The 91,720-nt window shown below is 40.9% G+C and carries 77 protein-coding genes, 2 tRNA genes, 1 rRNA gene, 9 pseudogenes and 1 riboswitch; of the genes and pseudogenes, 37 read left to right on the plus strand and 52 right to left on the minus strand.

What is annotated here, in order from left to right:
- Window positions 1–100: 100 nt before the first annotated feature.
- The 11 genes and pseudogenes from DW904_RS11600 to DW904_RS11640 form a co-directional block, all read right to left on the minus strand.
- Window positions 101–229, minus strand: a pseudogene (locus DW904_RS11600) (Maff2 family protein); the annotation flags it as partial.
- A 126-nt stretch (window positions 230–355) separates the two neighbouring features.
- Window positions 356–2,173: a type IV secretory system conjugative DNA transfer family protein gene (locus DW904_RS11605; protein ID WP_347562128.1), complete on the minus strand. Its 1,818-nt coding sequence runs from the start codon at window positions 2,171–2,173 to the stop codon at window positions 356–358.
- Window positions 2,174–2,175: 2 nt separating this feature from the next.
- Window positions 2,176–2,739 (minus strand): PcfB family protein, encoded by a 564-nt coding sequence (locus tag DW904_RS11610; protein WP_117788238.1) that lies wholly within the window; start codon window positions 2,737–2,739, stop codon window positions 2,176–2,178.
- Entirely contained in the window at window positions 2,740–3,018 is a 279-nt protein-coding gene (locus tag DW904_RS11615; RefSeq protein ID WP_117788240.1) for a hypothetical protein, read from the minus strand. It abuts the gene before it with no gap.
- Window positions 3,005–3,151, minus strand: coding sequence for a hypothetical protein (locus DW904_RS22900; RefSeq protein WP_180959147.1), 147 nt, complete (start codon window positions 3,149–3,151; stop codon window positions 3,005–3,007). The genes DW904_RS11615 and DW904_RS22900 overlap by 14 nt, the downstream gene beginning before the upstream one ends.
- Before the next feature lie 68 nt (window positions 3,152–3,219).
- Window positions 3,220–8,481 (minus strand): SpaA isopeptide-forming pilin-related protein, encoded by a 5,262-nt coding sequence (locus DW904_RS11620; protein ID WP_117788242.1) that lies wholly within the window; start codon window positions 8,479–8,481, stop codon window positions 3,220–3,222.
- 472 nt (window positions 8,482–8,953) lie between these two features.
- Complete coding sequence (locus tag DW904_RS11625) at window positions 8,954–9,574, minus strand: sigma-70 family RNA polymerase sigma factor (protein WP_117788244.1); 621 nt, start codon at window positions 9,572–9,574, stop codon at window positions 8,954–8,956.
- 174 nt (window positions 9,575–9,748) lie between these two features.
- Window positions 9,749–9,883 carry a hypothetical protein gene (locus DW904_RS24550; protein WP_255785577.1) on the minus strand — a complete coding sequence of 45 codons (135 nt, stop codon included), beginning with the start codon at window positions 9,881–9,883 and terminating at the stop codon, window positions 9,749–9,751.
- Window positions 9,884–10,233: 350 nt separating this feature from the next.
- The gene (locus DW904_RS11630) at window positions 10,234–10,461 is read right to left on the minus strand and encodes a hypothetical protein (protein ID WP_005334838.1); all 228 of its coding nucleotides are present in this window, start codon (window positions 10,459–10,461) and stop codon (window positions 10,234–10,236) included.
- A 234-nt stretch (window positions 10,462–10,695) separates the two neighbouring features.
- Window positions 10,696–11,112 carry a hypothetical protein gene (locus tag DW904_RS11635; RefSeq protein WP_226820972.1) on the minus strand — a complete coding sequence of 139 codons (417 nt, stop codon included), beginning with the start codon at window positions 11,110–11,112 and terminating at the stop codon, window positions 10,696–10,698.
- Between the two features lie 14 nt (window positions 11,113–11,126).
- Window positions 11,127–12,448, minus strand: a pseudogene (locus DW904_RS11640) (DNA repair protein).
- Window positions 12,449–12,701: 253 nt separating this feature from the next.
- Here DW904_RS11640 and DW904_RS11645 point away from each other — a divergent pair.
- From DW904_RS11645 to DW904_RS11655, 3 genes are all read left to right on the plus strand, one after another.
- Entirely contained in the window at window positions 12,702–13,121 is a 420-nt protein-coding gene (locus tag DW904_RS11645; RefSeq protein ID WP_040015614.1) for a helix-turn-helix transcriptional regulator, read from the plus strand.
- A gap of 92 nt (window positions 13,122–13,213) precedes the next feature.
- Window positions 13,214–13,729 carry an ImmA/IrrE family metallo-endopeptidase gene (locus DW904_RS11650; RefSeq protein ID WP_225876977.1) on the plus strand — a complete coding sequence of 172 codons (516 nt, stop codon included), beginning with the start codon at window positions 13,214–13,216 and terminating at the stop codon, window positions 13,727–13,729.
- A 65-nt stretch (window positions 13,730–13,794) separates the two neighbouring features.
- Entirely contained in the window at window positions 13,795–14,445 is a 651-nt protein-coding gene (locus DW904_RS11655; protein WP_117739577.1) for a CpXC domain-containing protein, read from the plus strand.
- Between the two features lie 122 nt (window positions 14,446–14,567).
- Here DW904_RS11655 and DW904_RS11660 read toward each other — a convergent pair whose 3' ends face one another.
- The 15 genes from DW904_RS11660 to DW904_RS11735 form a co-directional block, all read right to left on the minus strand.
- Window positions 14,568–14,759, minus strand: a complete 192-nt coding sequence (locus tag DW904_RS11660) for a DUF6219 family protein (RefSeq protein ID WP_117739578.1) — start codon at window positions 14,757–14,759, stop codon at window positions 14,568–14,570.
- 27 nt (window positions 14,760–14,786) lie between these two features.
- On the minus strand, window positions 14,787–15,149 hold the full coding sequence (locus DW904_RS11665) for a hypothetical protein (RefSeq protein WP_117739579.1): 363 nt from the start codon (window positions 15,147–15,149) through the stop codon (window positions 14,787–14,789).
- A gap of 34 nt (window positions 15,150–15,183) precedes the next feature.
- On the minus strand, window positions 15,184–15,864 hold the full coding sequence (locus DW904_RS11670; protein ID WP_004614749.1) for a hypothetical protein: 681 nt from the start codon (window positions 15,862–15,864) through the stop codon (window positions 15,184–15,186).
- Window positions 15,861–17,441, minus strand: a complete 1,581-nt coding sequence (locus DW904_RS11675; protein WP_004614750.1) for a hypothetical protein — start codon at window positions 17,439–17,441, stop codon at window positions 15,861–15,863. The genes DW904_RS11670 and DW904_RS11675 overlap by 4 nt, the downstream gene beginning before the upstream one ends.
- A 12-nt stretch (window positions 17,442–17,453) precedes the next feature.
- Entirely contained in the window at window positions 17,454–17,765 is a 312-nt protein-coding gene (locus tag DW904_RS11680) for a TIGR04197 family type VII secretion effector (protein ID WP_158551238.1), read from the minus strand.
- Complete coding sequence (locus DW904_RS11685) at window positions 17,740–18,399, minus strand: hypothetical protein (RefSeq protein WP_044988162.1); 660 nt, start codon at window positions 18,397–18,399, stop codon at window positions 17,740–17,742. The genes DW904_RS11680 and DW904_RS11685 overlap by 26 nt, the downstream gene beginning before the upstream one ends.
- A 214-nt stretch (window positions 18,400–18,613) precedes the next feature.
- On the minus strand, window positions 18,614–19,231 hold the full coding sequence (locus DW904_RS11690) for a hypothetical protein (RefSeq protein WP_004614753.1): 618 nt from the start codon (window positions 19,229–19,231) through the stop codon (window positions 18,614–18,616).
- A gap of 2 nt (window positions 19,232–19,233) precedes the next feature.
- Window positions 19,234–19,587, minus strand: coding sequence for a hypothetical protein (locus tag DW904_RS11695; protein WP_118580748.1), 354 nt, complete (start codon window positions 19,585–19,587; stop codon window positions 19,234–19,236).
- A 214-nt stretch (window positions 19,588–19,801) separates the two neighbouring features.
- Window positions 19,802–20,203 (minus strand): hypothetical protein, encoded by a 402-nt coding sequence (locus DW904_RS11700; protein WP_181977218.1) that lies wholly within the window; start codon window positions 20,201–20,203, stop codon window positions 19,802–19,804.
- Window positions 20,204–20,216: 13 nt separating this feature from the next.
- The gene (locus tag DW904_RS11705) at window positions 20,217–20,513 is read right to left on the minus strand and encodes a hypothetical protein (protein WP_015514766.1); all 297 of its coding nucleotides are present in this window, start codon (window positions 20,511–20,513) and stop codon (window positions 20,217–20,219) included.
- A 9-nt stretch (window positions 20,514–20,522) separates the two neighbouring features.
- A complete protein-coding gene (locus DW904_RS11710) occupies window positions 20,523–21,521 on the minus strand; it encodes a DUF6017 domain-containing protein (protein ID WP_117739581.1) in 999 nt (332 codons plus the stop codon).
- Between the two features lie 78 nt (window positions 21,522–21,599).
- Entirely contained in the window at window positions 21,600–22,511 is a 912-nt protein-coding gene (locus DW904_RS11715) for a ParB/RepB/Spo0J family partition protein (protein ID WP_117649599.1), read from the minus strand.
- A complete protein-coding gene (locus tag DW904_RS11720; protein WP_015535366.1) occupies window positions 22,501–23,286 on the minus strand; it encodes an AAA family ATPase in 786 nt (261 codons plus the stop codon). The genes DW904_RS11715 and DW904_RS11720 overlap by 11 nt, the downstream gene beginning before the upstream one ends.
- Before the next feature lie 14 nt (window positions 23,287–23,300).
- The gene (locus DW904_RS11725; protein ID WP_330389462.1) at window positions 23,301–24,170 is read right to left on the minus strand and encodes a ParB/RepB/Spo0J family partition protein; all 870 of its coding nucleotides are present in this window, start codon (window positions 24,168–24,170) and stop codon (window positions 23,301–23,303) included.
- A gap of 422 nt (window positions 24,171–24,592) precedes the next feature.
- Window positions 24,593–24,666: transfer RNA gene (locus DW904_RS11735), tRNA-Arg, on the minus strand.
- A 540-nt stretch (window positions 24,667–25,206) separates the two neighbouring features.
- Here DW904_RS11735 and DW904_RS11740 point away from each other — a divergent pair.
- From DW904_RS11740 to DW904_RS11750, 3 genes are all read left to right on the plus strand, one after another.
- Window positions 25,207–25,998 carry a LytTR family DNA-binding domain-containing protein gene (locus DW904_RS11740; protein ID WP_118580751.1) on the plus strand — a complete coding sequence of 264 codons (792 nt, stop codon included), beginning with the start codon at window positions 25,207–25,209 and terminating at the stop codon, window positions 25,996–25,998.
- A 182-nt stretch (window positions 25,999–26,180) separates the two neighbouring features.
- Window positions 26,181–28,163, plus strand: a complete 1,983-nt coding sequence (locus DW904_RS11745) for an alkyl sulfatase dimerization domain-containing protein (protein WP_118580754.1) — start codon at window positions 26,181–26,183, stop codon at window positions 28,161–28,163.
- Window positions 28,164–28,427: 264 nt separating this feature from the next.
- A complete protein-coding gene (locus DW904_RS11750; RefSeq protein ID WP_207664911.1) occupies window positions 28,428–29,825 on the plus strand; it encodes a DUF1254 domain-containing protein in 1,398 nt (465 codons plus the stop codon).
- 89 nt (window positions 29,826–29,914) lie between these two features.
- Here DW904_RS11750 and DW904_RS11755 read toward each other — a convergent pair whose 3' ends face one another.
- From DW904_RS11755 to DW904_RS11810, 11 genes and pseudogenes are all read right to left on the minus strand, one after another.
- On the minus strand, window positions 29,915–31,369 hold the full coding sequence (locus DW904_RS11755) for a GGDEF domain-containing protein (RefSeq protein ID WP_118580757.1): 1,455 nt from the start codon (window positions 31,367–31,369) through the stop codon (window positions 29,915–29,917).
- On the minus strand, window positions 31,366–31,791 hold the full coding sequence (locus DW904_RS24555; protein ID WP_118580760.1) for a substrate-binding domain-containing protein: 426 nt from the start codon (window positions 31,789–31,791) through the stop codon (window positions 31,366–31,368). The genes DW904_RS11755 and DW904_RS24555 overlap by 4 nt, the downstream gene beginning before the upstream one ends.
- Window positions 31,785–32,399: a substrate-binding domain-containing protein gene (locus DW904_RS24560; RefSeq protein WP_118580763.1), complete on the minus strand. Its 615-nt coding sequence runs from the start codon at window positions 32,397–32,399 to the stop codon at window positions 31,785–31,787. The genes DW904_RS24555 and DW904_RS24560 overlap by 7 nt, the downstream gene beginning before the upstream one ends.
- A gap of 190 nt (window positions 32,400–32,589) precedes the next feature.
- Entirely contained in the window at window positions 32,590–34,206 is a 1,617-nt protein-coding gene (locus DW904_RS11770) for an FMN-binding protein (protein ID WP_118580766.1), read from the minus strand.
- Between the two features lie 184 nt (window positions 34,207–34,390).
- On the minus strand, window positions 34,391–35,575 hold the full coding sequence (locus tag DW904_RS11775; protein ID WP_118580769.1) for a YgeY family selenium metabolism-linked hydrolase: 1,185 nt from the start codon (window positions 35,573–35,575) through the stop codon (window positions 34,391–34,393).
- Between the two features lie 199 nt (window positions 35,576–35,774).
- Complete coding sequence (locus tag DW904_RS11785; RefSeq protein ID WP_118580775.1) at window positions 35,775–36,170, minus strand: transporter substrate-binding domain-containing protein; 396 nt, start codon at window positions 36,168–36,170, stop codon at window positions 35,775–35,777.
- 142 nt (window positions 36,171–36,312) lie between these two features.
- Window positions 36,313–37,185 (minus strand): DUF3881 family protein, encoded by an 873-nt coding sequence (locus tag DW904_RS11790; RefSeq protein WP_118580778.1) that lies wholly within the window; start codon window positions 37,183–37,185, stop codon window positions 36,313–36,315.
- Between the two features lie 192 nt (window positions 37,186–37,377).
- Window positions 37,378–38,669 (minus strand): annotated as a pseudogene (gene serS, locus DW904_RS11795) (serine--tRNA ligase).
- A 281-nt stretch (window positions 38,670–38,950) separates the two neighbouring features.
- Window positions 38,951–39,475, minus strand: a complete 525-nt coding sequence (locus DW904_RS11800) for a DUF4446 family protein (protein WP_118580781.1) — start codon at window positions 39,473–39,475, stop codon at window positions 38,951–38,953.
- A gap of 9 nt (window positions 39,476–39,484) precedes the next feature.
- A complete protein-coding gene (locus tag DW904_RS11805; protein ID WP_118580784.1) occupies window positions 39,485–40,486 on the minus strand; it encodes a ParB/RepB/Spo0J family partition protein in 1,002 nt (333 codons plus the stop codon).
- Entirely contained in the window at window positions 40,486–41,253 is a 768-nt protein-coding gene (locus tag DW904_RS11810; protein ID WP_118580787.1) for an AAA family ATPase, read from the minus strand. The genes DW904_RS11805 and DW904_RS11810 overlap by 1 nt, the downstream gene beginning before the upstream one ends.
- A gap of 1,302 nt (window positions 41,254–42,555) precedes the next feature.
- On the opposite strand from DW904_RS11810, the gene DW904_RS25550 reads away from it, so the two are divergent.
- Together DW904_RS25550 and DW904_RS25555 are read left to right on the plus strand one after the other, a co-directional pair.
- A complete protein-coding gene (locus DW904_RS25550; protein ID WP_347562130.1) occupies window positions 42,556–43,164 on the plus strand; it encodes an alpha/beta fold hydrolase in 609 nt (202 codons plus the stop codon).
- Window positions 43,154–43,507: a hypothetical protein gene (locus tag DW904_RS25555; RefSeq protein WP_347562131.1), complete on the plus strand. Its 354-nt coding sequence runs from the start codon at window positions 43,154–43,156 to the stop codon at window positions 43,505–43,507. The genes DW904_RS25550 and DW904_RS25555 overlap by 11 nt, the downstream gene beginning before the upstream one ends.
- 921 nt (window positions 43,508–44,428) lie before the next feature.
- On the opposite strand, the gene DW904_RS25560 is transcribed toward DW904_RS25555, so the two are convergent.
- Complete coding sequence (locus DW904_RS25560; protein WP_334285089.1) at window positions 44,429–44,566, minus strand: DUF6783 domain-containing protein; 138 nt, start codon at window positions 44,564–44,566, stop codon at window positions 44,429–44,431.
- Here DW904_RS25560 and DW904_RS25565 point away from each other — a divergent pair.
- Window positions 44,525–44,641: pseudogene (locus DW904_RS25565) on the plus strand (DUF6783 domain-containing protein); the annotation flags it as partial. The gene DW904_RS25560 and the pseudogene DW904_RS25565 overlap by 42 nt on opposite strands.
- Before the next feature lie 318 nt (window positions 44,642–44,959).
- Here the strand turns inward: DW904_RS25565 and DW904_RS11825 are convergent.
- From DW904_RS11825 to DW904_RS25570, 7 genes are all read right to left on the minus strand, one after another.
- On the minus strand, window positions 44,960–47,041 hold the full coding sequence (locus tag DW904_RS11825) for a DUF4340 domain-containing protein (protein WP_118580793.1): 2,082 nt from the start codon (window positions 47,039–47,041) through the stop codon (window positions 44,960–44,962).
- Window positions 47,041–48,579, minus strand: a complete 1,539-nt coding sequence (locus tag DW904_RS11830) for a GldG family protein (protein WP_118580796.1) — start codon at window positions 48,577–48,579, stop codon at window positions 47,041–47,043. Before DW904_RS11830 ends, DW904_RS11825 begins: the two co-directional genes overlap by 1 nt.
- Window positions 48,580–48,592: 13 nt before the next feature.
- On the minus strand, window positions 48,593–49,456 hold the full coding sequence (locus DW904_RS11835) for an ABC transporter permease subunit (RefSeq protein WP_118580799.1): 864 nt from the start codon (window positions 49,454–49,456) through the stop codon (window positions 48,593–48,595).
- A gap of 3 nt (window positions 49,457–49,459) precedes the next feature.
- Window positions 49,460–49,618: a hypothetical protein gene (locus DW904_RS22905; protein ID WP_202187713.1), complete on the minus strand. Its 159-nt coding sequence runs from the start codon at window positions 49,616–49,618 to the stop codon at window positions 49,460–49,462.
- Complete coding sequence (locus DW904_RS11840) at window positions 49,615–50,625, minus strand: ABC transporter ATP-binding protein (RefSeq protein WP_118580802.1); 1,011 nt, start codon at window positions 50,623–50,625, stop codon at window positions 49,615–49,617. Before DW904_RS11840 ends, DW904_RS22905 begins: the two co-directional genes overlap by 4 nt.
- A 506-nt stretch (window positions 50,626–51,131) precedes the next feature.
- Window positions 51,132–51,866, minus strand: coding sequence for a 16S rRNA (guanine(527)-N(7))-methyltransferase RsmG (rsmG, locus tag DW904_RS11850; protein ID WP_118580808.1), 735 nt, complete (start codon window positions 51,864–51,866; stop codon window positions 51,132–51,134).
- Between the two features lie 182 nt (window positions 51,867–52,048).
- Window positions 52,049–52,192, minus strand: coding sequence for a DUF6783 domain-containing protein (locus DW904_RS25570; protein WP_347562132.1), 144 nt, complete (start codon window positions 52,190–52,192; stop codon window positions 52,049–52,051).
- Here DW904_RS25570 and DW904_RS25575 point away from each other — a divergent pair.
- Window positions 52,130–52,333: pseudogene (locus tag DW904_RS25575) on the plus strand (DUF6783 domain-containing protein); the annotation flags it as partial. The gene DW904_RS25570 and the pseudogene DW904_RS25575 overlap by 63 nt on opposite strands.
- Here DW904_RS25575 and mnmG read toward each other — a convergent pair.
- The 7 genes and pseudogenes from mnmG to rpmH form a co-directional block, all read right to left on the minus strand.
- Entirely contained in the window at window positions 52,271–54,157 is a 1,887-nt protein-coding gene (gene mnmG, locus DW904_RS11860; protein WP_118580814.1) for a tRNA uridine-5-carboxymethylaminomethyl(34) synthesis enzyme MnmG, read from the minus strand. The pseudogene DW904_RS25575 and the gene mnmG sit on opposite strands and share 63 nt — an antisense overlap.
- Before the next feature lie 52 nt (window positions 54,158–54,209).
- Window positions 54,210–55,582 (minus strand): annotated as a pseudogene (mnmE, locus tag DW904_RS11865) (tRNA uridine-5-carboxymethylaminomethyl(34) synthesis GTPase MnmE).
- A 208-nt stretch (window positions 55,583–55,790) separates the two neighbouring features.
- The gene (gene jag / locus DW904_RS11870) at window positions 55,791–56,768 is read right to left on the minus strand and encodes an RNA-binding cell elongation regulator Jag/EloR (RefSeq protein ID WP_118580817.1); all 978 of its coding nucleotides are present in this window, start codon (window positions 56,766–56,768) and stop codon (window positions 55,791–55,793) included.
- 28 nt (window positions 56,769–56,796) lie between these two features.
- Window positions 56,797–58,083, minus strand: coding sequence for a membrane protein insertase YidC (yidC, locus tag DW904_RS11875; RefSeq protein WP_118580883.1), 1,287 nt, complete (start codon window positions 58,081–58,083; stop codon window positions 56,797–56,799).
- Window positions 58,084–58,204: 121 nt separating this feature from the next.
- Complete coding sequence (gene yidD / locus DW904_RS11880; RefSeq protein ID WP_118580820.1) at window positions 58,205–58,429, minus strand: membrane protein insertion efficiency factor YidD; 225 nt, start codon at window positions 58,427–58,429, stop codon at window positions 58,205–58,207.
- A gap of 73 nt (window positions 58,430–58,502) precedes the next feature.
- Window positions 58,503–58,868 (minus strand): ribonuclease P protein component, encoded by a 366-nt coding sequence (rnpA, locus tag DW904_RS11885; protein ID WP_118580823.1) that lies wholly within the window; start codon window positions 58,866–58,868, stop codon window positions 58,503–58,505.
- A gap of 79 nt (window positions 58,869–58,947) precedes the next feature.
- Window positions 58,948–59,082, minus strand: a complete 135-nt coding sequence (rpmH, locus tag DW904_RS11890) for a 50S ribosomal protein L34 (protein WP_005423866.1) — start codon at window positions 59,080–59,082, stop codon at window positions 58,948–58,950.
- An 877-nt stretch (window positions 59,083–59,959) separates the two neighbouring features.
- On the opposite strand from rpmH, the gene dnaA reads away from it, so the two are divergent.
- From dnaA to DW904_RS12030, 27 genes and pseudogenes are all read left to right on the plus strand, one after another.
- Window positions 59,960–61,324, plus strand: coding sequence for a chromosomal replication initiator protein DnaA (dnaA, locus tag DW904_RS11895; RefSeq protein WP_118580826.1), 1,365 nt, complete (start codon window positions 59,960–59,962; stop codon window positions 61,322–61,324).
- A gap of 277 nt (window positions 61,325–61,601) precedes the next feature.
- Complete coding sequence (dnaN, locus tag DW904_RS11900) at window positions 61,602–62,717, plus strand: DNA polymerase III subunit beta (protein WP_118580829.1); 1,116 nt, start codon at window positions 61,602–61,604, stop codon at window positions 62,715–62,717.
- 134 nt (window positions 62,718–62,851) lie between these two features.
- Window positions 62,852–63,067 carry an RNA-binding S4 domain-containing protein gene (locus DW904_RS11905; RefSeq protein ID WP_118580832.1) on the plus strand — a complete coding sequence of 72 codons (216 nt, stop codon included), beginning with the start codon at window positions 62,852–62,854 and terminating at the stop codon, window positions 63,065–63,067.
- 1 nt (window position 63,068) lies between these two features.
- Window positions 63,069–64,175, plus strand: coding sequence for a DNA replication/repair protein RecF (recF, locus tag DW904_RS11910; RefSeq protein WP_118580835.1), 1,107 nt, complete (start codon window positions 63,069–63,071; stop codon window positions 64,173–64,175).
- Between the two features lie 52 nt (window positions 64,176–64,227).
- Window positions 64,228–66,888 carry a hypothetical protein gene (locus DW904_RS11915; RefSeq protein ID WP_243110409.1) on the plus strand — a complete coding sequence of 887 codons (2,661 nt, stop codon included), beginning with the start codon at window positions 64,228–64,230 and terminating at the stop codon, window positions 66,886–66,888.
- Between the two features lie 84 nt (window positions 66,889–66,972).
- Window positions 66,973–67,848, plus strand: coding sequence for a 16S rRNA (adenine(1518)-N(6)/adenine(1519)-N(6))-dimethyltransferase RsmA (rsmA, locus tag DW904_RS11920; protein ID WP_118580841.1), 876 nt, complete (start codon window positions 66,973–66,975; stop codon window positions 67,846–67,848).
- Between the two features lie 686 nt (window positions 67,849–68,534).
- Window positions 68,535–68,984, plus strand: coding sequence for a DUF1002 domain-containing protein (locus DW904_RS11925; RefSeq protein ID WP_118580844.1), 450 nt, complete (start codon window positions 68,535–68,537; stop codon window positions 68,982–68,984).
- A gap of 526 nt (window positions 68,985–69,510) precedes the next feature.
- A complete protein-coding gene (locus tag DW904_RS11930; RefSeq protein WP_118580847.1) occupies window positions 69,511–70,416 on the plus strand; it encodes a S1 RNA-binding domain-containing protein in 906 nt (301 codons plus the stop codon).
- A gap of 149 nt (window positions 70,417–70,565) precedes the next feature.
- Window positions 70,566–72,232: pseudogene (locus tag DW904_RS11935) on the plus strand (putative manganese-dependent inorganic diphosphatase).
- A 112-nt stretch (window positions 72,233–72,344) separates the two neighbouring features.
- Window positions 72,345–72,959 (plus strand): flavin reductase family protein, encoded by a 615-nt coding sequence (locus DW904_RS11940; protein WP_118580850.1) that lies wholly within the window; start codon window positions 72,345–72,347, stop codon window positions 72,957–72,959.
- Between the two features lie 83 nt (window positions 72,960–73,042).
- Window positions 73,043–73,558 carry a shikimate kinase gene (locus DW904_RS11945; protein ID WP_330382776.1) on the plus strand — a complete coding sequence of 172 codons (516 nt, stop codon included), beginning with the start codon at window positions 73,043–73,045 and terminating at the stop codon, window positions 73,556–73,558.
- A gap of 143 nt (window positions 73,559–73,701) precedes the next feature.
- The gene (locus DW904_RS11950) at window positions 73,702–74,994 is read left to right on the plus strand and encodes a UDP-N-acetylglucosamine 1-carboxyvinyltransferase (RefSeq protein WP_118580853.1); all 1,293 of its coding nucleotides are present in this window, start codon (window positions 73,702–73,704) and stop codon (window positions 74,992–74,994) included.
- Window positions 74,995–75,298: 304 nt separating this feature from the next.
- Window positions 75,299–75,400, plus strand: a riboswitch (SAM riboswitch).
- A gap of 141 nt (window positions 75,401–75,541) precedes the next feature.
- Window positions 75,542–76,741 (plus strand): methionine adenosyltransferase, encoded by a 1,200-nt coding sequence (metK, locus tag DW904_RS11955; protein ID WP_118580856.1) that lies wholly within the window; start codon window positions 75,542–75,544, stop codon window positions 76,739–76,741.
- A 272-nt stretch (window positions 76,742–77,013) separates the two neighbouring features.
- Window positions 77,014–78,162, plus strand: coding sequence for a HAMP domain-containing sensor histidine kinase (locus DW904_RS11960; RefSeq protein WP_202187714.1), 1,149 nt, complete (start codon window positions 77,014–77,016; stop codon window positions 78,160–78,162).
- A complete protein-coding gene (locus DW904_RS11965; protein ID WP_118580859.1) occupies window positions 78,159–78,848 on the plus strand; it encodes a response regulator transcription factor in 690 nt (229 codons plus the stop codon). The genes DW904_RS11960 and DW904_RS11965 overlap by 4 nt, the downstream gene beginning before the upstream one ends.
- A gap of 27 nt (window positions 78,849–78,875) precedes the next feature.
- Window positions 78,876–80,474, plus strand: coding sequence for an aminotransferase class I/II-fold pyridoxal phosphate-dependent enzyme (locus tag DW904_RS11970; protein WP_226837755.1), 1,599 nt, complete (start codon window positions 78,876–78,878; stop codon window positions 80,472–80,474).
- A gap of 38 nt (window positions 80,475–80,512) precedes the next feature.
- Window positions 80,513–81,076, plus strand: a complete 564-nt coding sequence (locus tag DW904_RS11980) for a hypothetical protein (protein WP_330386369.1) — start codon at window positions 80,513–80,515, stop codon at window positions 81,074–81,076.
- 215 nt (window positions 81,077–81,291) lie between these two features.
- Window positions 81,292–82,281 (plus strand): DNA polymerase III subunit delta', encoded by a 990-nt coding sequence (holB, locus tag DW904_RS11985; RefSeq protein WP_118580865.1) that lies wholly within the window; start codon window positions 81,292–81,294, stop codon window positions 82,279–82,281.
- 1 nt (window position 82,282) lies between these two features.
- A complete protein-coding gene (locus DW904_RS11990) occupies window positions 82,283–83,182 on the plus strand; it encodes a stage 0 sporulation family protein (protein WP_118580868.1) in 900 nt (299 codons plus the stop codon).
- On the plus strand, window positions 83,175–83,915 hold the full coding sequence (locus DW904_RS11995; RefSeq protein WP_118580871.1) for a tRNA1(Val) (adenine(37)-N6)-methyltransferase: 741 nt from the start codon (window positions 83,175–83,177) through the stop codon (window positions 83,913–83,915). Before DW904_RS11990 ends, DW904_RS11995 begins: the two co-directional genes overlap by 8 nt.
- Before the next feature lie 52 nt (window positions 83,916–83,967).
- Window positions 83,968–84,813: a 16S rRNA (cytidine(1402)-2'-O)-methyltransferase gene (gene rsmI / locus DW904_RS12000; protein ID WP_118580874.1), complete on the plus strand. Its 846-nt coding sequence runs from the start codon at window positions 83,968–83,970 to the stop codon at window positions 84,811–84,813.
- Window positions 84,814–85,066: 253 nt separating this feature from the next.
- A pseudogene (gene gyrB, locus DW904_RS12005) lies at window positions 85,067–86,988 on the plus strand (DNA topoisomerase (ATP-hydrolyzing) subunit B).
- A gap of 15 nt (window positions 86,989–87,003) precedes the next feature.
- A pseudogene (gene gyrA, locus DW904_RS12010) lies at window positions 87,004–89,555 on the plus strand (DNA gyrase subunit A).
- 8 nt (window positions 89,556–89,563) lie between these two features.
- Window positions 89,564–90,127, plus strand: a complete 564-nt coding sequence (locus tag DW904_RS12015) for a hypothetical protein (RefSeq protein ID WP_243110410.1) — start codon at window positions 89,564–89,566, stop codon at window positions 90,125–90,127.
- Between the two features lie 124 nt (window positions 90,128–90,251).
- Window positions 90,252–90,968: a lysophospholipid acyltransferase family protein gene (locus tag DW904_RS12020; protein ID WP_118580877.1), complete on the plus strand. Its 717-nt coding sequence runs from the start codon at window positions 90,252–90,254 to the stop codon at window positions 90,966–90,968.
- A gap of 111 nt (window positions 90,969–91,079) precedes the next feature.
- Window positions 91,080–91,167, plus strand: a tRNA-Ser gene (locus DW904_RS12025).
- Between the two features lie 341 nt (window positions 91,168–91,508).
- Window positions 91,509–91,720 (plus strand): 16S ribosomal RNA (locus tag DW904_RS12030); the annotation flags it as partial.

Below are 91,720 nucleotides of genomic sequence, written 5' to 3' on the forward strand. Positions count from 1 at the left end.
CACATTTCCATGGTGCTTGTCGTTTGCTCTTTGGTTCGGAATAGTGTGGTGCTGGCGGTCTATCTCTTGTTTTCGGTTGTTTGCTTCTTTACTGTACATGAGCATTTGCACCCGGGTTGTCGTTTCCATAACCTTCCATCAGGTTGATTACGCCCCAGACACCAAGACCGGCACCGATTGCAACGACCAGTGTCTGAAGGATATTGATTGCACTGCTAAAAAAAGCCATAATCAAATGTATGCACAAACGCTTTTTCTTATGGTCTGTAAGCGTTTGGCTCTACTCCTTTCCCTTTTATTCAGACCTTTTTGTACCCCCGCTCAACAACAGGGTGCTCGAATTCTTTCTTTCATATCAGTCCTCACCTTCCTCAGCTTCAATCGCTGATACATCTTCTTGTGTTACAGTTACTTCATACATTTCAAATTCTGTATCTTCCGACATCACCAGTCGGTGTGCCAGATATTTTTCGACATCAAACGCATTATTCTTATTGAAATCGGCAAGCTCTTTGTACCGTTTATGCTTTGTGATGTCATATTTGTTGCTTAAAAACGGACGGACTCCTCGAAGCTGTAAGATACATTTTTCTCCATCCATGACCGCCAGCTCATCTCTACTCATCAGCTCCTTTCCAGTCTTTTGATAGTTCAGTCCATAGGACCGGTTGCTGCCTCTGGTATCTGATGTGTTGTAAAGATCAATGGTTTCCTTTCCCAGGGTTTCTGATATTTCTTTCAGTGTGGAACTTTCCTTTCCGCCCAGGAAAAGAACGGTGTCACAATTGCCTGTGATTGTCTCAGCAGCATCCTTATAGATGGTTTTCAGCTGAGATTGTGACTGCAAGATGATAGAAGCCGAGATTTCCCTGCTTCGGATCGTAGCAATCAATTTGTCGAATTTGGGAATCTGTCCGATATTGCTGAACTCATCAAGAAGCAACCGTACATGATAGGGAAGCCTGCCTCCATGCTCATCATCCGCTTTATCACAAAGCAGGTTAAAGAGCTGGGTGTACATGATCGCTACCACAAAGTTGAATGTGTCATCTGTATCGCTGATGATGACAAACATGGCTGTTCTCTGATCACCGATCATATCCAGTTCCATTTCGTCATACGACATGATTTCTCTTAGTTCCTGAATGTCAAATGGTGCAAGTCTGGCACCACAGGAAATCAAAATCGATTTTGCAGTTTTGCCGGCAGCAAGCTTGTACTTGCGATATTGCCTTACTGCAAAGTGTTCCGGATTTTCTGCTTCCAGTTCTTCAAACAATTCATCCACTGCATTTTTAAATTCTTCATCATCCTCCCTGGTCTCACTGGCATTGATAAATTCCAGCAAAGTAGAAAAGTTCTGTTCTTCCTCTGGAGCCTCATACCAGATGTATCCAATCAGTGCAGAATACAAAAGACGTTCGGCCTTGACCCAGAAATCTTCAGTTGATTTTTCGCCTTCACCCTTGGTATTCGCGATAATGGTATTGACCAGCTTCAAGATGTCTTTTTCACTCCGGATATAATGGAACGGATTGTAATGCATGGACTTTTTAAAGTTGATCGTATTTAATACCTTGATCCGGTATCCTCCATTTACCAGCATCTTCCCGCATTCAACGATGATCGTTCCCTTCGGATCAGTGACCACATAGGACACGTGATCCGTCATCTGCATAAGATTGGGTTTCACATAGAATCTTGTCTTTCCGGATCCGGAACCACCGATGACGATCACATTCTTATTTCTGGCATACTTTGGGGCTTTTGGTCGGCTGTTCATGGTCAGACGTTCTGTTTCTGTGAGGATGACATTGTTTTCAAAGACCGGATCCATGAAGGGTTCGATATCTTTTCTATTTCCCCATCTTGCAGATCCATACTCCACACCCTGCCGGAACTTCTTTGCATTTTTAGAACGATAGTAGACCACCAGTTTTAATGCACCTGCAACCAGAACACCTACTGTAAGATCCTGCAAAGCGATACTTGGCAGCCAGCTTAAAAATGCCAGTCGGAAATTGACTAACATCACGCCAAGTCTCTGGACCATGCTTTCTCCCAGGCAATGTCGGTACAGCCAGGAGCCTTTATCTGCTACATAGAAGATAAAGAAATATGGGAGATTTAAGATCACCAGCCGTTTGACCTGGATCTTCTGTAATTTTTCCATAATCATCGTTCCTGACCTCTGGATTTTTGTCTCTGCTTCACACGCTGGCGGTGCTTTGCTTTTCTTTCTACAGATTTCTGCAGTTTCTTTCTGACGGATGGTTTCTTCGCCTGTTTCTTTTTCAGTTCTACTCCGGCATATTCCCGGAAAGCCGCTGTCATCACATCCACATCTTTGGCCTTAAAGAAGACCAGATATTTCGGTGAATCCGCACCGACCTCTTTTTTCAGGCTGTAATCAATGCCGTATTTTCTTGCCACACGATCAAAGGATTTGATATTTTCATCTGTGATCTTTAAGTTGGAAAGCTGTACTCCCTGTGCATTCAGCTGCTTGATGGTCTGCTTTCCATGTGGCTTTTTCTTTTCAATCTTTTTTCGGGCTTTTTCCCTTCCTTTCTCCTGAGCCCGTCCGGTCTTTTCTGCCATTTTCACCTGCGTTGCTTTCTGTTTCCTGCGGTTATCCATTTCCAGGAACTTCCGAAGGGCTGCTTTTAGCACACTGGCAGTGATCTTGACTCCCTGGATGCTCAGGCTGATTACTTTCTGATTTACTTCTTCCTGCAATTACCCACGTCCTTTCTTTCCTTTCATCTCAGAATAAAGACGGGCAATACAATATCCGATACATGGAACATGTTTTCCATACGGACAGCCACTACATGGTGTCGTTTTTACTGCTTTTTTCTTCTCAGGAAGCAGATAATGGCACTGTTTCAAGCTACAGCCTTTCTTTTTACCTTCCCACCAGTAACAGTACTTGCAGGACCATGGCTTTTCTTCGCTGTACTTTCTTCCCTCAATAGCTGCATTTGGTTCTATGATCAGATCTTTATTTGTCTTCATTCCGTTCTTCCTCTTTTCTCATGATTTCTGTCAGTTTTTTCTCTGCCTGACTTCCGGCAGCAATGAGACAATACAAAACTGTAAATATTGCCGCTGCTCCCAGAAGAGCAACAAAAATAATGATATTTCTCATGGTTTCTCCCATCTAAAAAAGCGTCCACAGATTCCTTTCGGTTTCCATGAACGCTCATTCTTATTTGATTAGTGTTTCTTTTTTCTCATAAATGCAAGGGCTCCTGTACCAGTCGCACCAATGCCGAAAAGTATAAACCACAGCCACAGATTGGTGTTATCCCCAGTCTTTGGTGAATTACTGACAGGTTTTCCACCTTCCGGTGTCTTTTCTGCCGTTTTTTCCTCATCCACCATGGTTACATGCTGTACTTCATCGGTATCCTTTACTTCGAATTCCACATCTTTTGCAACCAGATAGCCATCCGGTGCTGTTTCTTCACGGAGAGTGTATTTTCCGATCGGAAGCATTTCGATATAATGTGCTTTCTCTGTACTGGTCCAGCTTTCGACAACTTTTCCATCCTGATCAAGGATTGTGAGTTTTGCTCCTGGAAGTTCTTTTCCGGCGATATCCTGTTTGGAGATTTTCACCTTCGTCACATCATCCTTCATCTCAACTTTCTGCACATCGGCAGTATCTTTGATGGTGAACTTCACGCTTTCAGCTGTCACATAACCATCGGCTGGTTTTGTTTCAACCAGTGTGTATTCTTTTCCGACAGTCAGTTCACGGATCACATGTGCTTCTTTACCGGAAGTCCATTCATCCACGATATTTCCATCGGCATCTACCACTTTCAGCTTACATCCCGGAAGTTCTTTTCCGGTTGTCAGACTGGATTTTGTAAATTCAACGACGGTTGGCTGATTCTCAAAGGTAAAATCATAGGTTACTGTCGGCTGATCCTCGCCTGCATACTCAAAAGTAAATTCCTTTACTTCATCGTTGGTTACAAATCCGTCCGGTGCATAGAGCTCTTTTACATAGTAAGTTGCTCCTATTGGAAGATCTGCAACAAATGTGATATTTCCTTCTTCATCCGTAGATTTCAGTTCAATAATCTCATCGGCTTCAATCAGGACTTTACCTGTTGTCTCAGACTTAATGTCTTCTTTGGCAAATAATCCAAAGATAGCGCCTTCCAATGTACGGTCAGAATCTTTTTCTTTCTTAAGTACACTGACTTCTACTCTCTGGCGGTTGTTCTGCCAGTCTTTGTCATAGACTACAACTGGTGTATTCTGATTCACGTAAGTCAGATCTACATGACGGATCTCACCATCCAGTACATGACCGTAAGCAGTTCCTGTTTCTTTCACATAGTATTTACCAAGTGGAAGATTTTCCAGTTTTGCAATACCGGTTTCATCTGTCTTTATTGTTGCAATCAGTTCATCCTTTTTATAGTAATCGTCACTGACGCCATCGGCAGCCTTAATGTCTTCCTCAGCATAGACTTCAAACGTAACATCTGTCAGCTTTCCAGTTACATAGTTGAAAATGTGTTCCACCACACCTTTGACCTTATCGGCCAGTGTAACAGAATCCAGGAATTCTCCCTTCTTGTTGATGATGAGTTCACCAACCGGTACCTCGTCCTTCATTTCCACTTTTTGAACCTCTCCGGTATCTTTGACTGTGAATGTCACATCATTGGCTACCAGATAACCATGTGGTGCAAACTCTTCATGTAGGGTATAATTCTCACCCACTTTCAGATATTTGATCACATGCGGTGCATCTTTGGAAGATGTCCAGCTGTCTACTACATTTCCATCTTTATCCGTTACTTTCAGATAAGCTCCATCCAGTTCTACACCGGTTGTTGCATCTGATTTTGTGATCTCAACAGTTGTCGGCTGGTTCTTCTTTACGGATTTTAATGTTACTGTCTGTACATCCTGCCCCTGATAAGAAGCATCAAATCTCAGTACTTCATCCGAAGATACGAATCCATCTGGTGCTTTCAGTTCTTTTACGTAATAGTTTCCAAGTGGAAGATCCAGTGTACATGCTGCCTGACCTTTTTCATCAGAAGTCATTTCCTGTAAAAGAGTATCTGCTTTGACGATCACTTTTCCATCTTTCGTCTGAATGTCTTTTGCATTGTAAATACCGAACACTGCTCCGGCTACTGTATTGCCTGTCTCAGCATCCTGTTTTTCGACCGTAATCGACACTTTCTGTCGTTCATCTGTGACAGAGATTTCTTTCTCGATCACTTCGGTATCCTGATCCGCATAAGCAAATTCGACATTTTCCGGCACGGTATTTAACACATAAGTGTCCGGTGCATTCTTCTCTTTGACATAGTACCTGCCAAGTGGAAGATTCTTTACGGTTGCATAACCATCTGCATCCGTTGTGACGGTTGCTACCAGTGCATCCTTTGCAAAATACAGAGTTCTCTGTCCATCTGCATCTACCTGATGATCGGCAGTATAAATATCTTCTGCCGCATAGACTTCAAATTCAGCACCTGCAAGTCCAGCCATTTCATACTGGAAGTCCTTATCAAATCCCTTTAACACTTCACCCTGTTTATAGATCTTTAACTGACCTTTGACCGGGGCATTGGTATATTCCACATCAATGACTGCATCTCCTGTGACAGGATCGGTCAGATAAGCAGTATCTGTATCAACTGCAACTGTCACATAGTTTTTGGATATTGTGTACCCATCGGGTGCCGTCACTTCCTCAATCCGGTAGTTACCAGGTTTCAGATTCTTTGGCAGTACCAGGTATCCTTCCTCGTTTGTGAAATAGGATTTGTGTACCGTTGGCTTCGGATAGGATGTTGTCTGTTCCACATATTTCTGGTTATCCAGGTCATATACCTTGAATTCAGTATTTGCCAGGAGTACAGATTTCTGTGTTTCTGCATCCTTTTTGATGATCTTTAATTTTGCTTTGAATTCTTTGTCCAGAAGCACTCGCCATGTCTGCGGTGTATCCGGATGATTTTCTGTGATCTTCACTACAAAATCATCAACCGGTGCATAGTTGTGTTTGCTTGTGGTTTCTCTTACCACATAAGTTCCATATGGAAGCGGAATCGATCTTGCATATCCTTTTTCATCGGTAAACATTTCTGTCTGGCCATCTGCAGTCAGTACAACTGGTCTGGCTGAGTCAAAATCATAACTTCCATCTGCTTTTACTTTCAGATCACTAACAAGCCATGCTGAAAAACCGACTCCCTGCAGAAGATCTGCATCGGTCTTTCCATTGTTTGCGGCTTTAATGATCTGGAACGGTTGCTTAATGACTGTTTCTTTACATACAGAAGTTCTTTCTACTGTCGGAACAGTAGCACCTTCGTAAGTACAGTCCACATCATGTTCTGTCGGATCCAGTACGTATCCCACCGGAGCACTAAGCTCTTTCAGATAATACTTTCCAAGATAGAGATCCGATACAGAAGCTTCGCCATTCTTATCCGTTGTCAGGGATGTGATCAGGCTGTCTTTCTTATGGATCGTTCCGGTTCTTCCATCCGGATGAATAATATCTTCCCTTGCATAAAGGCCATATACTGCACCTTCCAGCGTTGCATCCCCCTGTGCTGCATTCCCTGTCTCAGCATCCTGTTTTGCAATGTTGATTTTTGTATTTACACGTTTGTCTGTTACATTTTTAGTCGTTGTCTTTCCGATAGCAAGAGTCACATTATAAGACTTTGTATCAATCTGATATCCTGTTGGAACAGAGATTTCTTTCAGATAAACAACTTCCTGTGTCTTTTCCATTGTGAGCTGTGAAGCACCATTCTGATCTGTTGCAGGCATCTCTGCAATCAGCTTTGTACATGCAGCATCGGAATAGATCCCGTACACTGCACCAGCCAGTGTATTGCCTGTATCCTGGTCTTTCTTTACAATGGATACCTTACATTCTTTTGTCCAGGTTACTTTAAAATACACATATTTCTCATTTTCGACACCTTCACCGAAAACAAGAGCCAGATCCTGTGTTCCGGATCCTGTCACAATCTTGTAAGCAGAGTATTCTTTATCAATACTTCCCTTCATCTGAGAAGAAAATGTAGCACTGACGCTCTCTGCCTGATCAAGTGGTGCTGTCAGATAAAACTGTGTACCTCCACTGATTTCTACACTTACTCCTGCAGCACTGGTTTTACCGGTTGTCACATTTACAAGCTTTACACCGCTTGGCAACTTAAATGTGATTGTCTGCAGTTTATCTGCTTTGAATGTGATCACGCTTGTTCGCTGGCTGTTTCCTTCCACATAAGCCTTTACATTAGATTCGGAAAAGCTCATATCTACAGACGGAATGTCCGGCATATTTACACAATAATTGTAAAGCTCCATTGCCAGGTTCTTTCCTGTTGCATTGGTTCCGGATGCCCAGTCACTGGATCCATTTGCATAAGCCGCTGCAAGATGCGTAATAATGAATCTCTTTCCTGCTGGAAAATCCGGATGTTTCTCATCGAAGAAACCATTCTCATCACTTGCTTTTGTTCCGTAATAGCAGACCTTTGCAAGTGTCTTTCCATCGGCAAGTTTCTGGATCGTATAAGTTCCATTTCCCGGTCCTTTTTTTGATGGTTCAACACAGTATGCTGTCGCATTGATGCTTCCCCATTTCACATAATATGGACAAGTCAGATAAGAACCTAATCCATAATCTGCGTAATAGTACCAGGAACCGGCTGTGACGGTGACTGATTTTGTTCCTGTCTCACCAGAAACAAGCATCATTGGCATATCGAAAGTAATACTTTCGCCTGCTTCAAGATCTGCAAGAGCAACTTCCTGGTCAACCGCTTCCTGCATGACCTCAGAGAGTGTGATCCCTGTTTCCGGATCAACGGTCTCCTGGTCTTCAGTTGCTTCGATCTCTGCATCAAATTCTTTTTCTGTCAGTTCTGTTTTGCTCTCCGTGTCAGCAGCATCAGTTTCCTCTGTAGACGAGTCAGCCTCAGAATCCTCTGTTTCTGTCTTATCGGAAGAACCAGCATCCTGATCAGAAGAACTTTCTGACTGCGAATCTTTCTGTTGATCCGCTTCTTTTACCACGATCTTTCGATTGATCTGGTAGGTTGGGTGATCCGTTGTCTGTGGTTCTACATAATAGACTGCCTTATAGGAATTGGCATAATCGGTAGAAAAGTCATTCCCGTCCGTATCTTTTGCTTCCTGAAATGTAACTTTTACTTTGCTGTCATCCTGGATCGTAAGACCGGTATAATCACTCTTTACATCGAAATTGTCTCCAACCTTGATCTCATAATCCTTTGCAGTTACCACTTCATCTTCATCCAGCTGATCCTTGATCTCCTCATAATACGGAATCTTTTTTACAGATCCGGCATCATCAGAAGCATAGGCAACAGCGGGAGAGAGTACCGTCGATAGAACCGTTACTGCAGTCAGTAAACCGGACATCACCCTGCGTGCTTTCTTTTTCACGTTCATTCTCTTAAATCCTTCCTTTCTGATTCTTTTGTGTATGGTTATCTGTTAGTTTCTGCATATTATCTTTTATACGAAGATGATCGCCTCCTTTCCTGAAATTTGCGCTATTTGGGACAGTCAGCACAAGCTGAGATAACAGCACAAATATATGGCGGTACCTGTTTGTCACAAATACCGCCACATGATTTCTACTGTCATCCTCTTTTTAGATTCAGACATTTTATTTTGATTTAAAATTTAAGCGTTTTCCTGTTTTCTTTCCCGGATCCGTTCCTATATCAGTTTCCATCTCTGATACGTTTTCTTCTGGCAGACACGCAGCTTTTCGCTCTATGCATGTTCAAACCAAATATCACTCCGGGCAGGCTATTCATTTTTCAAGGTACATGAAGGTGTTCTATGCAAACCCTTCATATAACGAAACGCTCAGAGCCTGTTTTACAGTGGTCTAATTCAATTTTTTTAAAATTTTTTAAAATTCTTCGTTTTCCGCCTTTTTTTTCATCGTTTTTAATGCCCTGTTCAGGAGGTCATTTACACTCTGCTGTTTGATTCCCAGATAATCCGCAACATCCTGCTGACGCATTTCTTCGAAATAAACCAGATTGAGTACCATCTTTTGCCTCTCTGTCAATTCCTTGATCAGCGCATTCAGAATTTCTCTGTCGATAACATCGTCAACAAAATCTTTTGAAGATCCTCTCATAATCTCCGCATCATCTGTAACATCGCTGTTAGAAAATACACCATGATTGGTGCTGATTTTGCTCTGGCTGTATGCCATACGGTCTTCAGCCTCCATCAGCAGACGGATATACCAGTTCTCATTATCAAAGAACTCTTTATTGAATTCCTTGTTATCGCCAGTTACACTCACATATTCATAGTCATCACAACTATGAAGCGGAAATACGGTTGATTGATTTCCCGCTGTATAAAGCACATATCCGTGATCATAAACAGAGATCGTTGTATCTGCATTGATCATTTCTTTTACTACAACTTTGTGTTCTTTCAAGGATTTCACGCTTGGGATTCTTTTCTCCATATCAGCAACCTTCACGATTTTCTTCAGTTCTTTTAATGTCAACATAATGACCACCTTTCTGCCTTTCGGCTCCGGGTGGTTCTTTCCATCTTTTATGAAATTTCTGCACAGACATAAAGAACTGCAGCGCAAGAGGTCACGAACTCACCCGTTTTTTTTGAACGGGAGTCCGCGACTCCTTGATAACGCATAATCTGCTTACATAATTAGTATGTTAGATTACTGCTCATTTTGGGATTTGCACTGAATGCACTCTGATTTATTCTCTGTTTGCTGTTTGCGAAACATGGAATAATCGCCCATAGCATCGTAAGGACAACGCCTTACAAATTCCTGGTATTCGATTTCAGTCATCTTTGCTTCCTCCTTTGTGTCATATTATCAAAATCTCTATTTACAATTATTTTTGCAAAAAAGAATTCAACCTCTATATAACGAAACGCTGAGAGCCTGTTTTACAGTGGGGTACGACAAAAAATTTAAAAATTTTTCGATATACGTCAAAAAAGCCCGACAAAACAAATACTTCAACAATCTCCAAAACCAGAAAATACTTCTGATCTTGCAGTGTATCCGTAAATGTTTTGTCGGGCTCTTAGTGATTCCAGTCAGGTTCAGCTCCTTGACAAACTCTTGCTGTCTGGTGCGTTCTTGATGGTTCCTGCCAAATCCAACGCTTACTACAGACAGCTCATTCTATTCTGTTATGATCCCTGATTCATCATCTTTCGGGAATACGTCCGCATCCTGGACTTTAATTGTTCATCTCGGATGTGGATCGGACGAACCGACACCATATCATCCTTTACAAATATCTCCAATGTACTGCGACATTTTTTGCACTCCACTTCTGAATCGCTTTGTGCGCTCTTTTCAATAAATGCTCCACATACAGAGCAGTGTACATGCCATTTAATAGCACCTGATCCCATATAGGCTTCCTCCTTTAAGCAATAAGATATTTCTCCATTTATTACTCAACGGACCAAAGGGAAATCAAATCCGCCTTATGAGCATCATGCCATCCATTCCGTAAGTGCCAAAGCTACACGAACAGCACGATTTCTATTCTGATCAGATCTGCTTTGTCGATCTGTGCATCCTTTTTTATCCTTTCACCAGCTACCACTCACTCTTTCCGGTATAAAAAATTCCGCTGTGATTAATTAACATGATATTTCAATAGTTTCAAATACATCACCAGTCAGATCACAGATGTCCTGGATCTGAATCTCGGTATCATCAATCCGTAAGTGGACTGATGGATCAAAAAATTCTACGGTTCCAGATAATGTATGGTACTGACCAATTAATGGATTCTTCCATGACTTTTGAAAATAAGTTGCCTGTATCTTCATTCCATATGCCAGGATCCTTAATTTCATATCCAGCTCATTTTTCTTTTCCTCAGATAAATCTCTTTTTGGTTCATAAATGATTTCCTGTTGCCGGATTGTTTCATCCAATCCACGAAGTGCCGCAAATGGAGCAAACTGTTTTGCCCTGCGTCCTACATCCATAGGATGTCTCCTGGAAACCGGTCTTGGTAAATATAAATACGGTTGATATGCACTTGCCAGCACTTTTTGCACCTCCTCTAAGCACGGTGACCACCTATTTGCTCGTTGCGTTCTCTATAAGTAGAACACTCTAGCAGGTTGGATCCCCGCATGATCGCATTCTTTCCATAACGCTGCTTTACATTCAATACTGCTTCCTGTAAATGCCGTTCCTTATCGGTCTGTTTGGGATTATCAAACAGGCTGTACTGCACATAACTTTCAGGAGCAACCCTGTTCGCACACACCTCGATTCTTCGGATTCCGGTATATCTGTCTGCAATCCTGAGATATAAATCTTCCACTGCATCTATGATCTTTTTGGAACTGTTACTTTCTCTTTCGAGTTTTACGGTTCCTTTGGATGCCTCATGCTCATACCTGTGGTCATAGGCGATCCATAAGGTGAGAGAGCTTGTTATCAGTCCTTTTTCAAACAGATCCAGGACCAGATTATCTGTCATTTCCCTTACGATCACAAGTGCTTCGTCAAAAGAATAATTTCGCATCAGCACCTGACCATTTGAAAGGCTGTGTTCCTCCGAATGATAGTTCTTGATGTCACTCATCCGGCATGTTTCATATCCCCATGCATGATCGATCAACAGCTCTGCATCAATCCCAAACATCTTATACAGCCAGTCTTCGGATCTTAAAGAAGCCATTGCAATATCGCCCATCGTATGGATTCCATAACCGGCCAGTTTTTTTTCAGTCCGGGATCCAATCCTCCAGAAGTCACTTAATGGTTTATGATCCCATAGCTGCTCTCTGTAAGAGAATTCATCCAGAATTCCAATATGGTCATCCACATGCTTTGCTACGATATCCATTGCGATCTTAGCAAGATACAGATTGGTTCCCACACCTGCAGTTGCAGTGATACCAGTTTCCTCCATGACCGCCTGCATAAGCTTTACCGCCATTTCTTTTGCAGTGAGATGATAAAGCTGTAGATAATTGGTTATGTCAATAAAACATTCATCGACACTGTACACATGGATATCTTCTTTTGATACATACCGCAGATAGATTCCATAAATCTTTGCGGAATAATCCATGTACAGCTGCATCCTCGGCATAGCTGTAATGTACTTCACACAATCCGGTATCTCATGGATCCGGCACCGGTTCTTGATTCCAAGAGCTTCATAGCCGGAGTGATTGCCAAACAGATTGTAGACTTTGATCTGGTCGGATCTGCAACCACCAGGTTTGTTTTAAATGGATCCAGCCCACGTTCTACGCATTCTACAGAAGCATAAAAGGACTTTAGATCAATACAGATAATAGAAGTCTGATCCTGACTCACATTGCCACCTCCCATACGTCTTTCCTCTTTTTGTAACATGTATCCCATTTTGACTATCAATGACTGTGTATCCTTCCTGTTTTCTTCAAAATATAGGAAATTCATTTCACATATTCGTTGACAAAAGAGGAAATATTGTGTATCTTATAGGAAAGATGTTTCCCTTATCTGTGATTCACATTATAGGAGAGATATTTCCCTTTGTCAAGATTAATTTTTGATTTTTAGGAAACACATTTCCCGTTTTGCCTTGAGGCGGCTAATGAAACTTATAAGACAAGGCTTAGAAAGAGGTATGTTTATGACATTCGGTGAAAAAGTAAGATCATTAAGAAAAGAAAAAAAGATGAGTCAGCAGGAACTGGCCAGCATGGTTGGCGTTTCATATAGGACCATTCGATCCTGGGAAGTGGAAGGACGTTTCCCAAAACAAAATGTTCTGTATCAGAAACTGGCAGATGCATTACAGTGTGACGTTTCTTATCTCATGAGTGAGGATGAAGCTTTTATCACAGAAGCATCCGAACAGTTTGGTAATCGCGGTGCCAAACAGGCTCAACAGATCCTGGAACAGGCTGCAGCTATGTTTGCCGGTGGATCACTGACTGACGAAGATAAAATAGCTTTTATGGATGAGATCCAGAGCCTTTATCTGGATTCCAAAAGACGTGCAAAGAAATTTACACCGAAAAAATATCTGAAAAACCAAGAGGAAAAATAATAGAAGGCGGGATTATTGTACACCTAATCTGTTACCTTATAGTTACAAGGATATTTCTGCCCTTTTTATTTTTTACTTTTGAGGTGATTTATTTGAGAAACACTTACATATATACAGAAACAAAGAAATTAATCAAGAAATATGGCACCAGGGATCCCTTTGAGATCATGGATCAGATGAACATTGTTGTCGGGGAAACTTCCAGATATAAGACACTGAAAGGATATTGTTTTATGAGCTGCAAGACGATCTATGTCATGATCAGCAGTTTCCTTTCAGAAGAAGAAAAGATGATCGTTGCCGCCCATGAATTAGGGCATATCATCCTGCATCGTTCCCAGCTGAAAATGGCTCCGATGCAAGATGATACACTCTACAATATGACGGATAATACAGAATACCAGGCCAATCTGTTTGCTGCCGATCTTCTGATTGATGATGAGGAGATCGAAGATATGGTTCAGAACGAAGACCTGGATTATTTCGGACTCTGCAGTTCTCTGAATGCAACTCCGGAACTCATGAGCTTTAAACTATACAGCCTGACAAAACGAGGCCAGGCTTATCATATGCCGATGGAGATTCAGAGTAATTTCCTGGCAAAATAATAAAGGATAAGCGCATTCTACAATAAGAAAACTATAGATTTATCTCACTGAAAGGAGGAACATTTATGTCAAGACATCATATTGAAAAAGTAACTTGTCCTTCCTGCCATCATGAGGGGGATTTTGAGCTCTGGGACAGTATTAATACTGCACTGGATCCTGAAATGAAAGAGAAGGTACTTAATAAATCTATTTTCCTTTATACTTGCCCGAGCTGTGGAGAGACCTTTCGTTTAAACTATCCTACACTCTATCACCAGATGGAAGATCTTATCATGATTTATCTGGTTTCTGAATCAGAAGTAGAAAAGACATATGAAATGTTTTATGGTGAAAATGCTTTGTTTGATTTTCGTACTGAAAAATATTTATCCCGAATCGTAACGTCACCAAATCAGCTCGTTGAAAAGATACAGATTTTTGATGCAGGTAAAGATGACAGGATAATGGAACTTGTTAAATTACTTGTGACAGATTCTCTTCACGAGAATAATCCTGATAAAGAATTTGATGAACTGCGCTTTGCTGTCGACGACGACGGAACAAATATTCTTGTAATCATTAATAAGGGTGAGATCACTGGTGCAGTTGACATTGACAATATGTATGAATTTGCTTCTTCACACTGCACTGATTTCAAAGATCTCCGCGATGATGAGGATATTGTTATCAATAGGGAGTGGATCCTTAACAAACTTACCGAAGAACAAAATTAATAATATATTTGGTGGCTACACCCCCAAGCCCCTGTAGAATAAATAACGCCAGTACTGGATATCAAAAATCCCGCACCGGCGTTATTTATTAAAATATTTTGTTTTTTAATCTTCAACACTCTCTACTGAAACTTCTTTTTTTTCCTACTTTTACCAGAAATCATCTTGTGTCCTGTATAAATAGCCATAATCATGCAAAGCAAAGAACTTGCTGCAAAGTACTTATGGCCTTCTTTTGATCCCCTATAACCTGTATAAAAAGTTCCAAGCATTGTAATCAGTGCACCGATAGACCAATATTTATGTGCTTTCATTCAGATACCTCCTGCCGTTTTTCTTAATCATATACCTTTTAAAAGATATATACAAACTGTTAAGGAAACAATCGGAGTTGGTGTAAACGAAAAAGCAGCCTTGAGATTTTTCGTTTGCACCACCTTCGATTCTTTCCTTAACGATTTTCTCAATCTTATGTTATCTAAAATGCTCTTTTGCTCATCAATCAAGAGTATTATCTTCTCATTTTCTCCCGCATATTCCCGCATATGTTCTAGTCCTACCAGTGCAGCGTAAATCTGTTCATCTTCCTCCTCTTCTTCTTTCCAAATCCTCTGTTCTTGAAACTTTAATTCCTCTTTATTTTTCTCCATCTTCTTCAAATGTGCCCGAAGTTCTTCCTCAGACATGCAATTAACCTCATTCACATAATACCTCCTTTATTTTTGTTGCAACAATTTATTAAGCTTCCTTATTTTCTGTATTCTTTTTTAAAGCAATCCATAAAACTATAAAAAAAGCCACATACACAACCATCCCCATCATAGTCGATTCCCTAGCATACTTTGTTGACAAATTTAATATACCCTGCTCTTTCCCAATTTCTTTTACCACATCCAAACCAGAAAATTTTTCCATCCAATGTTTGAGTTGCCATAAATAATAGACAATTACAGCAAAATATATACCTATAATTCCGCCTAATCCCAAAGTATAATTTTTCATAGATTTATTCCATAAAATTTCTTTCTTCGCTACATAAATATATAAAGCAAAGATAATGATACTCCCTAAAATAAGGATTCCCATTTCCATCATAAAGGCTGTAATAATCAAATTACTTGCAGACTTTGCAAATTGTTCTATAATAGCATCTACACCCATTTTTAAACATGCTACCGCTAAACCAAACATTACTCCAACAAATCCAATTTTTAAATAATTTTCATTTTTTCTGTTTTCTATTTTAATAGCTACATACAGCGCAGCACTATAAAATGTCCACAAAATAAATGCTGCTATAAACAATTGATCAAAATATCCCCATGCCATATATGGAACTCCAACTAATATCTTAGAAGCACCTCCGAAAATAAGCGTTGCAATTATTACAATCAAAATATCTTTATTCTTCTCCATCATTCATTTTCCCCTTTCAATAATTCTTCTAATAATTTCTGACTATCCTCGTCCGCAAAAGATGGTGTAGATAATTTATCACTAAAATCTAAAATTTGTGTTCGGCCAAACTCCATAAACCCATCAACAGATTCAATATATGCTTTATCACCAGAATAGGTTAACGGTGTATACATTAATTTTCCATCCGTTGAATATGATAAATAACCCGAAATATTTGTATCTTTATGTCTTTCATCCAAAGTGCCCGTTATCGTATAAGTTCCGTCTGGATTTGGAACATCTTTTCCCGAAGCTATTTTATATATTCCTGCTGCATAATCTGATGCCCATATTTTTCCAATGCCAGGTTCTGAGTCTCTATATGTATCCATTGGAATATTATAATTCCAGTTCTGAAAAGTTGCTCTATCTTCTGAATTTCCAACACAAATAGTGCCTCTATTTCCACCTTCTGAAGACTGGAAAATAACTGTCACTTCGCTTTTGGATAATGAAGAAAGTGTAAATTGCGTTAACCCTAATAACGCACTCAAACCTGCTGCTGCCTTTACATTTGGATCTGTTGAAGATAATTCTCCTGATAATACCTTATGTCCAGATGTTGTATATATATCTTCTTTAGGTATTTCTTCCAAACTAAATCCTAAAATTCCCTCTAATGCATCAAACTCCATTGCTGAGATTTCTTTTTTCCCATCCAACTTCCAAATAGGTTGAAAAGATATTTCATTATCTGGAACATAAATAGGATATATCTCTCCTTTATAAAACAACGCTTTTTTATCTTTTGAAAGAAATACTAATTCTGTTCCTTCTGTACGTTTTATACACGCAATATCCATTGTCGTTAAAACAATTCCTTTTTGTTTCAAATACTCAGTTTCTGATTCGCTTAATTTTAATTCCTCTTTAGCTTTCAACCACGATTCCAGCTTTAAGCATTCCACCTCCATAATTTTTTTCCAATCGAAACCTGTTCTGGGTATGTATGTTCCACTTTGAAATCGTCCGCTCATACTATTAAGTGCAGTTGTGATAGCTTCACGCAGACTACTTGTCGTTGAAAACAATATACTTGTACTACCTTCAATTTCATCATATTTATCTGATTTGCTTTTCCATTCATCATACAACTTCTGACTAGATTCAGCCAATCGTTTATAGTCATTTACCTTCCAACTATAATATAAATCTATGATAGAATTAGAAGTCTCTTTTTTCATTTCATACTCATCTGCTTTTTCCAAATAAAACTCCTTGTTATCAAGTGCTTTTTTCATTTGGCTTTGAATATTCGCCCCATCAAGAACTTCATCTCCTACCAAATCTTTTAGTGTTGAAAATTCTGCAATATCATACGCATTCGCCGACTTTATTGCATCAATTACAGTTATATAATCGGCCAACTGTTGCTTTAAATTCTCAAAAGAAACGCTTTTAATTTCATTATCTGTAGAAAATGCAGTTACACTCTTAGAAACAATATCCAGAGTCTCATTATCATTTTCGAGCTTATGGATTGCCTGATCACATTGGCTTTTTATATCATTCGGGTTTAAATAATCACTTTCTTTCATAAACTTTCCTCCCTAGTCATCGGCGGCTTTAATCACTGGATATCTAGTTCCATGTTGTGCAAGTTTCCCCATCATCTCATCAAACTGCGAAAAACTAAGATTCAGACTTCTTATATTGTGAACATCACCATCTAAGGTCTGCCCTAATAATTCAATTCCTTGCTGTGCATATCCGTATGCCTCTTTACTTTTACTGTTCGCTGAAATTGTTGTCTTAGAATCCTGTGGAACTAACGGAACATGACGAAAATAACTTTTAGCCGTTTCAATTTGAGTTGCAACTTCGTTTACATGCCCATTATTTACTTTTATTCCTTTTGACATCGTCACCATCTCCTTTACTAAATTTATAAACATGCACTCTTATATTTAATACTACTTTATTTACCATAACATTCAGCATAAAAACTTTATTATTATTTTCATAAATAATATTTCCATTTAAACCTAATGTTTTTATATAATTTCCTACTTCTATATTTGTGACACTTGTGTCAAGTTTTATATTATTTTCTTGATTATTCTGTATATCTGCTATCACCTTAATTATAGTAGCATAAGTCGAATTTATTGCCTTCTCAATCCCAGATAGTAGTAAAGATGAAGCCACTTTTTCTTGTAGTACTTCTGCATCAGTTTTCTTTTCTCCAGCTATCTCTAAAATAGTTTTTTTACCTAAATTGTGTTCTATAAAATAAGAATTTCTCCACGATAGTATTTCAAATCTTTGATTTCTTTTAGCATTCTGGTTACTTTCAATTACAACACCTAACGGGTTGTAATAATTAATAAAATCTGTATGTGTTAACTTAACAATATACTTTTTGCATTCTTCCTCCCAAGAAATAGTAACATATTTTCCATGCATCATTGTTCCCAGATCTTTCATTCTACAAATATAGGAGATAATAGCAGAAATCGTACAATGATTCTTTAGATTTTCTTGTTCCTGATTCATATAATCTAACATTCTACTTTGAGCAATAACCGCTGTTATTTCTGAATATCTTTTTAGAAAGTCCTATAAAAAAGGACTTAATTTAGCATCTCCATTGAACCATCTACAGCTTCTTCAAATATAGCAACACTAAATAAAACTGCCAAAAGTACAGATGATACAATTCCATAGATATTCAATTTTTCATATCTATTTCATGATCCTACTTTCTTCTTTATTCTGCCTCATTAATTGGTTTTTTCATAATATCATCATTGATTTGATATGATGGATCGTCTGCTTTTTTCATTATTTCTTTTAGCTTTTCGTACGAAAATGACTTGACATCCTGATTTGGAAAGTCATTCCCCTCCCTAACATAATTGAGCACAATCTCTGATAGGCGTGTCCAATACCGTTCTATCTGATGTTCGCCTTCAAAGTCCATACCAGTATCTGTAATAACTCTTTTACGATACCATTCAATGTAATCATGCACTTTATTATTTTTATTTAGGACATATAAATTCCCTTCCTCATCAAACTCACTTGATAAATACTTTTTTACATCCTCTAATGTGACCTTTTCTTTACAACGGTCAGACATATTATAAACATGTAACGCAACAAACAACTCCTTTTCATCAATATGTTCATATGAACTATATTCATATAAATGAAGCGGACCATCCTTGCGAATTAATGCATCATTTTGTCTTCTATAAGCTATACAAATCTCCCATTCTCTTTCTTCCGCTTCCTTCTTTTGAAATTGCAGATATCGCAGATATAAAATAGAGCCTATTGCTATAAAGCAACATATTAACACACCAACTTTCACTATTTTTTTCATAATCAATCCTCCATTATCGAATCCTTAATAACATACCACGAATTTTCTTTTTTCTTTATCAATTCCCTTAACTGTTCTTCCGAAAGTGATTCCAGATTTGTAAGCTTTATTTCAGGGTGTTCATTCGCATAGTTTTGCATAATACTCCTTAAATCTCCCAAATACTCCTCTACTTTTGATTTTCCAGCCATTCCAACATCATCCGGCGATTTAAACCACTTTGTATACTCATCTAAAACTTTAACTTCATTACTATTCTTTTCGTCAAGACCAGCAACTAATTGTTCAATTGTTATATCAGCATTTGTTTTATTATAAACATGTACTCTTATATTTAATTCTACTTTATTTATCATAACATTCTGCATAAAAACTTTATTATTATTTTCATAAATAATATTTCCATTTTAAACCTAATGCTTTTATATAATTTCCTACTTCTATATTTGTGATACTTGTGTCAAGTTTTATATTATTTTCTTGATTATTTTGTATATCAGCTACCATCTCAATTACGGTAGCATAAGTGGAATTGAACATCAAATCGTTTTCTTTATTCTATCACAGCTTCTATTGATCCGCCATCAATCTTTCAAACCAAGTGTCCATAGCAAGGATGAACTGACTTGCTCCTGCCCATTCTTCTAGCATCTCATCCAAGGTCTTGTGTTTTACATATTTCTGCACATACACCCAGGTGGCTATACCACTGGCCTCAGAAATAATTCCTGTTATGATCTTACGCATGATGTCCTCAAATTCTGCGATTTCCTCTTTTGGAACGATGTCATAGAGATTAGGAATCTGAAAATCTTCTTTCCCACAGTTCTCATGTACATTAATCAGCTCTGCTTTCACCCTCTTTCTGGATTCCTCGGGTAATTTCAAATATTGCCAGATCATTGAGACCACTTCGGAAGGTGTGTCTTTTTTGATCGGTGGTAACTGAATAAAATCATTCTTTTCGCTCATTTTCATATCCTCCTCAAGATAAAATAAAATCAATAATAGATTCTCTTGTCATGTCCAATACAGTATCTACGAAGACTCCTGCAAAAAGGATCAGATACAGAATTACACTCAGCGAAAACAGAAATGCAACCTGTACCCAGTCATGGTAACAGTATGCAGTCGCTATAATCAACAAAGTGAATATAAACCCAAGGATCCCTCTGACAACCGCATAAGTCTGTACTGTCATCTTTACTGCCAGTCCGATCACAAAAAGGATCAGCCATACCGGCAGTAATAATATTTTCCCAGCAAGTTTTAAAATAAACATGTGCACCTCCTATCTTACCAGTCCTGGCATATCATGGTTCACCTCTGCCTGATAATACCCGTTCATCGTAGACGGTGCATTAAACAGGGCTGCTAATAAATATTTCTTGATGTTCTTCACTTTGGTGGTGTTACCACGCATACAGTGTAAGACATACTCGATATGTGAATAGGTCAGCATCAGAAATTTTTTCTTCACCAGTGATGCCGGATACCAGTTGCTGGCAATCAAGATCTTGTCATTTTTACACATCACAGTTTCTACGATCAGGTTCACGATTTCATCTACCTGTCGCATATCGTCATGATGGGTTACTTCCAGTGATTCATAATCAATGGTCTCCTTGACAAGGTTTTCATAAGCCTGATAATCCTCAGAGCGATTATCGCTATCACATCTTTTCTCATCCACAGATATGATATGATTAGATTTATTATCATTCATTTCAGTATCACTAAGATTAGTATTATTAGGGTTTGAAATGTAAACTTCTTGAAGTTTGTTTTCGGGACTTCTAGAAGTTTGATTTTGGGACTTCATGAAGTTTAAATTGTAAACTTCTGCAGTCTCTTCATTTTCCACAGAAGTTTGTTTTTTAAACTTCTCTAATTCCTCTCCAAATTTTTTCTCATCTGTTTTCTCAGGCATAAAGGTTTTTACGTAGATAACATTCACCTTTCCAAATCCCTGTCTACGTTTCTCAATCAGACCAATTCCTGTTTCGTCATCCAGTTCTCTCATGGATTTGATGGCTTTATTTCTGCCACAGTTCAGTAATTCCATGATATCTTCGATGGAAAAGTAGATATATGCTCTGTTTTTGTCGTCAAACCACTGATTCTTGATGGAAAGAGACATTCGATCCAACATCAGTCCATATAAAATTTTGGCATCGCTTGATAAATCTTTAAAGTAGCTGTCTGTAAATAATGCTTTTGGTATGCGGTAGAAGCTGAACTGATCAGCTTCGGTACCGTAAAAATAATTAAATGTCATTTTTTTCTCCATAATTTCCTCCTTTCGTTTTCTGCTAAGAAGTCCTCTTTTTAAACTTCTTTGACTTTGTTTTCTTAGCTTTTTCTATCCTTAACAGGACTGTTCCTGCATCCATTTTTCTAATAATGATTCAATTACCTGTTCCATATCTTTGGCTGTATAATCATCCGGAAAATACTTTGTCAGTTTCTTTTCTGAGAAAGTAAGAGACCGGGATACTTTCTTTGCCATTACACAATTATTGAAAATCGATAACATCTGGATCTGATTGATTGGTCCATCATTCAGCTGATTTCTAAGTGCTGCAATCTGTTTTGGTTTGATAAATCCTGTGTCGCAGATATATTCGTAAATCCATCCCTGTACTTCCTTATCGATGTAGGAGATATCAACAGCGACCGTGAATTGAAGCTTTTTGTTATCTACCAGATCAAGAAGTTCCGGAATAAGCTCTGTCAGTCGGATATAACGCTGAATCTGTTTAGAGCTTTCGCCTACTTGATCTGCAAGAATATTTCTTGATATTACTGGTTTCAACTTCTGGTCAATTTGACCAGAAGTTATATCTGTCCGACTTCCCTGTCTTTTCATTGCATCAAGTTTCATCTTATACGCAAAAGCTTTCTCACTCGGTAACAGCTCCTCTCGTTGAATGTTAGCGTCCACCATAGCCACAATGGCATCATCATCGGATAATTCCCTTACGATTGCCGGAATTGTTGTAAGACCTGCCAGCTGTGCTGCATGCATTCTTCTGTGACCGGATACCATTTCGTAATCTTCGTTTTCATCCATACGGAGAAGTACCGGTGTCAGCACTCCATTGATCTTTACGCTCTCTACCAAATCCTGCATCTTTTCATCGTCCAACACCTTGAACGGATGATTCTTAAACGGATGGATCTTACTGATCTCTATCTCCATTGCAGATTCTTCATTTACTACTCCGAGCAGTTCATCAATACTTGCCAGCTTAATCTTTTCACCACTTCTATTTTTCATTCTTCAAAACCTCCTGTGTTAAATTCATATATGCCTCAGCAACTTTTCCTTTTGGACAATGCATGTAGATACTTTTTCCCTCTGCACTGGTCTCAGCAGCTTTTACGGACATCGGAATCACATTTTCAAATACCTCAATCTGGCTTCCATAGGTTGTATGTACTCTTGATGCAATGTCCCTTGCGTAATTGGTTCTGAAATCTACCATAGTCAGGAGAATGCCCTCAATCGCCAGTTTCCGATTCAATCTTTTCTTTACTGTAAGAATGGTCTTAATCAGCTGTTGAAGTCCTTTAACAGGCAGATATGCGGCCTGTACAGGTATCAGCACGGAATCGGAAGAAACCAGTGCATTGATCGTCATCATACCAAGGCTTGGCATACAGTCGATCAGGATATAATCGTATCGGGATCTTATCGCATCGATATATTCTTTCATGATCATTTCTCTGCTCATAACATTTCCCATCGTTACTTCCAGTGCGGAAAGTTCAATGTTTGCTGGAAGCAGATCTACATTTTCCTGATGATGTAAGATACCATCTTCTAGATTAATTTCTTCTTCATTGATAACATCCATCATGATCGTTGCCAGTGTAATTCGAAGATCATCCGGTTCTTCATATCCAAGACTTGCTGTTAAACTTCCCTGTGGATCCGCGTCGATCAGCAACACTTTCTTTCCTTCTCTTGCCAGTCCAATACCTACATTTACGGTTGTGGTGGTCTTGCCGACTCCACCTTTCTGGTTTACTACGGATATAACTTTACACATGATTTCTTCCTCCTTTAACTTTCCCATGATTCTTTTTTCCATAATTTTAGCAGTGCCAGTATTTCCCGTTTCATCATTGCCGGTGTATAAGAATTTGGAAAATACTTGTGTAGTTGCTCATTGGTAAATGCTACTCTGGTGATCTCACCTTTTTTAACTTCACTCATGATTTCTTCCATCTTTTCTAACGATAACTGTTTTTCTTTACTCAGCTGCTTTATCCGCTGAGCCTGTGAGAGTGACGGAATCGCCTGTGCATAATCCATTGCTTTAAGCAGTTCTCTTTGTTCATTTTCTTTCAATGCAGCAATCTCTACTGCCGGACAAAAAGAAATAATCTCATCATCCAGTTTCTGCAACATTTCCGGTATAAGCTTTGTCAGTGATATATAACGCTGCACTTGTTTTGGGCTATCACCACAATCCTCACTGATAATATCTATCGATCGTTTTCTTGGTGTTTTGTGGTCAACTTGGCTCTTTTTTCGACCACTTTTTCTTTTTAGTACGTCATTCTTCAGTTTGTAAGCAAAAGCTTTTTCGCTGTAGCTGATCCGTTCTCTGTGAAGATTAGAATCCACCATACTTAAAATGGAATCATCTTCACTTAATACCCGGATAATCACCGGTACTTTACGGTATCCCAGTTTCTCCGCAGCATGTTTTCTTCTGTGGCCGGATATGATCTCATAGTAGCCATCCGGTACTGGTCTGACGATCAGCGGATTTAAAATGCCATACTTCTCAATGCTTTCCTGCAGAAGAAACATTTCCTTATCATCTTTTACTTGAAAGGGATGTTCCTTAAAAGGACGAAGACGCTCAATCTCAATTTCTATGATTCTTTCTTCTTTTTCTCCTGATTGTCTGTTTGGCTCAGTCATCTTGACTCCTTTCCTCCAGGATTCAGGAACTAAAAAATGCCTGCCTGGAACTTTTATAGATAGTAAAGTTCCAAACAGACATTGCTGTTTGACCATTAGCTGTAGCTAATAGAATTGAATACTGTTTCAGCTAATTTATGTTTGCAGGTTTGGGAGAGATTGTTTCTTTTCCCGCCTTTTCTCTGATTTACATCCCCGAATAAGGGGTGACAACGGAGCGGAACCCAAATGTTAGCTGGACTTCCTAAAACCCATGTTTGCAAACCGGCAATTTTGATTAGCTGTCAGCTAACAAAAATCGGATTGCGTTAGCTGGAAATTGATCATTTTGAATGGAATTTCGTGTCACGAACGTGATTTGAAAATAACAAAAGCGTTCGTTGTCAGCTAATCCAGCTAACATTTTCGAACGCTTTGAAGCCCGTCGCCAAGAGGATTTGAACCTCCGACCCCTCGCTTAGGAGGCGAGTGCTCTATCCAGCTGAGCTATGACGACACATGCCGCAAACCCTTGATTTTACTGGGTTTCTGGGATTTTTCCCTTCGGCCATATATAAGATTATCAACTCTTTTTTGAGTTGTCAATCTACAGATTTTTTTGAGTTGGTAACATTAGAACGTTCCCCAATTTGGTGAATGCTTTGTTGTCACCTTTGGCATTTTTCAGAATAGATTCGAACTGAAAGTTGTTTTTCATTTTTTCCCTTTGGGGAATGCCTCGGCTTTCTCTTAGGAGGCACTTGTTCTATCCATTAAACTGACAGGACAAATCTGTAGCTTCAATTGTACTATAATTACACACAAATTACAAGACTTTTCTTCTGTGCCTTCCTTACAATGGTTACTGTTCGCCAGGGCATATTGCAAAAAGCTTTTTACAAGATGTGCATCACGAAGCAGTTACCACTTTTGAAACATAAATTGATGCACTATACGGTTGGCATCTGTATACTTGTAAGAGCTTTGGCACAGTGCTAGAATAGTAAAAGTTATATTTTTCAAATAGATTTTTAATTACCAGAAGGAGACCTCAGCCATGCAGCAGGAATTTATTACAGTAACCTTCAATCGCACGAAGATTGCGATCCGATGTTCAGATATTCTCTATGTGATCATGTCCGATGATTATTGCAGGATTCACATGTTTGATGGAAACGTTTATTGTTGCCGAATGACACTGAAAGAATTAAAGAAACAGTTGAATGAAGAATTTATGGAGGTAAAACGCGGCTGTATGGTAGCTGTGTCTGCAATCAGTGATATTGGAGACAGGATTTTGCTGTCTAATGGTGAGAAGATTTGCTATACAAAACGCAAAAAAAAGGTGCTCAGAGAAGAACTGCAGAAAAATCAGGAGCTTATAATTGCAAAAATCAGTAAAAAAAAGCTGCCGCTGACAGCAGAAGAGTATCGCAAATATTATAAAATATGTGATGCTCTCCCTTTTGCATTCACAGATATAGAAATGGTATTCAATGAAGAAAAAAAGGCAGTGGACTGGATCTTCCGCTATGGGAACGAAGCGCTGGCTGCCCTGGAAAAGCAGCCCTTAGACAAGATGATCGGAAGTTCTTTTTCCAGTCTTTTTTCCAATATGGACGCAAAATGGCTTCATGTTTATGAACGTGCCACCTTGTATGGTGAAACGCTGGAAATCATGGATTATAGTCCTGAAATAGATACGAATCTGAAAATTATATGTTTTCCTACATTTCCGGGACACTGTGGATGCATTTTGTTTAATGCAGACAAAATGAAATCTATAAGTGAAGAAAATCATCTGGTCAGATTGGTTGAAGTTTCCATGAAAAATAATTCCTCCAAATAACAAATGTCGTTTTACCGCTTATCATGTTGATTTACCGCAATAGAAATGTTATTTCGCTATAATTCGATTGTTCCCCTGATATATTCATGCTATATTTTTATTAGATATTATTTTTTGCAATCAATTAAGATTCACAGCAGAAAATATCTGAATTTTTTGCAGAACAAGGGGGGAAACATATCATGAAAAGAAAAAAAGCAGTTACTTTGACTACCGCTGCATTAGCACTTACTATGACTGTCTGCGGTAGTTCCAGCGCGATTGCCGCATCAGAATTAACAGCGGAAAGCAAACCAGCCACCCAGTATACCATTGATGCAAATCAGGAAGTTTATGCATTGTTGGATTTCGAGGATACTGAGGAGTTTGAAAATGCTACAAAAGGTCTGATTGCGTCTCCGGATACTCTGGATATTTATGATGAGAACGGGAAGCTTGTATGGAGTCAGACAGCGTATGCTTTTCTGGATCAGGATACTCCGGATACAGCGAATCCAAGTCTTTGGAGAGATACACAGCTGAATCATATTTATGGTCTTTTTGAAGTAACCGATGGAATCTATCAGGTGCGTGGCTATGATATGTCAAATATCACCTTCATAAAAGGTGATACGGGATGGATTGTAGTAGATCCACTGATGAGCATGGAATGTGCGGCAGCGGCTTTTTCCCTGGTAGAAGAGAATCTGGGCACTTTTCCTGTAAAGGCAGTGATTTACAGCCATTCCCATGTTGATCATTTCGGTGGAGTCAGGGGAATTATTTCAGAAGAAGATGTACAATCCGGTGATGTGCAGGTAATTGCACCGGAGGGCTTTGAGAAGCATGCTGTCAGCGAGAATATTTATGCAGGTACTGCCATGGGACGCAGAGCAAGCTATCAGTATGGAACCATGCTTGAGGCCAGTGAAACAGGAGCTCTTGCCATTGGTATTGGCATGGGGCAGTCCAGGGGCAGTACAAGTTATATTTCTCCTACACTTGAAATCACAGAAACCGGTGAGAAGCATACTATTGATGGAGTGGAAATTGAATTTCAGCTTACTCCGGGTACCGAAGCACCGGCGGAGATGAACTTCTGGATTGGATCGAAAAATGCTTTGTGGATGGCTGAAAACTGTACAGGAACACTCCACAACCTGTATACACTCCGCGGAGCCCAGGTACGTGACGGAAACGCATGGGCAGAGTACATTATGGAATCTCTGGCACTTTATGGTGATCAGGCAGATGTAGTATTCCAGTCTCATAACTGGCCACATTGGGGAAAGGATATTATTCAGGAATATATGACCAATACTGCAGCTGTGTATAAGTTTATTAACGACCAGACATTGCTTTACATTAATGAAGGTTATACGGAGACAGAGATTGCTAATATGATCCAGCTTCCCAAGGAGTTGGAAAAAGTCTGGTATACCCGTCAGTATTATGGCACAGTTTCTCATAATTCGAAGGCAGTATATGAGAAATACATGGGATGGTATGACGGTAATCCTGTCCATCTTGCTGAACTTACACCATCGGATTATGCACAAAAGCTGGTAGAATATTTCGGTGACACAGATGCGGTTCTTGAAAAAGCAAAAGAAGATTTTGCAAAGGGAGAATATCAGTGGGTTGCCCAGATCACCAATGCGCTGGTTTTTGCTGATCCGGAAAATATGGATGCACGTTATCTTTGTGCAGATGCATTAGAGCAATTGGGGTATCAGGCAGAATCCGGTCCATGGCGCAGTGCTTACCTTTGTGCGGCACAGGAGCTGCGAAATGGTACAAATACCGATGATGCAACGCGAGGCAATGGTAACGGTGATGTTATTTTACATATGACACCTGAAATGATTTTGGATTATCTGGGAATTCTTGTAGATACAACGAAGGTTCCGGATCTGACCTTTACAGCAAATCTTATATTGCCGGAAGGTAATTATGTACTCCGCGTGAAAAATGGTGTACTTCTTTATCAGAAAGATACACAGGATGCGGATGCGGATGTGACATGGACTACCAAACGTGCCGGACTGCTGTCTATTATTCAGAAAAACACGGAAAATATTGCAGCTTTGATCCAGCAGGAGGGTGATGAGACCTGCCTGACACGATTGATGGATGCAGTTACGGTTACCTCAGAGTATAAATATTTTAATATTATCGAGCCATAAAATTTGGTGCTGGAAGCGTGACATACCTGTTGTTGCAGGCGTGTCGGTTTCCTATATGTTTAGAGAGTGTTTAACCGAATCAAGTAAGTCCCCTGGGGCGATTGCAAAAAGCAATAAGCAGTGGGTGGGAACTTGCTTGTATCAGGAGAAGTGCAAGCTCCTTCAGATAAACTGCGAAGCAATTATTCGGTTATGAGCAAGTAGCAAAGCGGATCTGGAATATCCGCTTGACAAAATCATAAATACTTACAGGAGGATATGGATATGAAAAGATTTGCAGCTCTTATAGCCAGTGCAGCATTGGTGCTGTCAGGCTATTCCAGCAATGTGCAGGTATTTGCAGCAGCTGCTGACAGTGAGACAGATGAAAATATATGGGAGACTGTGGAAGATGCTTATGTTTATGCATTTCCACTGGTGCTTATGGATGCGACTGAGATTTCGGCAACGAACACAGAGGAGCCTGTTACCGGGAAAGCACCTGTAAATCAGTTTATACACAGTGTTGCACAGGCAAATGCACAATTCAGGAATGTGGTAACTCCTAATGTGGATACGATCTATTCACAGGTATGGTATGATCTGAGCGAGGAACCAATGGTCTATGAGCTTCCGGAAACAGATCGTTTTTGTAAGGTTCAGGTGCTGGATGCCTGGACAAACACTGCCGCAGTTCTTGATCAGGCAGGTGCATATGCAATTACTCTTTCTACATGGGAGGGAGAACTGCCTAAGGGCGTTACCCGTATAGATGTTCCCACATCCATGGCATGGTCTATCACCAGAACCATTTTATCAGGAGAAGAGGATTTGCCAAATGTGCGTGCCATTCAGGAAAAAATGAAACTAATGCCACTTTCCAATTATATATCTGGAGATACTTATGAGCCTCCAAAGGGCAGCTATAGCGAAGAGAATAATTATGTTCCTGTTGATAAGGTTCTTTCCATGGATCCGGTTACATTTTTTAATAAGGCTAATGAATTAATGGTAAAGAATTCTCCGGCAGCTGCAGATAAGGAAATGCTTGAAAAAATAGCTGCTGTGAATGTAGGACCTGGTATGGAATTTGATGCTTCTGTTCTTACCGGTGATGTTGCCAAAAGCTGGAAAACAATGCTGACAGAAATTCGGCCAAAGCTTGTTAAAGAGGGAATGAAATTCTCAAAGAAGCTTGGCCAGTGGAGTTATTTTGGTGCACCAATCGGAGATTGTAACACAGAATATGCTTATCGTGCACTGGTAGCACTTGCAGGGCTTGGTGCCAATACCGTTGAGGTTGCATTGTATGCCAAGACAGAACAGGATGCGGATGGAAATCTTCTGACAGGAGAGAAGTCATATACCCTTCATTTCGAAAGCTATCCGCAGGTTCTTGAAGGAGGCTTCTGGTCTGTGACTGCATATGGGGATGATGATTTCCTGATCGATAATCCTATTGATCGTTACTGCATAAATGACCGTTCCGGTTTGAAAGCGAATGAAGATGGCTCTGTTGATGTTATTCTGTCTAAAGATGCACCGGAGGATACCACAAACTGGCTTCCTGTGGGTGACGGTGGCTTCCACCTGTATATGCGTATCTATACACCTGATATGGATGCACTGGACACCTGGACGGCACCAACCATTACAGAGCTTGATCCGGCAAACGTAAATTAGATATTTCCGCAGGACACATTTATCAGGTAAAAAGGATCCCTCGCAAGGTAGAAGGCTAACAAGCCTCGACCTTGCCGGGATCCTTTCATTTACATTCCTTTCATTTTAAAATCAGCTTTCCCATTCTGTTTCACCTTATACAAAGCCATATCTGCGCTTTTACAAAGAGACATAACGTCTTCTCCCTGTTCCGGGAATGCAGCTCCGCCTGCGCTGGCTGAAAGCTCTACAACCTCTCCTGTAGGCAGTGTAAGCTGGGAAATCATCCTCTGAAACGTTTCCATATAAGTCCGCGCCATTTCCCCTGTAAGATTCTTCAGGTAAACCACAAATTCATCACCGCCATACCGGCCGATTATGCTATCCTCCGGGAAACAGCTTTTCATAGTTTTCGCAAAATGCTTCAGGCAGAAGTCTCCATTGTTATGACCGTAAGTATCATTATAAATTTTAAAATTATCTACATCAATAAAGATGAAGATACCTGGCGTTTTTTTACGCAATTCTTCTTCCACGGTAATCTGAAAAGCTCTGCGGTTCAGAATTCCGGTAAGAGGATCTGTAGTAGACAATCCCATGTACATTTTCTTATCTTTTTTCTCCAACAGCACAAGGGTCAGCATGTACAGTATCGTGAATCCTACCAGAATACTTCCATATACTCCGCCCCAGGCGGAAAACTGCTGGGTAATATCAGAAATATTCTTATTTGTCAGTTCAACGATCACATACCAGCCTGGCATAACAGAAATACTTCTATAGGAAATTGTAGATTCCTCTCCTCTGATAATAGCGGAAAATCTCCCATCCTTCTTTCCGGAACGCATGTCCTTTATCCACTGGTTGTAGGAATAACCTGCATCATACTGGAAATACTTCTGCTGAAGCAAAAGATTGTTCCAACTGCCAGACGGGCCGGAATTGTCACTAACACAGGTAATAAAATTTTCTGAATCGGCCTTTAACAGATGAATGCTGATCTTGCCCTGAAGAAGCTCATACTCACCCAGCTGTCTGAGATTTTCGATCATAATCGACACATAAAGTGTATGAACCAGTGAAGGATCCCCTACTGGCACAAAAACAGTCATGGTCATATTTCCAGTTCTGCTGGACTGGTAAGGATCCGAGTTAAAAGAAGTATCTGAAGCCAACGCCGCCTCATCCAGCTTCTTCTTTTTGATATCGGAAACAGCGCAGCTGCTGCTGCCATAAATTTCGCCATCATTCATAATAAAACCAATATCACCGAAAACAGTCTTGTCAAGATTTTTCTCCAGCTGTTCCAGGATTTCCTCCGGTTGGGCATTTTCCATAGACCGGATCATCTTTATATCTTCCTGTACATAGTTCTGAAGATATTCCATAGAATCATTCATCTTTTCCGCGTACAGGCCTGTGATCAGCTCCAGATGCTCTGTATTGAAATTCCGCGCAATTCTGCTCAGGTGAAAGTATGCCGCCACGATAATGACAAGGCAAACTGCCAGATACAAAGCCAGCAGGACTTTTCTTTTTGTTTTATTTTTTCTTCGATCTTTCATGAGACAGCATTCTCCATAAGGTAATCAGAATCAACCATAATAACTCCGGTATCAAAATACTTCTGCTCTGATTTTTCTCCCTTTATAAGAGAATTCAGGGAAAGCATTCCCAGATATCCCATCTGATCCTGTTTCTGCAGCACAGTCACTGCATGATACTCCGGATTCTGAAGCATCTGTTTCGTTTCGTCCGCCAGGTCAAAACCAACCAGCACCACATCTGTTCTTTCTTCCTTCAAAAGAGTATTTACAATGCCAACAGTAGATGTGTTGTTACAACCGAAAAAGCCCTTTATATCTGCATTTTCTCTCAATAATGCAGAAGCATCCGATTGTGCCTTTTTCGTATCACCGCCATTAACTCTTATATCCTGAATGATTTCCCACTGCTCCGGTGCATTGCCCGCCCAGAAATTCAGAATCCGGAAACACGATTTACCATTGCCTGTGAACTATCCGATGACAACTGGATTCCCACTTCCAGTGGGTCTGTCGGTGAATTCCCTGCATCATACAGCAGCTCCAGCATTTCTTTCGCTGCCATTTCTCCGGCATCTATATTATCTGTCATGTAACAGGCGTCAAATTCGCTGCTGTTAATAGAAGAATCAATAAGTACTACCGGAATATCCTTTTCCCGTACCTTCTGACAGCCGTCTGCCAGTGAATTGGAATCTGCCGGAGCCAGCAGGATTCCGTCAGCGCCTTGCTCCATAGCCTGGTTCATCAGGTCAATCTGGCCGGAAATGTCAGTTTCGTTATCAATTCCGCCAAGATAAACCGCTTCATCCAGTTTTTTTGCAGCTTCTGTTATACCATCTATTACCTTCTCCCAGTAAGCACCATGATAATTTTTCAGAATAACATATATTTGCTTATCGCTTTCCGGATTAGAAATACAGGTATAGTCCACCACAGCGGGCTGCTCTGCTGCCTCCTCCATGTTTGCCTTCGAACTCCCCGAGCAGCCTCCCAGCAGAACAGATGCCACTCCCACAAAAATCAACCGATATGCTTTCGTTCGTCTCATTTTTTCCCCAGTACTTATACTCTAAATTGTAACGCTTGCAGCGCAGATATTGAATAGTTACCAGATATTTTACATTTTTGCATATATTTTTTGTGTATATCTGATATATTATATGCCTGATGTATAAGGGCTGTCAATGTCTATTCTTCACGATTCCCAGTCTGCATCCTCCGTTTCTGATTTCTGTTATCTATTTTTCATACTCCTTAACCTTCTTTTCATACTCTTCCTGGTTTTCTATTACATGTTTTACAATATGTCCATGGCTTTTCTTCTTGGCAGCCAGATTCCGGCCAGGACGTTCGGCATATTGATCTTCGGGAATCTCCAATGCATTTGCCACAGCATGAATAATTCCGTTGCTGCTGTATGTGGCTCCGCTGACAGCATCAATGTTCAGACTTTGTTCCTCTTTCATCTCTTCAATTACAACTGGCGCAGCTTTAAAAAAATATTCTTCTGTGTCACAGTATGAGAAGATGGAAATATCCGTTACCTGCTGATTTTCCACAGTAACCTGAACTTCTACATCACCACGAAAAGCATCGGCAGATCCTGTATATACGCCATCGACAAGGTTCCGGAAGCGGCCTGCAGAAATAAATTCAGCCTTGTCCGCAGCTTTATCATCAGAACCATTCTCCGCAGTCTCTGAAGTTCCTGCCTCCTTCAAAGCATTCTGTACAGCCTGAATCAGCCCCTTACTACTATATGTAGCACCGGATACGGTATCTGCATTCGTATTCTGCTGTCCGATTATTGCAGAAAAGATTTCAGCTTTCGCTTTTTCCATATATGACTTGTCATCCTCATAACTGTCCAGTGTAAGACTGGTTATTTTTCCGTCCGCCACACTTACAGTGACACGTATCGCTCCACGATAGCCCTCACCTGTTCCAGTATAAGTACCGTCTTTATATCTGAAACCTTCAACAACACCGCCTGCTATATTTCTATCCTTCGTATAGCTTCTCGCCGTAAGGAGCTGGGAAGCCCCAATCATCACACACGTGAGCAATACTCCGATCACCATTCCATATTTAATTCCAAAATGCACATTTCCTTTCGGGCACCAGCTAATGCACTGCTGGCACGCAATGCACTCTCCACCTGTAACTTGTTCCTTTTTCGTAAAATCAATTCCCATGCTGCATTTCGCAGTACACAAAGAACAGGCACTGCATTCTCGTCCGAGCTTTTCGATTTTCAAAAATGCACCTCTGGAAATCAGTGCATACACCGCTCCCATTGGACAGAAATATCTGCAAAAGAATCTCTTTACCAACACTGATCCTGTCAAAATCACCAAGAGTAAAATTCCCCCCACCGAGCACAAAGGCTTCACTCCCGGCCAATGTCCAGGCACAATATACTGGCCAAATATTTCCCACGGACCTTGCTTTTTCCAGGTCAAAACACCACTCCATATAAATATTACAAAATAAACAAGTACTCCATATTTTGCCAGTTTCAGAACTCTGTCAGCTTTCTTGTATATTTCTGGATTTCTGTTCCGCCTCCAGCTGCCTTTTCCCAGCTTCCGCGCTGCAAACCACAAGAAATCCTGCACAGCTCCAAAGCTGCAGAAAAATCCGCAAAAAAATCTCCCCACCAGTACACTTCCTGGCACTGTCGCGATTAGTACATACACCGAATACCTGACACTCTCCCAGGAAATACTTCCAGCATAGATCTGGGAAAAGATATCTCCAATAGCTGTAAATCCTGTTACGAACAGTTCTGGGATTAAGATAAACGACAGTAGTTGGATAACTATTTTTATCCAGTTGTTCTTTCTATTTTTCATTTTTTAGCTGCTTCTTTTTGTAGGCTATCTTTTTTCAACTGCTTCCAAAATTTTCATTTCACAAACACCGAAAGCCTATCAATAATCATAAAAAAGCACTCCCTTCCAAGTAATAGTATACTCAAAAAAGAATGCCTTTTCTATCATTTTCACATTATTTCTTCACTTTACCGAAAGCTATACATCATCCCAACAACGCCTTCATAATCCCCACATAACATCTGAATACATTTGTCAGATCTTCCACCTCCGCATATTCATCAATGGTATGCGCCAGATTTTCCCTTGCAGGTCCCATTCCAATAGTACGGATGCCAGCTTCTCCTGCATAATGACTTCCATTTGTACAGAAATTGTAGGTAGTTACCTCTGGAGAAAATCCATCTTTTTCTAGTTCGGATTTTATTTTTGCTACCCACTCCTCTTCTGCGCCAAACAGCCAGCCTGGGAAAAAGCGTTCTCCCTGGATTTTTTCTCCGGTGTAGCATTCCTCTTTTCCCACTGCATAAGAAACCTTATAGGAAAACTGCGGATCCTTTTTCTTCAGCTCTTCCATTTTTTCAATAATTGGCTGAATCACGCTTTCCTTGGTTTCACCTACCAGAAGTCTGCGGTCATAGGTCGCACGGCAGTATTCTGGAACAACGGAGGCTCCTGGATATGGGGAAGATTTTACGTCTGTCAGCTCCAGGATTCCTTTTCCAAGTTTATTCTGGACAGGCGGTTCGATCGCGCGGATAGCCTGAATGGCCTCACACATTTTATATACTGCATTTACGCCCTTTTCCGGGTTTGCTGAATGTGCCGGGACACCAAAGGTCTCAACCACAATTTCCGCACGGCCACGCTGGCCTACCTTCAAATTCATTTCAGAAGCTTCACCAATTACCACATAATCCGGTTTTACTTTCTCACTTATTTTTCGCGCAGCAACACCTTCGAAGCATTCTTCATGCACAACACCGGCCACATATACATCTCCGGCAAAATTTTTCCCATTTTCCACCGCATATCTATGCGCAGCAACTGTAAATGCGGCTACCGCACCTTTCATATCAGCAGCTCCTCTGCCATACAGCTTTCCATCCTCGACTACTGCGTGAAATGGATCATGTTTCCAGTCCTTCAGATTTCCAACCGGAACTGTGTCTATATGTCCATCAAACAGGACTTTCGGGCCAGGATTTTTTCCTTTAATATGACCGATCACATTTCCGTAGCAGTCGGTTTCTATCTCATCGAAAACACCGGTCTCTTTTATATACGCCTTTAAAGCTTCCGCCGCTTTATCCTCGTGTCCTGAATAGCTCTGACAGTTTATCAGACTTTTTGCCAGCTCAATTACTTTTTCGTCCCATTTTTCACTCATGGCCTATTGCTCCTCCTCGTCCGTCTTCGTACGGATCATTGCCTCCAGAATTTTCACACAGCCTTCGATTCCAAAGGTTTCTCTGTTTATGGTAAGATCTTTCTTTTTCTTACCAGTTTCTTAGCTTCCTTGGCAGAAATGTGATGTTTTTTCATAATGTTGTCTATTCGAAAGCTCTCCGAAGCATAAATAAACACGCTCAGTACATCTGGCTCATCGTGAAGTACATGGAATCATCCTCCTTATTTACAACCAGTGCAGAACCGGATTCATAATATCCATCAGAGTAATCAACGCTCTCTTTTCTCTCATCTGTGATATTCATTCCTGCAATAGAACCATCAATTGTTGCTGAAATCAGTGCTGGAATGATACCTGAGAAATCCATAGGAGTCAACTCGTATTCGAAACCCTCTTCCTCTGCAATTGCAGCCAGAAGTTCTACATCAATTCCTTTATAACTTCCATCATCCTGCTGAATAGAAAATGAAGCATATACCTGGTCACATGCGATCTTGTAAACTTTCTGATCATCTGCCAATACCTGAGTTACACCAAGGCCAGTCATTAGTCCCATTGTAAGTACCAGTCCCATAAAAAAGGCGCAGACACATTGAAGTGTTCTACGCCTTTGTAGTTTCGTTTGCTTTTTGATAGTTCTGCATTATAGGAGCTTTTTTATTAACTTTGAGACTGTGTTTTATAACTTAAATTAGTCTATAAATCTAAAGGTTCGTCTAAAAATACAGCTGCCCCTGCAGCCAAATCAGCCCCTTAAATCTGCGTCCCACAGCTGGTTCTCCCAGCAGATCCGCACAGTTTATACACACATCGAACTGGATATCATTGCACTCGATAGTCATCTGGCACAGTTTCTCACCAGTGAGAATGTTCTTAAAATTCACAAAATCCACGATTTCGCCCATCACACTATACTGATCACATTCAATTCCATGAGGCATAAAACAGGTATCCACAATTGTCAACACATCATCTGTAACAATACGCTCAGAAATCATGGAATACATATCCATATCTTCCATTGTAAGGTCTTCCATGGCTTCTTCATCACCATTTCTGGCAGCCGCGATCAGATTATTGCGGTTTTTTGTCAGCTCTCGCTCTACTTTTACAGCTTCTTTATCTTTCTGAACCGCAAAAAGGATCTTCCCTTCTCTTGCCAGTCCTGTAATCGTCAGTGGCTGTCCTTCACGCACATTCCCCTTATACTTCTCCAGCATATATTCTGCAGGATTCTGAAGATAAAAGATCAAAGTCACGCCAAGGCGCATGTCATCACACGCCCCTGCATAAGACTCTTTTTCTGCGTGTCTCTCCACGACTACACTCTCCTGAGAGGTGATTCCTGTGCCGCGAAAGAACGGAAATGAATATTCTACGTGAAACTCATTGTCTTCATCATACTGTCCACAGACTGTTATTCCACAGTCACAGCCATAATTCTTGGAATATTGTACAAAAACTCCATCCGGATGATTCTCCACTGCAATTTTCTCATCGTAAGTATTTATCACATCCTGAATGATTTCCTGCATTTCTTTACGTGACTTTACCTTTGAAAAGCCAACAGTTCTTAAATAACTATGCACATTATCACCTCCCTGTTAAGCAGTCTTATTGCAAATCAAACAACTTTTCAGATATTCTGATATTCTCCGGACCATCTGATATTTTACTTTTGATCTATTACTATTTTCAGATCATTTACTTTTAATCTATTACTATTTTCAGCTCAAAGTCCAATTTTTGGTATTTTTATGCTATTTCATTTTTAAGTCCAATTATTTGGACTTTTTCTCGATTTTTGTCATTCCACCCATGTATGGCTGAAGGGCAACTGGAATATTTACGCTTCCATCTGCATTCAGGTTGTTCTCAAGGAACGCGATCAGCATTCTTGGCGGAGCAACAACTGTGTTATTAAGAGTATGAGCAAGATATTTCTTGCCATCTTTTCCGTTTACACGGATTTTCAGACGACGTGCCTGTGCATCACCAAGGTTGGAGCAGCTTCCTACCTCAAAGTATTTCTTCTGTCTTGGAGACCATGCTTCAACATCCAGGGATTTCACTTTCAGGTCTGCCAGGTCACCAGAGCAGCATTCCAGTGTACGAACCGGAATATCTAGGGAACGAAACAGATCAACAGTGTTCTGCCACAGTTTGTCAAACCACATCTTGCTGTCCTCTGGATTGCAAACTACGATCATCTCCTGCTTCTCAAACTGGTGGATACGGTAAACGCCTCTCTCTTCAAGTCCATGAGCACCTTTCTCTTTACGGAAGCATGGAGAATAACTTGTAAGAGTTTTTGGAAGCTCTTCTTCCGGAATGATCTGGTCAATAAATTTACCAATCATAGAATGCTCACTGGTTCCGATCAGGTACAGATCCTCACCTCGATCTTGTACATCATGGCATCCATCTCAGCGAAGCTCATAACACCTGTAACAACGTTACTTCTGATCATGAACGGCGGTACACAGTATGTGAATCCTCTGTTAATCATGAAATCACGTGCATATGCAATAACAGCAGAATGAAGTCTTGCGATATCACCCATCAGATAATAGAAACCATTACCAGCAACACGTCTTGCGCTATCAAGGTCGATTCCGTCAAAAGCTTCCATGATTTCTGTATGATACGGAACTTCGAAATCCGGAACAACAGGCTCACCAAATTTCTCAATCTCAACGTTCTCGCTGTCATCTTTACCAATCGGTACAGATGGGTCAATGATATTCGGGATTACCATCATATCCTTCAGAAGCTCTTCCTCAACTTCTTTCTCTCTCTTGGAAAGTTCCTCAATACGCTCACCGGAAGCTGCAACCTGTTTCTTAACTTCCTCTGCTTCATCCTTCTTTCCCTGGCCCATAAGAGCACCAATCTGTTTGGAAATTTTATTTCTCTCTGCACGAAGAGCTTCTACTTCCTGTTTGATCTCGCGGTTTTCCTTATCCAACTCCAGAACCTTGTCAACCAGCTCCAGTTTGCTGTCCTGGAATTTATTGCGGATGTTCTGCTTTACGATTTCCGGGTTCTCTCTTACAAATTTGATGTCTAACATGTCTTCCTCCTGTACTGATACTTTATTTTTTATGGCAAATATCTGTTTTATTTTTCCATATCTCTTTTTGCAGCAAGTATCTGTTTTGTTTTTTCATATCTCTTTTTATGGCAAGTATCTGTTTTATTTTTTTATATCTCTTTTTGTGGCAAGTATCTGTTTTGTTTTTCATTTTATAACAATATTGTCATTACCATTTATTTTTTATAACAATTTTGTCATTTTTCGCTATTTTTTTATGACTTATATTCATTTTTTACCAACTGTTCGCAGCAACCAATTTACTCATCTTTTTCAATATTTTCCAAGCCAAAATTTACAGCTTTTCTAAGGGCTTCAAGTTCTTCCTGGCTCAACATTACATAGGACTCTCCCTTTACAATTTCTTTCAGATAAAGGAAGCAATTATCTCTGCTGTGTACTGCATTCAAAATTACTCCGGAATTATCCTGATCCAACAAAGCCAGTGCAAAACTAAGTTTTCCGCCTACATCATCGAACGCATCATACTTTTCAACTCCATATTTGCTGAACATAGATTCCAAATGATGTTTGATAAAGCTGATGTCGTGCTCATGATCCTCTTTGGCTTCATAAAGGCGGTCAATCTGAGCGAATTTTCGTACAAAAACTTTCTCAAGAGATTGTGCGTCACTGCCTTTCATGAACATTTTGTATTTACGTTCCAAACGGCTAAGCCTCATTTTGCTGCTGAATACATTCACCGCCAGAACGATGGTCAGAATCAGCAGTAAAATAATAATGATACCCGGGTCGATTCCCAGGCTGTCAAAAATACTGCTCATGCACTCTCCTTATCTTATTGATTCAAACAACTCAATGATTCTTTCCAGTTCATCTCTGGAATAATATTCAATTTCAATTTTACCTTTATTATTTTTCTTTCTGTGTATAAAAACCCGAGTTCCCACGATTCCCTTCATTTTCTCTTCAAGACTCTCGTAAATCGCATCTTCAGCTGTATTTACTGTTTTCTGAGTTTTCTTCGGTGGCTCCACAATATGTTTTACCAGTTTTTCAGTCTCTCGAACACTTAATTTCTCATCAAAAATCTTCATTGCCACACTTGCCTGCTTATCCTTGTCTGTAATCGCAAGAATTGCACGAGCATGCCCAGCTGAAATCATCTCATCAATCAGCATCTGCTGAACTCTTTCATCCAATTTCAAAAGGCGAAGGGAATTAGTCACTGCAGTTCTGCTCTTAGAAACGCGTTCTGCAATATTATCCTGTTTCAGCTTAAATTCGTCGATCAGACGCTTATAGGCCATCGCTTCCTCTATTGGATTTAAGTCTTCCCGCTGAATATTTTCAATCAGGGAAATCTCAACTACCTGCTGATCATTAAATTCCTTAATGATTACCGGAACTTCTTTCAACCCGGCAAGTTTGGCTGCTCTCCATCTTCTCTCGCCTGCAATAATCTCATAGTAATCACCCTTATCCGAAACCAGAAGTGGCTGTAAGATGCCAAACTGCTTAATTGATTCAGATAATTCCAGTAAAGCATCCTCATCAAACTGCTTGCGTGGCTGAGTTCTGTTTGGCTCTACCTTTGAAATCTTCACAAGCATTTCAGATTTCTTCGGTTCTTCAACTACTGCAGCTTGTGCTGTATCTTTTGTTTCTGCAGCACTCTTCACTGCTGAAGCATTCAAAGAACCTTCTTCCTGCTGATGTAAGCTTTCATTTGTGGCAACTGGCTTTTGCTCCGTTTTTTTTTCAGCTGGCTTCACTGACTTCTCCGGGAAAAGAGCATCCAGACCTCTTCCAAGACCTTTCTTCTTAACTGCCATTACTCAACCTCCCTGTTTATCACTTCTTCTGCAAGAAGGCGATAAGCTTCTGCTCCTGTGGATCTCGGATCATAAAGAGTAATCGGCTGTCCGTAACTTGGAGCTTCTGCCAGTCTGACATTTCTCGGAATAATGGTCTTGTAAATATTCTGCTGAAGATTTTCCTTAACATTCTCTACTACCTGCAGCGATAAATTTGTACGGGCATCATACATAGTAAACACAACGCCCTCAATCTCAAGATCATTATTCAGTCTGTCCTTTACCAGATCAATAGTATGTATCAACTGTGATAGTCCTTCCAATGCATAGTACTCACACTGAATCGGAACCAAAACAGATGTCGCAGCAGTAAGTGCATTAATAGTAAGCATATTCAGAGATGGGGGACAATCAATAATAATATAATCATAATTATTCTTTATTTTGTCAGTAATCTCTTTCAATATGTATTCTTTATTATCAATACTAACAAGCTCAATCTCTGCGCCAGACAGATTTACATTTGATGGTATCAAGTCTACATTTTCTACTACATCTTTGACAATCGTCTTCTCAACATCGGACTGTCCTACCAGAAGTTCATACAAGGTATCTTCTACTTCATTTTTATCAACACCTAATCCACTGGTAGTGTTTCCCTGAGGATCCATGTCAATTGTCAGAACTTTTTTTCCCTGTTCTGCCAGGCATGCAGAAAGATTAATGGCTGTGGTAGATTTACCAACGCCGCCTTTCTGATTAGCAACCGCAATCGTTCTGCCCAATATCAACCCTCCCTTTCATATTATTTAGGTTACTGTTCACACAACATTTTTATAAAAAGCAACATGTTTAATTGTAAAAAAGAAGCCTGCTTGCAGGATTCTCCACCTACGGCGGGACACCTCGAGCGCCATCTAACTTTCTGCCGCAGTGTGTTCCTGCCTGGTAGGGCTTTTTATGCAATAGAAAATTTTAACAAAATTTCTTATTACATAAAAATGTTTCACGTGAAACATTTTGCAAATTTTAATTGCACACAATAACCAAAGTTTATAGATCACATCACCATCCTACAAGTTCTGCAATCTTATCATATAACTATTGCTATTATAACACTTTTAAATTTATCTCGCCACATAATGTCACGTGAAACATAGAAAATGGCATTTCTTTTCATAAAAATATTGTCTATTTTTATCTTCTTATTAATTATAACCCTAACTGTGGGATTTTAAACATTTTTTGGAATGTATTTGTTGGAAGTCAACATATAAAAAATTATTATTATTTTCTATTGCTATTTAGTTGATTAAAAGTTTTTCAATGCGGACGCATTTGGACAATGTGTACTGGCTGAGACTTGCTGGTTGATAAGAACTTTTAATGAAGAGGGGAGGGGGAGTGATTGGTTTCCCTACACTTTCTTGGCAACGATAGATTTGCAAAAAAACAATAAAGTTGCGGGATACCAATTACTTCCCCCACTCCCGTTGTTATCGTTACTGTTTCTTTCTTCCCTTTCCAGCATCAAGCGATTTTGCAATGTATATTCGCAAGCCGCGCATTTCAGGAGCAGTTTTAGTGGAGGTGAGATCCATGACTTACGGAGACTTAGGCGCGAAGGCTCTCCTGAACGTCTTAGTCGCAGTTAGTCATTAGCTTGCCGGAACGTTGCGACGCGCGGCGGTGAATATACATTGTGAAATCGCGTCCGGGATAACGACCAACACATTAAATAAGTTATAGGTTTGGTAAAGCCAATAAAACCGCGAAATATCAACCATATCTAAACAGGTTATCAAAAGCAAATAATATGTCTTTTTTCGTGAAGCATGTTACTGGTCACGAAATGAGTAGCAATCAGTATTGTTGCTGTTCACCAGTGATGCTCCGCGAGGTGTTTTTTGTGAAAAAAATTCACAGAACCCCCGAGAATTAAGTTTGCACAGAAAGCGTGTTACTGTGAACGGAGTGAACAGCAGCCCAGTATTCTGTCAATTCCCATTTATATGCCAAAAAACATTGTAAAATCAGCCTCTTTGGCGTATAATATACATACAAACCCAAAGGAGGTCCTCTATAAAATGAAAGACACTAAACATAAAATTCTGACTCTGGCCGCGTTGACTACGATTGCCGCTGGTGTCATCCATCTCACCAATAGAGTGATTGTTGCCTCTTCCCAGTTAAAAGAAATGCTTGATTTTTCCAATCACAACTATTATAATTGGCGTTTCGGAAAAATTTATTATACCAAGAAGGGAAAAGGCTCTCCTCTTCTTCTTATTCATGATACAATGCCTGGAGCCAGTGGATACGAATGGTCTCGTGTTGAGGATCAACTTGCTCAAGAGCACACCGTATATACCCTTGATCTATTAGGTTGCGGACGTTCGGAAAAAGCTGGAATTACATATACAAATTTTCTTTTCGTACAAATCATCTGCGATTTTATAAAAAATGTAATTAAAGAGAAAACCGACATCATTGCAAGTGGTTTCTCATGTTCATTTGTTACTACTGCCGCTGCTTACGATAAAGAAAGCATTAATAAAATCATGTTTATTAATCCGGTAAGCATGATTTCTCTTGCCCAAACTACCACAAAAAAGGATAAATTATTCAAATTCTTTATCGAACTGCCTATATTTGGAACCTTTATCTACCATATAATTGTTTCACGTGACAATTAATGATTTCTTCCTTGATAAGCTTTATTATAATCCATTCCATGTAGACAAAGATGTCCTGGATGCATATTATGAAGCTGCGCACAAAGGTGGTTATTATGCAAAATGCCTATACTCCAGCCAAAGTGCTAAATATATGAATATCAACATTCGCCATGCTGTAGAATCAATTGATAACAGCATTTATATCGTAGAAGGTGAAGATGAGCCAAATGGTGCTGCAATTGTAGAAGCTTATCAGAAAGTAAATCCAGCAATTGAGTCAGCAACCATTCCATGTTCCAAGCATTTTCCACATATTGAGAATGTAGAAGCATTTCTTGAGCAGGTTGGTGCATTCTTTTAATTAAAATAAAGATATAGATATGCCTTCAAAGCAGAATAAAAAGCTTCGAGATTGTATAATATAATCCCGAAGTTTTTTTGTTTTTGTAATAATAATTTATTATGCTTTATGCTTTTCCTGTTCTTTCTATATTTCCAGAGCATATTAAAAAAGCTTTCTACAAGATGTACGTCACAATTTGTGGGACTTTGACCAGGATGAGGATGAGGTTGCCGTAGCGAATATGGCAGCCAAATTCAGGAATATATACCACAAAGTAAGGTGTGCGGATTGCGAAAATGTTTTTTGATACATCCCAGAGAGTGTTTGAAAAAGGCTTTCTGCAAGGTGCGCGCCACAATTTGCGGGAGATTTGGCCAGAATGAAGGTGCTGCAACGTGCTACGACACACCCAACTACGGGTAAAATATACTGCAAAGTGGGGGGGTGTGGATTGAGAAATGATTTTCAAATACATCTCAGAGCTCTTTTCGTATTGTTTTGTTGTTATTTTGTTATTTTTTCAATTATGCGCTGTTCCATTTTATCTTTATACAATCTTTTTGTTTTAATTAGAATTGTTTAAAAGTATATTTTTACATAACAATATATTTTTCAGAGGATTTTTACGATTCATTTGCCTGTTTTGTTGTTCAAAGTACATTAAATAGGTCTTTGTTGTATCATCGTGTCGTTAAGTGTTATTTATTGGACTTTATTGTATGTTTTAGTAGGTTTTTATTTTATAAAAGTTATTATTACATTTTATATTTACCGTAATATTTCAGAAAGCAAAAGCAAAGTTTCTGTTTTCGGACTTTTTATATAGTCGGCTAATGTAAAACCATATGAGTAAAATTCAAAGATTTTTAAAATTTTATTTTCAAAAACAATGCATATAGAAATTCAAACAGACAAAATAGCCAACATTAATTACATATTTCATACCATTTGAAATGTCAGCGGACCAGAGCGTGTTTGGAAAAGGCTTTCTGCAAGATGTGCGTCATAATTTGTAGGAGATTTTGCCCGGATGAGGGCGTCGTAACGAGCTGCGACAACCGAATTCGGACAAAATATACCACAAAATTTGGCACGCAGATTGCAGGAATGATTTTTAAATGCATGCCACAATTCACAGGAGCTTTAACTTAAATTCAGTTGCTGTAGTGAACCACAGCGACCAAATCCGAATAAGATATATAACAAAGCAAGGCGTGCAGATTGCAGGAATGATTTTTTAGACACGCTCTGGCGTAGCCCGCCACACATTTTTTTCCATCTGCACCTTCAACTTCACGCATCCAGCTTGATTGATATCGTTATTTGCAAAACGATGTACGCGCATATTCATATCCAGTAGAATTCTTATGTAACAGGCAATTCAACAGTTTTTTTTCAAACAGTAAAAAAGATCCTTGTCCTGTTTTTTTCACAGGCAAAGATCTTTTTTTATCATTTTTTCAGCTACTACTACTCTTCAGCATCCTCTGAAGCCTCTGTCGTTTCTGTTTCAGCATTATCTGTAGAAGCATTTGTTTCAGGATCTGTTGTCTCAGCTTTTTCGTTTTCCTCTTTCTCACCAGTTACAGATTCAAATGCCTGAAACAGTTCTTTTACTGTCATTTTATTTACCAGATATACTTTTTTGTTTATAACAGCGGCATAGTAATTTGTATCATAGGAATAATACTCCACTTCCATTTCATTTCCATCTATATCTGTAAATTTCACAGTCATTTCCGGATCTGCATTGGACTTAAATTCATCAGTCAGACGTTTCTGCGCTGTCATGTTGATCAGCTTATTGTAGAACGTTGTAAATGTTGTGCTGTCCAGATCTTTTCCATTTAGTGTATAAGATAAGGTTACACTGGTTGAACTTGTGGTGCTTGCAGTAGAAGAACTGTCATCTGTATTTTCAGTATCTTCGCCAGTCAAATCACCTGATGAAGTGTTATCATCAGCAGCATTTCCCTCTACATCGTTGCCGTCGGCAACATCACTGCTGGTACTATCTGTTGTATCTTCATCTTCCGTCTCATTATTCGATGTTTCTACGTTTTCATCCTCAGATGTTTCACGTGAAACATTTACGATATAATCTTCTCCTCCGTAGTTCACATCCAGAGTATCCAGATTATTTGCAGACAAATAGCTTACTGTCAAATCCCAGAAATCAGCATTTGTTTTTCCAAGGAAAGTATCAAGAGAATCCTCGGATATTGTATAAATTTCGTTGCTGTCATTCACCCGAACATATCTTCCACCATCTGAAGATTGATCTCCAACCTGAATTACAAGTTCTCTGTCAACCATTTCAGTTTCCGGTTCTGAATCTTCTTCTGCATCTTCAGAACTTTCTGCGGATTCAGTATCTGCTGTTTCCACCCCAGCCTCGTCATCTGATTCAGTTACATCTGTATCTTCTGCTTCGACGTTGTCATCTGCTGTTTCATCTGTATTCTCATTTTCTACAGCTTCTGAATCTTCTGTGTCTGCCACATCCACATCTTCATCTAAGCTTTCGTTTCCATCTGTCTCAGAATCCGCATCTTCATCTGAGCTTTCGTTTCCATCTGTCTCAGAATCCGCATCTTCATCCAAGCTTTCGCTTCCATCTGTTTCAGAATCCGCATTTTCATCCGCCTGGTTCTCATCCCCAGATGCCTCTGAGACCTCCTCATCGCCATTTTCAGCCTCGTTTTCATCATCAGTGGACTCTTTCTCAACTTTCTCCTGATAATCCACTGTAATCTCTGCATACGGCTTATCTAATCCATACTGAGAGAGCTCATCTTCTGCGCAGTTATAATTTACATAACTTGCATAAGCCACACTGGATAATGTACTGGCTAAGGAAGTGGCCTTCGCGGAATCTGCTTTCTCAGTCTCTCCATCACCAGTAATATTCCAGAAATTATTTTCATCTTTCTCTACAACATAGGAAGAATCTTTTCCATCTACAGAAATTTTGCTGACCGTAGAGGAATCCACAGTTGGGAAAACGCCGCTTTTTGCAAAGTCGTACAAAGTTCCCTTAAAAGAAGAAAACGTGGAATTGCTTACTACATAAACTGTAGAAGAATCCTTGTTCAAGTCAATGTATTCCTGACTTGTGGAATCATTCTCCATTCCAAGCTGGATTACTGTCGTTCCCCCATCTTCTGTGGTAACAGTGATCGTGTTCTCCGGCTCATCCAGTTCATACTCTGATGCATCCTCCACATTTTCCAGTGTTCTTTCCGCTTTTATAGAATTCAGGGAGCTGACCAGTGTATCCATTTTATCCTGATCTACCGGGAAAGCAGTTTCATCACTTTTCACCCAGGAATCTCCATTTTTTTCAAAGGTAACTTCTTTTTTATCAATTACAAATTTTATTGATTTTACATCAGCTGACGCTATGGAAATAATTTCCGGATTTTCTTCCTCCGCACTTTCGGTATCCGCGACCTCCTGCTTGGCTACGTAGGCTTTTACGCCCACGTATGCGCCGCTGAGGACAACCAAAACGCCCACTGCTGTAATAAGATTTACTGATTTTTTCTTCATCAGGCTTTTCTCCTCTTTAACCAAATCATAAATCCAATCAACAGAAATGCTCCAGGAATCAGACCAATGGTACAGATTTTCCAGAAGCTTGCATCATATGCTGTCAAAGTCAGATAAGATACTTCCAGGCTCTTTGATGAGATAGAGACTGTTGTACTGTCTTCTGTGTCTACCAGAGAACTTAAAGAAGCCATCACAAGTTTCTCATTTCCACCGGAAACCATCTGATTTATCTGGCTCTGCAGCAGGTTTGATGTGGAATAATAAATAATATGAGTCTCTTTATCATCATCTACATTCTCTGTAATGCTGACGCCCAGGTCAAATGGGCCATCCACATCACCGTCTTCCTTTTCAAGAGAACCGCTGTTCAAATCTGTCTTTGAATATGCACTGTCGGAAGTTGTAAGAAGACTTTCAATATTTACAGTGTCTCTCACATCATCAGATTTCTGGATTCCCTGTGCATACGGCATCAGAATGTAATATCCGGAAGAAGCAACATCAGATGTAATATCTGTGCTGTTTACCGTTGGAACCAGGTAGTAAGGCATCTGAGCGGCATAATGCTGTGCATCGCCCTCAAATACCAGGCCATCTATTCTGCTTACGCCGTAGTTTTTCAGCACTGCATCAAAGTTTTCCATTTTTTCTCCTGTGTAATCGGAGAAAATCATTGCTTTTCCACCATTTTCCAGATAATTGATCAATGCGGTCTTCTCATCCTCTGAGATATCCGTTGTAGGAGAATCAATCAACAGACAGCTGGCATCCTCTGGAACGCTTCCTTCTGTGAGCAGATTCAAGGATTTGATTTCCATGTTTGCTTTCTCAATATCTTCCTTGATTGTAGAATCAAGTTCCTGTTCTCCATGTCCCTCTAATGTGTACAATACCGGCAGGTTTTCACTGGTTACATATGCGATGGCACTTGTGATCTGGCCTTCGCCGTCGAAGCCTGTTGTCTGATAACTGTATGTGTTGTAATCCATTGTAGATTCGTAAATATTGTTATAATTTACAACCTTATTTCTGTCTCCGCATACAACAATTAAGCTATTAGAGGAAAGGTTGTCACTGGTGTATTCACTGACAAATTTAGGATTGACCACTGGATCTTTCTGCTCCACCTTAATATGATCAGATTCATCTGCATATCTTTGAAGCAGATTACTGATAGTCTCATCCTCACTTCCGCTCTGGGCGATCTGATATATGGTTACATCCTTGTCCAGATCTTTCAGCATCGCTTTTGTCTCATCACCGATGGTGTAAAGTTTCTCGGAGCTGATATCCAGCTGCGTATACTTTGAAGGAAGATTTCCTACAATCATATTTATAACAATAATGATAGCAACGAAAACAACAATCATAACAGAACTGTAGCTTCCATTTTTCAAGTACTTTTTATTAATACTGTCTTTAAATTTTCGTTTTTCTTTTTTGTTATTATTGTTATTATTTTCGACGCTTTCGATATTAATTACGTTTTTGTCGTTATTGTCAATATTGTTATCATTTTTCTTCTTAAAAAACATTTTCCCCACCTCCTTAATTCCAACGTCTCTTCAAAATTGTCTGCATGGTAAGGAATATACAAATGGCAATGACAGACAGGAAATAAAGAACTCCAGTCACATCAAAAATACTGTTTGTAAAGTTTTCAAAGTGTGAACTTAAGTTAAACACTTCAAGAACCTTCTGGATTCCTCCTTCAAACACGCTGGATTTTACAACGTAAACGATTACCAGTGCCACTTCTCCAATCACGCAGACAGCACCTGAGATCACTGCATTTTTAATCATACTGTAGATCATAAGGCTAAGCGCTATGATCAGAATGCCAAATGTCACACATGTAGACATTGCCGTCTCTGAGAAAAAGGAAGAAATTCCATTCATCATATAAAAAGCAAATAAAAATACAAAGGTAAGAACTGCTGCAATTACCTGGCTCTCAGTGATTGCTGAGAAAAATACGCCGATCGCAATGTTTGCACTTCCCAGAAGGAAAAATCCAAGGAGTGCTGTGTACGCAGAGCCAAATGCAACGGTTCCGAACTTTGACATGATCAGCGGATAGGTTGCCAGAACTGCAATAGGGATTGCATAAATAGTCACAAGTGCAAGATATTTTCCCATTACGATGCCGGATACAGATACTGGAGAAGAAAGCAGAAGCTGGTCTGTTTTCTGCTTTCTTTCCTCAGCAAGTACACGCATGGTCAGGATCGGCACTGCAATCAGAAACACAAAGGTCATGGCATTTAAAGTATATTCAAATTTCGGGTAAGCAGCTGAAAGCTGGTACGCTGAAAAGTAAATACCTGCGATCAGCAACACAAAAAACATAAACAGGTAGCCGACCATGGAGGTCAGGTAGCTTTTCAGCTCTCTTTTATAAATAGCAAGCATGGTTTACTCTTCCCCCTTTTCTTTCTCAGATGCGGCAAAACTATCCTGTTTATCACCAGACAGTCCATTATCTGACACATCATTGGATACTTTGCCCGATTCATCAAAGTCTTTTTCTTCAAGTCCATTATCAAGGACAGTATCTTCGTTTTTCTCATTCAAATACTTCTCAGCATCTGCTGCCGTCTTAAAGAAAGATTTTCCGGATTTTTTTCCTGACGCATCTTTATCTTTTTCTCGCTCTCTGTAAGTTCAAGGAAGATCTCCTCCAGAGAAACTTTCTTAGACTGCATTTCAAGGATCGGACAGCTGGCATTTACCATACTGTAGAACACTTTTTCACGCACATCCATATTCTCTTCTGTTCCCACTGTAATGGCATATACGCCTTCCTCCGGGCTTTTCTTTACCGTAACCTCTTTTACCCCTTCTACGGCCTCCAGAGCGGCTCTGATAGTGTCTTTCTGACCTTTTACAAGCAGATTCAGGTTGTTTGAGCCTGCTGCCAGTTTTCCCAGATTCTCAGGGGTATCGCTGGCTACCAGTTTTCCATGGGAAATGATCAGCACGTAGTCGCAAACGGCGCTGACTTCGGACAAAATATGGGAGCTAAGGATAACGGTGTGTTTCTGTTTCAGGCCTTTGATCAGATCGCGGATTTCGTTGATCTGTTTTGGGTCAAGACCGACAGTCGGCTCATCCAAAATAATAACCTCCGGGTAACCAAGCACAGCCTGCGCAATACCAACCCTCTGTCTGTAACCTTTAGAAAGGTTCTTGATCAGACGATTTTTCATGTCAGTAATCTTTACCATGTCCATGATTTCTTCGATCATAGTGGCTTTTTTATCTTTAGGAATTTTCTTCAGATCTGCTACGAATTTCAGATATTCCAGAACGGTCATATCAAAATAAAGGGGCGGCATTTCGGGTAGATATCCGATGCATTTTTTTGCCTCCTCAGGTTCTTCCAGAATATCATGACCGTCTATGACTACTGTTCCCTCGGTAGATGCAATATAGCCGGTTATCATATTCATGGTTGTGGATTTTCCGGCGCCGTTGGGGCCCAGAAAACCATAAATCTTGCCTTTCTCTATTTCAAAAGAAAGGTGGTCTACAGCGGTGTGATCGCCGTAGCGTTTTACCAGATTTTTTACTTCAATCAAGTTTCTTACCTCCTTCAAGTTGCAGATGCATGGCTTATCCCATGCATCTATCTATGATTATTTTATGTGCAACCTGTGAGGAAATTTAGATAATTATGTGAGAAATATGTGATTATTTTGTGTTGGAAATGTGTCCCAAAATAAAATACATTCCGCAAAGTGGGGCGTGCAGATTGCGGGAATGATTTTTCAAACACGCTCTAAGGCACGGGGATGTGGAATAGGAAAAATCAAAGACAGTTGCGAGGAAGCTGGAAATCCTATGCCAGAATATACGATTAAGTGTGAGGATATTATGGTTATGTTTAAGAGCTTGGTTAGTAGCTTGGTTAATCACACTAACCAAGCTACTAACCAAACTATTCCCAATGAAGACAATTCCTTTGAAAGTGATTGAGACAGAACCTATGTTATCTCAGAAAAAATCGCCGATATTATCGGAGAGAAATATAGTACGGATTTCTTCCTCTTTCAGGACTAAAGTTATCTTAATATTAACACATATTCTACGCCAGCGGTTCCTTCGCCGGCAAGCCAGCCTTCCTGGGGTACTTCTTGGCGGTCGGTTTCATCTTCTTGATCACCACAAAAGAACGATCCATATCCGTGTCCATAAGTGGAAATTTCACTACATCCTGAACTTTTCCACCAAGGATTTTCACAGCATTTTCTGCCTGCGCAAGCTCTTCATCAATCTTGCCGGATTTATAAGAAATAAAGCTGCCTCCTTCTTTTACGAAGGGGATACAATACTCGGAAAGGGTGCTTAGATTGGCTACTGCGCGGGAGACACAGAAGTCGTATTTTTCTCTGTGTTCCTTCTGTTTCGCATAGTCTTCAGCTCTTCCGTGGATGGCTGTTACGTCTTTTAATCCAAGCATTTCGATTACTTCATTAAGGAAATTCACCCTTTTATTCAAAGAATCCAGAAGGGTAATTTTAAGCTCTGGAAAAGCTATTTTCAGCGGAATTCCAGGGAAACCAGCGCCGGTTCCGATGTCGATCACGGACTTTCCCGTCAGCTTTTTCTGGTCAAAACTGCCAACTTTTACGATAGATAAACTGTCAAGAAAATGCTTTAAAATTACCTCGTTGTACTCGGTAATTGCAGTTAAATTCATTACCTTATTTTTCTCTACAAGGTACTCATAATAAGTGATAAACTGCTTCTTCTGCTCCTGGGACAGAGCAATTCCAAGCTCTTCAAGTCCTTTCTCAAAGAGGGTTAAATCATATTCCATAAACTTCTCCTTATACCTCAAACTACTTATTTTTTTACTTTCCAGTTGCTAATACACAGCGTTTTTGCAAGTAATATTCTTTAGCAGGTCATTTCAGGTGCGTTTTTAACGAAGGTGAAATCCACTGGTCAGATCGACTTAGACGAGAGGTCTCTCCCAAGCGTCTTAGTCGTAGTTACCAGTTATTTCACCGTAGAGCGTGTTTGAAAAATCATTTCCGCAGTCTGCACGCCCCACTTTGCGGGAGATTTTGCCCGAATTCGGTTGCCGTAGCCCGCTACGGCGCCCTTATCCGAACAAAATCTCCCACAAATTGTGACACACATCTTGCAGAAAGCCTTTTTCAAACACGCTCTAGTGCCCAACCGACCTGCGTGGAATATTACTTGCAGAAACGCGTCCGTTTAGTGACGCTCCTTCCCATACTGCTCCATATAAACCAGCAGCACCGAAATATCCGCCGGTGAAACACCGGAAATTCGGGATGCCTGTCCAATGGAAACAGGTCTGTAAAGTTCCAGTTTCTGCCGTGCCTCAATACGCAGGCTCTTTACTTTCTCATAGTCCAGATCCTCTGGAATTTTCTTGGCTTCCAGCTTCTTAAACTGCTCTACCTGCTTCATCTGGCGGCGGATATAACCGTCGTATTTAATATTAATGTTTACCTGCTCCTGCACATCCCAGGCAAGTTCAGGGCGGTTCTTATCAATAGGAGCCACCTCTGCATAGGAAAGCTCCGGTCTGCGGATCAGCTCTGCAAGACTGATTCCTGACTTAAGTGGTGTGCTTCCTTTGCTTTCCAGAAGGCTCTGAACTGCCTCTGTCATACCCACATTTGTATTCTCCACACGCTGGATTTCTTCCGCTATCAAGCGTTCTTTTTCCACTACTTTTGCATAGGTTTCGTCATCTACAAGACCTACCTCCCAGCCCTTTTTACGAAGTCTCAGATCCGCATTATCCTGACGGAGAAGTAGACGGTACTCGGCACGGCTGGTCATCATACGGTATGGCTCATGGTTCTCTTTTGTAACCAGATCATCAATGAGAACACCGATATAAGCCTCAGAACGATCCAGGATCAGCTGCTCTTTTCCCAGCACTTCCATGGCTGCATTGATACCAGCGATCAGTCCCTGGGCTGCTGCCTCCTCGTAACCTGAACTTCCATTAAACTGTCCGCCACTGAAAAGACCTTTAATTTTCTTAAACTCCAGCGTTGGATAAAGCTGTCTTGGGTTAATACAATCGTACTCAATAGCATAAGCATTCTTCACAATTTTTGCATGCTCAAGGCCTGGTACGCTGTGGTACATTTCCTCCTGCACATCTTCCGGCAAAGAGCTGGACATACCGCCAATGTACATCTCATTTGTGTACATTCCCTCTGGCTCAATAAACACCTGATGTCTTTTTTTATCTGCAAAACGAACTACTTTATCCTCAATAGAAGGGCAATAACGCGGACCAGTTCCTTCGATCATACCAGAGTACAGTGGGGAACGATCCAGGTTTGCACGGATGATATCATGGGTAGCCTCATTGGTATAAGTCAGCCAGCAGGATTTCTGCTCGATCTGCACATCCTCCGGATCTGTGGAAAAAGAAAATGGCACTACTCTCTCATCCCCAAACTGCTCTTCCATCTTGCTGTAGTCGATGGTATTTCCTGCAATTCGGGCAGGTGTTCCAGTCTTGAAACGGAACATTTCAATTCCCAGTTCTTTCAGAGAATCAGTCAGATAATTGGCTGCCTGCAGTCCATTTGGACCTGTATAATTGCTTACATCACCGTAAATACAGCGTGCTTTCAGATAAGTTCCAGTACACAAAACTACCGCCTTACAATGGTAGACAGCGCCGGAATACGTCTTCACACCTGTGATCTTGCCATCCTCTACCAGAAGCTTGGTAACCTCTCCCTGGCGGATGGTCAGGTTCTCCTGATTCTCCAACGTCTTTCTCATTTCATTACTGTAAGCCTGCTTATCAGCCTGAGCACGAAGGGAATGCACTGCCGGACCCTTGGAACAGTTCAGCATCTTAGACTGAATAAAAGTCTTGTCAATATTTTTTCCCATCTCTCCACCAAGAGCATCCAACTCACGGACCAGATGTCCCTTTGAACTACCGCCTACATTTGGGTTACAAGGCATCAGCGCAATACTCTCTGCGCTTACCGTAAACATGATCGTATTCAATCCCAATCTCGCCCCAGCCAACGCTGCCTCACAGCCAGCATGTCCAGCACCGACCACTACTATGTCATAATTCTCCTCTAAATGTTTCATTTTTATCTCCTCTATAACACACTCATTCATATATTATCGCGTCCCTCTGCCACTACTTACCCATACAAAACTTACTAAATATCTCATTCACCAGATCTTCCCCAACTTCCTCTCCTGTGATCTTTCCAAGGCTTCCATAAGCAGCCATCAGATCAATGGAAAAGAAGTCTTCCGGCATGCCATCCTCAATACTCTGTTTTACCATTGCAAGGCTGTCTGCTGCCTCTTCCAATGCCTCTTTGTGACGGGCATTTGTAATATAAACCTCATCGTTAAAAGAGATTTTCCCACTGAAAAACATACTCTTAATGGTATCCGCCAGCTTGGCAATTCCAGTCTCCTCTTTCGCAGAATCGGAATGAGAGGATGGTTGATTTTCTCCTTTAATGCCTCCATACTCACAGCCGAAACAAGATCTGTTTTATTGTACAGTACAATTGCTTTTCTGTCTTTCAGCATTTCAATGATTTCTTCATCATTTTCATCAAGCGGTGTAGAGCTGTCTACTACGTATAACACCAGATCTGCACCCTTTGCAACCTCCCGTGCCCTGGAAACACCGATTTTCTCCACCACATCCTCTGTCTCGCGGATACCTGCTGTATCCACAATTTTCAGCGTAATTCCATGAAGAGTAATATACTCCTCCAGAATATCTCTTGTAGTACCCTCAATATCCGTTACAATGGCCTTATTTTCCCCTACAAGAAGGTTTAACAGGGAGGACTTACCTGCATTTGGCTTACCCACGATAACCGTCTCAATTCCTTCCCGGATGATCTTGCCATCTGTGGAGGTTTTCAACAACTCTTCAATGGATTTCTGCTCTTTTCCCACAATTCCATGTAATTTCTGTGGATATCCCTCCAGACTGATGTGCTCCGGATCATCCAGAGCAGACTCGATAAAAGCAATCTCGTAGATCAGGTCGCTTCGAATCTCCTTGATGGTTTTCTGTACAGAACCTTTCAGCTGACTCATGGAGCTTTTCAGCGCATATTCATTCTTCGCCTGAATCACATCCATAACTGCCTCTGCCTGGGAAAGATCCAGCCTGCCATTTAAGAAGGCTCTCTTGGTAAACTCCCCGGGACCAGCAATCTTGGCACCGTTTTTCAAAACCGTTTCCAGAACCCGGTTCATGGCATAGACACCGCCGTGACAATCAATCTCCACGGTATCTTCTCCTGTGAATGTTTTGGGTGCGCGCATGACCATGACCAGAACTTCATCCACAATTTCTTCCCCGTCATAGATATAACCATAATGAATGGTGTGGGTGGGCACTTCTTTAATTTTCTTTTTCCCGCCCTTGGAACGGTAAATGCGGGATATAACGTCCATGGCTTCCGGGCCGCTGATTCGGATGATTCCGATTCCCGAAGCACTCACAGCAGTAGATATCGCTGCAATCGTTGTATTCATGTGATTTCCTCCATGTAAATTACAATCCAAATTATAAACTTAACACATCTTTTGACACTCATATTATTTTATTATACAAAAAAAGTTACCCCAGGGAAAGATATTAAAACAAAAGCATAACGCTTCAGTTCTTCCATCTTTCACCTGGAATAACCTCTTATTCATTCTGCAAATCTTTTATAACACATTCAGATGTTTTATGCAAGATTTACCATCTTTTTAATTTTACAACCACATGACGATACGGCTCTTCGCCCTCGCTGACAGTCTCTACATACTTATTGCCCTGAAGTGCTGAGTGAATGATTCTTCTCTCATATGGGTTCATCGGCTCAAGTACAACTGGCTTTCTGGTTTTCTTAACCTTGTAGGCAATTCCTCTTGCAAGATTCTCCAGAGTCTCTTTACGACGTCTGCGGTAATCTTCTGTATCGAGCTTTACTCTGATATAGTTTGCTTTGCCCTTATTTACAACAAGGCTTGTAAGATACTGAAGGGAGTCAAGGGTCTGTCCTCTCTTACCGATGAGAATTCCCATATCCTCTCCTTCAAAAGCAACTTCCAGACAACCGTCATTTGTGTTGTATTTGGAAGTGATCTCCACTTCACCAAGATTCATAGATGCAAATACGTCGCGAAGGAAAACAATTGCTCTCTCTTCCACTTCTTTGATCTCTGCCGGATCTGTGATGATCTCAACAGGTTTGGACTGTTTCGGCTTCTCTTCTCTTGGCTCTTTCGGCATTTTTTCTTTTGCCGGTTTTTCTTTTACAGGACGCTCCTTAAAAGGTTTCTCCTTCGGCTGGCGCGGCTGTTTTTCTTTTGGCTCTTTAAAAGGCTTTGGCTCTTTCGCCTCTTTTACAGGTGCTTTTTCTTTCACCGGTTCACTCTTTGGTGCCGGTTTCTCAGCTTTTACAAAAGGTTTGGCAGGCTTTCTATTCTGCTCTTCCTTAATCGCATCCACTTTAACAGTATCAACGATTTCCTGTATCTCATCCTCTTCAGAAACTGTATTGATCTTGCGTGCTTTAATGATTGCCGGTTTGCTTCCGATGCCAAAAAATCCGGAACTACCTTCAGAAACCACTTCAATTTCCAGCTGATCACTGGAAACACCTAATTCGATGCACGCCTTGGTGATTGCTTCATTTTTCGTTTTTGCTGAAAACTGGATAAACTCCTCCATCTATGAAACCCTCCGTTCCCGACAACAATTACTTCTTCTTATTTCTCTCGTCAAAATCCCTGACCATATTTGCTTTTGCTGTAATACTTCCAGGTTTTGCATTTCTTGCATTCTGGTAGGATTCCTCTACTTTTCTGGCTCTCTCTTCTGCGTTTGTGTTACTGGAACCTTTATCAATCTTGGTATTGATATTCTTAGTAGACTGGTTTGCCTGATTGGTGATCTTCTGCGGCGGAAGTCCTTCTTTCGTACGCTGTTTCTCCATCTTCTTCATGTTCTCGTTTACCAGATCATTGATATCCATCTTATCAAGATGACGATTGATAAACCACTGCTGAACACTTCTTACAACCGCACTTGCAATCCAGTAAATACCAAGACCTACCGGGAATGTGAAACAGAATACTGCTGACATAAGCGGCATAACCGTATTCATAGTCTTCATGGAAGCCTGCATCGTATCAACAGCTCCTTCAGCAGATGAAGTAGCCTGTGGCATAAGCTTATAGTTCAGTACCTGAGTCGCCCATGCAAGAATAGGAATCAGAAGTGCAGCGATTGCCAGTGCAATAGATGCTCCCTCAAAAGCAGCCTTAATGTAGTTCAGAGGCTGATCTGCAATGTTTAATCCACAGAAATTCTGCATTTTGGAAATTTCTGCAGACGTGGTGTTAATGGTATCTGCAAATCCCTTAAACTGATCCATTGATGCAAGATCTTTCCACTGAGATGGAGATAATGCATAAAGGAAATCGATGACAGAATTACTGGTCGCTTTTCCGTTATCCAGCGCCAGCTGTACACGAGTCATCTTATTGTCTGTGATAAAGCTCTGGATCAGGTCTGTGTAGCCACTTACGCTTGTGATCTGATCAACAAGGCCTGTGAAAACATTCTTTACACTGCCAACATAACCAGGAATTTTGTAAATAACCTGCCATAATGCCATCAGGACAGGAAACTGGATCAACAGCTGCACACAGCTGCCGGTAGGTGAAACACCGTATTTCTGATATACAAGCTGAGTTTCTTCCTGCATTTTCTGCACGGACGCCTGGTCTTTTTTATCTTTGTATTTCTTCTGTATCTTCTGAAGCTCAGGCTGCATAACAGAGCTTAACTTAGAAAACTTCTGCTGTTTAACCTGCAATGGTGTCATCAGTGCATAAATAATAATACTGAAGATAATGATACAAAGACCCAGGTTCTGAATACCCACCAGATCAAGAACTCTGTAAATCCCGTCCATGATCCAGCCCATAATAGAAGCAACCTGTCCAATAATCGGGACACTGCTCTTCGTTAATAAAATCATATCCAAGTTTGTTTCCTCCTAGGCTTTTTCGGTGTAACTATTCAATTGTCAAAGTTTGAGTTTTTGTGCTGAAAATCAGTTTAAAGTGTCATTTATTGTACACCATCTGTTTCAGTACAGTTTATGGCACAGGATCGTATCCTCCATGTGAAAAAGGATTGCAGCGCAAAATTCTCCACACTGCAAGAAGCCCGCCCTTTAACGCACCATATTTTTGAATTGCTTCTAAACCATATTGAGAACATGTGGGAATATAAGGACATTTTGTTCTCTTCATCGGCGATATATATTTCTGATAGAGACGAATCATATGAATCATGATATTCCTTGGACTAAATCTGCTCATGATAATTTCTCCTGCAAATCTGTTTCAATATTGCCGCTCCTTTACCGAACCAACAATACTGCCCAAATACCGTTTAATCTTCCACATGAAGCTCAGCCTCACGGCGGATCTTCATTCTGCCTGCAAGATGCATAAGCGCACTCTCAATCTCCTGATAGGACTTGTCCTTTGCATTTGGTCTTGCGACCACTACAATGTCCAGTCCCTGACGGAAGGATCTTTCATTCAGGCGGTAGCTCTCTCGTATCAGTCTGGTGACTCTGTGGCGTACCACACTATTCCCAACTTTTTTACTTACAGATATTCCCAGACGATTCTCCATGTGCCTGTCATAGTTCTCAAGCACATACATCACCAGATACCGATTTGCCTGTGATGTTCCTTTTCGGTATACCCTTTGGAATTCGTTATTTTTCTTTAAGGAGTCTGAGTATTCCATCTGATTCTCCTTTATATGATATTGAAATAATTATTTCTGTATAGAAGAAAAGACCACAGTAACTGCGGTCTTAACGGTCTTAAGCAGATAACTGCTTTCTTCCTTTTAATCTTCTGGCAGCTAATACTTTACGTCCGCCTTTTGTGCTCATACGAGCTCTGAAGCCATGGACTTTCGCTCTAGATCTTTTTTTCGGCTGAAATGTCATTTTCATAGGTAAAGCACCTCCTTTATCTATATGGAATTTAAAATTATTAACCTAATCAGAACATCATTTCAATTATATTCATAAATGGCATTCTCGTCAAGTAAAAATTCTTGCTTTCCTAGAATTTTTTATATCCACAAAGTTTTCCACACTGTGCATAACCTGTCATTTTGAAAAGGTTTACGTAACATTATCCACATTTTGTGGATAACTTGTGGATAACCTGGGGATTATCAGCAAAAATATCCACTTTTGACTGTTGATTTTAACGCATATGTCACAAAAAACGGTATATTTCGAGGGGATTCGACAGTGGATAGAGTTATACACATAATTTTTCATTATTGAAACCCGTAAAACCATGTTATGGTAACCAGAATGGTTATCAACCTATTTATCCACATTTATCCACACACAAAATGTTGATAACTTTCCAGTTTATTCACAAGATATCCCCCATTTTTTTCCTTGAATTTTTTTATTATCCACTGCAATTTTTTTAAATTGTGGATGTTTTGTGGACAATTCTATACTTTTCCCCATTTATTTTTCCTATTTTTAGCTTCAAAACAACATTTTCCTCCTCGTCCCCTCATTCTTTTAGGTAATCCACAGCAATCTTAATTTTTTCTCCGAATGTGCATAATTTTCCACATAAATTTCCTATATAAATAAGATTTTGTCGTTGCGAAAAGACAGGATTTATTATAATATATATAAGGATATTTATGTCCGTTTATCAAAATACCAGTAAAATTCCGGTATATTTAGCCTGCCACACCCTAATTTCCTGTTTCCAGCTGGTATTTTGATAAACGGACATGTCGCCGACGGACGGCATCATTTAATATAAGAAACAATCAGATGTGTACGGGAGGAAAAAATGAGCACAGTAATAGAAAAATGGGATGAAATCCTGGGAATTGTGAAAAAGGAGCACGATCTTTCCGATGTTCGATTCGACACATGGCTGAAACCCCTGAAGGTTTATGATGTCAGTGGAAATGTAGTTACCATCGTCGCTTCCGACCAGGTGCGATTAAGCTACATTAATAAGAATTACAAACTGCCTCTGCAGGTTACCATAAGCGAAGTTACCGGAATGACCGACTGCGAAGTGAAATTTATCCTTCCAGAAGACGTCCCGGCGAAGAAATCCATTTCCGACGCTGCGCCTGATCAGGACAACCGTTTTAAGGCCAGATGTGAAGAAGCAAATCTGAACCCCAAATATACATTCAATACTTTTATCGTGGGCAGCAACAACAAACTGGCTCAGGCTGCAGCCCTGGCAGTAGCGGAATCTCCGGGAAATACGTACAATCCGCTGTTTATCTATGGTGGTGCAGGACTTGGCAAGACCCATCTTATGCATTCCATCGCCCACTTTATTATTGAAAATGATGATAACAGTAAGGTTCTCTATGTTACAAGTGAAGAATTTACCAATGAGCTGATCGAGACCATCCGTAATGGAAATAACACCGCCATGAGTAAATTCCGCGAGAAATACCGTAACATTGATGTCCTTCTCATTGATGATATTCAGTTTATTATAGGAAAGGAATCCACGCAGGAGGAATTTTTCCACACCTTCAACAGCCTTTACAGTGCAAACAAACAGATTATCATATCTTCCGATAAACCGCCGAAGGATATGGAAATTCTGGATGAGCGTTTCCGTTCCAGATTCGAATGGGGACTGATCGTGGATATTACTCTGCCGGATTACGAGACCAGGATGGCCATTCTTCATAAAAAAGAAGACATGGACGGCTACAATGTAAGCGAAGATGTTATCAAATATATTGCAAATAATATCAAATCCAACATCCGTGAGCTGGAAGGTGCCTTCAATAAGGTAGTTGCTTATGCAAAACTGGAGAAAAAAGAGGTTACCCTTGAACTTGCCGAGCAGGCTCTGAAGGATATCGTCGCACCGAATGAAAATAAACAGATTACTGCAGACTACATTATTTCTATGGTAGCAGAGCATTTTAATGTAAGTACTGCCGATCTTTGTGGAAATAAAAGAAGTTCCAAGATCGTGATGCCAAGACAGGTGGCAATGTATCTTTGCCGTGAAATTCTGGCGATCCCGCTGAAAAATGTAGGACAGTATCTTGGAAATCGCGACCACACTACCGTTATGCACGGCGTAGAAAAGATCGAAAAGGAGCTCCAGACCAACGAACAGCTCCAGAACACCATCGATACATTAAAGAAAAAAATTAATCCACAAACTTAACACATTTTTCCACATTTCATGTGTATAAGATGTTGACATTATGTGTATTAATGTGAATAACTTTTGGTGACAAAATCGCTTATGTGGTTTTACACAGGTTATTCACACTCTAAACCAATGCTTTTACACGAAGTTATCCATACCCGAAACCCTTTTATTCACTGGGCGGAAGTGAGTTTTTCACATATTCACACCCCCTACGGCGGATACGGCGGATATCTTCTTAAATATATTTAATGAAAAACCCATTTTCTCCAGAAAGGAAGTTATACACATTATGAAAATCATTTGCTCCAAAAGTAACTTGTTGAAGAGCGTCAGCATTTCCTTAAAAGCTGTACCATCCAAAACAACTATGCCAATTCTGGAATGTATTCTGATTGATGCAACAACAAATCAGATCAAATTTACTACTAATGACATGGAACTTGGAATCGAAACCATTGTCGAAGGTACTATAGAAGAAAAAGGAATGGTTGCCCTGAATGCGAAAATCTTTTACGAGATCATCAGAAGACTTCCAGACAACGATGTTACCATTAAAACTGATGAAAAATTCGCTGCAACTATCACCTGTGAGAAAGCAAAATTTAATATTCCTGGAAAATCAGGAGAAGATTTCGCATATCTTCCTATGATTGAAAGAGATGAACCATTAACTATCTCTCAATATACATTAAAGAATATGATTTATCAGACAATATTCTCAATTGCAGTCAACGATAACAACAAATTAATGACTGGTGAGCTGTTTGAAATTAAGAATAATTGTCTGAAAATTGTCTCTCTGGATGGACACCGTATTGCGATCCGCAAAATGCCTCTGAAGAAAGACTATTCAGATCGCAAGGTTGTAGTTCCAGGCAAGACTCTGAATGAGATCAGTAAGATCTTATCCGGAGAAATGGATGATGTAGTCAGCATTTTCTTCACAAACAATCATATTTTATTTGAATTTGACCAGACTATGGTAGTTTCACGTCTGATCGAAGGGGAATATTTCCGTATTGACCAGATGCTTTCCAGCGATTATGAGACCAAACTTTCCATTAACAAAAAAGAATTCCTGGATTGTATCGACCGTGCCACACTTCTTGTAAGAGAAGGAGATAAGAAACCGATCATTATCCACATTACAGATGGCAGCATGGAGCTGAAGATTGATTCTGCAATGGGTTCCATGAACGAGGATATTGATATTGAGAAAGAGGGTAAAGATATTCTGATCGGATTTAATCCCAAGTTCCTGATCGATGCACTGAAGGTTATTGATGATGAGACCATCGACATTTACCTGGTGAATCCGAAAGCACCTTGCTTTATCAGAGATGAGGAAGAAACTTACACGTATCTGATTCTTCCGGTTAACATAAATCAGAACCAGGCAAGATAATGACACTTGCCACAGAGAGAAACGTAACAGACAATTGGAAGAGGAATGGAAGTGAACACGGGCTGCAAATAATGGCTGGAGACAGTCGGGAAAATAAATTGCAGTCGTGATGCCAGAAGAGTGGAGGCAGAAAATTGGAAATCAGAATCAAAGATGAATTTATCAAACTTGGCCAGGCACTGAAACTTGCTGACCTTGTATCAGACGGCGTTGAGGCAAAATATGTGATCAACGACGGACTTGTAAAAGTAAACGGCGAAGTAGATACCAGAAGAGGCCGCAAGGTTTATGGCGGTGACGTTATTTCCTATAATGGCCAGGATGTGAAGGTTCTGTCCGGAAACGAGTAAAATGGCTTATATTGAATCCATAAAATTAAGCAATTTCAGAAATTACGAATCGCTGGAACTTTCTTTTGACAAAGGAACCAATATTTTTTATGGGGATAATGCCCAGGGAAAAACAAATATCCTGGAGTCTGTGTATCTGTGCGGAACCAGCAAATCCCATAAAGGAAGCAAAGACCGAGAGATTATCCGCTTTGAACAGGATGAAGCCCATATCCGTATGATGGTTGGAAAAGATTCCATGTCTTACAAGATCGACATGCATCTTCGGAAAAATAAGGCCAAGGGTGTGGCAATCAACGGGCTTCCCATAAAGAAGGCGAGAGAGCTTCTCGGTGTGGTGAATCTGGTTTTCTTTTCCCCGGAGGATCTGAATATTATCAAAAACGGTCCGGGAGAGCGACGAAGATTCATGGACGCGGAGCTTTGTCAGCTGGATAAACTATACCTCACAGATCTTGCCGGATACAATCATGTTCTGAATCAGAGAAATAAGCTGCTGAAGGATATGTATAAGCGACCGGATCTTGGAGCGACTCTGGATGTATGGGATATGCAGCTGGTAAATTATGGCCGTAAGATCATTGGCAAAAGAAGAGAATTTGTGGAGTCCCTTAATGAGATCATTAAGGAAATTCACAGAAATCTTACCGGCGGTATTGAGAATATAGAAGTGATATATGAACCAAGCGTGGAGAGTGAGGCTTTGGAAGAGAGCCTTTTCCGCAACAGAGACCGGGATCTTCGGATGAAAATGACTTCGTCCGGACCTCACAGGGATGACCTAATGGTGGCTGTGAACGGAATTGATATCCGCAAATATGGTTCGCAGGGGCAGCAGAGAACAGCAGCTCTTTCCCTGAAACTTTCGGAGATTTATCTGGTGGAGAAGATCATTCATGATAAACCAGTTCTGCTTCTGGACGATGTCCTTTCGGAGCTGGACAGCAGCCGTCAGAATTATCTTCTTGAGAGTATTCATGATATTCAGACCATGATCACCTGTACTGGTCTGGATGATTTTGTCAGTCATCAGTTTACAATCAATAAAGTGTTTCACGTTGTGGCGGGGCATGTGTATCAACCGATAGGGGGTCCTGCAGATAAATAAGCTTGCGAAGTAGTATGCGATATGCTAAACTGGCATTAACTATGGAAAGTTGGTGAAAAATTTGGACAAAGAGGAATTTCGGGTTAAACTTGAAGAGATTAACCATTTAGTAGAACAGAAAGACTATAAGGGAGCCATGAATGTTGTAGACAGCATTGACTGGCGCCGTGTGAAAAATGTTCGTACCCTTTGTGTGGTTGGTGAAATCTATGCTGCCAATAAACGCTATGAGGACAGCAAGGAAATTTTCCTGCTGGCTTATCACAGAGCCTCCATTGGTAAGAACATTCTTTATCGTCTTGTAGAAGTTTCCCTGAAGCTGGGACAGGTTTCCGAGGCAGTGGAATTTTATCAGGAGTACAGGGAAGTTGCGCCAAATGATAATACGCAGTACATCCTGAAATACAAGATCCTGAAAGTAAAAAAGGCTCCTCTTGCAGAGCAGATCAAGGTTCTGGAGGATTATAAGGAGAAAGAATTTACCGAAAAATGGTCTTACGAGCTTGCCAAACTGTACTATCAGGATGGTGACAAAGAGAAATGTCTGGAGCTTTGCAACGAGATCATTCTCTGGTTCAACGAGGGTAACTACGTGATGAAGGCTATGGACCTGAAACAGCGTATGGGTGCTCTTACTGGCGCGGAGAAAGAGCGGTATGAACAGCAGTTTGTACCGAAGCTTCTGAAACCTGAGGAAGCAGATACCATCAAGGAAGAAGAGAAAGCACCGAAAGCTGAGAACCAGGGAAGCGAATCTATTGAAAGTATTCAGATCAAGAGCGAGGATCTGGATGGCGTAGAGAGTCTTCAGGATAAAATTTCCAAAGGACTTCGTGACATTTTTGGAAGCCGTAAGATGGATGAAATGGAAGACAGCATTGTTTCCACTGAGCAGACGAAAGAGGTTCAGGAAGAAATGCTTCGTGATCCGGCTTCTGAGAAAGAATATGAAAGTGTACCGGAGCTGGAGCCTGAAACTGGCAAGGTGAAAGTGGAGAATACCAAGGAGACTGTTGCTGAAGAATCTGTGAATACAGCAGATGAGACTGCAGAGAAATCAGCGGAAGCAGTTTCAGAAGAAAATACAGAAGGTTTAGAGAATGCAGATCGTTCAGAGTCTGCAGAAGAGAAGAACGCATTTTCCACAGAAACAGAAACACCTGTTGAGAACCTGAAAATGCCTACACTGAATATTCCGGATTCTATGAAGAATATGGTACCGGAAGAGATTGAGGTTCCCAAGGCACCTGTACAGAATAACCTTTTCAGTGATGAGGCTGATGCTGCGGAGAAAATGAAAGACGAGAAACCTGCATTTGATTTTTCAAATTTCAATCTGGAGGATACGATTCTTGCTGCTGCTTCTGCACAGGGAATTGAGATTCCGGATGAGAAGGTAGATGAAGAGAAAGTTCAGGAAGAAAATAAAGAAATTGTAGAAGTCGCCAAAGAAATATCTACACAACCTCAGAAAGCTGTAAAAGAAGAAAAAGTAGAGAAGATTCCGGAAGAAGAGGAAGTTATCACTGAGGACGAGGAAGAAATCGAGCCAGAACCAGAACAGAAAAAGCCGGTTGTAGAACTTGAGGAAGAGGAATTCCTTTCCGAAGAGGATCTTCAGGCTGCTGAGGATGAGTTTATGAATGGTCCGGCAGGACATAAGGAGAAAGAAGAGCCTTCTGATGATTCCATGTCTGAGGATGAATTTATTGCCAAGCTTCTCAGAGAGAGCATTGGAGAAGAAGAGGATGAGGATATGCCTCCAGCTGCTGATGATGTGGTTGAAACTGAAGATGCAGAGGAAGAACCGGAAGATTCTGAGGACGAAAACTTTGATTTTGACGAGGATGAAGAGGAAGAAGAGTCTTCTGAATCTCTTTCCGAGGAAGAAGAACTGGAACAGTTTATCGATTCTATTCAGCCAAAGGATAAGAGAAATCCATCTGACATTGTGCCAAGAGAGAAATCACTCACCGATGATGAGAAGAAGCTGTTTACATATTTTGTAAAGGTTCCGGGAATGCGGGAACAGCTGATCAGTGCACTTTGCGATGTGCAGATGGCGGCTGCTGATAAGACCTCCAAGACTGGAAACGTGATCGTCATGGGTGGGAAAGAAACTGGTAAGACAAGACTGATCGCAAGCTTGATTCCGGCAATCTGTAAAGAGCTGAATCTGCCGGCTTCCAAGGTGGCTTATGTATTTGCCGACCAGCTGAACGAGATGGATATTACGAAAGTGATCGGCAAGCTTAGCGGTGGTTTCCTTGTCATTGAGAATGCTAACCAGCTGACACAGGAAACAGTAGATATTCTGGATAAGGCTATGGAGTTCCGCACAGACGGACTTACTGTGATCATTGAGGATGAGAAGATCGGAATGCGTAAGCTGATTGCAAGATTCCCGAAATTCGCCAAGAAGTTTACATCCATGATCAACATTCCGGTATTTACCAATGATGAACTTGTAAACTTTGCAAGAGTTTACACCAAGGAAAATGGTTACAAGATCGACCAGATGGGAATGCTTGCATTGTATAATCTGATCGGTGTGAACCAGAAAGAAGACCAGCCTATGAACATTGGCGCAGTTAAGGAAATGCTTGACGCAGCAATGGCGAAATCCCAGGGCGGACTTCTGAAGTTTAATAAGAAAAAGAGAGTAGACCGTGATGGATTTACGGTTCTTTATGAGAAAGATTTTGCAAAATAAGTAATAGGGGAATTGCAGACAGCTGCCCAGATTGTGTGATTTGCAGATAATGATTAAATAATTTAAAAGAAAGAGGAAATTAATATGACCAGACCTTATTTAGGAAATCCGAAATATACCATTGAAGTTCTTCAAAAGTATAATTTTGCTTTCCAGAAAAGGTTTGGTCAGAATTTTCTTATCGATACCCATGTTCTGGAAAAAATAATCGAGGCTTCCAAGATCACCAAGGATGATTTTGTTCTGGAAATCGGACCGGGTATTGGAACCATGACCCAGTATCTGGCTGAGGCAGCCAGAGAAGTGGTGGCTGTAGAGATTGATAAGACATTGATCCCGATTCTGGAAAATGATACTTTGAAAGACTGGGATAATGTGATTGTGATCAACGAGGATATCCTGAAAGTTGATATTGCGGCGCTGGCACAGGAGAAAAATGGGGGCAAGCCTATCAAGGTGGTTGCCAATCTGCCTTATTATATTACCACACCAATCATCATGGGACTTTTTGAAAACCATGTTCCCATTTCTTCCATCACCATTATGGTACAGAAGGAAGTGGCAGACAGAATGCAGGTTGGTCCTGGAACAAAGGATTACGGTGCTTTGTCTCTGGCTGTTCAGTATTATGCCAGACCGCAGATCATTGCGAATGTTCCGCCAAACTGTTTTATGCCAAGACCGAAGGTGGGAAGTGCTGTTATCCAGCTTGTGAGATATGAAGAGCCGCCAGTGCAGGTGGACAATGAGAAGCTGATGTTCAGGCTGATCCGGGCATCTTTTAATCAGAGAAGAAAAACATTGGTAAATGGACTGAAGAACTCCCAGGAGCTTGATTTTTCAAAAGAGGAAATTGAGAAAGCTATGGCAGAGACCGGAATTCCGGTAAATGTGAGAGGCGAAGCGCTTACTTTAGCAGAATTTGCTGATCTTGCAAACGCATTTAATAAATTGAGATAGATATCAAGAACGGGGCGTAAGCCCCGTTCTTGATATCTTCGGATTGCTTCGCAGCGTTGCGGCTCCCGTGATCCTTCACATGTTCGGAAATGATTTACTGCATAAATCTTATACAAATAAAAATCACCCGGTGGCTAGACGGGTGATTTTTATTTTGTCTCAAATATATTTTTTAAAAGGAAGGAGAGTCAATCACTTTTGGGTGACTGACATATGAAAAAGAAATTTTATAAAAATAATGTTGGCTGTTATTATTTTTATGATGTTAGTATATCGGGAAAGTTTGAAAGAATCGTGTTTATCTTATGAAAAATTAGTGAACGAATTTGAAAAGATTTGTAACTTCCTGGAAAAATGGGCTGTTTTTGGAGATTAGTTATAAAAAGATTATAAAGTTTTTAGATACATTTTACAAATAAAAGGAAAAGGTGTAGTATAATGGGCTGGAATCTGGAGGAAGATTTATTTCCGGTATTGATTAAATTTCAGAAGAAAATTACTTGATATGAGGAAATCAGATCATAAATATGACCAGATTCCAGCAGTGTGTGAACAGAATATTAACTATTGCTGGTCAGACCATGAACAGTAGCTATTTAATTGTTACTGGAGAGATTTAAACAGATGACATTTAATCGTTACTGGGCAAGTCTTGAACAGCAACATTCAATCAGGAGGTAATTATCATGATAAAAATGAAAAAATCAGCAGCACTTATCCTTGCAGGAGTTCTTGCATGTTCCATGCCGATGCCGGTTATGGCATCCAGTGATACAGAAGTAGTAGAAAGTCTTCTGGACAGTGGAATTGATTTTCTTGCTTCTGACCCTGGAAAAGCAGTAGACATTATTATGTATGCCAAGGATCTTGTAGACCAGCAGAACATCACAGATGACCAGGTACGAAGTGCTGTAACTCAGGCAGCAGACCATTTTGGGGTATCTCTTTCTGATTCAGAGGTAGATTCCCTTGTTTCTGTAGTACGCAAGGTTCTGGATGCAAAAATTGACGAAGATGCTCTTAGAAGCGATGTAAATTCTGTATACAGTAAGCTGCAGGATATGGGGGTTACAAAGGATGATGCCAAAGGTCTTGTGTCGAAGTTAATCGAATTTGTAAAAGGATTATTCGAATGAGAAATGTAAAATGTGCAAAATGTATAACTTTACCAAATTAAAGTAAAGATGCAAATGTGGTAAATTTATAAAAAAAGAGAAAAATGAAAGAAGAAATTGTGCAAATAAAACAAATGTTCATTATTCGTTAACAATTTGCATGTATTTTGTTCATAAGTATCTGATACTATATAATCAGTTCGAAAGAACATACACAGAAGACGTTGTAATGACACCATTACACATAAAATTTTTTCATAATAATCGCCCCGGCAGCTACTGCCGGGGCACTCCTCGTTTTAGAGCGTATTTGAAAAAGTATTCCTGCAATCTGCACGCTCTGGAGCGTGTTTGAAAAAGGTTTTTTGCAAGATGTGCGTCACAATTTTTGGAAAAATTTGTCTGAATATGCCGCTCTTTAAACGCCAGATATTACACTCTGACGCTTAAAGAGCGGTGTTTTTCGAATGTACATTCCAAAATTTATTTGCAACGAATAAGCGGTGTGCTATAATGAAGCAAAAACAGGGGCAAAGGAGTCTAGGTCATGGCAGAGACAATGAAGGATTACGAAGCAGAACTTGAAGCTTCTTTTAAGAAAATTGAAGAAGGCGACATTCTCACAGGAACAGTTGTGAGTGTAGATGATAAAGAAATTATTGTAGATTTAAAATATTATGCAGAAGGTATTATCCCGGTAGAAGATTACAGTAGAGAGCCGGGCTTTAACGTTAAAGAAGAAGTACACCCTGGAGATGAAGTTTCCGCCACAGTCGTAAGAAAAGACGATGGAAACGGCAACATCCTTTTATCCAAAGTTGAAGCTACTGACGTCCTGGCTTGGGACAAATTAGAAGAGCTGAAAGCCTCCGGAGAGGTTCTTGATGTAGTGGTAAAAGGTGTAGTAAACGGCGGTGCAGTTGCTTATGTAGAAGGTGTGCGCGGCTTTATCCCGGCCTCCAAGCTGGCCTTGAATTACGTAGAAGACACCAACGAATATCTGAACAGACACATCCAGGTTCAGGTAATCGATGTCAATAAAGAGGACAAAAAACTGATTCTTTCTGCGAAAGAAATTTTAAGGGAAAAAGCAGAAGAGGAAAGAAAGAATAAAATTTCCAATATCCAGCCAGGCTTTGTAACAGAAGGAACTGTAGAGAGCCTTCAGCCATACGGCGCATTTGTAGATCTTGGAAACGGCGTATCCGGACTGGTACATATTTCCCAGATTTGTGAAAAGAGAATCCGTAAACCATCAGAAGTTCTTGCAGTTGGAGATAAGGTGAAAGTAAAAGTAACTGCAGTGAAAGATGGAAAACTGAGCCTGAGTATCAAAGAAGCAACTGATATGATGGCAAAAGAAGTGGAAGAAGAGGAAATAGAAATCCCACAGTCCGGAGAAGAGGCAACCACATCTCTGGGATCTTTATTTGCAAATATTAAACTGAATTAATATAAAGTGCAGATTTGGACGATTAAGACAATCGCCCAAAATGAAAATCTTCTGTAGAGCGTGTTTGAAAAGTAGACCCGAAATAAAAAACTCTGTTTACAGATGAAAAGTGTGCAGAGGTCAGCTGAATTTTGGAAGGAAGAATGTGAATGAAGAATCAGAAAGTATTTGTAATGGGACATAAGAATCCGGATACGGATTCTATTTGTTCGGCAATTGCTTACGCAGATATCAAAAACAGAACCACCCAGACCAAGCGTTATATTCCAAGACGCGCCGGCAGATCAATGAAGAGACCCAGTATGTACTGAATCGTTTTGGCGTACAGCCCCCGGCTTATCTGGGAAATATCGGAACGCAGGTAAAAGATATGGATATCCGTCCAAAACCGGATGCAGACCGTACCATGTCCCTGAAAAATGCCTGGGATATGATGCAGAATAAAGGCATTGTGACCCTTCCCATCTGTAACAGCGAGGATGAGCTGGAGGGAATTGTAACAATCGGCGATATTGCTGATGTTTACATGGATACCAAGGACAGCTATCTTCTTTCAAATGCCAGAACCCAGTATAACAAGATCAGGGATACTCTTGACGGTGAAATCGTAGAAGGAAACGGTCACGGTTATTTTACCAAAGGGAAAATCCTTATTGGAACTGCTGATCCGGAGGTAATGAAGAACTATATCGAAGAAAATGATATGGTTATTCTTGGAAACCGTGAGGAAGATCAGTTAAAGGCAATAGAGTTGAATGTAAGCTGCATTATTGTAGGAATGAGTATTCAGGTAAGTGAGAAGGTAATAAAGAAAGCTCAGGAGAGACAGATCATCATTATCTCTTCTCCATATGATACCTACACAATTGCCCGCATGATCAACCAGAGTATTCCGGTAAATTATGTGATGAAAAAAGATAATCTGGTAACTTTTAATACTGAAGATTTCACAGATGATATTCAGGATGTTATGATCAAGCACCGCCATCGTGCATTCCCTGTTATCAATAAGCGGGGAAAATGTGTGGGAACCATTTCCAGACGAAATTTCCTTGACATGCACAAGAAACAGGTAATTCTGGTAGATCATAATGAGAAAGACCAGGCTGTTGATAACATTGAGAAAGCAGAGATTCTGGAGATCATTGACCATCATAAGCTTGGTTCTCTGGAAACTATGAAGCCGATTAATTTCAGAAATGAGCCAGTTGGATGTACTGCGACAATCCTTTACCGGATTTATGACGAGCAGCGACTGGAGATTCCGCCTAAGATTGCAGGACTTCTCTGTGCAGCCATTATTTCCGATACCTTAATGTTCCGTTCCCCAACCTGCACCCAGCAGGACAAGATCGCAGCAAGTGCGCTTGCACTGATCGCGGACATTAAGATTGAAGATTTCGCAAGAGAAATGTTCAAGGCTGGAAGCAATCTGAAGGATAAAGCACCTGAAGAAATTTTCTATCAGGATTACAAGAAATTTATTGCAGAAGGAAATGTGGCTTTTGGTGTTGGACAGATCAGTTCCATGGACGAGGAAGAACTTCAGGAGATCAAAGTTCGCCTGAAACCATTTATGGTAAGCGAGTGCGGACGCCATGGAATTACCCGTGTTTACTTTATGTTAACCAATATTATGGACGAGTCCTCAGATGTAATTTATTACGGCGAGGGCAGCGAGGAAATGGGAAAAATCGCATTTCAGCAGGAACCGGAGGATAAGTGCTTCCACCTGAAAGGCGTGGTTTCCCGTAAGAAACAGATGATCCCGGCTATGATGGAAGCCGCACAGATCATGGCAAATGACTTTAACTGATAATAAAGATTTTCCCGGCAAAGAGGCTGTTAAAAGCTACTGCTCACAAAGTGAAAAGTAACGCAGAAGGTTCTTTGCACGGGAAATTTTCACATAAAAGAGGAGCAAAAATATGGCAAAACAGACCTGGAAACCAGGCAATATGCTTTACCCGCTTCCTGCTGTGATGGTCAGCGTTACAGATGGCGAGGGTAATGATAATATAATAACAGTAGCGTGGGCTGGCACCGTGTGTACCAACCCGCCAATGGTAAGCATCTCCGTTCGTCCCACCAGATTTTCTTACGATATGATCTGCAAGACAAAGGAATTTGTTCTGAACCTTACCACAGAAGAGCTTGCATACGCCACCGATTATTGTGGCGTGCGGTCCGGCAGAGAGGTTGATAAATTTCAGGAGCTTCATCTTACCAAAGAAAAGGCGGATCAAGTGAAGGCACCAATGATCGGTGAAGCTCCTGTAAATATTGAATGTAAAGTTAAGAAAATTGAGAAGCTTGGTTCTCATCACATGTTCCTTGCGGAAGTAGTTGCAGTGCATGCGGACGAAGCCTATATGGATAAAAATAATAAATTTCAGCTGAATCAGTCAAAACTGATGGTATATTCCCATGGAGAATATCTGGGACTTGGAAAGAAACTGGGCACCTTTGGATATAGCGTAAAAAAAGGAAAAAAGCATAATCAGAAACTTAAAAATCACCCATTAAAAAACCGAACTCAGTAACAATTTTTCAACGAACTCAGTAACAATTTTTTAATGTGATTGCAATAATGGCTCTTATGTGTTATTATTTAAAGGAGTATCGAATGAAAATGAATAATATAACATTAATTGGAATGCCCGGTGCAGGTAAAAGCACACTGGGCGTTGTTCTTGCGAAAATACTTGGATACGAATTTTTAGATTCAGACCTTTTAATACAAAAAGAAGAAAAAAGACGTCTTTATCAGATCATTGATGAAGAAGGAGAAGAAGGTTTCAAGACCATTGAGAATCGCGTAAATGCGTCGATTGATACAGAGAATACTGTAATTGCTACTGGGGGAAGTGTGGTATATTGCAGTGAAGCCATGGAACACTTGAAATCAATTGGGAAGGTAGTTTACCTCAGCCTTTCTCTGGAGTCTCTTGAGAAACGGCTTGGAAATCTTAAGAAGCGGGGAGTTCTTCTGAAAGAAGGACAGACCTTGAAGAGTTTATATGAGGAGCGAGTTCCCTTATACGAGAAATATGCAGACATTGTGGTAGATGAAGAAGGGAAAGATTTGGAAGCAAGTCTGCAGGCACTTTTGGAAACACTACAGACAGGGGTTATTAAGTAACTGTAGATTGTTACTATTCGCGGAATGCGTCACGCTGAACGAAGTGAAGAGTAACTGTAAATCAGAGGAGGGCTGTCAGGTTATTGTAGAGAAATTGACAATAGCCTTTTTGGCTCGCGGAGTAAGAATAATAGAGGTGTATTATGGAACAGTATGTGATTAAAGGTGGAAATCCGCTTGTTGGTGAAGTAGAGATAGCAGGTGCAAAGAATGCAGCGCTGGCTATTTTATCCGCAGCCATTATGACGGATGAGACAATTCTCATCGAGAATCTGCCTGACGTCAGAGACATCAACGTTTTACTGGAGGCAATAGCTGGCATCGGAGCACAGGTTGACAGAATCAATAAGTCAACTGTTAAGATCAATGGCTCTACCATTGGTGATGTAAGTGTAGATTATGAGTATATTAAGAAGATCCGTGCATCTTACTATCTTCTTGGCGCATTACTTGGCAAATATAAAAGAGCAGAAGTTCCTCTTCCAGGTGGCTGCAATATCGGAAGCCGTCCGATTGACCAGCATCTGAAAGGTTTCAGAGCCCTTGGTGCGAAAGTTGATATTCTTCATGGAGCCATTGTTGCCGAGGCATCTAATCTTCATGGAAGCCATATTTTCCTGGATGTAGTTTCTGTAGGAGCAACCATCAATATTATGATGGCAGCATCTCTTGCACCAGGACGTACGATTATTGAGAATGCTGCCAGAGAGCCACATGTAGTAGACGTTGCCAACTTCCTGAACAGCATGGGAGCCAATATCAAAGGCGCTGGTACAGATGTGATCCGTATCAAGGGTGTTGAGAAGCTTCACCGCACAGAGTATTCCATCATTCCGGACCAGATCGAGGCAGGAACCTTTATGTTCGCTGCAGCAGCTACCGGTGGGGATGTCACAGTTAAGAATGTAATTCCAAAGCATCTCGAAGCTACTACAGCCAAGCTTGAGGAAATCGGATGTGAAGTTCAGGAGTTTGATGATGCCGTACGTGTACGTGCAGTGGGCAGACTTCATCGCACTCATGTGAAGACCCTTCCATATCCGGGATATCCGACTGATATGCAGCCGCAGATTGCGGTTACCCTTGCACTTGCAGAGGGAACCAGCATCGTAACTGAGAGTATTTTTGAGAATCGCTTCAAATATGCAGACGAGCTTTCCAGAATGGGAGCTTGTATTAAGGTTGAAGGCAATTCCGCAATTATTGATGGCGTGAATAAGCTTACTGGTGCAAGAGTAAGCGCACCGGACCTTCGTGCAGGGGCAGCTCTTGTTATTGCAGGACTGGCAGCAGAGGGAATCACCATTGTGGATGATATTGTTTACATCCAGCGTGGCTATGAGAATTTCGAAGAGAAGCTTCGCAGCCTTGGCGCAGAGATCGAGAGAGTTTCCAGTGAGAAGGATATTCAGAAATTCCGCCTGCGTGTAGGGTGAATTGTTAATTTCAGATCGCAGCCTGACAGCCGTGATTTGTTAAGTATCAGATTTGATTTGGTGTTACTGTTCACTGGTAACGTTCCGCGAGGCGTTTTTTGTGAACAAAGTTCACAGAAAACCCGAGAATTGCGGCGCGAAATCATGCGAATGCATGATTTCTGTGCATCGCGAAGCGCGTTACTGTGAATGGAGTGAACAGTAACGATCTGGTGAAAAATAGTCATAAGACGTTAAATGTCTATTGACAATTATAAGCAATCAGTATATTGTATTGCTTGCAACAGGAAAACTGAAGAATAGCCTTTTATTCAGAGTGGTGGAGATACATAGGATCTATGAAGCCACGGCAACCCCTCGAAAGAGAGGAAGGTGCCAACCTGAGCGAGTGATCGAACAATAAGAGGATTGTTTATATAAAAAGTCATTTATAAGACAGTCCGCTTGTCCGGGCTGTTCTTTTTTTCGCGGAAAACATACAATGCAGCGATAGATATTAGCTGTTTTGGAAATTTTCGCTCCATCGAAGAAAGGGAAAAACAAAAGAATGGAAAACAAAGAAAAAATCTTATTTACTTCCGAATCTGTAACTGAAGGTCATCCGGATAAAATCTGTGATGCCATTTCTGATGCCATCCTGGATGCTCTGATCGCACAGGATCCGATGAGCCGTGTAGCTTGCGAGACTGCAACTACAACAGGTCTTGTTCTGGTTATGGGTGAGATCACTTCCAAGGCAAATATCGATATCCAGTCAATCGTAAGAGAGACAATCCGCGAGATTGGTTATACTCGTGGAAAATTCGGATTCGATGCTGATACATGTGCGGTAATCACAGCACTTGATAAACAGTCTGCTGATATTGCAATGGGTGTTGATAAAGCACTTGAGCAGAAAGAGAATCAGATGGATGAGGACGAGCTTGACTCTATTGGAGCTGGTGACCAGGGAATCCAGTTTGGTTATGCTTCCAACGAGACAGAAGAATACATGCCATACGCAATCAACATGGCACACAAACTTTCTCGTCAGCTGACAAAAGTCCGTAAAGATGGCACTCTGAAATATTTAAGACCAGATGGAAAAACTCAGGTAACAGTTGAGTATGATGAGAATGGCAAACCAAGCCGTATTGATGCAGTTGTTTGCTCCACTCAGCATGACCCGGATGTTACACAGGAGCAGATTCATGCAGACATCAAGAAATACGTATTTGATGAGATCATCCCGGCAGACATGGTAGATGAGGATACGAAATACTTTATCAACCCGACCGGACGTTTCGTTATCGGTGGACCAAACGGCGACAGCGGTCTTACAGGACGTAAGATTATTGTTGATACTTATGGCGGAACAGGACGTCACGGCGGCGGTGCTTTCTCCGGAAAAGACTGCACAAAGGTTGACCGTTCTGCAGCTTATGCAGCACGTTATGTTGCAAAGAACATTGTTGCAGCAGGTCTTGCTGACAAGTGCGAGATCCAGCTTTCCTATGCAATTGGTGTTGCACATCCGACTTCTATTCATGTAGAAACATTTGGCACAGGTAAAGTATCTGATGCGAAACTGGTAGAGATCATCCGTGAGAACTTTGACCTTCGTCCGGCTGGAATCATCAAAATGCTTGATCTCCGCCGCCCGATCTACAAACAGACTTCTGCATACGGACATTTCGGCCGTACAGATGTAGATCTTCCGTGGGAGCATCTGGACAAGGTTGATGATCTGAAGAAATATCTTGCGTAAAATTTGGTTAAAAGAAAATGGCTTGTATTGAAGCCTGCTTGAAAATTCCATATTAAAGTTAGAGCCTGGAAGAGACTGGTATATAGCAGAAGAAGTCTTTTCCAGGTTTTTTATGTTGAAAAACTGAATATTATAGAGCTATTTTTTATAGAAAATTAAGAGATGAAATCAGAGCTTTATGCTATAATCTATATAAATCCGGTGAAGCAGCTTCATACGACAGGGAAGCTGTTGAAAATTTCCGTAAAAAGAAGAAAAAGGATAGAACTGTTATGAAGCTAAAAACAAGAATCATTCTGGGATTCACCATGATCATTCTTATGCCTCTGCTTCTGTTTGCCGCCACTTTGTATGGATTCAGCCAGTCACAGGCGCAGAAAACACAGGCAGTGACTGAGAGCGATGGAACAGTATATGATATTTCCATAACAGACTCAGCCGACAGTCAGGGCAGGGTACATGTAATGGCCAAGGATTTGTTTATCAGTGCGTTTGTAATCCTGATCTCCGTTGCTTTGGTAGTTGGTCTTTGGGTATATCGCAGCATTGCCGTTCCATTGGTTAAATTAAAAAAAGCGACGCAGAATATAAAAGAGGGCAACCTGGATTTCGTTCTGGATGTAGAAGGAAAAGACGAATTTTCTGAGCTCTGTCAGGATTTCGAGGAAATGCGCCGCCGTCTGAAAGAATCTACAGAAGAAAAAAGCCTTATAGAAAAAGAGAACAGAGAGCTGATCAGCAACATTTCCCATGATTTGAAAACTCCGATCACAGCAGTGAAAGGATATGTAGAGGGAATCATGGATGGCGTGGCAGACACCCCTGAGAAAATGGACCGCTATGTCCGCACCATCTACAACAAGACAAATGAGATGGATCATCTGATCAACGAGCTGACTTTTTATTCCAAAATCGATACCAACCGCATTCCTTATACTTTCAGCAAACTAAATGTGGAAGATTATTTTGAAGACTGTTCAGAGGAAGTTGGTCTGGAACTTGAGACCAGGGGAATTGAGCTGGTTTATGCCAACTATGTGGAAAAAGATGTTATGGTAATTGCCGATGGGGAGCAGATCCGCCGTGTTATCCATAACATTATCAGCAACGCTATCAAATATATGGACAAGCCTAAAGGAATCATTCAGATCCGAATCAAGGATGTGGGTGATTTTATCCAGATTGAGATTGAGGACAATGGAAAAGGTATTGGCCCGAAGGATCTGCCTTATATTTTCGACCGTTTTTACCGTACAGATGTTTCACGAAATTCTTCCAAAGGCGGAAGCGGAATCGGTCTTTCCATTGTAAAAAAAATTCTGGAGGACCATGGGGGAAAAGTATGGGCCACAAGCCGTCTTGGAATCGGCACGATCATGTATTTTGTACTTAGAAAATACCAGGAGGTACCAATGAAATGAGCAGAATTCTGATCATTGAAGATGAAGAAGCAATTGCAGAGCTTGAGAAAGACTATCTGGAGCTCTCTGGATTTGAAGTTATAATCTGCAACAGAGGCGATCTGGGGCTTAATATGGCACTGAAAGAAGATTTTGACCTGATTATTCTGGATCTGATGCTGCCGGAGATAGACGGGTTTGAAATCTGCCGCCAGGTAAGAGAAGCTAAGAATACTCCGATCATTATGGTTTCCGCGAAGAAAGATGATATTGACAAGATCCGCGGTCTTGGACTTGGGGCTGACGATTACATGACTAAGCCATTTAGCCCAAGCGAGCTTGTTGCCAGAGTAAAGGCACATATGGATCGCTATAATCGTCTGATCGGCTCCACCACGCAAAAGAACGATATTATTGAGATTCGTGGAATCAAGATCGACAAGACTGCCCGCCGCGTCTGGGTAAATGGCGAGGAGAAAACTTTTACCACCAAGGAATTTGATCTGCTCACATTCCTGGCCCAGAATCCAAACAGAGTTTTTACAAAGGAAGAGCTTTTCAGGGAAATCTGGGATATGGAATCGGTAGGTGATATTGCCACAGTTACGGTTCATATCAAGAAAATCCGTGAGAAAATTGAGTATAATAATGCCAAGCCGCAGTATATCGAGACCATCTGGGGCGTGGGATACAGATTTAAAGTGTGATAATTTCTGAGAAAATTGAGAGGTAAAATGAGAAGACTATATAAAGAATTGGAGAACTACGGCAAATCCGACTTTTATCCTTTCCATATGCCTGGTCACAAGCGGAATAAGGCGTGCATAGAGGGGGATTTTCCTATTGAACGTGATATTACAGAAATAGACGGATTCGACGATCTGCATCATTCTGAGGGAATTTTACTTGAAGCGCAGAATGCTTTATCCAGAATGTACGGCACCAGGAAAAGTTTTTTCAGTGTCAACGGAAGTACGGCAGGAATTCTTACTGCCATTTCCGCATCTGTGAAAAAGGGTGGACAGATTCTGGTGGCCAGAAACTGTCACAAGGCTGTTTACCACGCAATTTACCTTCGGGAACTGGTTCCCACATATATTTATCCACAATCTGACAACGATTTGGGGATAAATGGTTCAATTTCCGTATCCCGTGTGGAAAGATATCTTGAGGAAAATCCGAAAATTGAAGCAGTCCTTATTACATCGCCTACTTATGATGGTGTGGTTTCAGATGTGCGCAAGATTGCGGAAACTGCCCACAAACATGGAATTCCGCTGATCGTGGATGAAGCCCACGGCGCTCATTTCAGATTCTCTGACTATTTTCCTGTTTCAGCAGCAGATCTGGGAGCAGATGTGGTGATCCAGAGCTTTCACAAAACATTGCCGGCCATGACCCAGACTGCAGTGCTTCATCTGTGCAGTGAACGTGTAAGTGAGAAGCTGATCCGCAGATTTCTTGGAATTTATGAGACCAGCAGTCCGTCTTATATACTTATGTCCAGTCTGGATGCCTGTGTGGCGAAGCTGGAAAAAGACAGCGGACGATTATTTGATGAATTTACGGAAAATCTGGAAGCCGCCCGCAGACAGCTTGGTCAGCGCAGGTATATACGTCTGTTACAGACACCGGAAGAGACTGGGGAAGAAAAGGACGAACAGGGCACAACAGAAATATTTGATTATGACCGCTCTAAGCTGATTCTGTCCACATTGCACAGCAGTTTAAATGGTCCGGAACTTGCGGGAATCCTTCGAAGAAAATATCATTTGGAAGTTGAGATGACTACAGAGAATTATGTGCTTGCGCTGGCAGCAGTTGGAGACACCAGGGAAGGATTCCGGAGGCTTTGCAAAGCTATAGAAGAAATCGACAGACAGGAAGCTGAACTGGCAGAGAAGAGCAGGAATATAACAGAGAAAATAGCTGTTGGAAATTCAGATTATGTACCGGAAGTGGAAAGGCAGAAGTGTGTTAAATGTAATTCTGAAGATTGTGAAAGATGTGAAAAAAAGGATACCCGCAGCGATGGCTTGCGAAATGAAAAATATGCCTGCAAGTGTGGTCCTATGAAGCAGCTTATGTCCATTTCCAGGGCAATGGATGCCCCATCCCAGCTTTGTCTTCTGGAAGAAAGTGCAGGGAAAATTGCCGCAGAATTTGTATATCTTTATCCGCCGGGGATTCCCATTATTGTTCCAGGCGAACAGATTACTGGACTTTTTACAAGGAATGTGAGAAGATATATGGAACAGGGACTGAATCTTCACGGTCTTTGCGGAGAAAATAACGAAACAATAAGCGTAGTAAAGGAGCAGGCAGAGGTGTAACCCCTGCCTGATACATTATGGGAAAAATATTTTACATTATGGGAAAAAGCGCATCTGGTAAGGATCATATATATGCCAGGCTGGCAGCACATGAGGGATTGGGACTTAAGAAGCTGGTTCTTTATACTACCCGCCCAATCCGTGCAGAGGAAGAGAATGGTAAACAGTACTATTTCGTGGATGATAAAAAGCTGGAAGAATTTCGAAGCAGCGGAAATCTGATCGAGGCCAGAGCTTATCATACAGTACATGGAATCTGGAACTATTTTACAGCAGATGACGGTCAGGTGGATTTGGAAAATGCTGACTATCTGGGAATCGGTACACTTGAATCTTATGTGAAAATGAGAGAATACTATGGAAAAGAGAATGTTTGTCCTGTTTATATCGAAGTGGAGGACGGAGAGCGTCTTGCAAGAGCATTGAAAAGAGAGCGTGGTCAGGAGATACCCCGCTATGAGGAAATGTGCAGAAGATTTCTTGCAGATCAGGAGGATTTTTCCGAAGAAAAAATTGCTGCTGCCGGGATTACGAGAAAATTCCAGAATGTTGATCTGGAAGAATGTGTAGAGGAAATTGCTGAATATATCAGACAGGCATAATGTGCATCGCGAAGCGTGTGACTGTGAACGGAGTGAGCAGTAACATTTTTGATTGATAAGTGAATAAATTCACAAAAAACTATAGCATGATTTTGTCGTACATGATAGAATTAAAGGGTAAATACATTTAGAGTGTATTTGTACAAAATAAGCTATGCAGGGTTGCTGACCGCAGCCTTTGACAATAGCGAAAATGATAGGGTGAGGTGATTCCGATGTTAGGGTTTAACGACATTATAGGACATGAAGAGATAATCAGACATTTGAAGAATGCCATACAGACAGAGAAAGTGTCCCATTCGTATATTTTTACAGGTGACCCTGGTTCTGGAAAGAAATTGCTGGCAGGAACCTATGCGATGACATTGCAGTGTGAAGAGGGCGGTACGGAGCCTTGCGGACATTGTGATTCCTGCAAGAAGGCAATCGGTAAGAATCACCCGGATATCATTATGGTGACCCATGAGAAGCCAAATGTGATTACAATTGACGAAATTAGGGAACAGATTATCAATGATGTGGATATTAAGCCATACTGCAGCCCATACAAGATTTATATTGTGGCAAATGCAGAGCTGATGAATCCCCAGGCACAGAATGCTCTTCTGAAGACCATTGAAGAGCCGCCGGAATATGCAGTTATCATGCTTCTCACAAGCAATATTGATGCTCTGCTGCCGACCATTCGTTCCAGATGTGTACGTCTGGATCTGAAGGTTGTAGATGACGGTCTGGTAAAGAAGTACCTGATGGAGCATCTCCATATACCGGATTATCAGGCTGAGATCGATGCTTCCTATGCTCATGGCAGTATTGGCAGAGCGAAACAGGTAGCTACTTCCCAGGAGTTTGCAGATATGACCCAGAATGCACTCCGCATCCTGAAGAATGCAGACGGAATGGAAGTATATGAGCTTACAGAAGCAATCAAGGAGCTTTCCAATGACAAGCAGAACATCAGTGACTATCTGGATCTTTTCCAGTTCTGGTTCCGTGATGTACTGATGTTTAAGGCTACACGGGAAGTTGATAATCTTGTATTTAAGCAGGAAATAAATTATATAAGGGAACAGGCAAGCCAGCGTTCCTATGAGAACCTGGAGAAGATTCTGGATGCACTGGAGAAAACAAAAGTACGTCTTCGTGCCAATGTAAATACAGAACTTGCTCTTGAGCTTCTGTTCCTTACAATCAGGGAGAAATAGAATGGCAAAAGTAGTAGGCGTAAGATTTCGGAATGTAGGTAAGATCTATTACTTCAATCCGAAGAACTATAAAGTGAAACCGGGCGATCATGTAATTGTGGAGACTGCCCGCGGTGTTGAGTATGGAAAGGTGGTGCTTGCACCTAAGGATGTGGTGGATGACCAGGTGGTACATCCTTTGAAGGAAGTGCTTCGTGTGGCTACCAAAGACGATGATGAAAGAGAGAAGTATAACAGGGAGCGTGAGAGGGACGCTTTCAAGATCTGCCAGAAGAAGATTCGCGAGCATGGACTTGAGATGAAGCTGATTGACGCAGAGTATACTTTTGATAACAATAAAGTGTTGTTTTACTTTACAGCAGACGGCAGAATTGATTTTCGCCAGCTGGTAAAGGATCTTGCATCTATTTTTAAGACAAGAATTGAACTTCGCCAGATTGGTGTAAGAGATGAAACAAAAATTCTTGGAGGAATCGGTATCTGCGGCAGATGTCTCTGCTGTCATACTTATCTTTCCGAGTTTGCACCTGTATCCATCCGAATGGCCAAGGAACAGAATCTCTCTCTGAACCAGACGAAGATTTCAGGTGTATGCGGAAGACTGATGTGCTGTCTGAAGAATGAGCAGGAGACCTATGAGGAGCTGAATCGCAGACTTCCGGGAATCGGAGATACGGTAACTACTCCAGACGGAATCCAGGGCAATGTACAGAGTGTAAATGTACTCCGCCAGCTTGTAAAGGTAGTAGTAGAAATTGGTGATGAGAAAGAAATTCAGGAATTCCCTGTAGGCGAACTGAAATTCCGTTCCAGAAAAAAGAAAGTAAAAGTCTCTGAACAGGAATTAAAGGAACTGAAGGATCTTGAAGATAAAAAGGGAGATTCCAAATTAGATGATTAATGATCTTGTGAAGGAGAATGAGCGGGTAGATGATCTGCAGAATGGCTATTATATCATTCAGGATCCCCGGAAATTCTGCTTCGGTATGGACGCTGTTCTTTTATCTGGGTTTGCCAGAGTGAAGAAGGGAGAGAAGGTTCTCGATATGGGAACGGGAACTGGTATTATTCCGGTACTCCTTGCTTCCAAGACTGTGGGAGAGCATTTCACAGGTCTGGAAATCCAGGAAGAGTGTGCTGAAATGGCGGCAAGAAGTGTGAAATACAATAACCTGGAGGACAGGGTCAGTATCAGACAAGGTGATATTAAGGAGGCTGTCAGTATTTTCGGGGCAGCTTCTTTTCATGTTGTCACCTGCAATCCGCCCTATATGATCGGGCAGCATGGACTGACCAATCCGCATATGCCAAAGGCAATCGCCCGACATGAGATCCTTTGTACTCTTGAGGATGTGGTAAGCCAGGCTTCGAAGCTTCTTGAAGACAGAGGACGTTTTTACATGGTACACAGACCGTTCAGACTGACAGAAATTATGCAGGTTTTGACGAAATATAAGCTGGAGCCTAAGCGTATGCAGCTTGTTTATCCATACATTGACAGGGAGCCTAATATGGTGCTCATAGAAGCCCTGAAAGGCGGCAATTCCCGGATTACTGTGGAAAGACCGCTGATCGTGTATGAGAAGCCGGGAGTCTATACAAAGGACATTCTGGAAATGTACGATATGATTTAAAAAGATCGCAAATAAAAAATGAAAAACAGATGATTGCAGAAGGGAGAAAAATATGAGTGGTAAATTATATCTATGTGCCACGCCAATCGGAAATCTGGAGGATATTACGCTTCGCGTGCTCCGTGTTCTGAAGGAAGTGGATCTGATCGCTGCGGAAGACACCCGCAACAGTATCAAGCTTCTCAATCATTTTGACATAAAAACTCCAATGACCAGTTACCATGAGTACAACAAAGTGGAGAAAGCCTACACCCTCATTGAGAAAATGCAGGAGGGTCTGAATGTGGCTCTGATCACAGATGCGGGAACACCTGGAATTTCTGACCCAGGGGAAGTATTGGCTGCTATGTGTTACGATGCCGGAATTGAAGTAACTTCGCTTCCAGGCCCGGCAGCATGCATCACGGCTCTTACCCTGTCCGGACTTTCCACCCGCAGATTTGCATTCGAGGCCTTTTTACCTCCGGATAAAAAAGAGAGGAAAGCCATTCTGGAAGAGTTGAAAAACGAAACCCGCACCATCATCCTTTATGAGGCACCCCATCACTTGGTTGGTACCCTGCAGGAATTGTACCAGGCTCTTGGAAACCGCAGAATGACTCTTTGCCGTGAGCTTACCAAGAAGTATGAAACGGCATTTCGGACAACAATCGAAGATCTGATTGCTTTTTACAAAGATCAGAAGCCCCTTGGAGAGTGTGTCCTGGTGATCGAGGGCAGAAGCCGAAAGGAAATGGAACAGGAGTCACAGGAATCCTGGAGAGACATCTCCATTGAGGAACATATGGCGATTTATGAGAATCAGGGGATCGCACGCAAAGAGGCAATGAAGATGGTTGCAAAGGATCGAGGTGTGACAAAAAGAGATATTTACCAGGCGCTTTTGCTGCAAAAATAGAGAAGAAACTGTTCTGGCAGGTGTTATTCCTGACAAGCAGACATATAGGGGGAGATAAGGCGTATTTTGACGGATATCCGTTGAAAATACGCCGTTTTTTTACATCTTGAAATGGCTTTTAACTGGCAAAAACGGGGATTTTGTGCTATAATAAATCTGTATTTTTATGCGCAAAAACAGGAATGAGATTTGGCAGCAGAAATGAGCCGTAAATTCCTGTAACTTTTTAATAGATCATAACAGGAGGAATATCATGGGCGAAACAAATACAGAATACGGAGCGGACCAAATCCAGATTCTGGAGGGTCTGGAAGCCGTACGTAAGAGACCTGGTATGTACATTGGAAGTACATCCAGCCGTGGTCTCCATCATCTTGTATACGAAATCGTGGACAATGCCGTAGATGAGGCACTGGCTGGTTACTGTACAGAAATAAATGTAGCGATCAATCCTGATAACTCCATCACAGTTGTAGACAATGGACGAGGCATTCCGGTAGGAATCAATCATAAAGCCGGCATTCCAGCTGTAGAGGTGGTATTTACCATTCTTCATGCCGGCGGTAAGTTTGGCGGTGGAGGATACAAGGTATCAGGAGGTCTTCACGGAGTAGGTGCATCCGTTGTTAATGCACTTTCTGAATGGCTTGAAGTATCAATCTGCAGAGATGGAAAGAGATATGAGCAGCGTTACGAGCGTGGTAAGACAATGTATCCGCTTAAGGAAGTTGGAGAATGTGGTGATTCTACCGGAACTACTGTTACTTTTCTCCCGGACAAGCAGATATTCGAGGAGACTGTATACGATTACGATATCCTGAAACAGCGTCTCCGTGAAATGGCTTTTCTTACCAAAGGTCTGAAGATCATTCTTACTGACAAGCGGGAAGGTATGGAAAGGGAGAAAACTTTCCACTATGAAGGTGGTATCCGTGAATTTGTAACTTATCTGAACAGAAGTAAAGAAGCTCTTTATCCGGAGATCATTTACTGCGAGGGTGAGAAGGACGGTGTGGCGGTTGAAGTTGCCATGCAGCACAATGATTCTTATACAGAGAATACTTACGGATTTGTAAACAATATTAATACTCCTGAAGGCGGTACCCATATTACCGGTTTCAGAAATGCCATTACAAACACATTTAACGATTACGCCAGAAAGAATAAGCTTCTCAAGGACAGCGAGCCAAACCTTTCCGGTGATGATATCCGAGAAGGCCTGACAGCTATTGTCAGCGTTAAAATTGGCAATCCGCAGTTTGAAGGCCAGACGAAGCAGAAACTTGGCAACAGTGAGGCCAGAGGAGCTGTGGACAGTGTTGTAAGCAAACAGCTTGAGATTTTTCTGGAACAGAATCCTGCTGTAGCCAAGGCGACCGTAGAGAAGTCTGTACTTGCCCAGAGAGCCAGAGAGGCAGCGCGTAAGGCACGAGATCTTACAAGAAGGAAGTCTGCCCTTGACAGTATGTCCCTTCCAGGCAAGCTTGCCGATTGCTCGGACAAGAATCCGGAAAATTGCGAAATCTATATCGTAGAGGGAGATTCTGCGGGTGGTTCTGCGAAGACAGCACGTAACCGTGCTACACAGGCTATTCTTCCTCTTCGTGGAAAAATCCTGAACGTAGAGAAAGCCCGTCTGGACAAGATTTATGCAAACAAAGAGATCAAGCTATGATCACAGCCTTTGGCACTGGTATTCATGATGATTTCGATATTTCCAAACTGAGATATCACAAGATCATCATTATGACTGATGCCGATGTTGACGGTGCCCACATTGCCACACTGCTTCTTACATTCCTGTACAGATTTATGCCGGAACTGATCAAGCAGGGCTATGTATATCTGGCACAGCCGCCGCTGTACAAGATCGAGAAGAACAAGAAGGTATGGTATGCTTATGATGACGATGAGCTGAATGCCATCCTTACAGAGATAGGACGAGACTCCAACAATAAGATCCAGCGTTACAAAGGTCTGGGAGAGATGGATGCAGAGCAGCTTTGGGAAACTACCATGGATCCGGAGAAGCGTATTCTTCTCCGCGTTACAATGGATGAGGCAGCTACCTCCGAAATTGACCTTGTATTTACCACACTTATGGGTGACAAGGTAGAACCAAGACGTGAATTTATCGAAGAGAATGCACGCTTTGTAAAGAATCTGGATATCTAGGGGAGATAGAACAATATGGATGACAAGATTTTTGACCAGGTCCATGATGTGGATCTGGAGAAAACCATGAAAGAATCTTACATCGAATATGCTATGAGCGTTATTGCTTCAAGAGCGCTTCCTGATGTAAGAGATGGTTTGAAACCGGTACAGCGTAGAGTGCTGTATTCTATGATCGAATTGAACAACGGTCCGGATAAGCCACATCGTAAATGTGCCCGTATCGTTGGTGATACCATGGGTAAGTATCATCCTCATGGTGACAGCTCTATTTACGGAGCACTTGTAAATATGGCACAGGACTGGTCTTTCCGCTATACTCTTGTTGACGGACATGGAACTTCGGTTCTGTGGACGGCGACGGCGCAGCTGCCATGCGATACACTGAGGCCCGCCTGAGCAAAATTTCCATGGAGATGCTTGCTGACATTAATAAAGATACTGTAGACTTCCAGCCAAACTTTGATGAAACTGAGAGAGAGCCAAAGGTGCTTCCTTCCAGGTTCCCGAACCTGCTGGTCAATGGTACTACAGGTATTGCTGTTGGTATGGCTACCAATATTCCGCCTCACAATCTTCGTGAGGTTATTAATGCTGTTGTAAAGATTATTGACAATACCATCGAGGAGCAGAGAGAAACCACAATTGAAGAGCTTCTTGACGTTGTAAAAGGCCCGGATTTCCCTACAGGAGCTACTATTCTCGGAAGAAGGGGAATCGAGGAGGCATACCGCACAGGCCGCGGAAAGATCCGTGTACGTGCAGTATCAAATATTGAGACCTTACCAAATGGAAAATCACGTATTATCGTCACGGAGCTTCCATATCTGGTAAATAAAGCCCGGCTGATCGAGAAGATCGCAGAGCTTGTCCGTGATAAAAAGATTGATGGAATTACCGACCTGAATGATCATTCCAGCCGTGAGGGAATGCGTATTTGTATTGACCTTCGTAAAGATGCCAATGCAAATGTTGTTCTGAATCAGCTGTACAAGCATACCCAGCTGCAGGATACTTTTGGCGTTATCATGCTTTGTGTGGTACCCCAGGGCGACAGCCTTGTACCAAAGGTACTGAATCTGAAAGCGCTTCTGGAGCATTATCTGGCTCATCAGGAGGACGTTGTTACCAGAAGAACCAAATATGATCTGAATAAAGCACAGGAACGTGCCCACATTTTGGAAGGCTTGCTGAAAGCCCTGGATAATATCGACGAAGTTATCAGGATCATTCGTGCTGCCCGCAACGTTCAGATTGCGAAGCAGGAATTGATGGACAGATTCGAACTGACGGATGTGCAGGCCCAGGCTATTGTAGATATGCGTCTGAGAGCTCTCACCGGTTTGGAAAGAGAGAAGCTGGAAGCAGAATATGCAGAATTAGAGGAGAAGATCCGCAAATTCCTGGCAATTCTTGCAGACAGAAATCTCCTTCTTCGTGTTGTAAGGGAAGAAATCCTCGCAATTGCTGACAAATACGGCGATGAGAGAAGAACTGCCATCGGATATGATGTCTATGATCTTTCCACAGAAGATCTGATTCCAAGGGAAAATACTGTCATTACTATGACAAAACTTGGTTATATCAAGAGAATGACTGTAGATAATTTCCGCAGCCAGAACAGAGGCGGACGTGGAATCAAGGGAATGCAGACCATAGATGACGATTATATCGAAGAACTGCTTATGACTACTACTCACCATTATCTGATGTTCTTTACCAATACAGGACGTGTATACAGACTAAAAGCATACGAGATCCCTGAGGCAGGAAGAACTGCAAGAGGTACTGCAATTGTCAATCTTCTGCAGCTTATGCCAGGTGAGCGCATTACATCTGTTATTCCTATGCGTAAATTCGAAGAAGGCAAGTATCTGGTTATGGCAACTAAGGCTGGTCTTGTGAAGAAGACACCTATGGAAGAATATGCAAATGTACGTAAGACAGGTCTTGTGGCAATCACACTTCGTGATGATGATGAGCTTATTGAAGTTAAGGCTACAGACGATACAAAAGATATTATGCTTGTGACGAAAGACGGTATGTGCATCCGTTTCAAGGAGACTGATGTAAGAAGTACCGGAAGAAGCTCCATGGGTGTTCGTGGTATGAATCTTGATCCTGGAGATGAGGTTGTGGCAATGCAGCTGAATTCTCAGGGAGATTACCTGCTTGTAGTATCTGAAAATGGTATGGGCAAACGTACAGCTATGAGTGAATTTACCTGCCAGAACCGTGGAGGTAAGGGTGTGAAGTGTTACAAGATCACCGAGAAAACCGGTAATGTGATTGGTGCTAAAGCTGTCAATGAAGAAAACGAGATTATGATGATCACTACAGAAGGAATCATTATTCGTATTACCTGTGCTGGAATTTCTATTCTTGGAAGAATCACTTCCGGAGTGAAGCTGATCAATCTGGATGAGGGTGTAACAGTGGCAAGTCTTGCCAAGGTTCGCGAGAAAGCAGAGGGAAATACGGAGAACGGCAGCAGTGAGGAGCCGACTGAGGAGACTGAGGAAGTTTTTGAAGAAGAGGATTCACAGGATACAAATGATGCAGAATAAAGGAATCTGTGAAGTATGAAAAAAAGAACCAGAATTTTAATCCTGGGTATTGCATGATGTTTATCATGGCAATGTCCGGATGCGGCGTAAATCATAAATCGCCGGAGGGAGTAGTGGAAGCCCTCATAAAGAATTATGTAAGCGGAAGTGAGAAGAAGGTGAAGCAGTGTTATTCTCAGGAAAAGGATACCAATGAACTTCTGCAGAATGAGATTGATGCTACTTTGAAATATTTTGCTGCTCATAATCCAACAAAAGTAAAGGTGGAACAGTGCGATATTCTTTCCGAAAACGGTGACTATACTTACGTGTACATTATTTACAATCTGGTATTGGAAAATGACCAGGAGTATCCATGCGTAGGAACCTATATGACGGAGAAAAAAGATGGTAAATACTATGTAATGTCACCTTCCGAGATCACAGATGATCTGCGGAATCAGGCTGCGGATGACTATGCCAAGTTTATGACTGCAGATTCTTATAAGACTTATACGAAAGCATACAATGTATTTATCAAAAAGAACCCGGGGTATGAGGAGAAAATTGCAAATAAGCTGGATGCAGAGTAGAAGGGAGGCTGCTGCAGGATGATTGAATCTTGCAGTGGCCCTTTTTCATATCGTGATTTGATATGGAATCGAAAAATATTTTTATCGCACTGGGGAGTTTTGCATAGAGGAAAGGAGCTTGGAAATGAAAAGAATCATTGTAATGGTACTGAAGAATATTATATTCGTACCATATTATTGGATTATGCTGAACTGGTATGCTGCGCATGTGGATAAATACACAGAGGAACAGCGTTATGCCATGTTGAAAAAAATTGACCATGCAGCTAATCGTGGAGGAAATCTTCATATAGATGGCCATGGAGTAGAAAATATACCTTCGCAAAATGGATTTATGTTTTATCCTAATCACCAGGGATTATATGACGTGCTTGCCATAATGGAGGTCTGCCCGGTACCTTTTTCAGTAGTTGCAAAGAAGGAAGTTGGAAATGTACCGTTTTTGAAGCAGGTATTTTCATGTATGAAGGCATTTTTGATTGACAGGGAAGATATTAAACAATCTATGCAGGTGATCATTAATGTAACGAAAGAAGTAAAAGCAGGAAGAAATTATCTTATTTTTGCAGAAGGGACCAGAAGCAAAAATGGAAACCATCCTCAGGAATTTAAAGGCGGAAGTTTTAAGGCTGCCATGAAAGCAAAATGTCCGATTGTACCGGTTGCATTGATTGATTCTTATAAAGCATTTGATACCGGTTCTGCAAAAATGCTGAATGTTCAAGTGCATTTTCTGAAGCCCATGGAATATGAAGAATATAAAGATATGAAATCAACTGAGATTGCCGCAGAGGTAAAAAGAAGAATTGAAGAGACTATCCGGGCGAATGAAAATAAATAAAAAAACTTAAAAAAGATATTGACAAGAAGTGATCTTTTAAGTATAATAACAAATGCGCTACGAAAGATGCGCAACTCCACAATTTAACATTGGTTAAGTAGTTCGGAGACTGGAGAAGTACTCAAGAGGCCGAAGAGGTGCCCCTGCTAAGGGTATAGGTCGTTAACGCGGCGCGAGGGTTCAAATCCCTCCTTCTCCGCTTTTGATTTTTTAAAATTTTAAATTTAAAAAAATCAAAAAAGTGGTTGACAAAGCTTTCTACTTGTGGTAAAGTAGACAAGTCGTCAATAAAGACAAAAAACTTCATCAAAAAAGTTTTGAAAAAACTTAAAAAAGTTCTTGACAAACAAAAAGAGATGAGGTAAAATAAACAAGCTGTCGCAAAGAGATGACAGCAAAACAACCTTGATAACTAAACAGTGAAACACATACGATTCTCGAAAATTCTTAACGAATCATCATTCAAATGAATGAACTTTTTATAACAGTAATGACGAGAGATAACTAAGCTAGTTGGTTGTCTTGAGTACATCAAACACTTTATCAGAGAGTTTGATCCTGGCTCAGGATGAACGCTGGCGGCGTGCTTAACACATGCAAGTCGAACGGGAAACATTTTATTGAAGCTTCGGCAGATTTAGCTTGTTTCTAGTGGCGGACGGGTGAGTAACGCGTGGGTAACCTGCCTTATACTGGGGGATAACAGCCAGAAATGACTGCTAATACCGCATAAGCGCACAGAACCGCATGGT

The organism is Ruminococcus sp. AM42-11 (assembly GCF_003480145.1).
Lineage (GTDB): Bacteria > Bacillota > Clostridia > Lachnospirales > Lachnospiraceae > Blautia_A > Blautia_A faecis.

What these genes read in the sequence shown, in the direction of transcription:
- DW904_RS24560 (WP_118580763.1), bottom strand. Translation starts at nt 32,399, where the DNA reads ATGAGACGAACGAAAGCATATCGGTTGATTTTTGTGGGAGTGGCATCT.
- rsmA (WP_118580841.1), top strand. Translation starts at nt 66,973, where the DNA reads ATGACCAGACCTTATTTAGGAAATCCGAAATATACCATTGAAGTTCTT.
- DW904_RS11725 (WP_330389462.1), bottom strand. Translation starts at nt 24,170, where the DNA reads ATGACTGAGCCAAACAGACAATCAGGAGAAAAAGAAGAAAGAATCATA.
- DW904_RS11740 (WP_118580751.1), top strand. Translation starts at nt 25,207, where the DNA reads ATGCAGCAGGAATTTATTACAGTAACCTTCAATCGCACGAAGATTGCG.
- DW904_RS11695 (WP_118580748.1), bottom strand. Translation starts at nt 19,587, where the DNA reads ATGATAAATAAAGTAGAATTAAATATAAGAGTACATGTTTATAATAAA.
- DW904_RS25570 (WP_347562132.1), bottom strand. Translation starts at nt 52,192, where the DNA reads ATGTGTGTCACAATTTGTGGGAGATTTTGTTCGGATAAGGGCGCCGTA.
- DW904_RS24550 (WP_255785577.1), bottom strand. Translation starts at nt 9,883, where the DNA reads ATGACTGAAATCGAATACCAGGAATTTGTAAGGCGTTGTCCTTACGAT.
- DW904_RS11615 (WP_117788240.1), bottom strand. Translation starts at nt 3,018, where the DNA reads ATGAAGACAAATAAAGATCTGATCATAGAACCAAATGCAGCTATTGAG.
- DW904_RS11830 (WP_118580796.1), bottom strand. Translation starts at nt 48,579, where the DNA reads ATGTTTTTTAAGAAGAAAAATGATAACAATATTGACAATAACGACAAA.
- DW904_RS11685 (WP_044988162.1), bottom strand. Translation starts at nt 18,399, where the DNA reads ATGAATCAGGAACAAGAAAATCTAAAGAATCATTGTACGATTTCTGCT.
- dnaA (WP_118580826.1), top strand. Translation starts at nt 59,960, where the DNA reads ATGAGCACAGTAATAGAAAAATGGGATGAAATCCTGGGAATTGTGAAA.
- DW904_RS11775 (WP_118580769.1), bottom strand. Translation starts at nt 35,575, where the DNA reads ATGAGTGAAAAATGGGACGAAAAAGTAATTGAGCTGGCAAAAAGTCTG.
- DW904_RS11825 (WP_118580793.1), bottom strand. Translation starts at nt 47,041, where the DNA reads ATGAAGAAAAAATCAGTAAATCTTATTACAGCAGTGGGCGTTTTGGTT.
- DW904_RS11605 (WP_347562128.1), bottom strand. Translation starts at nt 2,173, where the DNA reads ATGGAAAAATTACAGAAGATCCAGGTCAAACGGCTGGTGATCTTAAAT.
- DW904_RS11940 (WP_118580850.1), top strand. Translation starts at nt 72,345, where the DNA reads ATGGCAAAACAGACCTGGAAACCAGGCAATATGCTTTACCCGCTTCCT.
- DW904_RS11950 (WP_118580853.1), top strand. Translation starts at nt 73,702, where the DNA reads ATGGAACAGTATGTGATTAAAGGTGGAAATCCGCTTGTTGGTGAAGTA.
- rpmH (WP_005423866.1), bottom strand. Translation starts at nt 59,082, where the DNA reads ATGAAAATGACATTTCAGCCGAAAAAAAGATCTAGAGCGAAAGTCCAT.
- DW904_RS11710 (WP_117739581.1), bottom strand. Translation starts at nt 21,521, where the DNA reads ATGGAGAAAAAAATGACATTTAATTATTTTTACGGTACCGAAGCTGAT.
- DW904_RS12020 (WP_118580877.1), top strand. Translation starts at nt 90,252, where the DNA reads ATGAAAAGAATCATTGTAATGGTACTGAAGAATATTATATTCGTACCA.
- rsmI (WP_118580874.1), top strand. Translation starts at nt 83,968, where the DNA reads ATGAGTGGTAAATTATATCTATGTGCCACGCCAATCGGAAATCTGGAG.
- DW904_RS11745 (WP_118580754.1), top strand. Translation starts at nt 26,181, where the DNA reads ATGAAAAGAAAAAAAGCAGTTACTTTGACTACCGCTGCATTAGCACTT.
- dnaN (WP_118580829.1), top strand. Translation starts at nt 61,602, where the DNA reads ATGAAAATCATTTGCTCCAAAAGTAACTTGTTGAAGAGCGTCAGCATT.
- DW904_RS11995 (WP_118580871.1), top strand. Translation starts at nt 83,175, where the DNA reads ATGATTAATGATCTTGTGAAGGAGAATGAGCGGGTAGATGATCTGCAG.
- DW904_RS22900 (WP_180959147.1), bottom strand. Translation starts at nt 3,151, where the DNA reads ATGAGAAATATCATTATTTTTGTTGCTCTTCTGGGAGCAGCGGCAATA.
- DW904_RS11770 (WP_118580766.1), bottom strand. Translation starts at nt 34,206, where the DNA reads ATGAAAAATAGAAAGAACAACTGGATAAAAATAGTTATCCAACTACTG.
- DW904_RS11720 (WP_015535366.1), bottom strand. Translation starts at nt 23,286, where the DNA reads ATGTGTAAAGTTATATCCGTAGTAAACCAGAAAGGTGGAGTCGGCAAG.
- DW904_RS11805 (WP_118580784.1), bottom strand. Translation starts at nt 40,486, where the DNA reads ATGGCAGTTAAGAAGAAAGGTCTTGGAAGAGGTCTGGATGCTCTTTTC.
- DW904_RS25550 (WP_347562130.1), top strand. Translation starts at nt 42,556, where the DNA reads ATGAAAGACACTAAACATAAAATTCTGACTCTGGCCGCGTTGACTACG.
- DW904_RS11620 (WP_117788242.1), bottom strand. Translation starts at nt 8,481, where the DNA reads ATGAACGTGAAAAAGAAAGCACGCAGGGTGATGTCCGGTTTACTGACT.
- DW904_RS11675 (WP_004614750.1), bottom strand. Translation starts at nt 17,441, where the DNA reads ATGAAAGAAAGTGATTATTTAAACCCGAATGATATAAAAAGCCAATGT.
- DW904_RS11645 (WP_040015614.1), top strand. Translation starts at nt 12,702, where the DNA reads ATGACATTCGGTGAAAAAGTAAGATCATTAAGAAAAGAAAAAAAGATG.
- recF (WP_118580835.1), top strand. Translation starts at nt 63,069, where the DNA reads ATGGCTTATATTGAATCCATAAAATTAAGCAATTTCAGAAATTACGAA.
- DW904_RS11705 (WP_015514766.1), bottom strand. Translation starts at nt 20,513, where the DNA reads ATGTTTATTTTAAAACTTGCTGGGAAAATATTATTACTGCCGGTATGG.
- metK (WP_118580856.1), top strand. Translation starts at nt 75,542, where the DNA reads ATGGAAAACAAAGAAAAAATCTTATTTACTTCCGAATCTGTAACTGAA.
- DW904_RS11930 (WP_118580847.1), top strand. Translation starts at nt 69,511, where the DNA reads ATGGCAGAGACAATGAAGGATTACGAAGCAGAACTTGAAGCTTCTTTT.
- DW904_RS11750 (WP_207664911.1), top strand. Translation starts at nt 28,428, where the DNA reads ATGAAAAGATTTGCAGCTCTTATAGCCAGTGCAGCATTGGTGCTGTCA.
- jag (WP_118580817.1), bottom strand. Translation starts at nt 56,768, where the DNA reads ATGGAGGAGTTTATCCAGTTTTCAGCAAAAACGAAAAATGAAGCAATC.
- DW904_RS11945 (WP_330382776.1), top strand. Translation starts at nt 73,043, where the DNA reads ATGAAAATGAATAATATAACATTAATTGGAATGCCCGGTGCAGGTAAA.
- DW904_RS11680 (WP_158551238.1), bottom strand. Translation starts at nt 17,765, where the DNA reads ATGTCAAAAGGAATAAAAGTAAATAATGGGCATGTAAACGAAGTTGCA.
- DW904_RS11800 (WP_118580781.1), bottom strand. Translation starts at nt 39,475, where the DNA reads ATGAGCAGTATTTTTGACAGCCTGGGAATCGACCCGGGTATCATTATT.
- DW904_RS11965 (WP_118580859.1), top strand. Translation starts at nt 78,159, where the DNA reads ATGAGCAGAATTCTGATCATTGAAGATGAAGAAGCAATTGCAGAGCTT.
- DW904_RS11715 (WP_117649599.1), bottom strand. Translation starts at nt 22,511, where the DNA reads ATGAAAAATAGAAGTGGTGAAAAGATTAAGCTGGCAAGTATTGATGAA.
- DW904_RS11670 (WP_004614749.1), bottom strand. Translation starts at nt 15,864, where the DNA reads ATGATGGAGAAGAATAAAGATATTTTGATTGTAATAATTGCAACGCTT.
- DW904_RS11925 (WP_118580844.1), top strand. Translation starts at nt 68,535, where the DNA reads ATGATAAAAATGAAAAAATCAGCAGCACTTATCCTTGCAGGAGTTCTT.
- DW904_RS11990 (WP_118580868.1), top strand. Translation starts at nt 82,283, where the DNA reads ATGGCAAAAGTAGTAGGCGTAAGATTTCGGAATGTAGGTAAGATCTAT.
- mnmG (WP_118580814.1), bottom strand. Translation starts at nt 54,157, where the DNA reads ATGAAACATTTAGAGGAGAATTATGACATAGTAGTGGTCGGTGCTGGA.
- rsmG (WP_118580808.1), bottom strand. Translation starts at nt 51,866, where the DNA reads ATGGAATATGATTTAACCCTCTTTGAGAAAGGACTTGAAGAGCTTGGA.
- yidD (WP_118580820.1), bottom strand. Translation starts at nt 58,429, where the DNA reads ATGAGCAGATTTAGTCCAAGGAATATCATGATTCATATGATTCGTCTC.
- DW904_RS11980 (WP_330386369.1), top strand. Translation starts at nt 80,513, where the DNA reads ATGGGAAAAAGCGCATCTGGTAAGGATCATATATATGCCAGGCTGGCA.
- rnpA (WP_118580823.1), bottom strand. Translation starts at nt 58,868, where the DNA reads ATGGAATACTCAGACTCCTTAAAGAAAAATAACGAATTCCAAAGGGTA.
- DW904_RS11835 (WP_118580799.1), bottom strand. Translation starts at nt 49,456, where the DNA reads ATGCTTGCTATTTATAAAAGAGAGCTGAAAAGCTACCTGACCTCCATG.
- DW904_RS11625 (WP_117788244.1), bottom strand. Translation starts at nt 9,574, where the DNA reads ATGTTGACATTAAAAGAACTGAAGAAAATCGTGAAGGTTGCTGATATG.
- DW904_RS11785 (WP_118580775.1), bottom strand. Translation starts at nt 36,170, where the DNA reads ATGGGACTGGTACTTACAATGGGACTAATGACTGGCCTTGGTGTAACT.
- DW904_RS11700 (WP_181977218.1), bottom strand. Translation starts at nt 20,203, where the DNA reads ATGAGCGAAAAGAATGATTTTATTCAGTTACCACCGATCAAAAAAGAC.
- yidC (WP_118580883.1), bottom strand. Translation starts at nt 58,083, where the DNA reads ATGATTTTATTAACGAAGAGCAGTGTCCCGATTATTGGACAGGTTGCT.
- DW904_RS11655 (WP_117739577.1), top strand. Translation starts at nt 13,795, where the DNA reads ATGTCAAGACATCATATTGAAAAAGTAACTTGTCCTTCCTGCCATCAT.
- DW904_RS11690 (WP_004614753.1), bottom strand. Translation starts at nt 19,231, where the DNA reads ATGAAAAAAATAGTGAAAGTTGGTGTGTTAATATGTTGCTTTATAGCA.
- DW904_RS11660 (WP_117739578.1), bottom strand. Translation starts at nt 14,759, where the DNA reads ATGAAAGCACATAAATATTGGTCTATCGGTGCACTGATTACAATGCTT.
- DW904_RS11970 (WP_226837755.1), top strand. Translation starts at nt 78,876, where the DNA reads ATGAGAAGACTATATAAAGAATTGGAGAACTACGGCAAATCCGACTTT.
- holB (WP_118580865.1), top strand. Translation starts at nt 81,292, where the DNA reads ATGTTAGGGTTTAACGACATTATAGGACATGAAGAGATAATCAGACAT.
- DW904_RS11755 (WP_118580757.1), bottom strand. Translation starts at nt 31,369, where the DNA reads ATGAAAGATCGAAGAAAAAATAAAACAAAAAGAAAAGTCCTGCTGGCT.
- DW904_RS11960 (WP_202187714.1), top strand. Translation starts at nt 77,014, where the DNA reads ATGAAGCTAAAAACAAGAATCATTCTGGGATTCACCATGATCATTCTT.
- DW904_RS11630 (WP_005334838.1), bottom strand. Translation starts at nt 10,461, where the DNA reads ATGGGATCAGGTGCTATTAAATGGCATGTACACTGCTCTGTATGTGGA.